Genomic DNA, 115343 nt, shown 5'->3' on the forward strand with positions numbered 1-115343 from the left:
CTGCTTTCCTGAGGCAAATGGCAGCAGCCCAGCAATTCCCTTTAATAATGTTGTTTTACCACTGCCGGACGGACCCATTAACACAAAAATCTCACCTGGATTTATTTGTAAATCCAAAGAGTTGATAATGTTTTCATGGTTAATTTGAATGTTTATTTGTTCTAACTGCACTTTTCCTCACCCCCGATCCATTAATTGCTTTCTTGAATTTTTTCGTAAAAGGAGATAATACACAATCAAAAGAACCAGAATTGGGGCGAAAAATAACAGACTATAGGCTGAGACAAGCGATGAGTTTCCACTGCTAGCAAATGGAAACATAATTAAAGGAATCGTCAGCAATGTCCCACCACTCATAATCCATGTCGGTAAATACTGGCTAAATGAAATGACAATCACCAAAAAGCTGCCTAATAAAATCGATGGAAGAAGCAATGGCCATTCAATCCAGAAAAAGATTTTCCATTCACTTGCCCCTAAACTGATGGCCGCTTCTTGGAGTTTCCGCCCAATTAAACGAAATTGAAACCAAATGGTTGCGATAAAATAGGGCAGAGTTACTAAAAGATGTGCAATCGCTACACTTATATAATCGTTAATAAAATCGAAACGAATCGCAAAATCGAACATCCCCATGATGGAAACGGTATAGGGAATAAATAAGGGAGCAAGAAGAATAGAAAACACAATCATTTTCCCTCTAAATTCATACTGAGCTAATGCCCGCGCTGCCGGTATTCCTAATAATAGATTACCAATGAGGGTTAGGGCAGCAACAATCAAACTATTAAATAATCCATCTCCTGCCCTTCCCGAAGCGGAAAAAAGGTATTTCCATGAATCTATGCTCCATTTTTCAGGAAGGAGCAGGGGCCATGGCCATTGCTTTGTAAAACTCCAAACAATTAGGGGGATGAAGGGCAGAAGGAAAAAAAGGCTAAACAAGATGATAAAAATAATAATTAAAATTCTTTGTGCTCTATTCCTTTTCACCATATTCTTCTCCCTTTTTTATACCAGCCCAATTGCAAATAAATTAACAAACAGCCTACTAAGAGCGAAATCACAGCTAAAACGAGATTCATTGCAATCGCAAGCGGCTGACGTTCTAATCCAAATTGTGTATACTCTTGAAAAGCCATAACCGGAATGGACCCAAATGAAGTCTTTGCCAGCAATGCAGGTATTTCGTAAGCACCTAACGTAAAGGCAAATACCACCCACATACCACCAACCCACATGGGCAGTAAAATTGGTACAATCACCCACCTTACTGTTTGGGAAAAGGATCCCCCTAACACCATTGCCGTTTCCTTCCAATCAGAGATGAGTTTTACAATAAAAGGATAGATTAATAAAACAATGAAGGGAACTTCCTTCCACATATAAGCTAATATTACTCCGACGCCCCAGTCATCGTGGACGAGGACTGGAAAAGCTTCAAATGAATCGATCCAGCCAAAGTGATAGGCCATACGTGAATACCAGCCGCTTTGCATGAATACCTGCATAAGTAGGTAGGCGGATAATAAATGAGGAATTCCGATTGGCAATTGAAAAATAATCTGGAGCCACTTCCATTGTCGGAAGCGTTCAGCTAAAAAAAGGGCAGCAAGTAAACCCGTTACTCCTGAAAAAACAGCTACTACAGCCGCCATCCCAACTGTTATCCCGACGGAACGAAAAAATGAAAGATTTAATAATTCCTTATAAGCCCAAAATTGATCTTCTTGGCCATGTACCGGTTGACTTTCCAAACTTATTGTTAGTGAATGGATGGATCCCCCAAGAAAAAAAATGAGCATAAACAAAAGGGCTGGAAGGATTCCCAACAGCCCCTTATGTTTATTTATTTGATGGCCTAGTTTATTTATTCGCCACATTTTCGATCCATCCTCGTTCCAACCACTGGACATATTCCCCACCGATCTCTGGAATCCGATGACTGGACAACTTTTCTTGTGACAGGGTTGCTGGACCCCTGTCGGTTGATTCTACGATATGCTTGTCTTGTTCAGATAAACGATCAACGGAAATAGACATATTTTCTCCCCAATACTCGAGCTCCATTTTTTTCATTTGTGCAGCAGGTGATAGCAGGAAGTTAATTAGTGCTAGTGCCCCATCCGGATTCGGAGCATTGTAAGGAATAGCAAGGAAGTGAGTATTAGATAATGTCCCCTTATCAAGGACAAATGTTTTTGTTGATGCAGGGTATTCACCCGTTTTAATTAGATTTGAAGCATTCGCTTCATCATACCCCATTGTCATCCATACTTCACCATTTTTATATAATTGCTCCAACTGGGAAAGAGATTGTGGATAGGATCTTCCTTTCCTCCATAAGAATGGTTCCATTTCATTTAAAAAGTTCCATACCTGGTCCGCTTCCCCTTTTACCAATTCTTCATCAAACTTATTTAAATAGGCATTGTAGTCCTTACTTTTTTCATAAAGGACATGCCGAATAAAGGCACTTCCAGTGAAATCTGGTGGGGCTGGATAGGTAAACTTACCAGGATTTTTCTTAACCCAATCTTTCAGTTCGTCAATAGATTTTGGTGGATTAGTGATTTTATTTGAATCATATGCAAAAACAAACTGAACCTTCCCCCAAGGAGCTTCGTATCCTTCTGTAGGAAAACCAAAGTCATAATTGATATCATCACTTTCAGTATCAACATATTGCTTAAAGTTCGGGAGTTTCGATGTAAATGGGCCTAAAAGTAACTTCTCATTCTTAGCTGTTTTGAAATTTTCTCCGTTAACCCAGATAACATCCATTTCGCCTGCTTTTTTATTTGCCCGTTTCTCAGTCTTCAACTTATTGATAAATTCCACAGCATCCATCGGATAGCGTTTCAGTTCTATATTATATTGTTCTTTCAAACGAGGAGCAACCCATTCATCAATGTAACGATTAATTCCTTCGTCCCCGCCCCACATAAAGATATTAACCTTAGACCCTTTTGCCTTAGCCTTAATTTCCTTCCAATCACTTTTTAAGCTATTTTCTCCTGCCTGTTTGGAGTTATTATTCGTATTCGAGCTACACCCTGATAAAAACAATAAAAACATCAAAATAATAATAGATAGTTTTTTCATAAGTATCCCTTTCTAAAGCTCACAGCTGGATTTACATTCAAAATAGTCTTCCCACAGTCCAAAAAAGAAAAATAAAGCAAAAATAAATCCATTGACTGGAAGAAATGATGATAGTTTAAAAGCAACCATCAAACTATAAAGATTATAGATGATTAATCCCGCTAGCAACAGCCAGCGAACATGCCAGAAGATTCGTTGAAACCTTTTTGCTGCTTCAGCTTTCATTCCTATTTTTTCCTTTCCACTTATATGGAAGCTTAATCATTGTTTCTGATACATCTATTTCTTTTAAATAATGGATGGAATCTAAGAGGATTTGCCGTTGCATCTGCTGTTCTCCCGCTCTACCAAAGCTTCTACCTAATGGAAAGCGTAAATGTAATGACCTCGGGACCCTAACCTTCTCGGTTAATTCTGCTAAATGTGTAATAGAGATGGTTGGTATCCCTGCTTTTTCAATTGCGAATTGAATCAATCCCACGGATTGATGGCAAATATATCAGCCGGGATTCAAGATAACCGCATCTACCTTATCTTCCTTCAACTGTTTAAGAATTAACGGTATCGTCGCTTCTATTAATGGAATCGTATCCGGAATAAACCCCATTAAGCCGTAGTGTGTCCTTGCAACTTCTCCAATGATTCCTTCCAAAGCCAATTCTTTTAGACGGAATAAAGGAAAGACACAGTTCACGTCACGATCAGCATCACTTCGGTCAAAATGAGTATGACTGATCATTAAATCTTCTTCTTCGACTGACGCCGGAATGAACCGAACAGTAGGATCTCCAGCATCAACATCAAAAACTGGCTGTGTTTTCAAATGGACACCCGCGGTTGTGATGAGGGCAAACACCGCTTCTTCTGCTGGCTTAGTAAACTTCTTTATCGGGATATCTCCAGGAATAGAATTAACCATATACTTAGCCTTTTTACTGACAATCGATTCAATCAACCGATTTCCGGATAATTTCACCTTTCCCCCCCCTTTCTAACATCCAAAATACTCCACCAGCTAAACTTGATATCGAAACAAGAATAAAAAATAATAAAGAAACGGTAACAGCTATTTCCACTGGAACGCCTAGCTCTTTAAAAAATAAAACGTAACATCCTTCCCGAACTCCTAAGCCATTTACACTGATTGGCAACATAGTAATAACAGAGATTAAGGTAATAATCATTAATAATTCTAGAAATGGAATGTCAATCCCTAATGATAAAAACAACAAATCGTTAATCCAAGCAAGACCAACCTGAAAAAGAATGGAGAGGATACCGATATATAACAACCACTTTTTATTTTCCTTCCGATAATTCCAGGCGATTGCTACGATTTTTTCAAGCTCGCTTTTTAGCTTCATAAGCCATCTACTTATTCTTGTAGTAGGAATACTACTTTGAATGTTGGTTATGTTCTTCCTTCTTTTGATCCATATACTTATGAGGTATGAGCATAGTAAAATTGCAGCTAACACCAGCAAGATTGGCCAAAGATAAGTTCTCGCTGATTTCAGAAAGATGGATGAAAAGATGGCGATTGCTACAAGTGCAGCACCACTTGTTATTCGTTCAAATGCCACAGAGGCTGTAGCAATAGGAATTCCTGTGATTCTTCCTAAATAGAAAACACGCACAACATCGCCACCGACACTGCCTGGTAAAAAATTATTAAAAAATAATCCAATATAATAGAAACGCCCCAATTTTACTAATGAGGCGTCTCGCTTTTGGTCTTGATTTAATGAAGAATTAACGAGCATTTTCCATTTCAAAATACTAGCGAAGACTGTAATCTGGATAGCAATAAAAGCGGCAATGAAATAAAAGGATGACCCTTCCTTTGCAACCGCGGTTACTTTGCTCCATTCAATCTTATTGAGAATCCAATAAATTAAGATTGTGCTCCCGACTATCCTAATGATTAACCCTTTTATGTCCAATTTTGAGACCATTAACCATTGGCTCCTTGTTTCTCTTTATTCCTCAAGTGTAATTTAGGGCGAAGAATCATTCCAATAACTGCAAGCGCAATGACGATGGTAAAGATGAAAAACAGAATTTTCACAGTGCTAGTGGCGTTTTGACCAAGGTAAGAATAAAGAATGGTTGCTGGTAATTGTCCAAGCCCTGTTGCCCAGAAAAATTGCCAAAAGGATATTGATGTTACACCAGCAGCATAGCTCACTAGATCAAATGAAACAATTGGGACAAGTCTAGCAATAAAAACCGCATGTTTTCCATATCTTGCGAAAAATGAATCCCACCAATTTAACGCTTTCTTTGTTACAATTTTTTCAACAACTGGTCTACCCAAAATTTTTGCCAGATAAAAACAAAGTACTGCCCCTGCCATGGCACTGCTCCATGAGAGGACTGCCCCCCAAACCCAGCCAAATAATAGCCCGTTCGCAAACGTGATGACAAATGCTGGGAGTGGCGCGATAATGGCTTGAAACACCATTAATAATCCAGAAACAACAGCTGCAAGAGACCCAAATGAAAGTAGATAATCACGGAATCCCTCCACATCTGCATTCTTTAAATAAACAGTGGATTGATTAATTAAATCCCGGAATCCTCCTTGTCCTAAATAAACGAACAAAAAGAAGGCGATTAGGACAAACAAAAACATGATACCAAACTTTTGAACGCCCGATAATTGAGTCCATCCAGTGTTGGATTCAGTTCTTGTTTTTGATTTATTGCTGTACCAAACAGCAAATGCCATGAAGATAAACCCAATTGGAATGATGATGATGAGAAGCTCATTCATCCTATCAAGTGTTAAAATATCTTCTAAAAACAATGATTTTCTTACCACATAGGAAGGGAGGATGGTAAAGCTCCCCCCGACTATGGTGATAATGGAGGTAATTGCAATACTTAAAATGCCAACTGCTGCCGAGATTCGTAGAGATTCCCAAATAGCAAATTTTCTGGCATTCAAAAACGTTGTTAAAAAGTAAAGCCATAAGCCGGTTAGAATCGAAATGGTAACCATGTATTCACTATCAAAACGCATGTCAATCCAAGAATTTTGAATTAACAGTATGGCAACCGTCAACCCAATTAAAAAGAATATATATATCGATGCAACTAATTGAACGAAGGTACGAATAATGTTCTTCATTTTCATCCCCTTATTACTTTGCTATTGAGTAAGTTAAAAATACTGGTGTTCCATCCTTCGGAAGCACTTTAGCATTACCATGGAAATTTTTGTGGATTTGCAAAGGCAGACAATACAGACTGCCTAAATTATATAGAAATCTAAGTCTATAATAAATTCAATTTATCTATTATTCCAATGAATTCCAATCTATTTTTCGAATACAAGAAAATTGACCAAGTTTTTCAAACATCATTGTGCTCCAGTTGTTACACTAAATTACATTATGGTTCACTGTTCATGAAAACAGAAAGAAGCCCATCCATTCAAAATGGATAGGGCTTCTTTTTTAGTAAAAGGTACGTTAGTAAATGATTTAGGAGATTTTCTTTAATTCCTCTGTTAGTTTAAGGAATAATTCCTTGTTCCCATCTCGTAATGTTTGGTCGATTTCCTTACGGATTTTCTCCCTCTTAAATTCTAGCAACGCTTTGTTTAGAATCATCTCTGCAACAACAGAATCTGCGTTCTCATCCGAATGTTGTGGTGAATTTAGTAATTTCTTTTCCATGGAAATCAACTCCTTAAGCTTTTTTCCATTATACAAGGAGTTTTCTAAAAATTCAAATATTTTATTTTGGAAATTCAAAAAAATTTTGGGAATTTTACATGGTGTTTATATTACGTGGTGTCAGGCACCACGAAAACACATTTGTCCTTCTGTGGCAGACACTTCTTTTTCCAGTTTTTCCTTTTCGGGTTTTTGACAACATTTTTTCGTGTAAGGATTGAAATGTAGGGAATATTAAATTCAACTATTTTTATTAAAAAAAGGAGGAAGTATCTGATGGAACAAACTGAATCCACTGGTTTTCTGCTGGTAAATAACATTAACGTTTATTATGAATTTTATTCTAATCAAACCTCGGACAGGACGTTTGTTTTATTGCATGGTTTTCTTTCTTCCACCTTCACATATCGCCATTTAATTTCCTTATTGAAAAAGGAGTACCAAGTTTTATCACTTGATTTACCCCCATTTGGAAAAAGCGCAAAATGCAACCGCTATGTTTATTCCTATAAGAATTTAGCCCAAACAGTCATCAAACTAACTGAATCCTTTGGGTTAAAAAAAATGACTTTTATCGGTCACTCAATGGGTGGGCAAATTGTCTTAAATATTCTTCATATGATGCCAGAGCTCGCTGATAATGCTATCCTGCTTTGTAGCTCATCGTATCTTAAACGTTCAAAATTACCATTAATCCTTACCAGCTACGTTCCCTATTTCCACCTATTTGTGAAATATTGGTTTGCACGGACAGGAGTGAAGAAGAATCTCCAAGACGCACTCTATAACCACTCCATTATTAATGATGAAATGATTAACGGATACCTTCAGCCCTTTTTACAGGATGAAATTTTTGTGGCTCTTACAAGAATGATTCGTCACCGCGAGGGTGATCTTCCTGCCCATATCCTTAACCAAATTAAAACACCTTGTTTATTAATTTGGGGTGATCATGATAAATCGATGCCCCTGAAAGTAGGAGAGAAACTAAACAAAGATTTAGTTAACTCCGAATTAATTGTTTTAAAAGAAACAGGCCATGCCCTCCCTGAAGAACGCCCACACGAGGTATACGAATATATAAAAGACTTTTCAGGAGGTTTTCAAACGGCGGCCGATCAATAAGGGTTCGCCGGCCATTTGAAAAGGAACATTTACGTTATTAACTGGATAAGGAAGAGGAAGTATCCTTTGTTATTGAGCTGCTTCGATGTACAAGAAAAAAGTATGAAAGAACTGCACCAGTCCCAACACATACGATGACAATTCCCATCGGTATAGCTGTATGCTCTCCACCTATTCCCACGAGGGGAGCCACAATCGCTCCCATTGCAAGTGACAATACTCCTAACAGGGCGGATGCACTGCCAGCAGACTTTCCTTGTTTTTGCATAGCAAGAGAAAATCCTGCTGTACTGACGACACCAACACTTGAAACCACAAAAAAAAGCGGTAGCAATATTAAAAATAAGTTTGCATGAAACAGCAGAAGAACAAGCAATACAATTCCTCCGAAAAATGACATACATAAACCAAAAACAAAAAGTTTTGACTCTTGTATTCGTCCAGCCAATCTTCCTGTTGTTTGACTAGCAATCATGATTCCGACTCCGTTTATCGCAAAAATAAGACTGAACATCTGCGCTGAAGCACCATAAATATTTTGCACAACAAAAGGTGAGCCTGAAATATAGGCAAACATTCCGGCAAAAACAAGTCCTTGCACCAATGCATATCCGATGAAACTACGATCAAAAATTAAGTTTTTAAAGGTCATTATTGTATTTTTTATTCCGCCCGCTGAACGCCTATCATCACGAAGTGTTTCTGGTAACCCGAAAAATACAACAAAGAACATCAATAAACCTATTAAACTTAAGACAATAAAGACGCCTTGCCAAGGTACTATCTTCAACAGCTGTGCTCCCATGACTGGTGCTAATATGGGCGCAACACCATTGACTAGAGCAAGCAGGGCAAAAAACTTTGTTAATTCTGGTCCGGAATATAAATCGCGGACGATGGCTCTAGAAATAACAATACCTGCGGATCCAGCCAGTCCTTGGATAAACCGCAATACAATTAAAGCCCAAATGGAAGGGCTAAATACGCATAACAGCGAAACTACAAAATAGATCACCAATCCAATCAGAAGTGGCAGCCGGCGTCCCCGTACATCACTTAGCGGTCCAGCCAATAATTGTCCTGATGAAAGACCCAATAAGAAAAAGGTTAAACTAAGCTGTACGAGTGAAGGATTGGTATGAAAGTCTTGTGCTATATTTGGAAGTGCAGGCAAGTACATGTCTATGGATAATGGACCGAACGCTGCTAACGTACCTAATACAGCTGCCATCCATAACCGTTTTGACCGAGAAATTCCCTCGCCGCTGTCTATCGTGTTATTTAAAGGTTCTCCCATTAACTGAATCAATTCCTTTCTTCATAAAAAAAACTCAATTACTTCAAAATGTTCCAGCGTTTTTTTTACTACAAAAAATCATATTTTATAAACCTTGAAAAAACAACTTTTTTGTCCTTCAAAATAAAAAAGATTTGAATAACGGTGCCAGACACCGTTCATTCAAACCTTATTTAAACCATCCCTTTTCTTTCGATTGGGTAATGGCTTCGATGCGGTTTTTGACTTCGAGTTTATCTAAGATGATTGAAATGTAGTTGCGGACGGTTCCAGTTTTGATGCTAAGTTCTTCAGCAATTTCTTTCGTATTCTTGCCATCTGCGACGAGCTCTAACACTTCTTTTTCCCGGTCTGTCAAAGGATTTTCTTCACCGTAAACATCATCCATCAATTCTGGAGCATAAATACGCCTACCCGCCATCACGCTGCGGATCGAGCTGGCCAGTTCTTCACTTGGACTATCCTTCAGTAAATAACCGCTGACACCAGCCTTTAAGGCCCGCTGAAAATAACCGGTCCGAGCAAAAGTTGTTAAAATAATTACTTTACAACCAAGACCTTTAAGTTCTTCCGCTGCCTCGAGTCCACTCTTCCCTGGCATTTCAATATCCATGATACAGATATCCGGCTTGAAGCTTTTCACAAGGTCAACAGCTTCACCTCCGTTGGACGCCTTTCCGACTACCTCCATATCATCTTCCAAATTCAGAAGGGATCCAAATGCTCCCAAGAGCATTTGCTGATCTTCAGCGATAACAATTTTAATCATTTTCAATCCTCCTTTTCCAACCGCGGCTTGACATCATTCGGTACTTTAATAAATAATGTTGTTCCATCCTTTGTTGAGAGCTCAAGACTGCCATTAATAAATTCCAGTCTTTCTTTCATTCCAATCAGACCATGACCTTCAGCTAATATATCATTTTCACCCTTAAAGACACCGTCATCTCGAATCATCAATTTCGTTTCCTTCCACGATTGTTCAATAGAAATGAAACAAGATGTAGCTTCACTATGTTTAACTACATTGTTAACGGCCTCTTTCAAACACATGCTTAAGATATTCTCTGTTAACAGCGAAACATTTGAAAGCGTAAACTCCCCTTCGCTTACAAACTTGATTTGAGCGGCTTGAATCATTTGTTTAACCCGATGAATTTCATCCTTTAAGCGAATACCACGCATCGAAGAAACCATTTTTCTTACTTCGCTTAACGCGGTTCGTGCTGTTTGCTGAACATCCTTCAATTCAACACGTGCCTGCTCAGGGTCTTTTGTAATTAACTTCCTTGCCAAATCCGACTTTAAGCCAATCAGAGAAAGCTTTTGCCCCAATGTATCATGAAGGTCCCTCGCAATCCGGTGCCGTTCCTCCAATTTAATAAACTCAGCGATCCGTTTGTTAGCATCCTCTAGTTTTTCTTCGAGCTGCCCTCGTTCATTGCGATTATGAATACTAAATGGGAGGAGAATGATACTTATCCAAGTGATGATGACAAACGGAATTTGTTTTAAAAATAACGGTTCCTGCATCACAAAACTATAATTAATCGACGCTGAAGTACTGATTAAATGAATAAAATACAAGGTAAGAAAGGCTACACGATCCTTAATATTACCGATAAAATAAGCAAGAAAATATGCAAAATAAACATAACTGAAAAGGCTGGTTGCAGTAATGGAAATAGCAATGAGAATTAATGTCCAAAGATAAACCAGCCATCCCTTTGAAATAAAGGCAAATCGATACAAAATAAAGAAGAACAGTGTAAGTAAAATTCCAACGACAATTTCAATAGTTGAGGGAGATTGAAAAATAAAGTAAAACGGTAATATACAAAGAATCGTCCAAATATAAGGAGCAATCCCATTATTTTTTCTGAATGTTAAATACCTTTTTATCATGAACGAAACCTCATTTTTACTTGGAATACTTTATCCCTCTATTTTACCCCAACGATCCTTCATTTTTCTCTAATATACTTTCTATTTTAGCGGAAATCCTAACATCTTTATACCCAACAAACATTTTAGAATTTTATTCGCCATACAATTTTTGAAAAAGAGTAGTGGCAACAATTGATCAACTGCCATACACTGTCCTTTGTATTACTTTTCATAAGGTGCGACCTGCTTAAGAAAATTCTTTTGTTTTTCTTCAGACATTTTTTAAATTTCTTTCCCTAAACTTTGTGTTATCTCAAAGTATAGGGAAAGAAATCAACTGCTGAAAGTCATACCTGTAATGTCCAACCCATGATAAATGTCATGTATATGGATGTTTGCTGGTGCCTGAAACCAATAAAAAACTCCACTGTCCCTTTTAAACAGTGGAGTTTACTTCCATTTTATTTAGCGTCGACTAATACTTTCAAGCTTTCTTCAAAGCGGTGAACAAGTTTGTTATGGTTGTTTCTAGCAACTTGAACATACCCGTCCGTAACCTTCTGAAAGCCTTGACGACGCTGTCTTGCAAAATTTACATAGTTTTCACTGCTTTCTTCCAGTTTATCTTCCAAGCGGACAATTAGGTCAAGGCCAGCTGCAATAGGAGTAGCTGCCAGCTGTTTAAATCGACTGGATAATTCATCGAATTGTTCTGTCAACTCAGGACGAATCACTTGTTTATCTTCAGCTTTTTTAAAAAGTGCACTAGAAACGCCTTTCATTATTTCGTTGTTTGTTTCTTTAGATGCCTGAAAAAGATTTGCAAGTGAACCTCTGAATTCCTGATTGAACCTTATCACTTCTTTAATTGTGTTAAGGTATCCCTCTTCCCTGCTTTCACGATACTTTCTAGCTCGATCCAATGATTGTTCATATTGATTCCAAAGGGTATCAACTACACGATTGGTTTCAACAGCTTCTTCATGAGTCTCTGCTTGGCCATTTTTGTTAGTCGACGTACTCATTTCTTTATTCCTCCTCGATAATATTTTCTTCTGTATTAAAATCACGTTTTAACTGATGTATGTAGGTTTTCTCATTGCTAGTCTATATATGTAATTTACACTTATATGTAATATTTTGTCAAGCTTGATTATATAATAAAATAATCAGGATTTTTATAAATGTATAAACTTTACTAATGATGGAAACATAGGTTATTAAAAACAGCTAGGGGGAATTTGCTTTGAGTGAAATATTCAAAAGTTGCTTCGAAATTCCTTTTTTACGACTTGGTTCCGGTGAGCCGTTAGTCTTTATCCATGGTCTTGGCGAAGTTAAGGAAGGTTGGTCCAACCAGTTTGAATTTGCCGATCAATTTGATTTGATTATTCCCGATTTACGTGGACATGGTGAATATCAATCACCGGGAGAGATTTCGATAAAAAACTTCGCTCACGATGTTATTAGTCTTTTAAAAGGGTTAGAAATTGAAAGCGCACACATTTGCGGTTTATCAATGGGGGGAATGGTAGCCCAGGAAATATATCGTCAGGCTCCTGAAATGTGTCGCTCACTGATGCTCGTTAGCACCTTCCATTATGCTCCAAAACGGCTAGGAAAATTATTTTTACAATACCGGCAATCCCATTCAGAAAATAAATATCCGGAAGTTCTGAGGGAATCAGCAGCCAAGGTTTGCCTCTATTCTTGGTCAAAGGAAAATTTCGAAAGCTTTTACCAATTTTACAAGCCTAATCGTGAACATTATTTTAAATCAATGGAAGCATGTCTCGAGGTCAATAATTTACGGTTACTTTCTTCTATTAATATCCCAACTTTAATAGTTGGTGGACAATACGATTCGGTCATCCCGGTATGGGTTCAATTATTGATGCATAAACAAATTCGCCACTCCGAGTTTGTCATCTTCAGGAATACAGGTCACATCGCGAAGCTAGAGGCAAAAGACGCCTTTAACAAGGTACTTCGTACCTTTTTAAAGAAACATAAAACGGCAAGTTAGAGAGGAAGGAAATTCCTTCCTCTCATGATACCGAAATAAACTTTATTACAATATAATATTAAAGCTGATTTGACCTAGTTGAAACCCATTGGTCTACAATCTTAGCGAACAAACCAGATAGGGCTAATCCAACATGCCCCGTTTCTACTACTAAATAAGTTTTATCCTCACTTGTAACTAAATCCATAATCGGCTTACTTTGCTCCTCTAAAATTAAATTATCTCTAGACCCTGAAACCACGAATAGGTTTGCCTTAATATTTTTCAAATCTGCATTTTTATTGCCAATCATTAACTCCCCTTTTACCAGCTTATTCTCTTTAAAGAGATTATTAGCTAATTGTCTGTATGCCTCGCCGGCAAAAGGAACTTGATCAAGTGTCCATCTATTCATCCTACGCCACTTATTGACATACCGCTGGTCATGTGCCCGGCTTAATAGCATTGTATAGTTAGAAAAATATATCGGTGCCCCAATTGCCCTGAACATTCCATCCACTACTTGAGGTGGGACAACCCCATATACATCAATAAAGTGGTCAATATTCATATCGCCATTTCGCATACCTTCTGCCCATTTATCCGGTCCTACAAATGGTTTGAAATCTATTGGAACAGTAGCAACAATCAAATTTTTGATTGGTTCTTCCGCTATTGAAGCATAGATAGAGGCAATCGTTCCACCTAAACAATAGCCAACAAGTGTAATTTCATCCGCTCCAGAATGGCGAATTGCCCGTTTAACGGCGGTCCTTAAATATTTATCAATATAAGTGTCAAGACCAATCTTTTTGTCTTCATAGCCCGGTGAACCCCAATCTAATAAATACACTTCATAGCCACTGTTGGTTAATCCCTCAATAACACTCACCTTAGGAGCAATATCTAAAATATAGGGTTTATTAAAAAGGGAGTAGACGAAAAACAAAGGAATCTCGTACTTTTTCTGCTTTGCAGGGTAATGCCATAATACTGATTTATTTTTTCGCCATACTTCATTTCTAGGCGTATGACCAACCTTTGGTTCAGGTTCACTTAAAAACTTAAACACATGAGACCAGCGGTTCATTTCTTTTTCATAATCCAATTCCGGCATGAACCCCTTTAATGGTGTTTCTGTCGCCATTTAGTACCCTCCTCCCTTCTTTATTTTGACGAACCCGCTCCGGCCAATTCAATTTCTGCTCTATTGCCACTTTCAATCAAACCTCTTAACGTATCAAATTCTTCCTTAAAATTATTAAGTTTTAACAATTCAAATTTCATTTCTTGAAGCTCCGCATGTAAGTCCTTTGAATTAGCCAGTTCTTTCTTCGTTTGCACTAACTCATTTTTTAATTGTTTTGTTAGTTTAATAATTTCTTTTGACACTTCTATAACACTTTCAATATCCCTACTTTGTGACCTCACAGAATCTTGGATTTCCCACATTTGCTCTTCAAGCGCTTCCATTTTTTCTTCCGCTTGAATGGTTAGGTTTGCCACATTGGTCACGTCACTCTTCGTTGGCAAATTTAAAACACTAGCAAGGGCCTCTTGACTTTTTTTAAAGGTTTCAAGGTAGCGGGAATGAATTTCCGTTCCTAAATTGGTCATTTTGACAAATTCCTTATTATTCGTCCATAGATAGATGAATTCATTTAATTGTTTTTCCCACAATAGACTGAGCTTATGAAGAGATTCATATGGATCAAAAGACATTTTATCTGACATCTATCTTCACCTCATTATGGTTTTGTTACTTTAGTAACTTCTTTCATATATTTTTGAAATGGGAGCATCACTGTTTTCATTTGCTTTGTAAATAAATCGATAAATGCTTTTTGATTATCATATAGTACATTGGTCGTTTTCTTGACACTATCAACATATTTCTCTCTACCTTTTTTTCTTAAAGAAATATATTGCTCAACTGCTGCCAAAAAAGGTCCAAGCTTGAAAGCTGTTGTTCATCGATATCCTCAGGTTCTTGCTTTATCGCTTTTAGCTCTTTTTCATTTTTTTCAGTCGTTGTTGATTTCCTCCCTATTGAACTCTGTTTGAAATAATTGCTTTAATTCCGTTAACTCCTTTTCTAATGTTTTTAATTTATCATCTTGTATTACTCTTATTTCATTTTCCAAAAAAGCCAACAATATCTTGGTTGATTTCCTCAGTAATCTTAACTGCGACTGATTTTTTCGCTGCCTTTGATTAATGGTATAGATTGTCTCATCTAAAAGATCTAGTTTTTCCTGATAATCTACCATTCTTACAGCAATTGCAGCTATTTCATCCTTATTCGGAAGTTCTAACCGATTTAACCACCTAGTTGTTAACCTTTTGTGAATCCTTGCCCGTTTCAAATGAGCCTCTAGTGCCTGCCCAAAAGCCAACGTAAAGCTTCGACAGTTGGTAGAGGCATGAATTCTTTTATTGATTTCCGCTTCTAATTCTTTGTAGTAAGTAACTGGGTCCTCATGCATGGATTCCATTTTTACTCCTCTTAACTGACTGGTTGGTACGTTCATCTAAACACAATAAATGGAAGCCTTCAAGCTAATTACCATGAAATTCAGAAAAGTTTCAAAAATAGCAATTGAAATTATATTTTTTTTATTACTGAATTGCAGCAGTCGTTCCTCCATCAACCACCAAGACATGACCGAATACATAATCAGATGCAGCTGAGGCTAGAAATAGCGCCGGTCCTTTCATATCGTTGTCCGAACCGAAACGTCCCGCCGGTGTTCGCTCAAGAATTTTTTCACCGGAATAGTCCAAAATCGCTTTCGCCATTTTTGTTGGGAAAAATCCTGGGGCAATTGCATTCACATGGACATTATGTGGAGCTAGTTTTACAGCTAGGTCCTTTGTCAGCGTTATAACAGCCCCCTTACTTACAGCATAGCCAATTGCATCCATAATGAACGGATCCTGACCACCCATTCCAGCGATAGAGGCAATATTAATGATTTTTCCAGATCGTTGTTCGACCATAATTTTCCCAACCGCTTGAGAAAATAAGAACACTGCCTTCAGATTGATATCCATCACTTTATCCCATTTATCAACAGGCATCTCTAATGCAGGTGCCCCCCAGCTTGTACCGCTATTATTGACAAGAATGTCGATGCTACCAAACTCTTTAACGGTGTCGTCGACAACATGCTGAATGTCGTCCGGATTAGAAACATCACATTTAAAAGCAAGTGAGCTCACACCATGGGCTTTAAGGGCATCACTAAATTGCTGACAAGCATCTAAATTTCTTGAGCAAACAACTACATTAGCTCCTGCTTCCGCATAAGCTACAGCAATTTGCTGCCCAATACCTCTTCCACCACCAGTTACAATGGCCGTTTTCCCTTTCAAGCTAAACAATTCTTGAATCTTCATCCTTAATCCCTCCTTATTATCTACAATGCTTTTATACTTAATTTTTCTTGATCTCTTAATAATCTTCTAAGTTTATCGATGAATTCATCAAAATAATGATCAACGTCTGCAAAATCCATCTGCTCGCCGCCTTAGCTGACAACGATTATCTTCTTTAATGAAGTATTCGGCTGTACCGTTTTTAGTCTTGAATATAGATAGGAAGAAACATCAAATATTTGGAGTTTGTATCCTTGAAAAGATACTTTTTTCTCTTTCTACATACATTGGATTAATCTAAAAAGCAGTTCCTTCAAAACGAAAAGCCACGAATATGGTGAAAATGTAATGTGGGGAAATTGGGAGCATATCTAAGAAGCGGTCATCTAGATTGTTCATTAGAATACTAATATAATTATGATTATTGTAGTAAAGTATGGTTTTGTAAACATTTCATTCTCGACACAATTCCACAATTTTCCTTGATTTTATCGAATTGAAAATTTCATTTCCTTTTTAATCCTCTATTTAAAAACAATTATTTTATATTACTATTATTAAAACCGAAGGAAAATAGCGAACTTTGTCGGAATATTTATTAATCCCAACAAAACCATTACAGCGAACAATGTCAAAACTTATCCTCTTCTCATCATAACCCCCATCCAAAAAAGGTATTTTCCTATAAGACTTTTCCTCTTATAAATAGGGTGTCAGGCACCACGAAAACACATTTGTATTTCTGAGGTGGACAATTAGGAGAAAATGGGACTACTTTATTATTTTGAATTTTGTAAATATTCATACTTTACAAATAGTGGCAATCCCATTTATTATATATAGCAATAGGAGGGATCAAATTTGGGAAATGAATCTAATCGGTACTCTGGAATTCCTTTTTTACGTTTTGGTTCTGGTGAACCCTTAGTTTTTATTCATGGGCTTGGAGAAGTGAAAGAGGGATGGAACAACCAATTTGAATTTGCAGATCAGTATGATTTGATTATTCCCGATTTACGGGGACATGGTGAGCATATTACCAATGAGAAGATAACCATACCAAACTTCGCCCATGATGTTATTAATTTATTAAAGAATCTCAATATTGAGAGCGCTCACATTTGTGGTTTATCTATGGGCGGGATGGTAGCTCAAGAAATCTATCGTCAAGCTCCAAAAATGTGCCGTTCCTTAATGCTCGTAAGTACTTTTCATTTTGTTCCTAAACATTTGGCTAATCTTTTATTAACCTATCGAAAAGCACGTTCACTATCCAATCATCCACGTATTTCAAAACACACCGCTGCCCGCATATCCCTAAATTCTTGGAATAAAAAAACTTCTGAGGAATTCCTTAATTTTTACAAGCCTAATCACGATATCTTTCTAAAATCAGTAAAAGCATGTCTTCAAGTAAATAATCTAAAATTATTGCCTAAAATAAAAGTTCCTACATTAATCATTGGCGGTCAATATGATTCAGTTATCCCTGTTTGGATACAATTATTAATGCATAAAAGCATTCGACACTCGGAGTTTGTCATTTTCAGAAATTCTGGCCATATTACCAAGTTAGAAGCAAAAGAAGCGTTTAACAGAGTCCTTCGCAACTTTTTGAGAAAACATACAAATGTAGGCTAGGGGGAATTAGTTCCATTCCATCCCCTCCTTTGTTCTTAACCGGGACAATATATCATATTATTTACCGTTAACAATTCAATGAGGAGATGTAAGTATATGCCGATAACCAATGCTAATGGAATTGATCTTTATTATGAAGTTCACGGTGAAGGTGATCCATTACTATTAATTATGGGATTGTCACTCCATTCAAAGTCATGGTTCAGAACTCTCCCTGCCCTTCGTGAACACTACAAAGTAATTATTTTTGATAACCGTGGAGTTGGTCATAGCGGCAAACCCAACACTCCGTATTCCATCGAGCTCATGGCGGAGGATACACGGGCTATCCTGGATGCAGCTGGAGTTGAATCAGCCCATATATATGGTATTTCTATGGGCGGCATGATTGCCCAAAGGCTGGCTCTTACCTACCCTGAAAGAGTCCGTTCCCTTGTCCTTGGTTGTACAACCTCCGGCGGAGCCAATCATGTACAACCTGGGGCAGATGTCTCGTTACTCATGCTCTCAAGAGCATCTTCCACCGCAACGCCGGAAGAAATGGCTTGGGCCACTGCTCCCATCCTTTACAGTCAATCTTTTATTGAAAATCATCGTGAATTAGTTGCAGAGGATATCCAAAAACGAATTGAGCTGCCTGTTCAGCCATACGCATACATGCTCCAGCTCCAAGCCTGCCTCGCACATAATACCTATAATGAAATTGACCAGATAAAAGTTCCGACCCTAGTCATTCATGGTGATGAAGATAAACTTGTACCTTATGAAAATGGGGTTACTTTAGCAGAGAAAATACCGAACGCTGAATTTTTGACCATTCAAGGTGCCGGCCACATCTATGTTACAGAAGCAAATGATTTCGTGAATAGTAGTATACTAGATTTTTTAAAAAACCAATAATTTCGAAAAAAATGCCCAGTCATAAAAATTGATTGGGCATTTTTCATTATCAAAAGTCGGTCTATTGAAATCATTCTCTATTAAGCTTTTACCTTCGCTATCTCTTCATCCCGCAGTACTCTTCTAAGTAATTTTCCAACAGAGGATTTAGGCAGATCAGCAAGAATTTCAACCACTTTTGGAGCCTTATAGGGTGAAAGATTATTGTTGGCAAATTGAATAATTTCCTCGACAGATAGGGAATATCCCTCCTTCAGCTTAATAAACGCCTTAACAGTTTCGCCGCGGTACTCATCAGGTACACCAATAACAAGTGCCTCTTCGACCCCTTCAAGTTGATAAAGAACTTCCTCTATTTCACGTGGATAAACATTATACCCACTCGCAATAATCATATCCTTTTTACGATCAAGGATATAAAAATAGCCGTCTTCATCCATTTTCGCAATATCACCCGTTAACAACCAGCCATCCTTCAAAACCTCTTCTGTGTCTTTCGGACGGTTCCAATATCCTTTCATCACCTGAGGACCTTTAACGATTAACTCTCCTGCTTCGCCAACAGGAACATCCTCAAATCCACCCTCCGTTTGGCGGACAATTCTTACGACTGTACTTTGAACAGGAATTCCAATACTTCCATATCTCCTTGGAACGAACGGAGGGTTGAACGCTATGGTTGGAGCCGCCTCCGATAGGCCATAACCATCAAATAGCGTTGCGCCCGTAATTTTTTCAAACGTTTTCACCTGTTCTACAGGTAATGGTGCACCACCGCTTCCGACGTAATACACATCATCAAATCCGCATTCTTCTAACCCAGGCTGGCTATTCAAGGCGAAATACATTGTTGGAACTGCCGCCATTAGGAACGGCTTTTCACGCTTAACAAGTTCCATTACTTCCTTTACATCAAACCTCGGTAAAACGATCTGGTTTGCTCCTTCCCTAAGTCCACAAAGAGCCACACTCGAGAGCCCGTAAACATGAAACATTGGCAATACAGTAATCATTTTAAAGGATTCTGGAATATAAGTACGTGTATTAAAAAGAAAATTACATATCTGGTTGAAATTTGCTAATAGATTGTTATGGGTTAGCATAACCCCTTTAGGTGCACCAGTCGTTCCCCCGGTATATTGAAGGACTGCCACATCCTCATAGGGATTGATCTCGACTTCAGGCATATTTACCACCTGCTGCAAAAATTCATCAAAATATTGATCTTCTTCAGCCAGATTAATTCTTTCCCTTCCTAAACTAACCACTATGACCTTTTTTAACGATGTATATGGCTGTACCATTTTAACTTTTGGATAGAGAGTGTCAAGAACGACCATATATTCTGCACCAGAATCCTGTAAAACGTGTTCGATTTCTCTTTCTACATACATTGGATTCACTTGAACAGCAATTCCTCCTAAACGAAAAGCAGCGAATAGGGTGAAAATATAATACGGGGTATTTGGAAGCATAATTGCCAACCGGTCACCTTTAAGAAATCCAGCGTTATGTAAGGCAGAAGCCAATTGATCTGTATTCACTTTTGTATTTGTGTAGCTCCAGACCCTGCCAAAAAATGTGAATGCAGGTTTGTCAGTAAAACGATTCACTGCACTCTCTAAAAAATTATAAAGTGACCGGTGTTCCACACTTACATATTCCTCAACCCTTGGATCATACCATTTTAACCACGGCTTTTGCTGATAAACCATAAACCCATACCTCCTCATACTTTAATACAATTTAAATTATTGTAAGGGATGGAAATTTTGTAAACGTGCTAATATCGACACCTTTCCTCAAAAAAACAGTGATTTTTTAATAGAAAAATAGGGTACGCTCCATTTATTCATCTCTTAAATAACTCAACCTAGAAAGAGGTCGAATTATGTCAGGATGCACTCGGCTGTTCACAAAATCTTAACAGAATATTATGAAATTTTTTTGACAAACAAAGTCAAAACTCAATTTTTGTAAAATAAAAAAGAACCTTGTATAACCGTGTTAACTAAGGTTCTTTGGAGGCAATATTTAGTGGACCTTAATGGAGAAATCAATCGTTTTATAAGCTACGAAAAAAGTTGCTAAGGAGTAGATGGCCTCATTTAAACCAAAAATGAAAATGGAGCACCCAAAAATAAAGATATTAAATAATAGAACATATTGTCCAATGGAGAATGGGGAGCGTTTACTAAACAAGATGGCTAAAACCTCGGTCCCATCTAAGCATCCGCCAAACCGAATGGTAATTCCAACTCCCAAACCTAAACTGATACCACCGAGGAGAATGACTAATAAAGGATTATTAGTTAAAACAGGAAACGGCTCAAGTAAATAGGTTTCCCATGATAAGATGAGAATGGCAAAAAGGCTAAGCAATAGAAACCTTGTTCCTAAGTATGAATAGGCGATGATGAAAAAAGGGGTATTCAGTAGTAATAAAAACAAGCCTACTTCCTGACGAGTAATATAAGAAAGAATAATGCTTATCCCGATAATGCCCCCGTCTATTACAAAATTTTTCATTAAAAATAATTGTAATGAAATCGCAACAAGGGATGCTCCACAAAAAATGAAAAATCCTCTTTTATATAAAGACATACTTACAGATCTATTATTGTCAATGTAGGAACCTACCCTTGTCCTTGTCCTATACATATTGCTCCCCTTTTATTTAAATTACCTCTCCTCTGCACGATTAAATATATTCCTACCTTAAAGAAAAAATACTTGATAGCACTTATAAAAAAAAAGCCCCCAAGGTAGCAAAGCTTCAAATTGCTACAGGGGGGCTTACTTGGTGTCAGGCACCATCAGTTTTTTCAAAATCTTCCTGATTTAAAGATGGCTAATAAGAGCCAGAGAAACATTGCAGTTGCAATACTAAAACCAATTTCAACGGCTGGAATTTTTGATAACAGCACTGACGTTTGACCGGATAAGGAAGCACCAATGATGATCCCTACTAAAATAATGCTGAAGGAAAGTAAGACAATACTAAAAGATAACCGGTTACTGATTCTATTTAATTTTTTTTCCAACAAATCGATTTCCGAAGTAGTAAGTTCAATTTTCATCCTTCCTTTTTTCATAATCGCGGTAATTTCTTTTACTGTTTTCGGTAACTCATTTAGAATTTCACTATATTCATTGACTTGACCCCATACCTTTTCTGCCACATTTTTGGGGTGAAGTCGCTCTTTAACCAATTGCCTGCCAAAGGGTTCAGCAATTTTGATAATACTTAAATCTGGGTCAAGGTTCTCTATCACACCCTCAATCGTCAGGAGTGTTTTTCCTAAGATGGTTAAATCCGTTGGAAGCTGAATCTGGTGCCGAAAAGCAACTGAAAACAAATCATTAACAGCCTTACCAATACTCATATCACTAAAGGGAACATTACTATATTTTTCCCTGAGGAGATCGACATCCACTCTTAGCCGTTCATGATTGACGGTGTCAGGCACCAATCCCATCCGGATAATCGCTCGGATTACTTCATCCGTACTTTCATTCATCATTGCAATGACAAAAGAAGCAACATGATTTCTCATTTCTGCACTTAACCGGCCGACAATCCCAAAATCCATGAAAGCAATCACTTCCCCAGGCAATGCAAGGATATTACCAGGATGAGGATCCCCATGGAATAAGCCGTCTATCAATATTTGCTGAAAGATAGCGTTAACAACCGTTTCGCCAAGGATTTTACTGTCATATCCTGCTTGATGAAGCTTTTCTTCCTCATTTAATTTAATACCTTCAATATACTCCATAGTTAGTACCTTAGATGTCGTATATTCCCAATAAATTCTTGGAATTAGGACCTTCGAGTTATTTTTAAACTGATTGGCAATCTTTTCAGAGTTTCGTCCCTCCGTCTCATAATCTAATTCCAGCCTTAAAGACCTCGCTAATTCTTCGACAACGTCACGGACCTGATATCTCCTCGCCCAGTCTAATCGGGCTTCCGCCAGCCTCGCTAGATCCTGAAGAATTTCTAAATCCGTTTCAATTATATTTTTAATATTGGGACGTTGAATTTTCACGGCAACTTGTTCACCGGTTAATAAAACAGCGTAGTGCACCTGACCAATCGATGCAGCAGCAATTGGCGTTTCACGAAATTCAGCAAATGTATTTTCCAGTGAATCAGCAAGTTCTTCTTCGATAATTCTTTTAACTTCATCAAAGGGAAATAATGAAACTTGATCCTGAAGTTTCCCTAGCTCGTGTATGATGTCAGCAGGAATGATGTCAGGCCTTGTACTGGCAATCTGACCAATTTTTACAAAGGTTGGGCCGAGCTCCTCCAAAAACAGCCTAAGTCGCTCACCTGTCGTTCTGCTGTTCCCTGTCTTATTTCCCTCAACAAATATCCTTTTTGGTACAGATAAAAGGTCAAAAAGCCCCAATTCTTTCATGACATAACCAAATCCCTGACGGGTAAAGGCATATACAATATCCCTGGAGCGCTGCAGATGGCGAAATTTCTTCTTAATCATAATTACCACACCTACTTGGAGTTGTTAATCCATTCCTTTTCCTCAACCATCTCACGCTTTTCCTTGATTTTCAAGTTTGTTTGGACGATTTCCCAAAATGTTCGATTTCTAGGTAATGGCTAATCATAAAACTAGCAAAAAGACGACCCGTTTAACGAATCGTCCTTGTTTATGAATATGTTTACATATTATAGATTTTAGTGCCTGACACCATCGTTCTACTACTTCTTTAACATATGAAAAACTTGCTCGACATCTTTATCGCCGCGACCTGATAGATTCACAATCAAAACATCATCAGCAGATAATTCTTTTGCTAATTTCAAAGCATATGCAACGGCATGAGAACTTTCTAAAGCTGGAATAATGCCTTCCTTCTTACTTAGTACTTGAAAAGCCTGCAACGCTTCCTGCCCAGTTGCTGTTACATACTCTGCTCTCCCAGTGGTTTTCAGGTGACTGTGCTCAGGACCTACACCAGGGTAATCCAATCCGGCAGCAATGGAGTAGGTTGGTTTAGGGTCGCCCTTTTCATCTAGTAAAGTTAAACATTTAAAACCATGAATGACAGCCGGAACACCTTCTGTCAATGTTGGTGCCTCTGCCGGTTCAACCCCAATGAGGCGGACATTTTCTTCATCTATATAATGAGCAAATGCCCCGATGGCATTACTACCACCACCTGCACAGGCGATTACTGCAGTTGGTAGCTTTCCTTCTTTTTCAAGTACCTGTCGTTTGGATTCTTCACTAATAATAGCTTGGAAATGCTTAACCATCGTTGGATATGGATGCGGTCCTACCGCCGATCCTAGTAAATAAAAGGTATTTTTATAGTTTTGCACTAAGTCAGCCAAGGCCTCATCAACAGCATCCTTTAGACGGCCCTGACCCTTAGTGACAGGAACAACTTTTGCCCCTAATAATTCCATCCGAAAAACATTCAGCGCCTGGCGTTCCATGTCCAGCTTGCCCATATAAATAATACATTCCATCCCAAACATCGCACATGCGGTGGCTGTTGCTACACCGTGCTGACCGGCACCGGTTTCCGCAATAATCCGCTTCACACCCATTCTTTTCGCTAATAAAATTTGTCCAATTGCATTATTAATTTTATGTGCACCAGTATGGTTTAAATCTTCCCGTTTTAAGTAAATTTTAGCTCCGCCTAGCTGCTTTGTTAAATTTTCAGCAAACGTTAACGGATTTTCCCTCCCAATATATTCTTTTAAATAATATTTGAATTCTTCAATGAACTCCGAGTCGTCTTTATACTTTAAAAACTGTTCCTCCAACTCGTTCATTACTGCCTGCAAGTCCTCAGGAATAAAACTACCACCAAACTCTCCAAAATAACCTTTACTTGCTACACTCGCTCTTTCCATGCTCAACTCGTCTCCTTCTAACCTATTATTTTCGTTTGGACAACCAAGGTTAATTAACTGAATATTTCATTAATTATTTTATCATGCTGTTCCCTTTCTGCCAAATTTTCCGCACGCAACCTAACACAAAAAGGTGAGACACGTATTAAGTATGCCTCACCTAAAAAACCAACTTTATGAAATTTTTACCACTTATTCATATCGAAGCGAATCAATCGGATCAAGCTTTGCTGCCTTATTGGCTGGAAGTAGCCCAAACAATATTCCAATTACCATAGAAAACAAAACACCGCTCAAAACAACTTGCCATGATACTAAGGATGGCCAGCCTGCAAAAAAGCTGACAATTGTTGACGTTCCCCAGCCGAGAACAATACCAAGGACACCGCCGATTAAGGTTAAGGTCATCGATTCGATTAAGAACTGTGTCAAGACCTGGCCGCGTGTCGCACCAAGTGCCATACGGATACCAATTTCCCTTGTTCTCTCGGTCACGGAAACAAGCATAATATTCATGACACCAATCCCACCAACAAATAAGGAGATACCAGCAATACTCCCGATTATCAGCGTCATAATTTTTGTAACCTGGCCAACTCCTTGAGCAATTTCCTCCATGTTAATAACCTGATAGGATTTTTCTGTATTATGCAGATTATTTAATAACCTGGCAGCCTTTTTGCCAGCTGTCTGCAACTGCTCAGCAGAAGAAGCTTGAAGTGTAACCTGGGTAAAATCGCTGCTGCCGTAAATGTTTCTCCAAGTTTGGAATGGCAGAAACACCTCCATGGAGCCAAATGCAAGAAGACCCGTCGGCTTCTCCAAGACACCGATAATTTCAATCGGCTGATTGGCAATCATAATAACCTTTCCAACTGGATTTTCCTCTTTAAATAATTTTTCCTGTAATTTATTACTTATCAGCCCGGCACGTCGTCCTCCAAGAAAATCAGCTGAAGAAAAACCTCTTCCCTTTGCTACTTTCAACTGATTTAATTGTAAGTAAGCCTGATTAATACCTGTTGTCGACACATCTGCCGTATCCTTTTGAAATCTAGCAGAAGATATTTTGGTGCTTGTGGCGACAACTCGCTTAATTTCCGGTATTTGTTCAAGAGCACGGATATCCTCTTGCTTAAATGGGGCCTGCTGAAAGACGTTAGGGTTTGACCTCACTTCTTCATCTGATGGCTGATAAAACATTTCAATCGTATTTCCTGAACCGGTAATTTGTGATTTAAGCATTGCTTCGCCGCCCTGCCCAATCGCTACCACAATAATAACCGCTCCGACACCGATAATAATCCCAAGCATCGTCAAAATACTGCGCATCTTATGTGCTTTAAGCGAGCTCAATGCCATGGAAAGGTTTTCCATAAAACTCATGTCAACCGCCCCCTATCCATAGCTGCAGGAGATTGGATCACTCCATCCCTAACCATAATAGTCCTGTTTGCATACTCCGCCACTTCAGACTCGTGAGTTACAACGATTACCGTAACACCTTCACCATTAAGCTCCCGAAATTGTTCCATGATATCCATGCTTGTTTTCGAATCAAGTGCCCCTGTCGGCTCATCTGCTAAAATAAGTTTAGGCTTATTAACAATCGATCTTGCGATGGCCACCCGCTGCTTTTGTCCGCCAGATAGGGCATTAGGAAGGTGGTCCATCCGGTCTGACAGCCCTACTTTCATTAATGCCTCTTCTGCACGGGCCTGCCGCTCTTTTTTTGAAATTCCTGCGTATATCATTGGAAGCTCGACATTTTTTAGTGCTGATAGTCTAGGCAATAAATGAAATTGCTGGAAGACAAAGCCGATGGATTGATTTCGTACTCGAGCCAATTCCTTATCGTTATAATGCGATACATTTTCCCCGCCAAGATAATATTCTCCTTCAGTTGGTTTATCCAAACAGCCGATGATATTCATCAAGGTCGATTTTCCTGAACCGGAAGGACCCATGATGGCAACAAATTCACCTTGCTCAATCTGAAGACTTATCCCGTTCAATACATGTATACTTTCTTTTCCAAGCAAAAACGACTTAGTGATAGCATCTAGCTGGATCATTTGACTGTCACTTCCAACCCGTTCTTAAGATTATCAGGCCCATTAACGATGACTTGGTCTCCTTTTCCAATACCCTCAAGGATTTCAATCCTCTCACCAGAGGTAATGCCCGTTTTCACCTTCTGCTTTTGAGCCTTTCCATTCTTTACGATAAAAACATAAGGCTTATCTCCATCATCATGGACCGTATCAATTGGCAGAACCATGGCAGATTTTTTATCTGTTTCAATTTCCATAATGACCTGGAAACCTGGTTTTAAGGCTTTCGTATCGCCTGATATTTTTACTGTAACAGGGTACTGTACAGCCTGACTGCCGTTTTGTATTCCCGCTTGGCTCGGCTGTGGGAGAATCGCAATCTTCATGATTTCCCCCTGCCATTCCTGCCCTTGCACAGCATTTGATTTGATCATGACCTTCTTTCCGCTATTAACTTTTAATGTATCGTATTCTGATAAAAGTCCCGATGCTGTCATCCCTTCGAGCTTACCTATATGTACAATGGGTTCAGCCATAGTTCCTGTTGCTGTAGAGGAGTCGGGCTTTTTGGCAGATAAAACCACGCCATCTATCGTACTCTTAATTTCTAATTCAGCTTGGCGCTTGCTAATCATATTCTTTTGGAGTGAGGTTTGCTTCAAGTCCAAATCGGCTAATTTCTTTTCCATTTCTAGCTGTTCTTGTTCCGGAGCAATTTGTTTCTTTGCTTCTTCCTTTCCAATCTGTTCAGCTAAAGTCTTTTCTTTGTCTTTTAGTTCCTTCATTTTCTTATCCATTTGGTTAATCTTCAAATTAGCCGATTCAATTGCTATTTTATTTTGCTCAATTTCTAATTCTAGCTGAGGATTTTGCAGTTTTGCCAAGACGGTACCCTTCTTAATAGTCTGTCCTTCTTTGACAAGCAGTTCCTTCAGTTCCCCTTTGTCAGGGGTTGCATAGACGATTTGTTCCGCTTGAAGTTGTACTGTTCCCGGCACCATTAATAACGAAGAAATTTCCTCCTGTTTGATTTCTGTTGTTTTAACCGAAGGTCCTTTTGCTAAAACTTGACGATATACACTGACGAAAATCATGACGAGTACTATGCTGATAATACCTAGCGCAATCCACGTTTTCTTTTTCATTATAGTTTCGGCGCTCCTTGAATTAGAGTTCCTAACAATCCAAAGCCAATCGAAATTAGGAAGAAGGCAATCGCAATCGTCCAGGCCAGCCCTTTTGAAAATTGTGCTGTTTTATTCAGACCAATGGCAGTTAATACAACTCCCCATAACGCGAATACCTCTACAGAACTCAAGACACCGGCTTTTTCTTGATTTAGAAAACCTGCTAAACTAGTAATATATATTTTAGGACTCCCACCAATGGCATAACTAACCGCCATATTGAGAATAAGACCGATTGCCCCAATAATCATAATATAAGTATTCATGGAGAATAATTGTTTAAAGGAAACAGGTGAATTAGCAATCTTAGCAATGACTAATTGAATAGCACTGCTAATAAGAATACCGATAATCGGTGAAAAAATGCCCATTACCATCATTGTTACCTTTGTAACTACTAAAATTATTTCAGCTTGATCTTCTGGTATCCCCGTACCAATCAAGGTTTCCGCGTCCATTGATAGCGCCATTAACGTCATTCCGATTGCATAGAGGATACTAATAATGATTAACGGCACCCAGAATTTTGGATTTTGCTTGATCCTCTCAAACTGTTCACTCGGACTCGTAAACATTCCCAATAATTTCGGACTCTGTTTTTTTGTGTCCAAATTTGTCTCGATTTCCATTCAAAACACCCCTATCCATTTATGTAAAAGATTTCAATTAATTATACGACAAAAATTAGCGAAAGTTTCATTTATTTCAGAAGTGTCAGGCACAACTCTTGTTTTTTACAAAAAAGACCCGCTCCTTTGTAAGGGCAGGTCTTTTCAAATGCAAACGTGGTTCATTATTTTATTAAGCCAGAGAGGTTATCGGGTGTTTGAACTGATTTGGCAGTGCAATTCCTGTAATATTTTTGACAAATAAATTAGATTTGTACGGCTGAATTGCGAGAAGAATCTTGTTTTCATCAGGATGATAGTGAAAGACAATTTTGGTGATACTTTCATCAGAAATCATACTTAAAATATTCTTTAACTCAACTTTCTCCTCACAAATAACGGTATAAAGATGTAAAATGTTATCTTCACACTGGTAGATGACCAAAGCCAATAATCAATAATAAAAAGGGGTGGATGATCCTCGGTTTTTAAGAGAGGTCCTCCACACCCTATTTTATTATCCTGGTTACGGAACGATATTCCCGGCAGCTTTATAAATCTGATACCATTCTTCTCTCGTCAAGGTGATCTCGGCACCTTTACATGCGTCCTTCATCCGTTCAATATTGGTAGTTCCAAGCACTACCTGAATGTTGGCTGGATGACGAGTAATCCAGGCCGTAGCAATTGCCGTGTTCGTAACGCCATATTTCTCGGCTATGCTGTCAACCACCTCGTTCAACTTTGGAAAACGTTCTAAATCACCCAAGAAGGATCCTTCAAAGAACCCGTGCTGGTATGGAGACCATGCTTGCATCGTAATATCATGCAAACGGCAATATTCCAAAATGCTGCTATCACGATTAACAGCTTGGTCAGTTTTCATATTTAAAGAAATACCCGAGTCAATCATTGGTGTGTGTGCAATGCTAAACTGCAGTTGGTTTACCACCAATCTATGCGGGATGTATTTCTGTAGTAGTTCAATCTGAGCTGGATTATGGTTTGATACGCCAAAATACTTCACCTTTCCACTGCTATGAAGTTCTTCAAACGCCTCTGAGACCTCATCAGGTTCCATTAATGGGTCAGGTCGATGGAGAAGCAGTATATCGAGATAGTCGGTTTTTAAGCGATTTAAAATCTCATTAACTGACCAAATGATATGCCCTTTTGAAAAATCATAATAGTTTTCCGGAGAGCGAATACCACACTTACTTTGCAAAATCATTTTTTCACGGATGCTAGGATTCATTTGAATCGCATCTGAAAAAATCTGCTCGCATTTCCCACGACCATAAATATCGGCGTGATCAAAGAAATTAATCCCCTCTTCCATTGCCGTACGGATTAATTTTTCAGCTTCTGGCAATGACAGCTGTGTTAAACGCATGTTGCCCATAATCATATTTGAAACTTTTAATTCGGTGTTTGCGATGTTTATGTATTTCACGAAAAATCCCTCCTTTAAAGTATCCATCCTCATTATACGTTGAAATGAAACACAGTAGTAAGCTACTTTTAATAGAAATCAGTACTAAAAATTTTTTATCTCGCATCTAAGATAATCCCCGACTACCCCCTTTTAAACTGTGCCGTTCTAAATCGAGGAGTTGTGTCTTCATCTCTAATCCACCGCGGTAACCTGTAAGTGATCCGTTCTTTCCTATGACACGATGACAAGGCACGGTAATTAATACTGGATTGGCCCCAATAGCTGTACCTACTGCACGAACGGCAGCTGGTTTATTTATATAATTTGCAATGTCAGAATAGGATTTTGTCTCTCCAAATGGAATCTCACAAAGTGCCTGCCAGACAGCAAGCTGGAACTCTGTCCCATGGTAATCGATCGGAACGGTAAAAGTCGTCCGTTTCCCTTCAAAATATTCTTTTAGTTCGTCTGCATAGCAGTTTATTTTCTCTCTATCTTCCACAAGGGGTCTGCCTGGAAAACGTTTTTCTGCCCAAACAGACAATTCCTCATATGGCTTGTTCTGTGAGCCTACGTAACAAAGCCCATTTTCTGTCGTGGCAATATATAAATGCCAATCATTATAATTCAGCAGTGACCAATATACAGGTGTTTTATTATCTGCTTTCAATTTTCAATCCCTCCGATATTTCATTTTTCCATGTAATTGACGATATTGTGCCGGAGTATGTCCCGTTATCTTTTTAAATAGAGTAATAAAATAAGGCGTATTTGAAATACCAACTGTCTTCGCTACGTCCGTAATCGCTCGATCCGACTGAAGCAAATAATTTTTGGCCGTATTTATTCTGATCTGTTGAATATATTCAACGGGCGTAATGCCGATAATCTTTTTAAAAGTCCGGTGCAAATGATAGGGGCTTCCATGGCTAATATCCGCCAATATTTCTAGCGTCAGTCTTTCCGTGTAATTGTTATCAATGTATTGTGTGATGAGGTCAACCCATTCGCTGTCAGGTAATCGTTCATTGGTAGGTTTACAGCGTTTGCATGGACGATATTTTGCAAACAGTGCATGGTCTGCGCTTTGAAAAATACGTACATTTTCTTTTTTTGGAACGCGTGATTTGCATGACGGCTTACAGAATATCCCCGTTGTCTTAACAGCATAGAAAAATTGATTATTGTACGATTTATCGTTATTGATAATGGCCTGCCACTTTTCATCTGTCAAAATTTCATCACTAGAATCCTCTTGGAACTCAATTCTCATTTAGACCACCTCTACTACTATTATAATTTCGGATTAAACTGAATGTAAGTTTCAGAAGATAAAAAAGCAAGATAATGAAACTTTATAATTATTTCGAATCATGGAAGATAATCCCTAAACCAAACCGTTTCCCAGAAGTAATCGTACTAACACCATGGCGGAGTGTATTTTTGTAATAACCTTTTTTCCCTTGGGCAGGACGATAGTTCGTCGGAAAAATTATCGCACCACCTTGTTCAGCTGTAAGGACATGTCCCCTGCTTTGGGCACGAGGAATTTGTTCTACGAGGAGGAATTCCCCACCCGTATAATCTTGATCGTATTGATTCAGGATAAAGACTACTTGAAATGGAAAAAATACTTCCCCGTATAGATCCTGATGCAGACAATTGAATCCACCTTGTTCATATTTTAAGATTAATGGTGTTGGTCTCGTTTGCTCCTTTTCTTCACATGTCATTAAAAAATCATCAAGTGTATTCGGATACTGTTCTGACTTTTTCAAAACCCCAACCAACGATTTGCTGTTTTGGCTAGCTCTGGATAAAACGATTCTCGTAACCCTTGAACAAACTTAGGCAAGGGATAAGAAAAATATTTGTACTCTCCGCTACCAAAGCGGTATCTTGTCATATTGATGGTCGTCCTGTACGACTGTTCATCATTATAAAGTTCTATGAAAGACTCGCATTCTTCTTCCGTTAAAATCGGGGGCAGCTTAACAAAACCTTGTTCATCTAATTCTTTTTGAATTGCTTCCCAATCTAAACTTTGTATACGGGATTGAATATCTTGAACCATGGTGACTCCCTCCAGTTTTTTGTTATTATCAATATAACCCGATTTCATTGAAAAATTAGGTTTTACAGAATAAAGAAGCAAGATCACGAAATTAATTTTTGTGATAATAATAGAAATTGATTAGGAGGATTAAACGTGGCAGATGTAAAGAACACAAATGACTGTTGGCAAAAACTCAATGATGATATTGTGATGGAGTTGCCAGTCGATTTTAATATGAAAGTAAATCTCGGCTATTTAGAACGCAACAAAAAGGAATGTATGTTTGAAGTCGAAAACGAAATTATCACCAGGGTAATAGTCCTTGGAGAAATGCGTTTCTTAGTACAGTTACAGGTAAATGAACGTAATCAAATGATTGTTCAGTTTTTAGGAGATTCAAGACCGCATAAACAGACGGAGCTGGCTGAGGTTGTAAGGTACATTCGTGAATGGTTTGATCTTGATCGCGATTTAACACCATTTTACGCAATGGCAAAAGCAGACCCGCTTCTTAAAAAGCCCGTCCAAGAATTTTACGGATTACGAGTGATTGGCGTTCCCGATTTATTTGAGGCCCTCTGCTGGGGAGTTTTAGGGCAGCAAATTAATCTAGCATTCGCCTACACCTTAAAAAGACAATTTGTCGAAAAGTTTGGCGATTCGATCGAATGGAATGGAAAGAACTATTGGATTTTTCCGACCTACGAACAAATCGCTCCATTAACACCTGCAGATTTAGCTGATATTAAAATGACCTTAAAAAAAAGTGAATATATTATTGGCATTGCCCAATTAATGGCCAACGGGGAATTAACGAAGGAGAAATTATCGAGAATGGAAAACCTTAATCAAGCGGAAAAAAGTTTAACCAAAATACGCGGGATTGGTCCATGGACTGCAAATTACGTGTTAATGCGCTGCTTACGATTTACTTCGGCTTATCCGATTGATGATGTCGGACTGCATAACGCCATCAAGCATCTTACCAGTTCAGAGAAAAAGCCCTCAAAAGAAGAGCTCTTAAAACTTTCATTAAAGTGGGCGAATTGGCAAGCATATGCAACTTTTTATTTATGGCGTGTTCTCTACTAAAAAATTCTCCAAAAATTCATATCCGCATAAGCGAATATAGGCATAGGAAGAAAATCGGTGATTAAATGAAGTACGATTATCAATTGATTTACAACCAATTATTTGAACACTACGGTCCTCAAGGCTGGTGGCCAGCTGAGACACCGTTTGAAATGATGATAGGCTCCATACTCGTTCAAAATACAAGTTGGTCCAATGTGGACAAGGCATTAATAAATATTAAACCCTTTTTGTATCCTGAAGGGGTTGCCCAATTACCCATTGAAGAACTTGCCCAACTTATAAGACCAAGCGGCTTTTTCAATATTAAAGCAAAGCGAATAAAGGCATATATGGAATGGTTTAAAACCTATGATTATGATATCCATAAGATAAAAAAAGTGGATAGGCTTCCATTGCGAAATGAGCTGTTAAGTATTAAGGGGATCGGCCGGGAAACGGCTGATGTTATCTTGCTTTATACATTTGATACTCCCATTTTTATAGTGGACGCATATGCAAGGCGAATTTTTTACCGCCTAGGAAATAATATGCCTGAATCATACGATGCCTTTAGAAAACAAATTGAAAAAGTATTGCCTAGCGAGGTGAAATTATATAATGAATTCCATGCTCTTCTCGTTGAACATGCGAAGGTGCATTGCAAAGCAACCCCGATATGTGAGAAGTGCCCATTATTTGAAATTTGTGATCGAAGATTGGACTAGCCTATTCATAATAGGATGAAGCTGAATTCATCATTCAACTGTAAGTTAAGGATGAATTTTTTTTGTAATTTCCCTGTATAAAAATAAATAATTTGACAAACAATATTACTTGTAACTATAATTGTTACATGGTGGTGTTCCTATGAAAAATAGTCGATTTGCTGTTGCGATTCATATTCTGGCATTAGCATCCTTTCAACCTCGAGCCACTTCAGATTTCATCGCGAGTAGTGTTAATACGAATCCAGTCGTCATCCGACGCATAAGCAGTATGCTAAAAAAAGCTGGACTGTTAACATCACAGGCAGGAGTTCCTGGAGTTAATCTTACAAAAGACCCAATCGATATTACTTTGTTGGAGATTTATAAAGCGGTTCAAGGAAAAGCTGAAACAACCTTTGCCATGCATGAAGACCCCAATCCTGATTGTGTAGTGGGTAGAAATATTCAAGCAACACTTGAAAACAAATTCATGTGTGCTCAGAGCGCGATGGAAAATGAATTAGCTAGGCAAACACTTGATGACATATTACATGATCTCTTTGAATAAAGAGATTTTTTCACCACCAAATTGTAACTATTATTGTTACAATTAACCAAAAGGAGGATAAAAAAATGAATATTGCCATTATAGGAGCTAGTGGCAAAGCAGGTAGTTTTATTTTGAAAGAGGCAGTCGACCGCGGACATCAAGTAACAGCCATTGTAAGAGACGGTTCAAAACTTAAGGACAAAAGTGTACAAGTGATTGAAAAAAATATATTTGACCTAACATCAGACGATGTAAAGCAGTTTGACGTAGTAGTGAATGCTTTTGGTGCTCCACTAGGTGAAGAGCAAGTTCATGTTGACGCTGGTCATGCTCTCATTGAGGCGCTTAAAGGAACAAATACAAAAGCGATTATTGTCGGAGGAGCAGGTAGTCTTTATGTAGATGAAAACAAAACGATTAAGGTCATCGACACACCTGATTTTCCTGATATGTTTAAACCAACAGCAAAAGGTCAGGGACGAAATCTCCAAGAATTACAGGAAACAACAGATATAACATGGACATTCATCAGTCCTTCTGCAGTATTTGATCCTGAAGGAAAAAGAACTGGAGCCTATCAAACAGGAAAAGATAACCTACTGGTTAATTCAAAAGGCGATAGCTACGTCAGCTATGCTGACTATGCAATAGCCGTTCTGAATGAAATTGAAAATCCTCAGCATATTAATGAAAGATTCACAGTCGTTGGTGAATCTGAATAAAATTTGGAGCTGTGATCATATGATTACAGCTCTTGTTATTTTAAAAATTATATAGAATATTTCATGTTAAACAGATCTGCAAATGTCCTAACATTAGTTTACAAACAACAAAAAATCCTAACATCCAATGGATGTTAGGAATAATGATGACCTGTGAGGGGTTCGAACCCCCGACCTCAACCCTGTCAAGGTTGCGCTCTCCCAGCTGAGTAGAAAAGTCATGATATATATAGGTTTCTTAGGAATTACAAATTCTTTTAGAACAACTGACCACTAACCTTCTAGTGTTTACATTTACTATTGTAAAGTGGTCGGTTGAATTGGTCAACAATAACTTTCGTAAATAGAATACACCATGCAATAAAACAAAAGAAAGGCACTCACATTTTGTGTTCCAATTAGATTATCCCGATAATCTTTCTTATATATTCTTTATTAATGAATAAGCATTTTTTCTTTAATGTTAAACCGTTAGGTAATGTTACAAATACACTTTCACCAGAACCTTTTGGACGAATTTGAAATGGTGGATAGTCTGCTTTTCTTCCAGGTATGTTATCCTTCCATTCACCGTGTTTGCCTTTTTTTTCATTAATTTTTACCTTAATTAAGTCCATATCTAGCATATATTTTATTCGATAATATAGTTTAGAGGCTATTTTAAGTAATTCTTCGTCAGGAACCCAAATTTTATATCCTACAAAAATGTTTTTACCACTCTCGTATTCATCCCACACTGTAAGTATATATTTTGTTTCAGCAAACCATCCATACCAAGTAGATTCCTCAAATTCATCATTTGCTATTTCAGTGAAGTCAAGATTTGGAAATGACATATCTTGATTCTTAGTCTTATCCAGTCTTTCACGAACAGTTTTTATAGCATATCCTTCTTTCAAGAACTCCTCAGTATGATTTAGATTTCCTTTAGTACCAAACATGAAACCAATTAAATTGAATAGCTTACTCTTCCCTTTTACTTTCTTTTGTAAAATTTTTTGGATTTCTTCATCAGTTTTTCCTTTATATTTATCTAAGGTTTCAGTTACTGTATCAAGGAAGCATTTCTGAGGCGGAACATCAATATGTTCAACCTGCTCAGGTGTAGCTAAATTTCTAAAATAAGCAGACATGTAACCAACTTTATAAGAATATGCTCGTGATTTTGCTTTCTCTTTAAAAAAGGGTTGTTTAACAAGGTCTTTTCCTTTTCCTTGGCCTTTCGTGCATGCACCCAATATTTTCTGTTGTTTCTCACTAATATCATGAGCTTCACCTTGCTGGATTTTATCAATAATTGATTGGTAATCTAATCGAACTTGTGGCTCATCATATTTAGGTAATTGAAAACGTGCAGTCTTAATTATTTTAAATTCTTCAACAGGTTTGTTTTCTTCATGAAGGTAAAAAATTAAAAGCATGCTTTGTGCCTTTTTATTTACAACACTTTCTTCAAATGGAATCTTATAATCTTCCATATAGTTAATCATTCCCAGAACAAGACGCTCTTTAGAGCTGAATCCAACCTTTTTTTTCTTAAGAATAGGTGTTACTTTCAATTCGATGTGATGATGTACAAAATCTGAACCTTTGATTGAGTTTGCCGGAATTCCGAAAAAGTCAGCTTGAATCATATTTCCAATACAGCCTTTATCCTTTTTCTTTTTTAACCAACCCGATTTATCTAAATCTCCAAGTTTCTTTCCGACAAGTTCTTCTGCCACATCAAATATTTGTTGTTCAGTCCACGAATCAGAATATATATATGACATTTAACCACCTCGTAATTTGAAAAACAAAATGTAGTTTCCTAAAAGAATAATGCATTTCCCTTCATTAACGTGCCGATACTATGTTTAACAAAAAATATTTCCTACATGTAATATTACTTTCTAAAAGCTATACTTCTAGATATCTCTCAGTCTATCCCACCTGTTTTCACCAAGGAAATCTTTGAGATTACTCCTACCCTATGGTTTAAGTATTGTCTCTTTCTCTAATATAATATTTCCATTCATATCAACCAATACTACTTTATCCGCTCTATATGTGTTTGTTTTGTCATTTAGAAAGCCCAAAAAGGCTCCTGTCAAACCTTGAATTTTAGTATTTTCTATAGCTAAGTCCGTTCTTACCTTCACTACCGTTTCTTTTTCTATATGTACCTCATATCCCTTAATGTTTGAATACCATGAGGTTTCCAACCCTTTTATGCCGAAATTCTCATCAATATATTCCTGTAAAGCTTGTTGAAACTCTTTTTCTTTTTGTGAATTATCCACTATTTCCTCTACTTTTTGCGATTCTGGTTGAGTAGTACTTTTCGTTGTGGGGGAGCATGCAGACGTTACAAATAAAAGGATGACAGGTAATATCATGTTTACAAGTTTCCACTTCATTATTTATTCCCCTTTGTTGGCTTTATTCTAATTAATTTCTTTAAAATTTAATTTTTTGTTATTAGTATCAAACTCATATTTAATTAATCTTACATTCGACCATTCATCTGAAATTACAGGTCTTCTACCTTTTACATAGTTTCTAATACATACCTTATTCCTATATTCAATTACCTCTTGTGGAAAATTGCTACACACTAAAAAAGCGTTTATCATTGAGTAATCGCCATATGCATATTCTTGATTAACCCAGTCAACATACTTCATAACTTGGTCAATTGCATCCTTAGTACCGCTATCTTTTTTAATTTCGATAATTAAGTATTTGGATATTGTATCGTAATTTCTAATGTATTTATACCCAAATACATCCATTCTGTCCATATAATCTATAGGTTTAAAAGGTGAAGCGATTACTTGCCTAGAAACATAATCCCATCTTCCAAACGGTGAGACCATACCTTGTGAAATTATATCTATTATCCCCGCTTCAATTGCCATTTCATGTTTTAATAGATAACCATTAGAGCATAATGACAACAAATTTTTCGATGTGATTGAATAACTTTCATTAACAGTTGATGCTATATGGATAATTGAGTCGATTACAGATTTAAAAACCCCAACTGGTTTATTAATGAACTCTTCATTTCTTTTCAAAATTATATCTCTTAATGCTTTATTTTCTTTATCATCTATTTTTATGAAGCTAGCTTTCCAAAATGCCCTTAACATTCTAAAATTAATTGGATTTGAAGATAGTACATCATCCATGTCAACTCCCTGCTTAAAAAAGTGGGGTGCAGGGTGAAAAGTACAGATGCATCGATTATTAACATTTTCAGAATTCACATTCAATAACATTGAATCCCTTACATCAAAAAAGTTTACTTTTATTGGCAAGTCAGCATTAGGGAAATTCAAATATTTGCAATCGAATCCAAAATTGATTAATTCCCCAATGCCATAAATCATTCTATCCCTAAAAAAATAAACATTGTCTCCTTCTTTCATACTAAGATAATCAGCAAAAGTACCCTCATGTTCTTTTCTCCAAATTTTATTATCTGGGATATTTAGTTTAGTTCCATATACACCATTTTCAATACAATAAACTAGGGATTCATCACTATCCAAGTTAAATATATAGCCAGCCATTAACTTCATCCTCAATAATTTTAATAATTTAACCCTTATAGATTACCTTATTTTCCAGAATAAGCATAACTTACTAAATTCACTTATAAATCCCACACATTCTCTAAATCAAATCTAGTAGCTAATGTACCTTGATATATCCTTTTATCCATTAATGCTGGTTTATCTTGACCATGATTATTTGTTCTTACTAATATCTGTTTAAGCAATCTACTATCTTGATATAAACCTGCGTTAATTGCTTCATAGTATCTAGCAAATAATAAGTCTTTTCCCCAGTCATCCTTCCCATAGTTATTGTTTGATGGAAAATTAATATCTTCTTGAAGCGTACACCATTTAATAAATGTTACCAATTCAGGCAAGCTAAACCCTTTATATTCTTTCTGATATTTATCTTCTTCTTTCATATTTAATCGCTTAAATGGGTATAAATCAAAATATATATTTTGTAGGATTGTAGCAAGAGCATTATACGTTTTTTTTCTTGTATCCTCATTTTGAACAGAAGCTATCTTATTGAACAAATCCTCTACAATTTCCGTATGCTTTGGTGTTATAAATTCGTTCCATCTTTTATTTTTCAACCTAATCCTAATATCAAACCTTTGGATATCATCTGTAATATCCCCTGTTATTCTGTGTTTAAATGTTAATCTCCCAGGAACCCTCAGTTCAATGCTATGCTCATTAAGAGTACCTTCACCGTAAACAATTGGAAGTTCTGTCGGAGTATTTTTATAAATATGAATCTGCCCTTCTTTATTTTTGAAGGAATATCGCTTCAACGATTGATTATCTTTACTATTATAAAGATTTTCAACAAACCTTCTTAACTCAAAATAAGTTCTTGTTTCCATATTGAGTAGCCTCTCCTTTTTTCATTTCTCAGTAAAACTTATCATGGAATGGCAGAAAACGGAACTTCAGAGTTAAATTATTTTAATATCTTTCATAAATGTGTAGAGATTAGTTTGTATATTTGACAAAAGCTTTATGTCTAAATTCCGACTTTTTTGTAAAAATATGACAATCAAGCCATAAATCAAGTAGAATATTGTTGAAGTCTAAAAATTGGAGGAATAAGCCTTGAAAGTTGGTAATTGCAGTCTCGTAATCGATAATGAACTACTGGAACAACTTGATTTTGAAGGTATGATAGTTAACGCTTTAAACCCAGTACTTGGTATGCTCGTAATGAGTGCTAAAGATGATACCTTCACCCTTCATATTTACATGCTTCAATCACAAAGTGAATTTGAATATCATATTGATAAGAAATTGACTACCAAAACGTTTTCTAGCTTAGTTGGAATGCAATATTTTTTAAACAAATTCTCAAGCTATAAAGCTAGCGAATTTATGGAATTTGTTCAAAAGCATGATACACAAACTCATTAACTTTTTAATATCGAACATGTGTTAGAAGTATATTATTAACAAAGAAAAGACCGCTTTATTGTGGTCTTTTACTTATTCACACACTTATACACCTACCACTATTCACTTTCTAAAAGTAAAGGGAATAGAAAGTGAAAATCATTTGATTTTGCTATAGTTTTTTGTACTATTCTCGATAGGGTTTCGATTAAGATTTTGTGGCGATTAGCTAGGTTTTAGGATGATGAGAGGATATTCGATATTCGAATGGATGGAATCGAAAAAAATCGTGGTGCAGACTTGCACCTACCCATGTCGTTTTCGCTGTAAAGTACTTCCAAAAACGTGGGAATATGCCCCCGCATATCCTCATTAGTGATTGTACATACCATTAAAACAAAAGTTCGTTATTTATTAATTATCATTAGCTTATTCTTTTACCACGGTAAGTATTTAATTTTGTAACTACAAAATGAAGCTGCTATAAATACACAATAAAAAGACAGAGAGATATTTCCTCACTGCCTCTCAGAATACTGAACTAATCATCTGCAGTATCCAATTATTCATTGTAAAGTTATCTTCATCCTTAAATTTGGTACTAATTCTTCAGTTTTATAAGCTGCCTTAACACCTTTTAGTGTTTCCTCAACATAGTATGTAATTTCATCAAGATAAAGTTCATCCGTTTTTTCAATAATTACTTCTCCAGCCTCTTGTAATGTGATTAACGCTTTACCAACTGCTCCTAAAATACCTTGCATTTGAATCATCCTTTGCTTTTGTTTTTTTATTATCGTAAAATGCCATAATGAATCTGACTTGTAATGTATTCTAAAGCACCATCATTAATTTCATCTTCAGTTTTATATACCATTTCTTCACAGTATATCTTAGAGTCATTAATATAATTAGCTTGTTGCTCGACTGTTAGATTAATTCCTTGTTTATCTAATTGAGTGATAAATCCTAGTATCACTTTCTTCACTTTTCTTCATTGCGGAGTTAACATTAAGTAGAAGTAGTTCAATGTATAAACCAAAGACAATTTCATTTAACCGCTGGACGACCGAACTTGACTCCTTTTTTCTTAGCAACAACAATGCATTTCGCATAGACTGTGGACTTTTAATCATCTTATTCTACTAATTCCTTTACTTTAGCGTAAATCGTGCTACGTGGTACACCAGTCATTTTTGCTATATCATTTACACTAAGTCCATTATTTTCTCTATCCTGATACAGCTTTACAGCCTTCCTAACGTCCTTTTCATCCTTTCCTTTACGTCCTAAATGTTTACCCTGTTTCTTTGCCCTTGCACGCCCTTCTGCTGTTCTCTCGTTAATTAAGTCACGTTCAAATTCTGCTATTGCACCCAACATAGTAAACATGAGTTTTCCCGATGGTGTAGTGAAGTCAATCTGTTCTTTAATAAATACTAACCCTATATCCCTTGCTTTCAGTTCCCTTGCAATTTTATGTAAATCAAAAGTTGAACGTGCAAGTCTATCAATCTTATAGACAACCAGCTTATCACCTCCCCTTATATAATCCAACGCCTTACCTAATTCTTTTCTATCTGACTTAGCACCACTTTCCTTCTCCTTATATATCTTTTCACAACCGTATTCCTTCAGCTTTTCTACCTGAAGTTCTAAATCCTGCCCCAATGAAGAGACACGTGCATAACCTATTAATTCACCCACACCTATACCTCCATTATCTAAAAGTCTAATATCTTTTGTACATTTAATTCTAGACTAACTTTTAGATATTTTCAAGTAAGATTTTTAATGTGTTTTAAGTATTTTTTCAAGGTGTCTAAAACTTACAACTTTCAGACGACTTTTTCATCTCAACAGCCATTGAAACCAAATTACGAAATTTAGAATTGACTTCAATTCATTGTTGATGTACACTTACAACAACAACTAAACGAGGTGATTAATTTGAAGCTTGTTCGCTTAAATTTTTCAGATGAAGAATATAAGGATATTTATGGTAAGGCATTGGAAAATGGTTTTGCAAGTATTCCAGAATATCTACGTTATTTACTCTTTAACGAGAAACCAGAGACTACCTTTGATTACGAAGAACTTTTGAAGCAATTTGAAAAAGCTGTTTCAAAAAGAAAAGATAGTAAAGAATTTAGAGTACGTGATTGTTTCGATTCCACCATTTGGGCAAACATTGATATTTCAGCTAGAAGAACTTTAGGAAGAATGATTATTCATAAAGTAGAAAAAGGTGGATGGCTGCCTATAGTGCCTACTAAAAAAGATTCTGGTAACGCACAATGGTATAAAAAAAGGAGCGAATAAAATGAAAACAAAGTATATTTGTCAACTTCCTGATGAAATAAGAGAGAATATTTATGACGAGGTTCAAAACGCTCTTTCTAAGATAGGACTAAGTGATAGTGAATTAGTTGAGGCAATTGAAGCTGCAATGAACAGTAGGCTTTGCGATTTAGAAGATACAATTGATATTTCAAAATATCTAGTTGTTTGAAAAGAACATTTAGATTAACTTACATTATTCTATTATGATTTAAGTGTATTAAAATCCCATTGCTACTTTTGATTCAGATAAAAAATGGTAGTAATATTTTCAAACTAATAAAATGTTGATTTTATCATGTCACAAATTTCGTCCCGTATTGTGTACCTTCTGGTACAAACATTCTTATTGAAATTCAAAAGAGATGTTGTAATTCTGTATTAAAATATAGGAATATTGTCAAAATTCGCACTTGCACAAACTTTAGCAGTTAAAAATTAGTGTGAGAGAGGTATTTATATGAACAAACAATTTTCTAAAGAGGTTATTAGTAAGTTAAAGTACTATGTTTATATTTACTCTGACCCCGAGACTAATGATATATTTTATGTAGGAAAAGGTATTGGGAATCGGGTATTTTCTCATTTAAACAGCTCTGGAGATACAGAGAAAAGCCGATTAATTAAGCTTATTAGGGACAGAGGGCAAGAACCTAAAATTGAAATTCTTATCCATGGCTTAGAAGACGAACATACGGCTTTAAAAGTAGAGGCAGCTATAATTGATTTAATTGGAAAAGAACAATTAACAAATAGAGTCCGTGGTTGGCAAAGCGGCGTTTTTGGAAGAGTAGAAATAAACCAGTTAATATCACACTATGAAAGAGAGCAAGTCAATATAGAAGAACCAGCAATTTTAATTCGGATAAATCGTTTGTTTCGTTACGACATGACCGATATTGAACTTTATGATGCAACAAGAGGAGTATGGAAAATAGGAAATGATAAAGATAAGGTAAAATATGCTTTCGCAATATTTGATGGGATTGTTCATGAAATCTATAAGGTTTTAGCTTGGTTTCAAGCTGGAAGCACATTTAATTCACGAGGCTCCTTTGATGATGAAATCAATAGATGGGAATTTATCGGTCAAAAAGCAGAGGAAGCAATAAGAACTAACTATATAGGGAAATCTGTAGAACACTATTTTCCCAAAAGCGCACAAAATCCTATTAAATACATAAACATAAAAGAATCAATCTAACTCATATTTTAACTTGGGTATGAATTAAGGTATATAGAAAAGGCAGAAAGCTATTGCCTTCTGCCTTTAACTGTTCCATAATGTTTTACTTTTTTTGTTTTTCCAATTGTTCTATCTGTCTTTTCATTATGGATATTTCTTCTTCACTTTTACTTGTATAATTACTTAACATTTTTTGATACTTTTTTTCAATAACGTCAATCTTACTCTCATTATTGAATCCTAAAAAGATAAATACACAAATTATTCCTATAATAGCAAATGAAAAAATTGAATAAAAATGTTTATTGTTAATTGGTGCATCATATACAATTACTCGTAATATATAAAAAAGAACTAATAAACATAATATTAGTGAGAAATTCAAAGCTAATACATTTGCGGTGAAATTACTATCTATTTTAGGGATGGCACTAAGATTTACTCCAATTACAGCAAATGCAGCTACCATTATTGAAAGAATAGTCGTTATGTCTTTATAAAAAGCTTTAATTTTATCACTATGATTATTTATTAGAGAATGTATAGATTCTATATTATTATCTTGTTCTATTTTATGTTGTTCAAATGAGTCTAATATACGAGTTTGTTCAGTTGTTGCCTCATTAACTGCTTCTAACATATCTTCCTGCTTATGCATTAATTCAATACTTCTTTTACTAGTAAAGAAATGTAAATAATGCATTCCTTTATTTGATAATCTCATAAGGGTTTCATAAGAACATATCTTATCAATTATTGTGCCATAATCTAAAAATCTATAATACATTCTAGCTTCTGACCCAATACTTTCAAGACCAATATACCTCTCCTCATTAAATAATTCCCTATTAGTTCTGTATAAGCGATGTAGATTAAATCTAAGTTGGAGGGTAGTATCAAATTGGGAATGATTATCATAGATTACTTCTGGTGACTCCTCTTTAATATCGAACTCTTCAACTTTGACATATTCGATATAATCATTCAAATAAAGAATCTTTAGATGGTCGAAAAATTCACTTTCTCCAAAGTTAGAATATTTGTAAATATCCGCTACAAGTTTTGCAGGATATTCCCCTCCCTGAGTTATTTGAAAACTTGATTTAGCATTCATCACTGATTCTAATAATTTTATAATCGTATTTTCGTTTAAATCATTTATTTCATATTGAATCGTCCTATTTGATTGGTACATATTAAATTCCTTTTCCAGAAGATTGATTTTTTCTTCCAATGATAAAGAATCTAATTCTTTATATATTAAATTTGCCAACTCCACCATCCACATACTCCACCTTTTAAAAAAATGTTCTCTTATATTAAGTAACTCAAAAATATATCCTTGACAATGATATGTGTTAACAAAACAAACTAATAATAATGTTTAGTATGCCTAATAAAATCAAAATTTTATTAAATTGAAGAGAATAACTAGGATTTAATCTCTTCTAAAGTAAAAATTTATATTTGAAGTATGGATTTTTTGATTCGTAAGGAAACCAAACATTTGTATTGTTAATAACAGAAGAATAATTTAAATAAAATAACGAGTTACTTAGGAAATACGCAGGTGCTAATGGGTCGGTGAATTTATAAATATGCCATCCACATCCAGAAGGAAGTTCACTAGTATTACCAAAATACTTTACAAAACTCTTTTCATTTATTGACACATGATTTACAACTCTAGTTTTTAATCCCCTTGCTGCGTTTTTCAAATGTGTTTCAATGGTACTAAATTTAAAATTTGGTCCCTCAATACCTATAATACCCACGAAAATTTCTTCTTTTAAATCAAAGCGGGGATTATCTGTTATTGGTGCACCTAATATTTCGGACCTATAATTGTATACAACCTCTGCAATATTCCCTAATTTTTCTGAGGACTCCATTAATTCTTGTGAAGTTAATCTAGTTTTTACCTCTATTAATCCCTTAACAGCATCTGGAGTTACTATTATTACGTCCCCAGTCTTAAATAAAGTCGGGTAGGATTTATCATATATAATAATATCAATTTCTGTCGACTCCCACGAATCAGTAACAATAAAACCTCTAGAAACCCCATAATTCTCAGGGATTTTTTCTTCAAATACCTTCTTAATTGCAAACTCATTGATTTGCCCTTTAGTTAACCCATGACTAATCAAGCTTGCAATTCTCTCTTTTGTTACTTCTATTTCTTTATATAGTTGGTTATGATATCTTACAGTTTGCATTTATTTCCCCCTTTATCATTAAAAAACTCTCTTGCAGTTGGAACTAGAGATATTCTGCCAAGAGCATTTAAATAAACCAGTTGAATGTGAAGCCATTATTATTTTGATTAACTACCTATTAAGACTCAATTCCACCTTTTTTTCTTTAAAAATGTCTTCTAGATGCCATTTCATGTACTTCTGTTGTCCCTCATTCAAAGCAATGTTCATAGCTTTGTTGATATTAAGAAAAACCTTTGTTTCTTTATCTTAGCAAGCGGAAATCAAAATTGTGCCATAGCTACCACTTTGTTCATACCTATGAAATGTAATTGTATTTATTTATTCGAAATAGTTATTTAAAGGATGAAATGCAATTTTTGTTAACTTCTCAACATCTTCTTTGAGATTTAAACTATGCATCATTCTATGACAATTTGGGCATAGCGCCACTGTATTTTGGATACTGTCTTGTCCTCCTTTTGAAAGCCATACAATATGATGGGTTTCTAAAAATGGAATTCCATCTTTATTTATGAAAGGAGCTGGCTCTTCACACAATTCACAATACCCATTAGCTCTTCTTTTAGCATACTCACTTACATATATATTTCTTTGATAGTGAGTTACTGTTGATTGTCTAGTTCCTACTATTTCACATGCTTTTTTTGCTCTAGTTTGTATTTCATTATCACTTAATCGTCTAGCTTTCTTTTCATTATGTATTTCCAAATGAGAAAGAGTTGATATTGGTATACTTAATTCTGTTTGTTTCTCTAAAGACTTAAATGGAAACATCCAAACTAACCTTTCATTTCCATTGAAATCATTTTGTTCTTCCTGATAGGGTTCAGATACTAATTCTATCTGCCCCATAAATGTACATTTTTTAGATTCAAAAATTTCAAATAAATAAACTTCTATTCCTTCCTCTTTCGATTTTGCAATTCTTTTGTTCTCTCTTTCTATTTTTTGATTTCCATCTACGCCCATCCCCGTATAATGAAATTCCCCTTCAACCCATCTATCATTATATATAGATTCAACATGATTACTAATAATCACAAGTGTATTAGTTTCTTTTGAATATTTAACTCCCTTTTGTTTATTATTCTTGAAAATATCTGCAATTTCTTCATGTGTTAGAGTGTCACCTATTACTAGACCATGATAAAACGACATATTTTTTCCTCCTAAGGAAATAAATGACTTTATTAACATTAATTAAAATTCCCATACTTATCTAATTCGTTTCATGATTTAGCTTCTATTTTTTTCTTATTGATTCTTTACTTACTCAGACCATTTCTTTCCTTCTGATGCTTTCATATTATTTAGTGTTAAGTCGTATGGGTCAACTACATTATGTTGTCTTAATAGTCCATACTTTGCAGATATCACATACCAATCGAAATACTCCTGCTGCTCAATGAATTTGACTACTTTTTTTAACAAAGTTGACTCTTGATACATCTCTCTAGCAATACATGGGTAATTTGCATTTATTTTAGTGCAACTTGCTAATGTAATTTTAAATTATCCCATCTCCAACTTAAGCACATAGGAATATTATACCATGCATAAACAAAGCAAAAGAGTAGCAAATTTGCTATTCCTCTTTCTAATTAAATTTAGTTAAATGGAGAATCTTCCATCGGATATCTCTCTCGAACAATACCAGTGTTTTACTAACATATTTAATTTACTTATCAATCTTTAAGAATACCTTTATTTGAGTCGTGTCGGAAATTTACCGAATGCTTGTTTGTGCATGAGAGTAGTCTTTTATAACATCCTACCCACAACAAACCAACTCCACAGCAGGCTTAAATAATGCCATCAGAATCATTCCTAAGCACAAACATCATCAGACCTCTTAAACACCACCTCGAATGGTATGTCTGCATCCCAAAAAAGACATCCAACCAATTTGGATGCTATCATACAGTTACTTAACTTTTTCTTGTAGTACTTCTTTTAATAATTCAACAGCACTTTCTTCACTTGGGTCATTTGTTCCAAGTTCACCACGAAAAGCTTTGGAAAGTACTAAATTAGATAAAATCTTTATTTTTTCCAAATCCGAATAAAACTCTTCGATTTTTTCTAACTTTAATAATATACTCATTACACGTTTTACTATCTTTATTTGCTCCTTAGTTAGTGGTACAGGTACATCCATTAATTGCTGAAGAATAGGTTTTTTCTAGCATCATCTATAAGAACTCTATTAATAGTTGAAAAAGTTCGAATTAGTATGGGAGGAAAGGGCAGTAATCAATATAGTAAAATCTTTCTGCCAAAGAATATATAAAAAAAGAGCAGATTAAATATCTGCTCTTCCTTTAACCACTTCTTTAATTCAGTCTATCATATATGTATATATGCTTATTTCTAGATAAACTAGGATTTATGATTTTTGTTACAAAAGATAGAATCTTATTATTAATTAAATAGGAATTCTACCTGTATATTATAATTTAATACTAGATAATATTTCTAAAGCCTTTTCCGTTCTTTCTATTTTTCTAGAAAAATCACAGGTATATTCATTTATTGATGATTCATTTAACGATAATAAATATGCTCTATATCCAGCTAAGTAATTTATAATTCGTACTCTAAACCTCGCTGTTCCTTTAGATGTATCAACTAAATTAGGATTGACTGATTCTAACCTATTTTTAAATTCTATAAATGATTTAGGATATTTTCTTTTTGAGCCATTATTTTCAAACGCATAGAGTAACGTATTTAGTGTCTTTAATTTTTTTCTTGTTAAAGAAACTTTATCTGATACTATATAACCGTTTAAAATAATTTTATCTTTACCTTTAATTACCTTTTTTGAGTTTATTCTCAAATTTATATCCTTTAATATATCTTTTAATTTACCTATAAAAAAGGATTTGGTTATCTCAGGATTATCTGAGGAAAATAGCATATCATCTGCATATCTAGTGTATTGAACTTTAAATTTATCACAATACTTTCTAAATCTTATATCAATTCTTCTCATCAATATATTTGATAATTGAGGAGATGTTATTGCTCCTTGAGGAAGACTACCATGAAGAGTAGTAATAGAAATAAATTCATCAAGGATTTTTTCATTTTCATTAGGAGTATCAATATATTCTGATAAACAGTCACGTACTAAATTTTCCTTTAAAGAATTAAAAAAATCCTTTATATCAATTCTTAAATAATATTTTTTTTTACAGTGAGGAATTAAAAAATCTAAATAATTCTTTTCTTTTACAAACCCACATACACAATCTGGTAAAGGTATATGTTCTAAATAATTATTTAAAAATTTCTTTTGTAATTTATACAATAAACTTCTCTTATTAACTGCATTAATTGTTCTTTCTTTATTATTTACCAGTATATTAAATGTTTCATAATAATCTTGAACATCTTCTTTTAAAGGGACCTCATCAATCGGACTCATTCCAAGGATTTTCCCATGAAAATAATCCCTGCTATAAATAGGTGTTATGATAAAATTTTCCCCCTTAATAATAATGAAGTAAGTACTTCCTGAGAGCGATGCATCTGCAGACAACGAACAGCGAATAGCTGGAGCAAAAAGCACCATTAAATTCCTTGGTTTTTTATAGTCATCTAGAGTTTGTCGGACTCCAGAGACTTGCTACAAGGAGAGAATATGATAGAAATCAAAACTCTTTACTACTTACTTCATTATTATTTCTAACTTATTTATTATATCAGCAATTTCTGGAAAAGTGACATTAAATTTAGATTTTTGATTATCAAACTTTTTAAAAATGTAATTCAAAAATTCTGAAAGCCATCCAGAACCTTTTGGTAACCTCTTTAACTTTAAAGCTATTTCATATCCTTCTTTTATGTCTGATATAGTACATTTTTTCACTTTTTCTTTAGTTAATTTACTTAATGGTTCCAAATTTCCCTCAATAATTGTTTTTAATATATTAATTTTATAGGATATATTTTCATTTTTATTATAAGCATCTCTTAGATTTGTCCTGTCGGAATAACCAGTTTCATCTTCCATTAACCATTCATAAAAATAGGTATAGCTAAATTTATTGACTATTGCTCCTTCTGTAGTAGTCAAAACAGGATAAACATTATAATATTTACAATAAGATTTAATTAACGTTCTAAATGTATAAAATAAATCGTCCCCAAATATTAAATAATCTTCATCATATTTAAAATCACCCTTTTTAGAAATACCCACTATCCTATTTCTTAAATACAGCAAATTTCTCCTTGTTCCATAATAAAATTTTTCATGTTTTTTTATTTCCGTATTTTTTAATGGATTGTAGCTATCTCCAGTAATAGAGAATCTTTTTTTCCCCCCATCATATGTAACGATTTTATCCATATCGAGTAGAAGTAAATAAGGAATATCTAAATTTCGTTGAAATGGATGAGATACATCTAAAGAAATATTATTAGAATTATAGGAAAAAATTTCAATCTCATTTAATACAGGATAAAGTTCTCTTAAAGTATCATTATTGAATAACTCGTATTCTGTAACACCTTCGACAAATAATATTCCTTTTGAAAAGAAATAACTTGCTTCTTTATCACTAATTACTTTGTTACTTCTTTTATTATCTAAATTTTTTATTTTCCTAACATTAGATTTCAAATTTACTTCATTTATTTGAAATATATTCACATCATTAAAAATCAAAGCATTCTTAACAATCCTAGGAGAGTGAGTCGCAATTACAGTTTGAATCAGTTTACTCTGTGAATAAATAACATTAACGAGTTCATCAATTAATGTGGGATGCAAACCAATCTCAGGTTCATCAAGAATTATTATAGGGTTCTTAACTTTACTCATATGTAATTTATCTAGTATTGTATAGAATATTCTTAGATAATTATATGAATTATACCCCTTAGAATAAAAATCCAGATTATTTTTTTTAAAGTTAAATCTATCTCCACCGAATTTTAACTTGTAAATTTGTTTGAATTTTTCACTGTTTTTATACGGCTGTACATTATATTCTAATCGTTCAATTTCATTTTTTAAATCAATTAGATATTCAAAGTATTTTATTCCATATATATCCTTTAAAATATCATCTAAATCATCTGAAAATTTTTCCTCTTTCACACTTCTTCTTTGCCCTAAATCGCCAATTACATTCCAAATATTTTCCCAGTCATATAAGTCAATATTTCTAACATCTATATAATAAACAGGGAATAAATACTTTATTAACTTTCTTTCCTTGTAATCATGACTCCAAAATACAGTATTATTTTTAAACTGTTTAAAAGTCACGGTCACAGTTGAATTTGAATCTTTAAGTTTATTAATTTTAGAAAAGAACTCATTTTCTAAATTATTATCAGCTATTTCCAAAAAATTTTTTAAATCAAATTTAATAGTTATCTCCGCATAATTATTATAGGGATTTTCCTTGTCGAAAATATCTGACTCTAATTTATTCTCAACTAGGTTTTCATAAAAATAATATAAATATTTCTGAATGTTTGTTTTACCTACACCGTTTCTACCAATTAAAATATTGAATTTTTTTAAATCAATATAAGTATTACCTAAACTTTTCACATTTTTAAATCTCATACTTAAGATACCTATGATAGTCACTTCTCCTTACTTCTAAAAACCATCTACTGAAAACTTAATGCTAACAATAATAAATTACTTTAGTTGGTTTTTAATACATTATTACGATGCCACTGCATATAGTGTTGCTGACCCTCATTCATCCAAATATTCATAGTTTCATTAATATTCAGAAAAACCTTTGTTGCTTCTTCTAAACTATCCGAAATCATAACTTTTCCACCATCATCAAAACTAATATATCCCTTATCAAATAAAGCATCATGGTTAGGACAAAGTAGCAATCCATTATTGACATCTAGCCGCTCCCGACTATTAGATTGACTCCATGGTTTTATATGGCTTGCAACTAGGAAACGTTCATCATGTACACCACAAAGTCTGCATTTCTTTTCTATAGCTAAAAGAGACATTTTAAAAGCTGACTGACCGATTCTAGACTTAATGATTTGCTCTTTCTCAGTTTCGGTTATTTCGGTATTGGTAAGATTTCCCATATCATTTAATTCTAATTCATTTTGCACATTGCTATTTCTAGAGTTCCATAACTGCTGAATTTCAATCGCATGTTCTGGCGGCAATAAATAATTTGTTTGCTGTCTAAGCCTTAGAATTAGTAAATCCTTTAAAAGGGGATGCTCAAGCAGTGATAGCCTGTTAATAAACCCCTCTTCAAGACGAACCTCAAGAACCTCTAGTTTTACCGCTAGATATGGGTTTGCCCAGTCATCTATATTCCAATAATCTTTAGCATTTTCATCATCAGTTTTTTCCTCTGGCAAACTTACTACTCTAGCTTTGGCTAAAATTCCACCACTGCCTCGTTGTCCGCCATCTGACCTCCACAAAAACACTTCATCATCTATTCCAATTTTATCTAAAAAATGCTCCTGCCTTAATGACCACCATATGAATCTATGATTCATAACGTAATTGTCAATATCGAAAACATTAGGATTCCCTTGAAATATCCAAGTGTTACCATGCTTTCTGGTTAATTCCGTATCATTTAAGTCATTAGAAGGTTTCCCTTCATCTTTTACTTGCAAATTTTCTTGAATCACCGCAACATCTTTTTGAGTGGTAATAGATTGTTGAATATTAAAGAATGATTTCAAATTCTTATGTAGTTCGATATTCGTCTCTTTAACCCAAGGGTCTCCATTAGGTCTATCCTCTTTATAATGAACCATGGTTACTTTATTCAATTCGAAAATTAAAGGTTCATAGGAAATAAGCCATTCAAAAGCACCAAATTTCGCTTCTGTTAGACCATCGTAGTAACTTTCCATAATAATTGAATGATTTCTTAACAGAGTTAGTTTATAATTTTTATTTCCGTGTTTAGAAGTTATAATATAATATTCTGTTTCTTTACCTCTTCCTTTCACATATTCTTTATTTGTAAAACTTTTATTATACTTTTCTATTTCCACTTAATTCCGCCCCTATTTGGATTAATTGGTACAACTTTTTTCCATTCATCGAGATGCACATTTAATTTAGCGAAACTTAATTAAGCAATCTTCAAACATCCCATCTTAATTTTAAAAACACAGGAATATTATACCATGCATAAACAAAGCAAAAGAGTAGCAAATTTGCTACTCCTCTTTCTAATTAAATTTAGTTAAATGGAAAATCTTCCGTCGGATATCACTCTCGAACAATACCAGTGTTTTACTAACATATTTAATTATTATTCATTCTTTACCATACCTGTTATATTAGTCTTATCGGGAATTTACCGAATGTTTGTTTGTGAATGAGAGTGGTAAACTCAAGCTAACACGAAATCAGAGAAGGCTTACATAATCCTTTCAGTTTCAATCGGAAGCATTTTTACAGAGTACTCATACATTATTCCTCCAGCAATTCTAACCTCTGTGGTGTTTTCAAAGAAAAGCTTCTAAAGTTTGCTCGAATACTAAGAAGATTTTGTTATAATTTTTACTGAGAAAGGGGAATTATAAGATGGCTCCAAAAGAACAACTTTTAGCGTTAAGTTCGGGGATTGGCTTAGCTGGTTTAGCTGTGGCTAATTTCTGGGATTATGGTAGAGAAGCAATTGAGGTCTATAAAAAGGAAATAATTGAGTGTGTCTTAAAACCCAAAAAAGAGACAGCAATACACCATTATCTAAAATTTTTCCAAAACATAGAAGAGGTAGATATGATGTGGAAGAATGCTGATTTAGATAAAGCTTACGATTTTATAGTCAGAATTCTTGAAGAAGTAAACTTAAAACCAAATCTACCTGAGCCAGATTTTGAAAGCTGCGATGAAGAATATGGACATTATGGGTGTGAATGTAATGAAATTGTTGAACAATGGATAGCTTTTGTAAGTGAAAACATGGAGCATATTGATGAGCTTATTAAACACTCAGCTTTCCAGTTCATTTTTCAGGATAGGAAGTTTCTTCATGACTTTCACTTGGAGCTCGCCGACCTTATTGAGAGGGAAATGGATTATATTAAGACCAATTACTCTGAATATGTAACTACCAAGGACAGACTCAGAAGAAAAAATTTCCCAGCGTGGTTAAAGCAAGCGGTTTTTTACAGAGAAAAAGGAACTTGTGCAATATGTCGTTGTGACCTCTCAAATTTAATTAGAAACCAGAACCAAATACATATTGACCATATCATTCCATTAAATTTGTTTGGTACTAATGACTCTTCCAATATGCAATTACTTTGTGAAGCTTGCAACACATCAAAAGGAGACCGAACTACAGAAACAAGTTCAATAAATGTTCCTTTTTGGAATTTATAAGGGTTTTTAAGATGGCAGGCAAAATGATTCTCACTTACCCGCACTAATGTATTGTAACTCCTATGGATGTGCTGGATATATAAAAAGTGTTTTATTATTATAGAACTGTATAATTCTGCCCCCTACGTTCAATCTTCCGCTCAAAATACAAAAAGGAGAGACTCAATTAAGAGTCTCTCCTCATAGTGATATACACAGCTACTCTTTTTGGGGTAGTTACTTACTGCTTTAAACTTCGCTTATAAAGCGGATGCCTTGGAATGTTGCTAGTGGATTGACTATCTTCTCTTTAGGTACTTCAAATTCAACCCAATCAATTTTAACTATAATAGGTTCTTCAGCTTCTACCTCAGAAAGATTTAATTTTATACTGCTCATGCATCTAAAATACTTCAATAACAATTCCCACATTGGAGCATATTGCTTAATAATCTTAAAGATTTTTACTCAATTTGAATAGACTTGTTTTGAGGAGCTTTTTTATCGTCCTCTCTCCTTAAAAAATGTGCTTCAAATTTCAGCATTCACAATTTCTTGGCATGAGTATTTGCTTTTTAGGTATCGTTTTACAGTACCTTGATAGATTGCCAGACTTGTTTGCTAAGGCTTCATCAATCTTTTCTAATGATACCTCACTTCTCCATTTATGGGATAGATACTCCCTCATCTCAGCATACATCCACTTTCGGTTAGACTCTTTCACAATCCTAGCTATTACTCTCTGAATTGAGCGAATTTCATATCTAGGATTTTCAGTTTTATTGAATTGAGGAATCCAGTCTTGGATGAATCTAGATTCCATTTCCTTCAACTCACGCTTAGGCATAGGCTTGAAGATTACTTCAATATCACTTGGAATTGATTTAAATAGTTGCATCAGTTTAGGATTTCGATGTTGCTTACTCTCCTCTTTCAGATATCCACTATTGAATCTGTGCCATAGATTATTAGTCTTTCCCACGTACTTTAAGCTTCCATTTATATGATAGAAGTACAGACCGCTTTCCTTGTCCAAGTGTTCTTGATAATTCTTTATCTCGGTGAACTTGATTCTACGTAATTGTTTTGACATTGATATTTGAAGCTAGTGTACGCCCTCACTCTCGACAATATATCATTGCCCGACACTACGATTTTCAGCAACTCCGTCACCTCGCTTTCTATAATTTAATTTACAATATTATCATTTTCTTAGTTTCTCCCACGATTAGGATGACCTTTATCTGTTTATACTTTATACTATAGCTAACTGATTAGTTTTATATTTTCTTGGACTTGTATTGGACGGCAATCCTTTACAAGTTTTTTTCTGATTATTTTTGGGAAGCTTGACTTACTCATTTCTTCTTCTGTTATCCCCATCTCTTCTTTTAACTTTTTGTTAGATGGAATTATCTCCAAGCCATAAGCATCCACCATCTCGGCAATACAACGTTTGAATTGTTTAGTTTTGAATTCTTGCTGTCCCTTAAAGTATAACTTCACCATATCTAATATTTCTTTCTCCGTTGTCCAACCTTTACTTTGCACTAATTTAAGTGTATTAAACTGTATACTCGATACTACTTCCTCGTTCAGCTCTGCGATTTCTTTCCCTAAATCTTGAGGGAAAACTCTATCAGCTTCCTGCCTCCCAAAAGTTCTCATAATTCCTTCATATGAAATCGTTCTACCTGTACAGCCTGTTTCTAACCAAATCTTGCACATTTCATCAATCTGGCAAAAGAAATCATATGTGTACATAGGCAACTCATAGGTACTACTCTTATACTGAAAATGATTCACTCTTTTATGCTGTTTCTGCGTTAACAGTAAAGACTCAGGGATTTCCAAATCATCTAGCTTCCTCGTGACCCGAAAAAGGGTTAGGAAATTCATTCTAGTTCCCGTAGAACTGGGACTCCTACCAAATTGTTTCGCTAAAGTTCTTATGCTGTGGTAGAACACAATTCTTGGGTCTGAATCATTAGTAATATACTCTTTCGTTAGGTCTAACAGTATATATAAGTCTTGTAAATGCCCATACCTATTGAACACCTCATAGAAGTTAGGATGGATTTCTTCAAGTTCTTCAGACCTTAATAACTCCTTGTACATATCTACAGATTCCTTAAATTCTTTCACGGCTTCACTCTCATATATCTCTATCTTGTAGAGTTGCATCAAGAGTTTCTTTGCCTCTACAACAGAGCATTCTAACAACCGCTGTACCACATGAAGAATTGTTCCTGTGAATGAATTACTTGTAGAATGGCATTTATATAGCCAATGACCATTATTTCTATGAGATTGATAGATTGAGGCACTTGGATTATCCTCGTCATGAAAGATGTCAATGAAATTGCCTTCTGCTCTAATTCCCAAGAAGGCTCTTAAGTCTTGCTTCTTGAGGTAATCGATTACTTCGTTATTTGATAATGTTACTGGTTCAATATAAAGTAGTTCTTGAAGCTTCTCTATGTCTTTATTCCTTATCAACTCAACATAATTGGTAAATATGACACTTCGGGATGCTTTAGGGTTCGTGTGAACCCTTGTGACGGACATATAAAGATTACTCTGTATGTCCTGCAAAGGGCTTGTCTTTAAGCCAGCGAAGCTGTATACCTTAAGCCGATTATTGGAATTAAATGGGGTAGCTTCTCTGCCACCAAAGAACAGGCGGCTACCATCTCTACATGCTTTGTCTGCTTGTGGATACTGTTCAAGCAAGCTATCCATAATATTTTCAAAATCCTTGTATCGAGTTAATGGCTTGTCCAATACAAACACTACACGAAATTTATGGTGACAATCCTTGTGGCTAAATGTTGTGTAGAGAAAAGCTGCATTTTGTTTAAAGAATTCATCATTTTTTGCTTCGTCTAATGTTAGACCTTCATCAAAATCTAATGCTATTACTTGTTGAGATTCCCAATTTACCTTTGACCTTTTAATGCTATCGCCAATGGATTTAAAGGTAGCAGGAATGAATGTTTTTCCTTTTGTAACCTCTTCTGCCAGTTTTACCGCATCAATCTCACCAGGACTACATCGGATAATGCGGTTATTTATCAAACCGATTTCATTTCCGTAAGGCTTGGATGTATACTCAACTGTATCCAGTATTATTTTCATCCTATTGCCCCACCGAAAATATCATGCTGAAGAAATTCTTTTAAATCATTTTGCAACTCTTCAGTCGTATCATTCATATTGACTAACACGAGTAAATTAAATTGTTCATGAAATTTTTTAGTTACTGATTCTTTAACTCTTTCAACTTCAGTTAAAAATCGAGTAAAATAAATGAACTTCTCTGATATATTTGCTTCATTCTTTAGCTGGATTGCCCATGGTGTTTTTTCTTTTCCATATGTTGCATCCACTAATGTTAATCCATCATAATTCTTTAAGTAAACCAATTTGTTTATCTCTCACTTTCTATTTAATTCTTTAAGACTAAATGATTTAATCCAGCTAGGTATTAAGTTAATAGTAAGCTCAAGATTACCGCACCCTTTAAGGTCATCCTTAATAACAACTTTAACGTTATAGCCATAATCAAATGGGAATTTATTTGGAATTTTATTGTTTATCATTTTATTGTATTTCTCATATGCTAAATTCTGTAATATGTTAATTAACTTTTCTTTTTCTACAACAGAATAAGAATCGATATCGGTAAGCTTTTCAATGTAAAATTTTAACAATTCATTCTTGACCAAATTAATTAATTGTTGTTTACTCAGCGTAATTTCTTTAAGCTGTATATGTCTTGATTCCTTTTTGGTTATTGTCTTAGTGTTTTTCAAAATTACTTCCTCCAAAATTATTGTTATTTTTATTATTTAAGGGTTTGGCAACTCTTGATTAATTATTGACCAATACTGACAATTAGGCTTATCTAAGCTTCATCTTTATTTTTTTATTATGATTCCTCCCTTCTTGAAATCAAAAGAGCAGCCACATGGCTGCTCTTTAAACTGTTATTTATAAACATTAAATTGCTTTGTAGATACCCACTGTTCTGTATTTAGTACTGGAATTACCCTACACTGATAACCCTATGTAAATAAAGCTCTACACTATATATAGCATTTCCTAATCAAAAAGTTACACAAAATCCCCAAAAAATTTTTGAAAATATTTTTAAAAATCATAACTATATTGCCCGTATTTATACTGATAACCCTTAAAAATAAAGCCCTACAATATATATAGTATTTACTAAGGAAAAAGTTACACAAAATCCAAAAAAATTTTTGAAAATATTTTCAAGAACATTATCGCATTTACAATGTTTACCAAAATCATTTTGAAAAATCAATATGCTCCATCGTAATTACTGTTAAAAAGACTGTAGAAATTAGTTTTCACATAGTGTTTTAGACTTGTTTTATCCGTCTCGTATCGGATTTTTTTACACCTTGTTGGCGTGGATTGTGGTGCTCCATGCTTTTTTCTTTTCAATGGGTGGATATGTTATCCTCCATTCTAATAAATAAAGCAACCACTATTGGTTGCCTTAATTTTCTGATATACTTCTATAAATGTAAGTTTACTTTTCCCTTTTCAATCATTTCTACCTTTAGTTTTCTTAATATATTTTCAACCCGCTCAATTTTCTGAATTAACTGTTCATGCCCATGTATAACTCCCGCATTTACCAATTGACTACTCAATGATTTAAAAGTTTGTATCAAATACAGTAATTGTTGCTTTAAATGCAAAAGTTGGACATTTTCACCTGTAGTTAAGGGTTCAATATAGAAAAGGAATTCCTGCAATGTGAGATTATCTTTATTCTTATTACACCTTTTACAGGCACAAACACAATTATTGGGACTACTTATACCTCCATGGACTTTTGGTATTACATGGTCAATTGTGTCACCATACTTTCCACAATACCAACAAGTGTAATTATGTCTCATTAAAATCATTTGTTTGAAAGTTTGTTTATCGTAAAACTTATGAATTAGGGTTTCATGAACTATTCCAGCCATCCCTTCATTTACCAGTAAAACTGCTTGTTCGTATGAAACTTTATATCGGATTCTTTTCTTAGATGGTAACTTTATTCGAACTTCAATATCTGATTTCTTTAGCAAACTTGGGTCAAATATGTACTGGAAATAGGGAGAAGAACTTTTTAATTCATCTTTTCGATTTTTGCATTGTTTGCAATAAGTCCTCCTCTTTCTTTTTCCCTTTGAACCAAATTCTTTATACCATTTGGTTTGACCGCAAATTTTACAAGTTTTGTAAATTCGACATGAACTCCCTATCATAGGGCAACAACCTTTCGTTTTGATTTTAAGACCTAAATTCACAATTGAATATAGTTACATTTCACTAGCTATTTATCTTAGACCTATATCTTCTGTGTAATTCGATATCCTAGTTTTAAGGTAATGTCGTGAAGAAGGATTGTCAGGTACTCCGAATCTCTCTAAAATGATAGAAACCACTTCATCAAGAGTCATCCCTGCTTCCCCCATCATTTTCTTTGCGTGATATATTTGTCCACTATAAGATATGATTGTTGCGTTCAGATATGAATAATCATAAATTTCAGCTATCCTAAGTATTCTCTGGCTTATGATTTGAGCCTTTACCTTCGCTTTGCCTCTTAAACCCCTTAGAACATTAATTCCTTCTGCGATTTTATATTTACGAGTAGATTCACCTTTGATACTAATATACTTTTCTTGATTGATAGAACCTTCAACCAGTATCTTTGTCTCGTGGCTAATGGGAATCTTATAATCCTTCTTCTCACCTTCCTCATTCTCACGATTAACAGTTATAGTCTTTTCGTCAAGGTCTACGTCTTGCTTAACAAGATTAGTCAGTTCTTCAAACTCATTCTTGTGACTTAATCCTTCGAATAGTAACGCTACTACAACTCCATCTTGAGGGTTATCCGAATTCATTGCTATTTCCATGATTTCATCTCTGTCGAATATCATATTCTCTTCTGCTTCTTTATCGATTAGGTCTTCTAGTTTTTCTTTTGAATCAAATGCAGATGCTAAATTGCACTTGTAAATCGATTTCTTATTCTCAATTGCAAAGTTTATATATTGTTCGATAGTTGATTTTTTATCTTGAAGGCTTCTAATAGTCTTCGCACTTAATGACTTTAGAACGCGTCTTAATTCTGCAATGCAGAAATCGTACAAATCCTTTCCTAATTGTTCTTCAATTGGTGCTGTTTTTTTAAATAATGATTTTGCTACTCTTTGAGTTTCTTCTGTATAAGCCTTCGAATTTAGGAAAGAATTCTTAAATTCTCTTTGATATAATTTCTCAGACTTAGATTCAAATCCAGCTTTCATATCTTTTAACTCAATCAGCAATTCTTCATAGCAAGGTATCTTTTCTTTCCATTGTTCTATGAATTCTTCAATCTCTTTATAAATAGTTGCAGGAACAAATAATTCCCCCTTTTCGATTTTTCTAATATTTTTACCGCTCTTATCTCTTTTGTTATATGCCATATCCAATCTTGAGAATAGCTCTATTAATAGTGATTGACAAAGTTTACGGTCAATACTTTTTATTACCACTTTAAATTCAAATGCATCTTCACCATACCTATCATAATCTTCTTGGAGTGGTTTATTTCTCTCAATCCCCTTTTTAAGATTGCTTCTATGTTGAGATAAACGTAAACTGCCGTCAATTCCTTCACCGTTTAAAACCTTGTGATTTAACTTGTTATTAATTATATAAACGTCTCCATATTTTGACTCCATCTCTATCCCTCTTTCAGAAATTTTTAAAAATCACATTGATATATTAGTATAATCAAACTTATTTGTCAATCTATCACTTTTTTACCATTATATGTGTATAAGTGAATCAGTAATACAGTAAATAAGTGATTTTTTTATTAACGATGGATAATCCACTATACAGAACCACTAAAGTGAATCTCGTTTTTTCGTTATATCAAAATAACATAAATGTATGTATGGATGCACTTTTCTATTTATATCCGCATTGCTTGCTGTATTACTTTCATGCTTAGCAATCAATAAGATGGTAATAGTCTCCCCCCCCTTTTTTTACCTAGCCAATCCTATAAAAAAACAGGTTATTAAATGTAGGAACTACCATCCCTTTTGTAAAACAACGAAAAAGAGCGGTCAGTATGACCGCCCTTAATTACAATAAACACTTTTATATTAATATCAGTTGTTCTTAACTAGCTTAGCATTTAATTCTTCTAAAACCTTTACACGGTTAACCAATTCTTTGTTTTCCTCTTGTAATGATTGAACCAAATTAACATAATTTCGCTCGATAGAAGTAACTTCCTCAGTGTATAATTCCATAATTTTTTTTCCCATTTTTTCAATCAACCCAACAACCAAAGCATTACCCATACAGAAATATCTTGCTTTGTCAGGCATTCCTTCCGTCCATTTTGGAGGAAAATCATTAAGGAGTTCACATTCAACAGGTGTTAAAACTCTTAATCTACCACTGTCAGGGTCACTCACAACATGTGTACTTCTATTTTTGGTTCCTTCACTGGTTAACATTGTCCTAGCAGGACTATTTAAATCATCAGGGAAACTCATACCACCTTCAGAGTAGGTATAAGCATGACCATTATTCGCAATCCTTTCAACCTTTTTAGGACCTTTCATGTATTCAAACATTTCACGTGTGGTCTTGCCGTTTTTCCCAACTTGATTTTCATCCAAGAACGATTTTTCAATTTCTTCACGCGTTTGGTATTTTTTTGCTTCCTCTAAAACTTGCCCAAGAGTTTTTGAAGGAATTGTACTAGGTACTATCTCTTCAGTATAAAAAATTCCATTTTTCATAAAACCAGCGTTTCTAAAAGTTGCACTATATTTATCCGAAATATCAACTATATCCAATGGCAATTCATCCGTTGAAGCTGGATGTTTTGTTGATGTTCCTTTAATCGGAAATTCCGATACAAAGAATCCTTTTTCATGGATTATTTCTTGATGTGAGAAATTTTTTAGTTTTTCAGCATACTTTGTATTATCACGATAGGCAAAAATAAATACTCTTCTTCGCTTTTGTGCAAAGCCGTAATCGGCTGCATTTATTACTCTCCATTCAACAAAATAACCAGCATTTCTGAAACTTGCAAGCATTATTGCAAAATCTCTTCCCCTCTGCTTAGCTGGTGATTTCAAAAGCCTATCTACATTTTCCAGAAGTACAAATGTTGGCTTTCGCATGTTAACTATATCTATAATTTCCCAAAATAGAACACCCTTTTTTCCTTGTATTCCTTTTTCATTTGCTAAAGAACGTGCAACAGAATAGTCCTGACAAGGAAAACCTCCTACCAATAAATCATGTTGGGGAACATTATATTTTGCATTGGCAATATCTTCGTTTGAATGAACACCTTGTCCTTTAAACCGCTCTGCGTAACAATCAAACGCATACTGAACTTTTTTTGAAGGCTCCCATTGGTTGCCCCAAACTATATTAAATCCTCCATTTCGTTCAAGACCGACCCTAAATCCACCAACCCCAGCGAATAATTCTACTACATCTATCATAAAAGTTAACTTCCTTTCAATGTCGAAACATGTAATTATTATAATATATTTGACAGAACATATGTAAGTAGTAAAAAGTTCTATTATACCTCAATAATACCCAATCATTTATAATATCCTTTTTAGAGGAGTAGTGATTAATATGAACCACAGAATGCACTCACATAGTACTCTAACAATTCTTATTAAAGTAAATTGACCATTTAAGACCTTTGATGCAACAAGATTAATGTCCCACTTCTTATCTTCGGACTAAAAGAACCTGAGACCTTTTATTTATCATTGAAAAAAGTTGGAAGGAGAAAGCTTAGCAATATTGTATGGCTATAATAGTTTGGTAACTACGTTAAGATTCGTAACTGTAAATAATCATCAAAATGTAAATTATTAATGGGGTGCGCTAGAACGCACCTCTTTAGTATCTAATTTATGTTTTAATCAATGCTAAACTTGCTTTAAACATCTAGTGTATTCAAAGGGTTAAATTTATCATTTTGCTCTCGCAATGCAGTCCCCCAGATTGCAAGGTATTTCTCCGTCATAGATAAGGTACTATGATGCAACATCTTACGGAGTGTGAATATGTCCCCACCATTCATCAAAAATCTATGTGCAAAAGTATGTCTAAAAGTATGTGCCGATAACCTTACGTCTGTGAAGTTCATAATAGTTTTTAACCTTTTAAAGACATTTTTAACGGCATTAGCTGTCATTGGCATGTTTTCCTTATTTATAAATACATGCTCAGATGGTTCTCTAAAGTGTTGCTGACAAAAAACCTTGTACTCCGCTAGTTCCTTTATCAATTTATTAGTAATTGGAATACTTGCTTGAGTACGGTTTTTACCAAATACAATAATTGTCCCATTTATTAAGTCCACTTCTTTCCACTTAAGATTACACAGCTCACCTAAACGCATTCCACTTCCAAGGAAAGTAATAATTATTGTATAGTCCCTGTAGGCATGGAATGAATGCTCCCTACCTTTTAACCTCCGATAATAGTTCAACATTTGTTTAATGTGATTATCGCTAAACACTTCGATTTTGGTGTCTGTCTTTAACTTTTCAATCTTAGACATTGGATTTCGCTTCTCACTAATTACTTCACATTCAATCATGTAGTTGAAGAACGCTTTAAGATTTTTAATCTTTGTATTAACAGTCACTGGATTGTTCATTTTTGATTTCATACAAAACAGAAAATATGATTTCATTGTATTTGCTGTTACATCTTCCACATTAAGAATTTCCTTCTCTGAACAAAAAGACTGGAACTCATTAAGTTGGAACATGTAAGTTTTTATGGTTTGTTCTGACAGGTTTTTGAACTCCCTATCCTCTTTAAAATCTTGAATAGCAAATTTCAACAACATAAAAAAGACCACTTCCTTCTCAATTTTTTAAGAAGGTTAGTGGTCTTAGTTGCAAGAAAAGGGTCTAACATCGACCACTTTCTTACTAATTTTGCAAAATCCTAGCGAAACCCTTGATACGACTGAAAAGTATGACCTGTGAGGGGTTCGAACCCCCGACCTCAACCCTGTCAAGGTTGCGCTCTCCCAGCTGAGCTAACAGATCTCTTATTAAGTACAAATTTAATTATATAAAAATTTTTTAGAATGTCAATGTCTTTTTATCTTTCCTTCCTAAAAACATCCTCACCCCCACTTCGAAATCGATAAGCGTTTCTACATATTTTACTTCGATTTTTTTGGAAACAATAAAACAAAAGGGAATATTTGTTCTGTTCCACCTGAATAAAGAACAAATGTTTGGATATAATAATACTATAAATATTAGAAAGGAGTGGTTCACATGGATGGACTTTTTATTCGTTCAATGGAAGATAATATTCCGTTAGAAATGATTTATCTTGCTGAAAACCAGGAGTTATCGCAACGGAAATTGATTGTTAGGGAAGTAAATGACACGTACATTCGTGCCTATTGCATGCTTCGAAAACAAGTCCGCACCTTTAAACGGGAAAACATTCTATCCATCATCCCAGAAACACGTTCAAAAAACCGACACCTCCACTAACCTTCTAGAACTACCCTTCCCACAGCTCATTACCCTTTTGTTAAAAGTATTTTTAGCTGAAATATGATAAAATTCACTTGTATTAATCGAAATATTGGGGGTTTTGTCATATGGCGTTTCCAAAAGGCACAATCAAAGAACTTACCTTTCATAGCATCGAGTTGGGAGAAGATATACAACTGCTTGTTTATCTGCCTGCAAACTTCTCGCCACTCTATAAATACTCTCTGCTAATCGCGCAGGATGGTCGCGATTATTTTCAGCTCGGCAGGATAGGCCGATTGGCAGACGAGTTTCTTTTTGAAAGAGAAATTGAAAATTTAATTATTGTTGGAATACCCTACAAGAATGTTGAAGATCGACGCAGGAAATACCATCCAAAAGGAGCACAGAATCAGCCATATATTCGTTTTCTTGCCCATGAATTAATTCCTTTTCTCGACAATGAGTTTCCTACCTACCATATGGGCTCAACGAGGGCACTAATTGGGGATTCTTTAGGTGCCACTGTCTCGTTAATGACAGCGATTCAATACCCGCACACCTTTGGTAAAGTGCTTTTGCAGTCACCTTATGTGGATGATCAGGTGTTAGAATTGGCCCGAGACTTTTCGGAACCGGAGCTTGTTGAAATTTATCATGTGATTGGAAATCAAGAAACGGAAGTACAAATGACGGATGGTAAAGTAAGTGATTTTCTAAGCCCAAACAGAGATCTTTCAAAAATTTTCTCTGAGAAACCATTTACATATTTTTATGAAGAGATTGTTGGGAATCATACCTGGACCTATTGGCAGCCAGATTTAAGACGAGCACTTAAAATGTTATTTTAGTCATGGAACTATTGTCACTAGTTTCCATCATGTAATATAAGTTATTTAATATATTTCGAAAATTTGCTATAATATCAGGAAGGCAATATAGAATGAGCTATTTTTCATGTCGGATAGCAATCAACATATGATTGAAATAAATCATTTAAACGGAGGTATACCTATGAAATTTGGAGTTGTCATTTTCCCATCAAAAAAGCTTCAAGACTTAGTGAATTCTTATCGGAAACGCTATGACCCACACTATGCCCTAATTCCTCCACACTTAACGATAAAAAATGCCTTTGAAGCAACGGAAGTGGATGCTAAAGATTTGGCTGATAAATTACGTCAAATCGCCTGCAATACAAATCCTTTCACATTAAAGACTTCCAAAATAAGCTCTTTTCAACCAGTAAATAATGTCATCTATTTTAAAATAGATCCTACGGAAGAACTTACTGCCTTGCATTCCGATATTAATCATGAATTTGGTGGACAAAATTCAGAATATGCTTTTGTACCCCATATTACCATTGGTCAAAATCTTTCCAATGATGAGCACTCAGACGTCTATGGTTCACTCCGTATGACCAAAGTTAATTATGAAGAAAAGGTTGACCGCTTTCACCTGCTTTATCAATTAGAAAATGGTTCTTGGACCGTTTATGAAACATTTCGTCTCGGAAGGGAATAATTGAACTTGACAGTTAAAGTCGTAGAAAATCAAACAGAACTTGCAGAAGCATATTCAGTAAGAAAGATAGTTTTCGTTGACGAGCAGAATGTCCCATTGGAAGAGGAAATCGATCAATTCGAGGATGAGGCCACTCATTTTATTATGTATCATGAGGGTTCTCCAATCGGGGCAGGAAGATTTCGTTTCGTTGATGGCTATGGAAAAGTCGAGCGCATTTGCGTCTTAAAAGAAGCGCGGAAGACTGGAGCAGGAAAAGCAATCATGAATGGAATCGAGAATTACGCTCGGGAACTTGAAATTCATAAATTAAAATTAAATGCGCAAACACATGCCATTCCCTTTTATGCCGGACTTGGTTACGAGGTTGTTTCAGAGGAATTCTTGGATGCGGGAATTCCCCATAAAACGATGATTAAAAAAATATAACTTAACGATGCACTTGCCCAAATTCACAGGCAAGTGCTTTTTTATATTGCTGTATATTCAAGCAAACACTTTCGGATACTAGTTGTTTTTGTTATGATTAACAGGTCTTATTTAGAGAAATAGAGGTTTAAAAATATGAAAACAGCAATATATCAACAACTGAATATTGACCTTGAACACTTAGATCGAGAGCAATATCAAAAAATATATCTCGCTGGAAAAAATGGCGAGCTGAACTGTCCTGTATGCCATGAAAAGGTTCGATTATATTTGGGTATTAACGTGGCCACTCCACATTTTTTTCACACTCATCTACTTGAACAGCATTGTCCAGATCCGAGTCCTCCACTAGTTAAAACAGACGATTCTGAAAAATATATCGAGCGAAACGGTTTTAAAATTCCAAAAGGCAGAACTATTACTGAGAACCCCATTAGTACAGAACCTTTTAGAGCCGCAAAACAGATTGAATTTACAGTTCCATTTAATCAGTCAAATGGAGGCACGCAGCTTACCCATTCGCCTTATTTGCAGCAATTAGCAGAAAACGGCGTTGTCTTAGACGAATATCAAACTGCCGCTGTCCTTGATACTGAAGGTTCATTATTAGTCCTTGCAGGTGCAGGAAGTGGCAAAACACGAGTGTTAACTGCACGGACCGCTTACATGCTTGAAGTTAAACAGATTGATCCACGGACCATTATGCTCGTTACCTTCACGTCAAAAGCTGCTGCTGAAATGAAGAACAGGCTACAATCATACCCACAAATGAATCGGGCAAAAGTCAATCAACTTGTAACCGGTACGTTTCACAGTATTTTTTATCGCATCCTTATGTTCCATGATGCCGCTAATTGGTCTGCAAACAACCTGCTAAAAAAAGAATGGCAGCGGGATAAAATTCTCAAGGATGCTGGCAAGGAACTTGATTTGTCTGATAAAGAATTTGCCTACGACTTAGTACTTCAGCAAATTAGCTTGTGGAAAAACTCGCTGCTGATGCCTTCTGAAATAAATCCGGCATCTGAATGGGAAGAAAAAGCCGTCTTTCTCTACAAACGATATGAAGAATACAAGCATAGAGAAGGATTTTTTGACTTTGATGACATGCTGATTGGCTGTTATCAGCTTTTGAGCTCTACCCCTACCCTCCTTGAGCAATATCAGAACCGCTTTCATTATTTTTTAATCGATGAGTTTCAAGATATTAACAAGGTCCAGTATGAACTCATCAAACTACTATCAGGCAAACATAAAAATGTTTGTGCGGTTGGGGATGATGATCAGGCGATTTATTCATTTAGGGGCAGTGACCCGAGCTATTTACTAGAATTTGAAAAAGACTTTCCCTATGCCGAATTGGTTACCCTTGAACAAAACTACCGTTCCTCTCATGAAATTGTTGCAGCTGCCAATCAAATGATTGCTGGTAATAAAGTCCGAAGAACGAAGAAAATGAGGGCACAATTTACTTCTGGAACAGTGCCTCTGTTATTTTTCCCATATGATGAAGAGGAAGAAGCAACGATGATTGTCACAGATATACAGGAGCGGATTTCAAAAGGGGCAAATCCATCAGACTTTGCGATTCTTTATCGAACAAACGCTGGCTCCCGTGCTGTATTTGAGCGGTTAGCAAGCTCAAACCTTCCTTTTAAAATGGATCAAGATTCTGAAAGCTTTTATGACCGTTATATTGTTAGAAGCACCCTATCTTTTCTAAAAGTTAGTTTAAATGAAGATGACCCACATGCAATATCCGAGATACTGCCATTTTTATTTTTAAAACAGACCGTACTGAAAGAAGTAAAAGCACAAAGTATTCTCAAAGACTGTAGTTTTCTTGAGGCGCTCTCCCACTTGAAAACTGCCCATGCTTTTCAAGAAAAAAAGTTAAAAAAGGTGGTTACTGTTATTCGCGGCTTAAAGCAGTTGCCACCGCATACAGCCATCGAAAAAATAGAAAAAGACATCGGCTTTCTCGATTTTCTGAAGAAACGAGGGAATGAAGCAAATAAGCTGGAAAAAGGATCAGATGATCTTAAAGATTTAAAGGTTGCAGCAAAAAGCTTCCCTACGATAGAGGCATTATTGGCCCATGCCGAGCATATGTCAGCAATGAATAAGGAAATCAAAAACCTTAGTAAGCATTTTACCGATGCTGTTAGTTTAAGTACAATTCACCGGGCAAAAGGCCTTGAATATCAAACCGTCTATTTAATTGGTGCTGTTGATGGCAGCCTGCCCCATGACTTTTCTTTAGAGGCGCATCGAAGCGGCGATTTTTCTGCTCTTGAGGAGGAAAGAAGGTTATTTTATGTAGCGATGACTCGTGCAGAGGAACAGTTATTTATCTCAGTTCCACAATCTAGACGGGGGAAGAAAGCAAATCGCTCGCGGTTTTTAGCACCTCTATATAAAAAGATGAAGACCGATTCCTAAAGTTATTAGGAGTTGGTCTTCCCTTTTTATTTTTTATTCATCATGTTTGTGATTGTATTGAAGTCAAGCTTCTTCCCATCGTTAATGATCGATTTTACAATTTGATCTTCCATTTCTTTATTTACCGGCTTATTGGCAATTTGAGAAACTCTCCGAATCACATTACGGACCGTTTTTTCATCTTTAAAATTAGCATTTTGTAGGGAATTAGCTAAATCAAAGATATCTTTCATATTAACGCCCGTTTTCTTCTCTATATTTTTAAAGAACCCATTATCCATATTCAATAATCACGCTCCTTCATAAACTACTTTATTGTATGAAGGAAAGAGAAAATGGTGAATAAGTGGTAAAGAAAGGGCTGGCCACTTTTCTGGGCCAACCCCTACCATCGAGTCAAGCTCATTGATTATTAATAGAAGCTTGCACCAACAATGATTAAAAGTATGAATAACACCACGATTAATACGAAAGTTGAACCGCCGTAGAAACCGCCGCCTCCGTAACCGTAGCCTCCGTAACCGCAGCCTCCATAACCACCAAAGCACATAAAATAGTCACCTCACTTAAGTAATCTCATTATTAACATATGAAATGACCTAATAAAGTGTATGGGCATGACTTACATAATGATAAACTGAATGAAAAAAATGTGTATTTCATCCTTTGGGTTTAAAAACAAGGGCGCCAATAAATCCAAAAATAATCGCTGCTGAGATTCCAGAACTAGTCACTTGAAACATCCCCGTTAGCACACCAATAATTCCATGTTTATCAGCATCTTGCAATGCTCCATGTACGAGAGAATTGCCAAAGCTAGTAATCGGAATCGTCGCCCCTGCCCCGGCAAAATCTGTTAGGGGTTCATAAAGCCCGAACCCATCCAATACCGACCCGATGACGACGAGCAAGCTTAAGGTATGTCCTGGAGTCAATTTTGCTACATCAAATAAAAGCTGTCCGATAACACAGATTAATCCGCCAATTATAAAGGCCCAGAAAAACATCGCGAGCATTAAATTACCCCTTTTCTTGATTCATCTCAATAGCAACAGCATGGGCAATACACGGAATCGATTCATTTTGCTGAAAGCTGAGTGGGGACAATAAGGCCCCGGTTGCAACAACTAATATCCGTTTATATATACCCTTTTTCAGCTGGTTTAATAAATGGCCATATAGAACCGTCGCTGAACAGCCTGCGCCGCTTGCCCCAGCTTGAACTGGCTGATTGTTTTTATATATCAATAACCCACAATCCTGAAATTGCTTTCTCTCCATTTTTAGGCCGCTCTTGTTAATAAGTTCAAAAGCAGTATCATGTCCCACTCGTCCCAGATCACCTGTAACGATTAAGTCATAATGGGAAGGATCCAATTGCATGTCACGAAAATGAGCCATAATTGTATCCGCCGCCGCTGGTGCCATAGCCCCGCCCATATTAAATGGGTCTGTCAATCCCATGTCAACAACTTTTCCAATTGTCGCTGAAGTGGTCACCGGGAATAATTGCCCTGGATCATTAGGCTGGATAAGGGCTACCCCCGCTCCAGTTACTGTCCATTGTGCTGTAGGTGGTTTTTGGCCGCCATATTCTGTCGGGTAACGGAATTGCTTCTCTACAGCCGCATTATGGCTTGAGGCTCCTGTAAGCACATTTTGCGCCCCTTGGTAATTTACAACGAAAGAAGCAAGTGCCAGCCCCTCCATTGATGTCGAGCAGGCTCCAAAAAGGCCAAAATAGGGAATTTGCATCGTCCGTGCTGCAAAGCTCGTTGGTGTAATCTGATTGATTAAATCACCGGCAAATAGAAATTGAATCTGTTCTTTTTCGAGATTTCTTTTATCTAAGGCCCTCTTTATTGCCTCTTCAAGTAGATGACGATGGGCCTTCTCATAGGACTCTTTTCCCATCCATAAGTCTTCATATAAAAGATCAAAGTCATTCGCTAAGTTTCCATTCGCTTCAAATGGACCACCTGTAACACCCGTTGCCGTGATCATCGGACGGTTTGTGAAGACCCATGATTGATGCCCCTTTAACAATTACAAAACCCCCCAAATCACTAGTAGAGTTTTAACTAGTGCGACCACGAAAGCCGAGAAAACCCCGAAAAGAATCACTGATCCAGCAAGTTTAAACATATTCCCGCCAACACCTAGAACAAACCCTTCTGTCCTGTGTTCGATGGCCGCAGAAATAACTGCGTTTCCAAAACCTGTAACGGGCACTGCACTCCCCGCCCCTCCAAATTGTCCAATACGGTCGTAGACACCTATCCCAGTGAAAATCATCGATAAAAAGACCATTGTCGCCACAGTTGGATTTCCAACACTCTGCTCTGTGAAATTAAAAAAATAAATGTAAAAATAACTGATAGCTTGGCCAATAACGCAAATAATTCCGCCAACCAAAAATGCTTTCAAACAATTCTTCACAATCGGTCTTTTTATTTCATGCTTTTGCTGCAGCTGTTGATAGTTCCGCTGCTGAAGCGTCATATTTTTATTTTTTTCCTTACTAGCCATCTTCAAGCTCCTTTTCCTACTTTATATTTTCTGTCATTTTGACGATTTCCTTAAAGCGTTTTTCGGCCTGTTGATGAGAAAATTTTGGGGACTTCATTTTCTCCTCTAGCCTCACAGCTTCGAGAAAAATTTTATAATCGCTTGAAACAGTAAAGTTTTCTTTCGGATATTTTTTTTCAAGCATTTTGTTTACCTTCTTTTCAATCTTTTTCATACCAAACCGGTGTAAATGCTTAACTTTATAAACAACAAGTATATCCTTCTTCCCTTTGATAACAGCAACATCGTAAAGTTCCGGAAAAGAATTTACATCCTTTTCAATTTCTTTCACTCGAGAATGATTTTTATTTTTATCTGTTATGAGGGCGTTAGGATCCGTCGTTTTCATTAATGCTAACTGACTATCCTTAACCGGTTGATTAGGATGACAGGCAGAAAGTACACATAAAAAACAAGCGAATAATATCAAGCGCTGTATAGTGATCATTTGAGTTCCTTTCCTTGTCGTTTTTTATAATGACTATTTCTATGTAGTTTTTTCGACATTGGCAAAAATTATGACAAGATAAAAGCAATTTTTCGAACCATGCTCATTAGGAAAAAATAAAAAACTGCCAGTAGCCCAGCAGTTCTTTCCATTATTTTGATCTCCTTTTTTTACCACAGCCGCATCCTTTTTTCTTTACAGATTTTGAGGATTGATACGTTTGTGACGTATCCTTATTATTCTTTTTCTTATTCACCTTATTCTCTCCCTCTGTATCTATTCACTAGATAGAATATGAAGGATATCCAATTCTTGTCTCAATGAATGTCATTTTTTTAGAAAACTAGCCGTTTGGCAAAGGCAGAGGAGTAGTTGGGCTTATGCTTTCTTATGAGACTAGAAAAAACTGCACAATTAATTCAACAATCGCAGCCAAACCTGCCACTGCTAGAATAAGGATAACCGGTGTTGCAAAAACTGGGTACAGGTAAAATAGTCCTACGATTAGGGCTGCTGTCCAAATACCTGTACACCAATAACAGCTAAGAAGTTCACCAAAAAATCTCTTCATCCCGTTTTTCTTAGGAAGGTAAAAAACCTCCACCTCTCCATCTTCATTTTCCTCTTGTATTTCATCAAAAAAGGGTGCACGAATAAATTCGGTTATTTTATCAAAAACAAGTAATCTTGTAAGCCTAAAGCTCGCGAGCGATAAAATAAATAGGTTAAAAAATGTCATTCTCATGCAAGTTTGATCCTTTCATCTTTAAATTAAGATTTCATCCGCCTAATTTTTCCAAATAAGGCAATTGTCCGTAACCCAAAAGGGCTCTGTGAAATATGTTAGTAATGTAAGATATATATCACGGATTAAGGAGGAAAATTAAATGGGTTGTGGAAATGATCATAACGATTTTCACAGTGGCAACTGTGTGTGCGAAGTAGTTCGTGCCATTAAAGATATCCAAGATAACGCTGTAGAAGAAGAATGTGCAGAGTGTTCCAGTTGTTTTTCAGAACCGCTGGGAACGTTAGCATCACCAGCTAGGAGAGAGCCAGTTGACACTCGTGTATTCGTATTAAGCACAGCAGATGGTTCACCGTTCCATGCGTTCTTCAGCAATGAAAGTAATGCTTGTGTATCCATCTACTTCCGAGTAGAGGAAGTTTTTGACAACTGTTGCGCTACACTTCGTGTGTTAGTACCAGGACGCCGTGAGGGTGGACACTTTGTTCCAGTAAACCTAATTTCTAGTGGGGACAAATGCTGTATTGACCTTACTAAAGTTTGTCAGGTTGAAAGATTCCGCGCAAGCAACGATTGCATTACAGTTGACCTACGTTGCTTCTGTGCCGTTCAATGTATTGCCGATGTTAACTTGGGAATTTGTAATTAATTAAATGAGCCAGTCGGTAAAATTCGGCTGGCTCTTTTTTTCTTTATTTTTTTATCCCGATCATAATGACGTCCTTTAATTCGTTGAGGGACAAGGTTTTCGACGTTTGATCATGAAATTGGATGGTTAACTGATGATTGTCATAATCAACCAGGTAACCCTGATAACTTTCTTCAGCGGTATAAAAGACACATGGAACTGGTGGAAGGACTTTTGGAAAGTTAATTAAATAGTCTAAGCGCTCGTTTAATTCCATTTCCTTGAAGGGTTTTACCCGCTTAAAAGAAGCACGTTGTTTCTGATCCTGGGCAGATGATATTGGTTGAGGATTTTCTGAATTGACTACTTCAATCGGGATGGGTTCGTGTTTTAACTCTTTTTTTGCAAGGGAAATTTTCCGTTTGCTTACATTTCCTGCCTTTTCTTCAATCAAATGCTCCTTCTCCTGCTTACTTGTATATATTTCCTGCATGTTTTTATTTGAAGTAGTCCTAGAAAACGATTGATTAACATAGATAAGCGGTTCTATACTCTTCTTTTTCGACATGAACAGCACCTCCTCCTTACGTAATCCTACACTTTATATGTATGCGGAGGACCTATACTCGTTCACAATAAATTCATTGATTTCAATTAAAAAGCCCGCAAGCTGCGGGCTTTTTAATTGAAATTTTATAGAATATGAAATCCAGAATCCACATGAATGTTTTCGCCTGTAATTCCACGGGAAAGGTCACTGAAAAGGAATACGGCCGTGTCACCGACTTCTTCAGGTGTGGTTGTTCTGCGTAATGGTGCTCTTTCTTCAATCTCACTTAAAATTAAATTGAATTCTCCGATCGCTTTTGCTGATAAGGTACGGATTGGGCCTGCTGATATGGAATTAACACGAATACCGTGTTTTCCAAGGTCAGCAGCTAAATAACGGACGCTTGCATCTAGAGATGCTTTCGCTACACCCATTACATTATAGTTCGGAATGGCACGCTCACCACCTATATAAGTTAATGTCACAATACTTCCACCTTCAGCCATCAAGCCACTTGCTTGTTTTGCAACAGCCGTTAGAGAATAGGAGCTTATATTTTGTGCAAGCAGGAAGCCATCCCTAGATGTGTTCACAAACTCACCTTTTAACTCCTCTGTTTTGGCAAATGCGATGCAATGTGCTAGCCCATGTATCGTTCCAACAGCCTCTTTTATTTCAGCAAAACAAGTTGAAATTGCTTCATCGCTTGTTACATCACAAGGAAGGACGAGTGTTCCTTCGGCTTCTAAAGAATTGGCTAATTCTCGAACACTGCTCTCAATTCTTTCACCTGCATACGTAAAGATTAATCTTGCGCCAGCATTGTGCAGTGAACGTGCAATTCCCCATGCAATACTACGCTTATTGGCAACACCCATAACAACATATGTTTTTCCCGCTAAAGAAAGACTCATTGAAAAATTCCTCCCAAAATAAATACAAGTTATTAGTACTTGGTACTAATTTTACACTAATTTATGAAAAATGAAAAGGGTGGCACTTTTAATAAAAAAATAGATCAGCTTTGACAGAATTCCAGCTCCCTTTTCAGTTGATCCGCGTACTCCTTCGTACCTGTAACAATCAAGCGATCATGAAGCTGAAGCTCGGTGTCGCCGTGTGGTGTTTGTTCCTCCTCTCAAACCGCAAAGCAAGAATAATTAATAAAAATGAAGGTTAATACAAAAAATAATGGATTAAAAGGGGGTGAATTCTATTAAGATTGATATTATCGGCGATATTCATGGGTGTGTAAAGGAATTCAAGGAGCTTACCATTGAACTCGGGTACAATTGGGATAGTGGGTTTCCAGTTCATCCTGACTCACGGATGCTTGGTTTCGTTGGTGATTTAACTGACCGTGGACCAGAATCCATTAAAGTGATTGAAATAGTTTGGCAGCTGGTTATCAAGCATAGTAAGGCATTCTACACACCAGGAAATCATTGTAATAAGTTATACCGTTTCTTACTAGGCAACAAAGTCCAAATTGCTCATGGCCTTGAAACAACAGTTGCGGAATATGAATCATTAAATAAAAAAGAGCAGCAAACCATTAGAAAAAAATTTATGGAGCTTTACGAAAAAGCTCCTCTTTATTTACAGTTAGACGAACAAAGGCTGGTTATTGCCCACGCAGGAATAAAACAGGAATATATTGGCCAAACCCATTCAAAGGTCAAAGAGTTTGTTCTTTATGGAGATATTACGGGTAAAAAAAATCTTGATGGTTCACCAGTAAGAAGAGATTGGGCCAAAAACTATCATGGAGCTCCCTGTATTGTATACGGACATACACCTGTTAAAGAGCCACGGATCATCAATAATACCTATAACATTGATACCGGTGCAGTATTTGGTGGCAAACTTACTGCCTTAAGGTACCCAGAAATGGAACTTTTCGCTGTTGGTTCTACTATGCCATATATCGAGGAAAAATTTAAGCAATTTGACTAAAAAATAACAAGACAATAAATATCACCTTTATGAAAATTTTCGGGAGCAATACAAATACTAAATCCTTTTCTGCAAGTTTTTTATAACGGTTTCAACAATTGAAAATTTGCAAAAAAAAAAGAGGCTTCCCTATTAATGCGGGTCGGCCTCTACTATCTTTCTCATTTCCGGCGGGAGCGGTGCTGTAAAAATCATTATCTCCCTCTGCAACGGGTGGATAAATTCAATTTTTTTACAATGAAGGGCTTGTCTTCTAATTAAGGTGGTAACTCCCCCATACAAATCATCTCCGAGCAATGGATGCCCCATGAAGGACATATGAACCCTAATTTGATGGGTTCGCCCCGTTTCCAGCACCAGTTCAATATAAGTAAATCCCGAATGTCTCTCGATCACCCGATAATGAGTACAAGCGTATTGACCGTCACTGCGAACTTCTCTTTCAATGATGCTGTCTACTTTGCGGCCAATCGGTTCCTCAATAGTCCCATTATCAGCCACAATCGAACCTCCGGCAAAGGCTTCATATGTCCTCTTAACTTGACCTGACTGTTGCATCATACTAAATAGATGATGCACATGACGATGCTTGGCAATTAAAACGATCCCAGATGTATCCCTGTCGAGACGAGTTACAATATGCGACGTTGCCTGAAGACCAATACGTTGATAATAGCCAACAAGTGCATTTGCTAAGCTTCCTACAGGGTGTTCGCGTGAAGGAATCGTATTCATGCCTGCAGGCTTGTTGACCACGAGGATAAATTCGTCTTCATACAGAATCGTTAACGGAATATCTTCGCCCTTTACTCCTTCACTCGGATTTTCAGGCGGAAAGATAACCGTTACCACATCCCTATTCTGCAGCCTGTAACGGACATTTACTTCCTCATCATTAACTAGAAGAAGACCACCCTTAAATTTTATATCTGTTAACGCCGTGCGCGAAATCTCATTCTTTTTTAAAAATTCCCTAAGAAGAACTTCGGCATTGCTATCATCAATTACCCACTTCAGTTGAAATTGAGAAGACATCTTTTGGGAATTCACCTCCCCGCTCAATCTGAAATAAATGAATCGTGAACCCTTTTCCAGAAAGGAAATGGCCGGAAGCGGGCAAAACGAATTTTTTCTTCTGGCACCCTGAATTGAATTGATTTTACATCCTTATGAAGCAGTGTCAGGTGATCGACTGTAACCTGAAAATCTGTTCGATTCACAGGTTTTAACATACACGTGTGGTGTGAAGGAAGAATGAGCGGCGAGCCCACTGTTCGAAAAACTTTGTTATTGATTGAGGCCATTTCCGCCACTTGAATAGCAGAAATCGATGGATGAATAATCGCCCCACCAAGTGCTTTATTATAAGCAGTACTGCCTGAAGGGGTCGAAACGCACAGCCCATCACCACGAAAACGTTCGAAATGCTGACCGCGGATTTCCACATCCATGACAAGCGTTCCTTCGACACTTTTCACCGTTGATTCATTTAAGGCTAAGTATCTTGATTCCTTCCCTGCATGCGAGTAACGGATGATGACCTCAAGCAGCGGATATTCCACGACTTGAAACGGAGTTTTCGCAATGGCGATAACAAGCTTTTCAATTTCATCAGGCGTCCAATCCGCATAGAAACCGAGATGCCCCGTATGAATGCCGACAAAAGCGGTTTTATCCAAACGACTGCTATAGCGGTGAAATGCGTAAAGAAGAGTCCCATCGCCGCCAATGGAAACAACGATATCAGGCTGATCTTCATCGTACTTAAGATCAAAATCAAGTAAATACGTCCGCATTTTGTGCATTAATATGTTTGATTTTTGATCTCCTTTTGATGTAATCGCAAATTTCATAATTTCATGCTCCTTGTACTAATTTGCTTTCAAAACATAAATGGCGATCCACGACACCATCGACTAAGGAACTACAATCCATTTAAATCCTCAACCCAACATAATTAAGGCAGTGTGAGCAAAGCCACCCTTCGTCTAAATCATACGAAAAACGTATATTTTCTACAAGATTAGCTATAAGGATTGATTTTTGCGGCGACCCGCCCCTTTTCCAAAAGGCGGTTAGGAACTAGTTTTTTCCTTGTTGCTTCAATTCTTTATTTCTTGTAAAAAAAGCCTGGGCTTCCTGGATTTCGCCGCGAATTAACGACATCTCCTCATCAAGTCGAAAGGCGGCTTCGGCTGCTCGTTGCAGCCTCATTTTAATATCGCTAGGAAAAATCCCCTTATATTTATAGTTTAACGTATGTTCAATGGTTGCCCAAAAATTCATCGCAAGCGTCCTGATTTGAATTTCAGCAAGAATCTTCTTTTCCCCGTGAATGGTTTGAACTGGGTAGCGAATCACCACATGGTATGAACGATATCCACTTGTCTTTTTATGAGAAATATAATCTCTTTCCTCGACGATTTCAAAGTCATTGCGATTTCTTAATAAAGCGACAACCGCATGAATATCATCGACAAATTGGCACATGATACGCATTCCCGCAATATCCTGCATTTCCTCTTCCAAATTCTCAAGTGGAATTCCTTTTTGATTGGCCTTATCAAGAATACTTAAAATCGGCTTAACTCTACCTGTGACAAATTCAATCGGTGAATGAGTAGAATCAAGATCGAATTGTCCTCTCATTCCTTTTAACTTTATTTTCAGTTCCGCTACTGCCTGTTTATATGGTGCTAAAAATAAATCCCAATGCTTCATGATTCCACCTCTAAAAAAACTAATTATCTAGAAATTCTCCTCAACTTTTGTAACCATTTCATTACCATAATTACTATTACCTTTAATATTGGTAATTAGATATTCTAATTCCTCATGAAAATTTATTAGTTCTATCGACTCTTCTCTATATGTCAATAAAACAGGTATGTTTTGTTCCAGTGCGGACTTTAGGAATGGCCAGATTTGTTCAGGTAAAACGATATATGTATAATCTTCTTGATTCTCCATTAAGTAAATAAAGGAGAATTGTGCAGAATCAACAAGCATCTGCTCGGCAGGAACCAACCCAATAATGGGTTCCATGGTTTCTAAAAATAGCTTGTTTTCTGTTGTACTTGCCTTTTGAATGGTTAATCTTTTCTTCATCTTTTTACCTCCATCTTTCACCCCCTTATTTTAGCATATTTCATCCATTTCACCCAAGGATTGCAGTTTAAGTTAAACATGGGATAATGATAATAAAGTGAAACTTCACTCAGTGGGGGTTTTTCTTCATCCCCCACTGAGTGTTAGTTGAACCAATCGGGCCTTTACGGGCAGTTTGTCCCCCACTTATCCTCATCATTTCCTCTTAGTCTTGAAGTGGGGGTCTTACTGCCCGTTAATCTGCGATAAAATGATTTCTCCACTGGAAGGACGGTAAGTTATGTCACAACATATCGAAATTGAATTTAAAAACATGCTCACGAAGGAGGAATATGAAAGATTTTTAATGGAATTTAAAATAGATGAACAGCAAATTTTCAGTCAAGAAAACCACTATTTCGACACCTCGGATTTCAGTTTAAAACAGCATGATTCGGCCTTACGCATCCGTGAAAGAGGAGGGTTTTACGAGATGACCTTAAAACAGCCCGCAGCAGTAGGGCTGCTCGAAACGAATCAAGTCCTAAGTAAGGAAGAGGCTGGTCTAGCAATTCATACAGGTAAACTACCTGCCGGCATCATCCAAAACATATTAGAAAAAAAGGATATTCCTTTTTCCAGCATCGAGTATTTCGGTTCTTTGCTAACGAAAAGGGTGGAATTAGCCTACAAGCAAGGATTGCTCGTACTCGATTACAGCTCTTATCTTAATACTGATGATTATGAAGTAGAATATGAAGTTGAAAACTATCAGGAAGGGCTTCAGTCGTTCCTGGCACTTCTAGCCCAATTTACAATTCCTTTTCGACATACTGAAAACAAAATTCGTCGCTTTTATAATCAAAAATTTAAACTGCGAGACCATAAAGGATGAATGACAACTTCCAGCAGAAAGGATTTATTTCCAGCCGACAATTTCCTCATGATCATACAAAGAAAAGCACAAGGCGCCCGTTTATCGGCGTATGGACTGGAGCGCTTTGACTTATCGTAGGAGAAGAGCGAAGTACACTAGCCGATGGCGCCTGGAGCTGGACATTTCTCGAAGTTCAATGTTATAAATTCTTATATTATAAGAATAGGCACCATTGTGTACATTAATAATGTCTAAATAGGTGGTAATTCATTTTTTCAAAGCAATTAATTTGTGATATGAAATAGGCATTGTTAAAATTAGAGATACGAAAGACATGAAGAGGAGTTGTCAACATGATTGAGAAAAAACTTACACCATTTGAGGCCATTGGTGAAGATAGATTACACCAGCTTGTCGATACCTTTTATGGCCTTGTTGGACAACATCCTGATCTCGCTCCCATATTCCCGAATCAATTCACAGAAATTGCTCGGAAACAAAAGCAATTCTTAACTCAATATTTAGGCGGTCCGTCCATTTATACAGAAGAGCATGGTCATCCAATGATGCGAGCACGCCATTTACCTTTTCCGGTAACGCCAACCCGGGCAAAGGCATGGTTATCATGCATGAAACAAGCAATGGATAAGATCGAACTGCAGGGGCCGTTAAGAGAAGAATTTTTCTCAAGGCTTTACCTTACAGCGCAACACATGATCAATACGCCTGATGGCGATGAATTGCAAGGTGAAAATCGTGAATAATTCTAACCTATCAGGGTCGAAGCAACGCTGTAGTGGCAATGATAAAAAGTCCATTGAAATTTATCTGTTTATTGATCCTTTATGCCCTGAATGTTGGGCGCTTGAACCGATACTTAAAAAACTGCAAATTGAATACGGTCGGTACTTTGCTCTTAAACATGTATTAAGTGGACGGTTGGCTAATTTAAATTTGAGTAAAAAAAAGAAATATGAAAATATCGCTCAAATTTGGGAGAAAACTGCAAGTAGATCGGGAATGTCCTGCGATGGCAACCTTTGGTTGGAGAATCCTGTAGATACTCCATATACCGCATCGATTGCACTCAAAGCCGCTGAATTGCAAGGAAGACGAGCTGGACTCCGCTTTCTTCGTAGAATTCAAGAGGTGTTGTTTTTAGAAAAACAGAATATTTCTAATCTGGAAGTGTTAAAGGATTGTGCTAGCAGTTCAGGATTGGATGTAGAAGAATTCATGATTGATATCCATTCTGAAAGTGCTGCCAAAGCATTTCAGTGCGATTTAAAAATCACCGCAGAAATGGATGTTAATGAAATTCCTACGCTCGTATTTTTTAATGAAAATTCAGAGGATGAGGGTGTCAAAATTACTGGTTCCTATCCATATGAGGTATATGTCCAAATTTTAGAGGAAATGCTTTCTGAAAAACCGGTGGTATCTCCCCCGCCTTCATTAGAGACGTTTATGAAGTTTTTCAAATTTGTTGCATCCAAGGAAATTGCCGTTGTTTATAATATGTCGATTTCTCAAATTGAACTGGAAATGAAAAAACTGCTTTTAAAACAGGTGGTTGAACAGATACCGGCGAAATACGGAACATTTTGGCGATATATTGATGACTAGACAAATGCTGACGCAATGCGATTCGGCATTTGTCTTTCTTTATGAATGTTATCGTAAAAATGAAAATGCCTTGCAGTTATTATGGCTGCAAGGCATTTTTCTATTAATACGAACAAAGGGGATGGGAGAAATTTTTCACGGTCAAACAAAGGGGTATATGTTTGTAGTGATCAACTTCATGAATATAATATAGCATGTGTTCGAAGATGATGACAATAAGTTTGTGCTTTATTTCACATTATTGTCATAAAATCATAAATTCACGAAATGGACAATAGACATAGTAGTAATCATTCTTAAAAAGGTGGAATTTACTGTGGGCAAAACTCCTTTTATCATTATGATTCTCTTTATTCTATTTGCCTTTTTTCTTCATTTACTTGCCTTATTGAAGGTTTTCCCACTATTAATCAGTGCCCCAACTTTGTTTATTTCCATTTTAATCTTCCTCTTTTATCTTAATAACCGAAACCGATTTAAAGGATTTTAAAAGGGACAGCTGCCTAGTTGGCGCCGTCCCTTTTTCCTACTGTCCTATATCAGCGCCTAGGGGTCAAGGCACTAATGTTATTTGTGCTTATGATAACAATTGTTCTAATTCGTTTAGTTTCTCTTCGAATACCTTACAAGCATCCTTAATTGGATCGGCACTTGTCATGTCAACGCCTGCTTTCTTTAGCACTTCAATTGGATAATCTGAGCTTCCGGCGCTGAGGAAATCAATATAACGCTTAACCGCTGGCTCGCCTTCTTCTAAAATCTGTTTACTTAGCGCAGTGGCTGCACTGAAGCCCGTCGCGTATTGGTATACATAATAATTGTAATAGAAATGAGGAATCCTTGCCCATTCTAAACCGATTTCCTCATCAATCACAATATCTTCTTCACCAAAATACTTTTTATTTAAAGCATAGTAGCTTTCTGTTAACGCATCTGCCGTTAATGCTTCGTTATTTTGTGCTTTTTGGTGGATTAAGTGTTCAAACTCAGCAAACATAGTTTGACGGAATACTGTGCCTCGAAAACCTTCTAAATAATGAGTCAACAAGTAAATCCGCTTTTGTTCGTCATCAATTGTTTTTAATAGATGATCATTTAGTAATGCTTCATTACAGGTAGAAGCCACTTCAGCAACGAAAATCGAATAGTTTCCATACGGATAAGGCTGTGATTTCCGCGTATAGTAGCTATGCACGGAATGACCAAATTCATGGGCTAATGTGAATAAATCATTCACATTTGCCTGCCAGTTCATCAGGATATATGGATGCGTACCGTATGCACCGGAAGAATATGCACCGCTCCGCTTTCCTTTATTTTCATGAACATCGACCCAGCGGTTTTCAAAACCATCTTTTAAAATCTTCGAATACTCCTCACCTAACGGGGCTAACCCTTTGATGACTAAATCCTTCGCCTCTTCGTATTTTATTTCCATCTTTACATCTTTTACAAGCGGTGTATACAAATCATACATATGAAGTTCATCAAGGCCCAGCACTTTTTTCCGAAGCTTCACATAGCGATGTAATAAAGGAAGATTTTCCGTAACCGTATTTACAAGGTTATCATACACACTCTCGGGAATATTATTGGCAGAAAGGGCTGCATGCCTTGCTGTATCATATTTTCTTACTCTTGCATTAAAATTGTCCTTTTTCACATTGCCACTTAATGTGCTTGAGAACGTATTTTTAAAATTACCATACGTTTTATATACCGCTTTAAAGGCATCCCGCCTTACACGCTGGTCTTCACTTTCCAAGAAGCGAATATAACGGCCATGGGTAATTTCAACTTCTTGCCCGTTCTCATCTTTTATCGATGGGAATTCCAAATCAGCATTGTTTAACATCCCAAATGTATTACTGGAAGCATCCATTACTTCGCTTGCCTCTGCTAGTAATGCTTCCTGCTCAGCACTTAACACATGCGGTCTTTGCAAATTAATTTCAGCAATGGCGTGCTCATATAGCTTTAATTCTGGCTTTTCATTTAGAAAGCTCGTCACTTTGCTTTCATCGATTGAGAGAATTTCCGGAACGATAAAGGCCAACTGACTTCCTGCTTGTGAATACAGATTCTTCATTCGGTCATCTAAGCCTTGATAAAAGGAATTAGTTGTATCTTGGTCATAGCGCATATGCGAATATGTATAAAGCTTTCCAATTCGTTCTAATAGCTCATCTTGGAACTGAAGAGCTTTATAAAGCGTCTCCGCACTTTCTTCTAATTTCCCTTCAAACTCCTTAATTCCCGGGATTAGCTTTTTTACCTCTTGGAATTCTTTTTCCCATTCCTTGTCATCTGCAAAAATATCTTCTAATTTCCATGTGTCATCCACAGGAATCTCATTTCTTGCAGGTAGTGACTTTACTGCAGTTTCATTTGCCATCATCCATCCTCCATTCAAATTCGGATTGTGAAAAGAATCCACACATAAATATATTCTCCTAATTATTCTAATTTCCTTTAAAATGTGTAACAAACTATCCCCTATATTATGCCCAGTTTTTATTTATATTTCTGTAAGAATACGTGTGTTTTTTTGATAAAGTGAAACTTCACTCAGTGGGGGTTTTTCTTCATCCCCACTGAGTGTTAGTTGAACCAATCGGGCCTTTACGGGCAGTTTGTCCCCCACTTTTCCTCATCGTTTCCTCTTAGTCTTGAAGTGGGGGTCTTACTGCCCGTTAATCTGCGATAAAAGAGAGTCTTTGCCTCCTCTCTCTCCCGGTTGGACCTTGGTATCGTAATTTTTCGTTGGACTTGGAAATCAGTGTCTCCTTTTCTGATTAAAATACCGAACAGCACTAAATGTTGTAAATATTCCATTTCGGCTAGTAAGGGGGTGACCTGCACTAACTGTGGCAAATTCCGAATGATAATATCCTTCCTCCTTATTCTTTTGTTAAAATGAGCCTTAATTTCTTGTAAAGTAATCAAATCATTGGGGTACTTCCCTGCAAGAACATCAAGGAATAAATAGGTTTGCCAAATAATTGGAGCAGTTTGAATGGTTAACGAATGAGGAACAGGAAGGCCAATTTCTGGTGGCAACAAGAACAAATTTAGGTTTTTTTTATAAACCTCATTAAGAAATGGATTTTGTATTTTTTCAGGATAAAGTGTCAAATTTAATTTGAAATTTTCTATCTCGCTCATCCAGCTGGATAGATTAAGGTGATGCTCACTTATTGGTTCTAGTAAGCCTTCTATTTTCAAATCATTAAGTGGATATTGGGATGTTTGTGCGAACGCATTTTTAATTGAGTAGGAAGTTATTGATCCAACTAATTGAAAAAGATGTTTTTCGGGGCAATATGATGGAATATAAAGATTTCCAGACGAAGTAGCTCGTAAAAATAAATAATGAAAATTGGACAATGAGATAATATCTCGCTTTTTTTGGTGAATATGATTGCTTGAGAGTATCCATAATGGATGGTATTCATTTTGGAGATACGTTTTCGTCCTCTTGATAAAAACGCTTTCCGGAAGCGATGAACACTGATACTCCAAGGCATATTTCTGTTCCTTAAACTTAAACAAAATATCGGGGCGCTGCCCAATCTCCTTATCATAGAATTCCAGCATAGAAGGTATTCTTTGCCGAATGAGCCACTGATATAACTGCCGTTTCCCTTCCATATGGGTGATCGTTTCATTTTCATAAAACTCACGGCAGCTACTGCTTTGTTTATGTGCAAAATGAAAAATTCGTTGATCCCCTAATTTAAGAGAAACACTTTCACCGCATATCGGACAAAAAAATTCTTCTTTACTGCGAAAATATAAAAGAGTTTCCTTTTTGTAATTATAACCTAGGTTGATTTTTTTACCAGATCTTGTATGCGCAGTTAGCAATTCAACATCTCCTTTCTCGTTTAATTATTCGCCAAATTTTGCTATTATTCCTTTAAATTAAAAAAGAAAACTTGCCCATTTTGACAAGTTTTTCTTAAAGAAGCGGCGAAAGTAACCGCGAAGTCGATTCCAGTAATCTTAGTCCAAAATGCCGCTTTTGGAATGTTTGTAATTCAAGCTGTGTAGCATGCTCTACGTCATTTAAATATTCTGCGACAAGCTTATCGGTGCTTTTCGTTCGGAACAAGAAGGCATTTACTTCAAAATTCAAATGAAAGCTCCTCATATCCATATTAGACGTTCCAATCGAGGCAAGCTCATCATCAACGATGATAATCTTACTGTGCATGAAACCTCGTTCATATTCGTACACTTTAACCCCAGCCTCCAAAAGTTCCGGGAAATAAGATCTTGACGCATGAAAGACAATTCTTTTATCTGGCCGATTTGGTACAAGCAACCTTACATCGATCCCACTCAGTGCTGCCACCTTTAGCGCCGAAAAAATATCTTCATCTGGAATAAAATATGGGGATGCAATCCAAACTGATCGTTCCGCCGAAGCAATCATCGAAAAAAAGATATTTTTAATTACGCTCCATTCATTATCAGGTCCGCCGGCAATCAGTTGAACTCCCCCATGACTTTTATGATCAATTTGTGGGGATAAGTATTCCGCCGTTAAAAAACTATGATTTGTCATGTAATACCAATCTTGCAAAAAAATAAGTTGGAGAGTACGTACAGCTTCACCTTTAAGCATTAAATGCGTATCCCGCCAGAAGCCAATATGCTTATCTCTCCCTAAGTATTCATCACCAATATTCAATCCACCCACAAACCCAATCGTGCCATCAATCACAATAATTTTACGATGATTGCGGAAATTAAATTTATTATTTAAAAAAGGCAATTTTACGGGTCCGAAGGATATCGTTTCAATACCGGCATTTTTCAATTCATTAATATATGCCTTTGAAAGCTGCCATGAACCCACTGCATCAAATAGAAAACGAATTTTAACCCCTTGGTTTGCTTTGTCAATGAGAATATCTTTGATTTCCTGACCAATAAGATCATGACGAACAATATAATATTCCAGGTGAATATGATGTCTCGCTCGCTTCAATTGTTCAATAATATGTCGAAAAGTTTCTTCTCCATTTGTTAATACTTTTGTCGAAGTATCAAAGGAGATTGGACTGTTTCCAAGTTTTTGTGCCAGGTTAAACAATTTCCCTAGATGTTCCCCCATTAAACTTAGTTTTTCCTCATTCCTTGGGTCATCTTCTCCTTCAACCGTAAGAAATGCTTGTTTGTCTAGGAAATACTTCTTTCTATACATCTTCTCTTTTCGATAGTTTCGTCCAAAGAGGAGATAAAAAATAAAGCCGACATAGGGAAAGCTTCCTAAAACGACTAACCATGTAATTGTTTGTGTCGGATGACGGTTCTCGAGGAAAATGACAAACCCGATAAAAATGACTGACAGCGAAATTAAAACGCTTAAGATTCCAACGATTCCACCTTCCAATCGACCCTTAAATAAAAATAAGAGGATGGATAATACGGATAAAAATATGACGACTCTTACTGTGTTTTTCAAAGTACTCACCTGCCAAAATTTTCAATATACACTAATGTTAAAAATACCGATTTCAAATATGAAATCGGTACTTGTTGTCAACTAAAGTACTTTCTTAATTCTGCAAAAACATTATTGGATATAATTTCTTTTCCGTACTCTTGAATTCGATGGATCGTCAGCTGTGTTTCATGACCATATTCAAGTAAAACACTTAAGAAATCATCTATTTCATCTTCCTCAAATAATTCCTCAGGAAATTCAACATAAAGATAATATTTCCCTTCATAATGATATAGCATAGTAACTAAATCATCTAATCCTGGACGATTGGCAAGCATAATCACATCTTCAAAATCTTTAAAGGCAAGGAGAAACTCTAATGTCTCTTCCTCAAGTGAGATATCTTCCTCATCAGGTTGATGAGGATTGAAATGCTGATCCAAAAGCTCTTCAATTTTATCATCTACAGGAATGTCATTTATTTTATCATTAGGAATTGGGAGTTCAAACTTTTGCCCATCCTTTGAAAGCTGCGCTTTGGTCACAAGAACCTCTAAACCTTTATCAAGAGCTTGAACTTGAATCCAAAGGGGACCTTCGACGATAAATTCTTCATCGCCATGGACTTCATCCATCATTTCCCAAAATAATTCTTCACTACGTTCGCGATTGTACCAAATTTCCTCGCGATCAAAGCCTCTTTCTTCTATATCTCCATAAGAAATATAAAATTTCACTGTATTCTCATTAATACGTTCAATCTCCATCATAACCTCTCCCTTCCGATTTCCTTATTGAAGGGACTAAATACCCCCAAGCAGATCATGCTTTACCATTTACATCAAAAAAGGCTAAAAGCTTTTCTGGATAAAAGTAAATACTCTTGTACTTTCATTTTATGACAAAAGTACTAATAAGGGAAATAAAAAAACTGAAAATCATAAAAACCATCATTATGCCTATATATATTTCATTAATTGTAGCAAAATGATTTAGAAACTACAAACTTTCCAGTCTCAGTATACAAAAAAAGACCTTCGTTTAAGAAGGCCTTATTATTTAATTAACCATTCGTTGTGCTTCTCGCAATTGGAATGTTCTCACTCTTCTTGGTAAGAATCTTCTAATTTCATCTTCATTATAACCAACCTGTAAACGTTTTTCATCAATAATTATTGGGCGGCGCAGCAGTCCAGGATTTTCCTTAATCAATCCAAATAAATCCTGAAGCGGCATAGAATCTAAGTTAACATCTAATTTTTGAAATGTTTTTGATCTAGTGGAAATAATCTCATCTGTCCCATCTTCCGTCATTCGAAGAATTTCTTTAATTTCTTCCATTGATAATGGTTCAGAGAAAATATTTCTTTCCGTGTATGGGATTTCATGCTCTTCCAACCAGGATTTAGCTTTCCTACATGATGTACAACTTGGTGAAGTGTATAGTGTTACCATCTGTTTTTCACACTCCTCTATAATTTACAGTTCATTTTTATAAAACCAAAATATTGATATAATCAAGTTTTAATTTTCTAGCAAACTTCAAAATTAAAATTATTATAAACAAGTAATTTATATCATTAATTATACACCACGGTTCCTAAAAAAGGTATCCCTTTTTCAAAAATAATTGAATAGCCTTAAACAGCCCTAAATTAAAGGGTACATTATATTAGACGAATGATTCACCTAAAAGTTTCATAAATACTTACTAATTTATCGATATTTTTTTCAATCTACATCAATTTCTTCCCTATAACGTTCGGTTCCATAGCTACATTTTTTGAGGGTCATCAAGAGAAAAGGCTATTCCTCCCACCCAGGTATCAATTTATCACACCAACCTTAATACTTTCTTAAATTACATTCTCAATTAACATCCCGAATTGAAAACGCATTCATTATTCTATAAAAACTTTCAAGTGGTTTATTTATTTTCCTCTTTCAATAAGGAGTAAGTTCTTTTAAAATATGAGGTAGTGGTATTAGTATTGTCTGATAAAAAGTATAATACGTTTAAAAAGGGAGGTTCTACCATGGGAGGTTACATAACTGATTTAACAATCGTTGCCTTGTTAATCGTAGGGATTACGGCATTGATGGGAGTTATTACAAACAGTTTTGGAGAAAAAGTATTCGGTGGCAAGCGTCGGAGTGAATTTGTTGATGAGAGTGCCAAATACCAAACTGGATGGAAAACGGTTGGCGGAAAAAAGAACTAAATGGACAATTTATTAAGAAAAACGATCTCAATCGAGATCGTTTTTTTTAATGGCCTGATTGTGCCTTGTATTGATTAAATTCTTTCTCAGAACAAAGAACGAAATGGCCAGGAGTTACTTCTCTAAATTCAATAGATTCATTAGCCCCGTAATTATGACTAGCTGGATCATATGATTTCCGTCTCCGTGACCGTTCACTGATCGGATCTGGAGCTGGAATTGCTGATAAAAGTGATTGAGTATAGGGATGAAGCGGATTTCGATAAAGCTCATCAGCAGGAGCAAGTTCAACCATTTTACCAAAATACATAACACCAATTCGATCACTAATATATTTTACCATTGATAGGTCATGCGCAATAAAAAGGTATGTTAAATCTTTTTCTTTTTGCAGCTTTTTCATTAAATTAACAACCTGAGCTTGAATGGAAACATCCAAGGCAGAAATCGGCTCATCGGCGATGATAAATTCTGGTTGGACTGCAAGTGCACGGGCAATGCCAATCCGTTGCCGCTGACCACCACTAAATTCATGCGGGTAGCGGTTTGCGTGTTCTCGATTCAAGCCAACGGTTTCTAAAAGTTCATAAACCTGCTCCATCCGTTCTTGCTTTGATTTTGCCAATCCATGAATATCAATTCCCTCGGCAATAACATCGGCAATTTTCAATCTTGGATTTAATGATGCATATGGGTCTTGAAAAATCATTTGCATTTTCCGGTTAAACTCTTTTAATTGCTGTTTCGATTTTTTACCATGGACATTGACACCATCATAAATGACTTCACCGCCAGTGGCGTCATACAAACGGATAATCGTCCGGCCTGTTGTGGATTTACCACAGCCAGATTCACCGACAAGCCCCATTACTTCACCTTTATAAATATCAAAGGAAACAGTATCAACGGCTTTTACTTCATTCGATTTTCCTTCATTAAAATATTGCTTTAGGTTTTTTATTTCTAGTAATTTTTTTCTTTCAGCCATTTTATTTTCCCTCCTTTATTCCAGGGAATTGACTTTGACTACCCTTTTCTAACGAAGCAGTTCCGACACTTACACCTGTTTGCCCATTAAATTGATTTTGACGTCTCTTAACAGCATCAGGCGGTTCAACCTTTGGTGCATCAGGATGCAGCAGCCATGTTGCCGCATAGTGAGTATCAGAAACTTTAAAAAATGGCGGTTCTAGTTCTAAGTCTATTTTCATAACAAACGGGTTCCGTGGTGCAAATGCATCACCTTTTGGCGGATCTAACAAATCAGGAGGTGTTCCGGGAATTGAGAATAACTCTTCATCATCAGTGTCCATATCCGGCATTGAGCTGATTAGGCCCCATGTATAAGGATGCTGTGGATTATAGAAGATTTCATCTGCTGTCCCAATTTCAACGATCTTCCCGCCATACATAACAGCGACACGGTCAGCTACATTAGCAACCACACCAAGGTCATGGGTAATGAAAATAATAGACGTATCAATTTTCTTTTGTAAATCCTTCATTAATTCAAGAATTTGCGCTTGAATGGTCACGTCTAATGCTGTAGTCGGTTCATCTGCAATAAGAATTTGTGGATTACATGCTAACGCAATCGCAATGACAACCCTTTGTCTCATTCCTCCAGAAAACTGGTGTGGATATTGGTTGATCCGAATTTCCGGTTTTGGAATCCCCACGAGCTTTAATAAGTCAAGTGTTCTTTCCTTCGCAGCGTGTCTGCTCATGTTTTGATGTTTAATTAACGGTTCCATAATCTGGTTACCGATTTTCATTGTTGGATTAAGAGATGTCATTGGATCTTGAAAGATCATCGAAATATCATGACCCCTGATTTTTTGCATTTCTTTGTCCTTTAGTTTAGTTAAATCTTTACCATTAAAAAGAATTTCCCCGCCTTTAATTTCTGAATTATGCTCTGGAAGTAAACGCATGATTGATTTAGTTGTTACTGATTTCCCAGAACCCGATTCACCAACAATAGCTAACGTTTCCCCTTTAAATAGATCAAAGCTCACCCCTCGGATGGCTTTCACTTCCCCGGAAAACGTATGGAAAGAGATATTCAAATCTTTTACTTGTAAAATTTTCTCCACTTTCATTCACCTGCCTTCTAATCACGCATTTTTGGATCGAGCGCATCTCGCAATCCATCGGCTACCATGTTAAAACATACCATTATTAAAGCTATCATGAAGGAAGGAATAATCATTTGATATGGAAAAGCAATCATTCCCTTAAATCCGTCATTAACTAATGTTCCTAGAGAAGACGCCGGCTCTTGTAAACCTAATCCGATAAAACTCAGGAATGCTTCGAAGAATATCGCACTTGGAATTGAAAACATCGTATTTATGATAATAACACCAAACATGTTAGGAATCATATGCTTAAAAATAATCGATCCATCCGATGCCCCTAATGTTTTCGCAGCCATGACAAATTCCTGACCTTTATATTTCAATACTTGCCCACGGACAACACGAGCCATACTCGTCCAGCCTGTTATAGTTAATGCTATGATAATTGGAATAATCCCAGGTTTTAACACTAATATCATTAATACCACAACAATCAAGTTGGGAATCCCAACAATTATTTCTATTATGCGTTGCATTAAACTATCTAACTTGCCGCCTAAATAACCGGAGATGGCACCATAAGATACTCCAATAAGCATATCAACTAAGGCAGCCATAAAAGCAATGAATAATGAAACCTGAGTTCCTTTCCAAAGCCGTGCAAATAGATCACGACCTAGAGAATCCGTTCCAAACCAATAATAATTATCAACTTTTCTGACCTCATAAGCGTTATATTCAGACCCATCTCTTTTTGTTAAAGTACCGTCAAAAGGGAGCCAATGTATGTTTTCTAATCCTTGAATCCTTGGTGGTAAGTTATTGTGTTTGGTATTCTGATCAGAGTAATCATACGGTGTAATCAGTGGACCAACAAACGCCATTATAATTAATATAGCGAGAATCACCATACTAATAACAGCAGCCTTATTTTTACGAACCCTTAACCAAGCATCTTGCCATGCACTCAGGCTTGGTTTAGCAATTCTTTCACTTTTTGATGGGTCAATATGGACGGGTGCAAACATATCTTTTGAAATGATTTTTTCTTTGTTGATCATTTAGTTTTCCCCTCCGAAATACGAATACGTGGGTCGATGACTCCGTAGAGAATATCAACAACTAATATAATTACTACGAATAAAACGGCAAATAAAATGTTAACCCCCATAATCACAGGGTAATCATTCATGCCAATTGACTTAACAAACTGCTCACCTATTCCAGGAATTGAAAAGATACGTTCAATAACCAGCGACCCTGTCATTAAACTAACAGCTAAAGGTCCCAAGACGGTAACAACAGGAATAAGTGCGTTACGAAGTGCATGCTTTACACTTATTTGCCAGTAACTGGCGCCCTTTGCTTTTGCCAAAGTAATATAATCGGATCCTAACACTTCAATCATTTCTGTACGCATAAATCGAGCTGCAATCGATATCGGGAACATCGCTAACGCAATCGTAGGGAGGATCGTAAATTCTGGTCCTTTCCAGAACATAACTGGAAGCCATCCTAACTTAACCGCGACATAGTATTGAAGCAATCCTGCAAAAATGAATGATGGTATTGATTTTCCAACTACTGCAATAAAAGTTGAACCATAATCAACCCAACTATTTTGTTTAAGCGCAGCGATGACACCTAAAAAGATGCCTAGTATTGTACCAACAACCATTGCTTGAAAACCCAATGTTGCTGATGGCCCAATACGTTTTGAAAGCAGCTCTGTTACAGGAGTATTGTCAAATTGGAAGGAGACTCCTAGATCCCCTTTCACCATTGCCTTTAAATATTTTCCGTATTGAACAGGCAAAGGGTCTTTTAATCCGTATTTTTCCAATAGAATATTCTGCTGAGTAGGATTGAGTTTTTCAAAATTATTAAATGGACTTCCAGGAATTAGCTTCATGAGGAAAAAGGTAACGCTTATAACAATAAACAGTGTAATAATCATATAAAGAACTCGCTGCAATAAATATTTCGCCATGCCCACACCTCCTAATTAGTGAAAATTCGTCATATTTCGACAATTAGCATACAGGTAAAAAGAGAGTATATTCTTTAATATACTCTCTTTATATTTGATTAGTAAACGTGACCTATTTTAATACTTTAATCCACTGATAGCTAAAGTCAGGACCAAATGCATGGGTTGCTAAACCTTTAACTTTTGTATTAACTAATATGTTAACAGCTCGTTGGTAAAGTGGTGCAAATGCAGCATCATCTTCTAACAAGAGTTTTTCAGCATCTTGAAGATTTTTCCAACGTTCTTGTGGCTTAGCAGCTAGCTCATCAATAGATTTTTTAATCATCTCATCATATTTAGGATTGCTGTAATTCATATGGTTATTTTGTCCACCTGTTAACCAAAGGTCCATATAAGTCATTGGATCTGCATAGTCAGGTCCCCAGCCGCCCATTAAGAGATCATATTGTTCCTTATTATCACGGTCGATTTTGATTTTAAAAGGAACACTCTCAATATTAATCTTCATTCCAGGAAGAGTTTTTTCTAACTGGTCTTTAATGAAAGCATCAGTCGTTTTTGCAGTTTCGGTATCTTGACCAATATATTTAAGTGTTACTTCCTTAAGACCGGTTTCTTTAAGTCCTTTTTCCCACAGCTTTTTAGCTTCGTCTTTATTTGTTTTCAAGAAATTGCCGCCATTAGCACGGAAATCCTTACCGTCTAAGAAAGAAAAGCCTTTTGGAATTAAGAAATTAGCTTCAATTGAACCGTTAGCTAAAACATCATCAACTAATGCCTTCTTATCAATTGCTAATGCAATTGCTTTACGGATATTAACATTTTTCAATGCTGGATTCTTTTCATTCATTTTTAACCACCAAATAGATGGCTCTAAGTAACGCATCAATTCTGGTGCTCCATCAAATTGGGAAAGAATTGCAGCTTGTGCAAGTCTTGGTGTAATATCTGCTTCGCCTGCTGTGAATGCGTTCGCGGAAGCTTGACCATCTTTAGAAACGTTAAAGTTTATTTTCTTTAATGTTACGTTTTTAGCATCCCAATAACCATCGTTCTTTTCTAATACCCAGTCAGTAGCGGTTGGGCCATCCCACTTAGTAAATTTGAATGGTCCGTTGGAAAGTAAGCTATCGGCACCTGATGCATATTTTTTGCCTTCTTTTTCAACAAACTTTTTGTTTTGTGGATAGAATAATGAGAAAGTTAGATATGATTCAATATATGGAATTGGTCTAACTAAGCTAATTTCCAATGTATTGTCATCTAATGCTTTGATCCCAAGATCTTCTGGTTTTGCTTTTTTTGCAACAATCTCAGAAGCATTTTTAATTTTATCCTCCATGAAGTATGGACCGTATGGAGATGCGGTGTCTGGGTTAACCGCCTTTTGCCATGAGTATACGAAGTCATGTGCAGTAACTGGGTCACCGTTAGACCATTTTGCTTCTTTTTTCAATTTAATCGTTATAACGGTTTTATCAGCATTGTATTTCGGCATTTCGGCCGCAACACCAGGAATTACCTTTTGATCAGGGTCTAAACGATATAATCCCTCGTTGGTAGCATTTAACATTGTTCCACCAAGAACGTCCTGGTTCATAACACTATCCATCGTTGGAATTTCAGCAGTTTCTAAAACCGTAATTTCTTGCTTATCAGAAAGTTGTTCAGCAGCTGGTTTCTCTCCGCCTTTGTCTGTCGGCTTTTTTGTTCCTTCGTTTTTAGTGCCGCCTGAACATGCAGCAAGGAACATGCTAAGGACTAATGTTAAAACTAAAAGTAGTGAAAGTTTTGATTTCTTCACTAGTAGACCTCCCTTTTCTATTATTCTGAAAAATTACTACATTCTCTATTATACATATTTTAAAATATTTGTACATTATTTTTTGCAATTTAATTTACAAAATAGATACAATTTTTACGTAACGATTACAAATAGACGTGATATAATTTAGACTTATACTGATTTTTTTGTATAATAGAATGACGATATCGTTAATAAATCAATGTTTTTGGAGGTTTTCCAGTGAATATTTTCAATAAAAAGAGACTGATTATTTTGGCTATTATACAGCTTGTGATAGTTACTATTTCCTTTATTTTCTACCGGAAAGTTTCTTTGTTAAGCTATATCAATATATCTTTTTATTTTTCATCCTTGTTACTACTCACATCCTTACTGCTTTTTACGGTTCATTCAGGTTTTTATGATGTCATTACAAGGTCATTTAGCTATGCCTTTTCAAGAGGACACAATAAAAGAAGATTTGATGAAATCCCGCGATTATCTGAACTTGTTACGATTGATGAAAAACCGTTGCTGTTTTATGGTTTAGTAAATGGTTTATTCATGGCAATCGCTCTCCTGGTATTTTATATGTAACTAACTTGAAAACAAATATGTTTTTCATTTATAATGTGAATAATCGAATAGTAAATGTAAAGCGATGATAAAGAGGAGTACGTATCCTATTCGTTTTAGAGAGTTTGTGGCTGGTGGAAACAAACACGAAATAGATACGGAATGGACTTTTGAGCTTCTTTCTGAACCGATTTAAACAAGTAGGAATAGACGTTGTCCTTGCGTTAAAAGGAATCCATTATCGTCTGCCAGACGATAATGGAACTGAGTGACTCTTTTTTGAGTAATTTAGGGTGGTACCGCGAACCATTCGTCCCTATTCGTTTTTTGGGGACGAATGGTTTTTTTTATTTATTTTTTTAGGAGGCAAGATTTAAATGAAGACAATTTTTTCAGGCATTCAGCCGAGTGGCACTATTACAATTGGCAACTATATTGGGGCATTGAAGCAGTTTGTCGATATGCAAAACGAATACAATTGCTTCTTTTGTATAGTGGATCAGCATGCTATTACAGTTCCCCAGGACCCCGTTACACTTCGTAAAAATATCCGTAGCTTAGCTGCATTATATCTTGCAGTTGGTCTTAATCCAGAAAAGGCTACGCTTTTTATTCAATCAGAGGTTCCCGCACATGCTCAGGCAGGCTGGTTAATGCAATGTGTGTCCTATATCGGGGAATTAGAACGAATGACTCAGTTTAAAGATAAATCAGCAGGAAAAGAAGCCGTTTCTGCAAGTCTTTTGACTTACCCACCGTTAATGGCCGCAGATATTTTATTGTACAACACAGACCTTGTCCCTGTCGGGGAAGATCAAAAGCAGCATATGGAATTAACAAGGGATTTAGCTGAAAGATTTAACAAGAAGTATAACGACATTCTTACCATCCCTGAAATCAGTATTCCTAAGGTAGGAGCACGCATTATGTCGCTTCAAGAACCAACAAAAAAAATGAGCAAGTCTGACCCAAATAAAAAATCCTTTATTACACCATTAGATGAACCAACGCAAATTATCAAGAAAATAAAAAGTGCCGTAACCGACTCTGAAGGACTCGTTAAATTCGATAAAGAGAATAAGCCAGGGGTATCTAATCTCCTTTCGATCTACTCGATTTTAGATAGAAAATCGATCGCTGATATTGAAGAAATGTATGTTGGGAAAGGGTATGGAGATTTTAAAGGTGATTTAGCGGAAGTTGTTGTTAACTTTTTTAAGCCTATTCAGGACAAATACTATAATTTAATGGAATCAGATGAACTAGACAATATTTTGGACCGTGGAGCTGAGAAAGCGAACCAGGTAGCAAGTAAAACCCTTAAGAAAATGGAAAATGCAATGGGGTTGGGACGAAAAAGAAGATAGCCAAATTAAAAGCCTGTCCGCAAAAGGTATGCCGTGCAAACCTTTTGGGTCAGGCCTTTAGTTTACTTTTGGACCATGCTCCATTTCCCAAAGCTTTTCAAAAAATGGCTGCCCTTTAATTAGATTCTCACAGAATGTTTCGTGCCGCTTCGACCAGCCATATTTGGTTTCTTCAAATAGCTGATCCCAGGCCTCTTCAAAATTTAATTCTTGAATCGTTGAATATTGTTCAGGACACCACTCGGTAAACCAATACCGTACTTCAGCTTCGTTATTAGATGAGAGCAATTGATCAAGAGCCATAAATAACAGCTGCTTTAATTGTCGTTCTTTTCTGGTTAGTCCTCTCATTAGTTCTGGTTCTGGTGACAAAATATGAAAATCCTTTATTTTTGACTTGCTGTAAAAATGATATGGTTTTGCTTCCTGTTGGCCAATCATTTCGTAGACAAGCTGCTCTTGCCTTGGTATCAGCCTGCTTTTTCGAATTGGAATATTGTAGCCAATTGTATCAATAGCTAAAATTCCAGTACCATCTGTCACAACAAAGCAATAGTCAAGCTGGACTCTTTCATGATTTTTTCTTAAATAAGCTTTCTGATAAATATCATCTAGAAGCTGTTGAGGTAATTCTAACAAATCATTCTCAATATAATCAAATAGTATCGGTTCGACTTTTAAAAGCGGAACTTGGTCTAACAGCTCCACAGCGTCATCTTTCCGCCATTCATGAAAGTGGCAAACATTATAACCGTTTTCTTCCCCTTCAAACCAATTTACCCATACATCATGAAGATACAACATAGTACAACCCCTCACTTCAAGAAACTGTTTGTAAATCAGTATGGGCAGACCTTAGTTAAATTATTCCTTAATATATATTTTACTCCAGTTACACTTTATTACTGGTATTAGGGAGACCTTAGGATAAAAAAAAATCTACCATATCAGGATGGTAGATTTTTATCTTCTTGATTTAGGATTGAAAGCATCCTTTAAACCTTCACCGATAAAGTTGATTGATAAAATGGTGATGGTGATTATGATTGCTGGTGGTACCCATATCCAAAGTTTGAATTGCATGACATCTGGTTCGATTGCCGAAGAAAGCATATTCCCCCAACTTGGAACTTCTTGTGGAACACCAAACCCAAGGAAACTTAATCCTGATTCAGCTACGATCATCGTTGCAAAGGTAATAGTTGCTTGTACAATGATTGTAGATAAAACATTGGGTAATAAATGCTTCACAATAATCTTTGTCGGTGAACAACCGATAGATATAGCAGCTATGATATACTCATTTTCTTTTTCAGCAAGGATTTTACTTCTTACGATACGAGCAATTCCTCCCCAGCTAAGCAAACTAATAACTCCTATTAAAACCCAGAGACCACTCACTCTCCCAAACAATATTGCATTGATTACAATAACAAATACAAGAAATGGAAAGTTTAAGATAAAATCTGTAAATCTCATTAAAAGACTGTCAACTGTTCCCCCGAAATATCCAGCAATGGAACCTATCATTGTTCCAAGTACAATGACAAATAATGTACAGCTCATTCCCACTAATAAGGAAATGCGGCCACCATAAAGTAATCTTGTAAAAACATCCCTGCCTGCCTTATCCGTTCCTAACCAATGGTCTCCTGAAGGTTCTAATGACATTTGACCAATGTTAACTTTAGTTATATCTGCAGTTGTTATAAACGGAGCAAGGAAGGAAATAATAGCAACAATAACTAAAAAGATAAGACTAATCATAGCCAATCTATTTTTTACAAACTTTTTCCGAGCCATTGCCCATGGAGATAAACTTTTTTGCGGGGGTACTTTGATAATATTAGTATCCTTTTGCGTAGCAATTTGCATCTAAATCCCCCCTAATCTAGCCTAATTCTCGGATCTACAACACCGTATAAAACATCAGCTACAAGGTTGCCGATTAGTGTTAAAAAGGAGAATAACATTGTCAACGTCATTAAAACTGGATAATCCCGTGTTCCGACAGATTGTAAAAATAGTTGTCCAAGACCAGGATAAGTAAAAATCGTTTCCGTAATGATTGCACCACTGATAATAGCAACTAAATCAAACCCTAAAAAGGTAATGAGTGGAATAATAGAGTTTCTTAAAATATGAACATTGTAAATCTTTTTTTCCGGTGTCCCTTTTGCACGTGCTGTACGAACAAAGTCCTTCCGGCTGTTTTCGATAATATCATTTCGTAAAAACTGTGTATAACTTGCAGTACTTAATAATCCAAGGACTACGGCCGGCAAGAATACATGGTGAAAACGACTTAACCAATATTCAGCTGTACCTTCTGTCACACCGATATCAATCGAACCATTTGATGGAAACCATCCAAGCGTAAAAGAAAAAAAGAAGATTGCAAATACCCCAGCGATAAAAGATGGGATGGATAAGCCCAAATAATTTATCCCTCCTATTAAATTATCTCCAAGTGTATATGGTTTTCTGCCGGAATATAACCCCATAAAGAAGGCAAGTATATATGTAATTAATATAGAAGTAAATCCAAGTAATAGCGTGTTCGGTACACGTTCTCCAATAACGTCTGATACTTTTATTTTATAACGTGCTGATTTTCCAAATTCACCTTCAACAAAATTGCCAATCCAGCGGAAATACTGTTGTGGTAACGGGTCGTTATAGCCTAATTTTTCCCGCATTTCTGCGATATATTTTGGATTAGTATTTCTTGGGTCAATTTCTCCTGAAAGAGAATCCCCAGGCATTAATTTTGCCAAGGTAAAGACAACGATGGAGATTAGAAATAACATCGGAATCATGCCCAAAATTCTTCGAAATGCATACTTTAGCATGTGCATTCTCCTTGTCTCTAAACTATGTCAAATAAAGTGGTGGATGTAACCCAATTTGTCCAATTGGGAAAGGTTTCGAAAGAATAGTTTCTCTCTCAGCCTCACCCAATTGAACTTCTTAGGCTAAATATTTTTACATATTAAGCATTTAACATAGTCTTTGCATGTTAATTTGCTGCAATTATTGCTTGATCCACCATACATTTGGACGGTTATAACCAGATACGTCAAATGTAACGCCATGAACCCGTTTGCTGACTGCCATCGTTTCTTCAATTTCAGCAATTGGAAGTACTGGAAGTTCTTTCATAAATAATTTTTGCCATTGTCCATAAATATCTTTACGTTTGTTGGCATCTGTTCCTACCACACTCATATCAAGTGCTTGGTCAAGTAATTTATCGCTCTCCGCATTTACCCAACGAGGATAGTTCCACATTGCTTTAGAGCTCCAAAGTGCAGTTGGATCTGGATCTGTACCAGTTGACCAGCCGCCAAAGAATACTTCCAATGACTTATCTGCCTTATCAAGCATGTCATAGTATAGGTTTGCATCTGTCATAGTAAGCTTTGTTTTTAAGCCAACCTCTTCCCAATACTGTGTCAATGCTTTCGCACGAGATTCGAATGTTGGGTTTTGAGTTGCATAGTGGCTGAAGTTAACTACAAATTTCTTCCCTTGCGGATCTTCACGGAAACCGTCGCCATCAACATCTTTATAGCCGGCTTCATCTAATAATTTTTTCGCTTTTTCTGGGTCGTATTTAAATTGTTCAAGATCTTTATTATCTGCAGCAATCCAGTGATTTGTAGGAACTGGACGGTTAACTGGCTTACCTACACCAAAGAAGAAAGCTTTAACCCATTCTTCACGATTGATTGCATAATACATAGCTTCACGTAGTTTTACGTTTTGATATTTCTTATCATTCATTACGTTTTGGTTGCCATCCCATGTTCCCATTCTGAATCCAACATAGTAGTAGCTTAATCCTGGATATGTTATTGCATTTACATTATCAAGCTTTTTAACTTCGTCAATAATACTTGGATGGAATTTTGTCATATCAAGTGTACCGTTTTTAAGTTCACCAACAGAAAGTGATGGGTCGATAACTTTAACAACAATTTTATCGAGATGCGGCTTACCATTAAAGTAGTCATCAAAACGAGACATCTCAATCGATTCGCCAGGAACCACTTTTGTTACTTTAAATGGTCCTAAACCGACTGGCTTCGTACGGACTTGCTCAGAAGCCTCCATATCTTTAACAGCTATGCCTTTGAATTCTGTACGGTTCATCGGATATGTCCAAAGGTTTTCCAAGTTGTTAACACGAGCCTTATCAAAGGTAATTTGGATGTGGTAATCATCAATCACCTTAATACCTGAAATTTCAGTCGCTTTACCATCATGGTAATTTTGTGCGCCCTCAATATTTCGTACGTTCTCAAAGCGAGAAGCCTCATAATCCTTATCCGCAACTACCTTTAAGGCGAATTCCCAGTCTTTTACGGATAACTCATCACCATTGTGCCATTTAACACCCTTTTTGAACTCGAAATCATAAACTTTGTTATCTGTAGTTTTCCATGATGCGATATTTGGTTGAGGTTTTAATTTTTCATCATATCTGATTAGGTTTTCATCAAATAACTGGAGAATTTCATCATCAACTGCATCACCATAGAAAGACCAGTTTAAAATTCCCTTAAAAGAAGAATCGAGGGCATACACTAATGTACCGCCATCCTGAGGTTTATCAGTGGTTTCACCAGATTTTCCATTGTTTTCTTCTTTCTTTGTTCCCGTTTTGTTGCTAGAGCATGCCGCCAAAAATGCGGAAAGGACCAGCATTAAGGCTGCCAGCATAAGTATACTTTTCTTCTTCATTTGTTTCCCCCCTATAAGATTTTATATTTTCTTTTGATTAATAAAGGTGGCAAGCTACTCGATGAGATGGCTTCACCTCCTTTAAAACGGGCTTACTCCGTGAACATTCCTCCATAGCCATTGGACAGCGCGGATGGAATGGACATCCTGATGGTGGATTGATTGGACTCGGTACATCACCCGTTAGGATAATTCTTTCCTTCTTAACTCTTGGATCTGGCGATGGAATCGCTGAAATTAATGCCTGTGTATATGGATGGAGAGGTTCTGCATAAAGGCTGTCTTTATCAGCTATCTCGACCATGTTACCTAAGTACATAACTCCAATTCGATCACTCATATGTTTAACAACACTTAGGTCATGTGCGATAAAAAGGAAGGTTAGCTCAAATTCTTCTTGTAAATCTTTTAATAAATTTAATACTTGTGATTGAACAGAAACATCTAGTGCAGATACCGGTTCATCAGCAATGATTAACTTTGGCCGTAATGCCAAGGATCTAGCAATACCGATTCTTTGGCGCTGACCGCCGGAAAATTCATGGGCATATTTGTAATAAGCATCCTGCGGCAAACCTACTTTGTCTAATAAATCCATGACTTCCGTTTTTAATTCAGCCTTGCTTTTCTTAGAAAAATTGTAAATTGGCTCAGCGATAATGTCGCCAATCATTTGCATCGGGTTTAAGGAAGCATATGGATCCTGAAAGACCATTTGCATATCTTTGCGAATTTCTCGGAGTGATTTTCCTGAAACTTTTGTGATATCTTTTCCATCAAATCGAATGTGTCCATCTGTTGGTTTTAATAATCGTAAAATAGTCCGGCCAGCAGTAGATTTGCCACAGCCAGATTCACCTACTAATCCAAGAGTTTCACCTTTCTTTATCTCAAAAGAGATATTATCTACCGCCTTAACATTCCCAACGGTGCGTTTAAAAAATCCACCTTTAACAGGGTAATAGGTTTTAAGATTTAATATCTCCAATAGATTTTCAGATTGGAAGGGAACTTTTTCATTATTTTTATGTATGGAGACTCTACTCATTACTTCACCCCTTCCCTTGGTATACTAGTTTCAAAGAGCAAACAGGCCACTTCATGATCTTGTTCGACTTCCTCTAGTAAAGGGGTAACCGTAAAGCATTCTGGCATTGCTTGTGGACAACGGTGGGCAAAACGGCATCCAACCTTTGGCATATTAGTTAATGACGGAACAATTCCCTGGATTGAGCTTAATCGTTCTTCCTTTTCATCCATTTTCGGGATTGCTCCCATAAGCAGCCTTGTATATGGATGTTTTGGATTATGGAATAACGTATCAACATCTGTGTGTTCTACTATCTTACCAGCATACATAACAATTACTTCATCACACATTTCTGCAACTACACCTAAATCATGTGTGATCAAAATGACCGACATATCGTTTACTTCTTGAATTTCTTTCAGAAGTTCAAGGATTTGCGCTTGAACAGTTACATCAAGGGCAGTTGTTGGCTCATCGGCAATCAACAACTTTGGCTGACAGGCGATTGCAATGGCAATCATGACCCTTTGTCTCATACCACCTGATAATTGATGTGGATACTCATCGACAATTTTTTCAGGACGAGAGATTCCCACACTTTTTAGTAAAGCAATGGCTTTTCGCCGTGCCTCTTGTTTTGAAATCTTCAAATGATTAAAAAGAACTTCCTGCAATTGATAGCCAATGGTGAATACTGGATTTAAAGAAGTCATTGGCTCTTGAAAAATCATGGAGACATCTTTACCGCGGATTTTATTGATTTGAGCTTCGGACATTTTCTCAAGGTTTATACCATCAAAAATGATTTCGCCTGATTTTACTTTTCCAATTCCCTTCGGCAGCAACTTCATAATCGATAGACTCATAACAGATTTGCCGCAGCCGGATTCCCCTACAACCCCAACAATTTGCCGTGGCTTTACTTTGAATGAAACATTATCAACAGCATTATAATCGGTTCCTTCAATATCAAAGGCAGTTTGTAAATTTTTCACTTCGAGCAGTGGTGCCTCATTACGCAGCGACTTTTTTGTGCTCATAGTACACCTTCTTATTTTTTGAATTATTCTATTAATTCATTATATTTAAATAAAATTTTATTACGAAATTGTTGCAATTGCAAGACTTTTTTGTAAAATTAGTAACTTTCATCCAAATGAAAATAAAAAAAGCCCGAAATAATAGGCTTTAGTAACTGAATACTATTTTTCCTGTAAATATTTTTTAGCAGGAATACTAAAAGATAGTTTTGTAGAATAGCTATGATTAACATAAAATTTCCCAATAATATTATACCCGATAGCATATCCAAGCAATTTGGGAATCCTGCCACCCCCATATAAAAGTTCATCATGTCCTCGTTCATTCTTCTTCGTGTCTAATTGTTTTTTGATATATTTATCCCAATAATGTGAAATTTCCTTCTCGGAGTACATACGGCACCAACTAGCTAAATATTCCTGTCCACAATTTTTTAATACCGCATATTCTGCCAGCCCCTCGATAATAATCGAATCGAGTAAGGTGTAGTCTTCCATTTTTTTATTCAACATGCTTAATCTGCAGACATGGTGGTACTCATGAACAAGAAGTGCTTCAATTTCTTTCGGGTCATCCTGTTGCGAAAGAAATAGAAACATTTTATCAGGAAAGGAAACTCCTGCCTTACTTTTTTCTTTTCTAATAAAAAAACCTCCAGGCTGTGCTAATGGAAAGAGAAATACTGGTATTTCTGGACCATTCCACTTTTTTTTATATTTATTATATAACTGCTCCACTTTATTCCATGCTTTTTGTTCCTTCATCCAATTAAGATTGTTCATCGCGGTTCGTGATGGTCGGTACATCCCAAAACTTATTAATTGATCGTAAATGTCGTTTGCCTTCTGTCCTTTGAAATATGGCATTAGCCTTTTGCAGATTCTAACTGGGCTGTCAAAATCCTCTTGTAACCATTGATCCGTTCGAATAATACCCATTACATCACCCCATTCAAGCCAAAGTTGACTATTTTACAGTTTATGATTGTTTTTTGGGGAGGTTCATAGGACAAAAAGGCTTTTGAGTCTCTTTTTATAGCTGATTACATCAAATTAATAAGTATTGTTCATTTAGACATTTAATGAAAAATTCATCCTACAAAATAGGCATAGAAAAATCGACCAAGCATAAAAGCCGGTCGATCCTAAATTTTTACTCATATTTTTTAAATACAATCGTGGCGTTATGGCCGCCGAAGCCAAGTGAATTGCTCATGGCTGCCTTAATTTCTTTTTGCCGTGCAATATTCACGACATAATCCAAGTCACATTCTGGATCTGGTGTTTGATAATTAATGGTTGGCGGCATCATGCTATCTCTCATTGCCAACACAGTAAAAATGGCTTCCACACCGCCAGCAGCACCGAGAAGATGACCAGTCATGGATTTGGTAGAGCTCATGGCCAGTTTATAGGCATGATCACCAAATACCTCTTTCACTGCAAGCGTTTCGAACTTATCATTATATTCAGTACTTGTACCATGGGCATTAATATAATCAATATCCTCAGGCTTTAACCCGCCATCATTAATAGCCATTTTCATTGCCCGGGCTCCGCCCTCACCACCAGGTGCAGGTGCGGTAATATGATAGGCATCACCGGTTGCACCATAGCCAACGATTTCGGCATATATTTTTGCCCCTCGGGCTAAGGCATGGTCTAATTCTTCTAAAATAACGATCCCAGCACCTTCACCAATAACAAAGCCATCGCGGTTCTTATCAAATGGTCGGCTAGCCGTTTGTGGATCCGGATTTGTGGAAAGAGCGGTATTGGCACAGAACCCAGCCACAGACATTTTCGTAATTGGTGCTTCTGCACCACCTGATACCATAACATCGGCATCACCACGTTGGATGACTTTAAAAGCATCACCAATGGAATTTGTACCAGTAGCACAAGCGGTTACGGTACAGGAATTGAAGCCTCTTGCCCCAAGGGTGATCGAAACTTGGCCTGTAGCCATATCAGGTATTAACATGGGGACAAAGAATGGGCTAACCCGCTTGTACCCTCTTTTTTGAAAAATTTCGTACTGCTGTTCAAAGGTTTCCATCCCGCCAATACCGGAACCAATCCAAACACCGACACGATGAGAATTTTCTTCATTAATGGTTAAATTTGCATCTTGGACAGCCATTAACGCAGATGCAACAGCAAATTGCGTAAAACGATCCATTTTACGGGCATCTTTTCTTTCCATAAATACTTCAGGATTAAAGTCCTTTAATTCAGCAGAAACTTTTGCCGGATATTCATCGGCATTGACTCTTGTCATCGGACCAACACCTGATTTACCTTCTAGAATCCCTTTCCACGTTGTTTCAACATCGTTTCCAAGTGGTGTCACTGCGCCGACGCCTGTTACTACAACCCTACGTTTTTCCATTTGTACATCTCCTTTTATCCACTAACATTTCTCTATTTTTTTCAAATAAATCTCAGTTTATTTTCCCCACCTGATCGCAATCGCTCCCCAAGTTAATCCGCCACCGAAGCCAACCATGACAATGAGGTCATCATCTTTAATTTTTCCGGCTTCTAATTCCTCGACAATCGAGATTGGTATTGATGCTGAAGAGGTGTTGCCATACTTTTGAACCGTTTTAGACATTTTTTCATCCGGAAGCTCTAATCTTTGTCTAGAGGCTTCCATTATACGAATATTGGCTTGATGAGGGATGAGGAAATCCACATCCTCTTTTGTTAATCCAGCCTTTTCAAGGACATTAACACAGCTCTCACCCATTTGCCGAACAGCAAATTTAAACACTTCTCGTCCGTTCATAATAATATATTCGTCTTGGTAAAGGTGTTTAGCCCCTGTACCATCTGCACCAAGCTCAAATGAAAGAATCCCGCGATTTTCAGAAACTTGGCCAATGATTGCTGCTCCAGCACCATCGCCAAATAATACTGCCGTATTGCGGTCATTCCAGTCAGTGATTTTCGAAAGTTTTTCAACTCCAACTACTAATACATATTTATAAACCTCGGACTCAATAAATTGTTTAGCCGTAACGATTCCATACATAAAGCCTGCACATGCAGCACTAACATCCATCGCCGCTGCTTTCGTTGCCCCTAATCTTTCTTGAATTCTACAGGAAACAGATGGAAAGGGTGTATCAGGAGTAACCGTCGCCACTAAAATTAAATCAATTTCTTCTGCTGTGATTCCCGCATTTTCAATCGCTTTTTGGGCAGCAGCAAATGCCATATCTGATGTATCAACATCATCAGCCGCAATTCGTCTTTCCTCGATTCCTGTTCTAGTACGAATCCATTCATCAGAGGTATCCATTCTTTTTTCCAAGTCATGATTTGTGACAATTTTTTCAGGTAAATATCTGCCAATTCCAACAATACCAGCTCTCACAAGTTTCAGCTCCTTTTTTTTGGCCAATCTCTTTTATATCCAAAAGATTAATATCAATTATTATGACTTGGTACTAATTTTATCAAATAGACCCTATTTTAAGCAACTATTTCTTCCATTATATCCTCCGCTAATGTACATTCCTTTTATTCGATAAATCATATTCTATATAAAAGATCAATTCAGAAAGGAGTTATAGGGAAATGGAGGATCAGACTCAGCATGAACCTGTAGATCAAGATCAAGACAACAACCAACATCATGAGCAAACTCAGATTCAAGATCCGTTTACTAATTTAATGTTTGGAACAAGGAGACAACCAGAACACCATGAACATATCCATGAACCTCACCAAGCCAACAACCAATCTACGATTAATTATGAAGAACTTATCGTGAATATCGATACATTGGTGGAATCAATACGAGGTTTAAAACCATTATTCCAAAAGATAATCCCATTCGTGGAACAAATCTGGAAAAAGAAATAAGCTGCCCCAAGAAAGCGGCAGCTTATTAATGTTATGTACATTTTTATTTAGGTAGAATTCCTGTTTCCTTATATTTTTCAATATGCATGTTCATTTTCCCAATAAACTCTTTACTAACTAATGGACTATATTTACCGAGTGAGATAACATTGTCTTGAAAATCAAAGGAAAGATTTCCTGATTTCAGCCTGCCATCATTGTATTGCTCTGCGATCTTTTCATATAAAGAATCCACCTGCTGAATGGTACTTGTTAAAACGGTCGACTCCCCCAAATCAGATTGATCTGAAACATAGCCAATAGCATATACACCATGTTCCTTAACTTTTTCAATCACTGGAACATTAAAGCCATCACCTGCCGGATAGACGACATCAACCTCATTTTCAAGCATATGATTGACTAATTGAAGTGCCTTTTTTTCATCATCCCAGTTTCCAACATATTCTATGGTTACAATGGTTTGTTTATTTTCTGCCATCGCTCCTTGATAAAAGCCTTCAATTTCTGGCTGCCATTCATAAGCAGCTAAAACACCTACTTTATGCCGTTTAGACATATGTGCTGCAACCATCCCGCCAAAAAAGCCCATTGCATGAGCTTTAAAGTTTAGACTAGTTGTATTTGGCGCTTTTGCATCACCATTAAAACTGACGAAGTGAATCTGGGGATATTTTTTAGAAATATTATTAAAATATTCAGCATACTCAGAACCATGGCCAAAGATAAGGTTTACTCCCTTTTGATCAAATTCTTCTACAGCACGTTCAACATCGACTTCTGAATTCATTCGCTCTTTATAAAATACATCTACATTGAAATTTGTTTGTATTTTTAGCAATCCTTTAAAGCCTTTCGTTCCCCACACCTGATCATTGATTGTTTCCGGAACTAACAATCCAACCTTCTGCAATTTCCCTGAAGACTTTGTTTCACCGCATGCTCCAAGTAAAAGAAGACATAAAAGAATGATTCCGAATCGGTTTAGCATTCCATACACCTCCTTTAATCGGCAGCCATTTCCTAAACACATTTCTTCCTTATATTTAATGGACTATAGAACCTTTTTTTCCTATATTCTAACCTTTGACCTGCTAAATGAAAAGACATATTTCCTAATGGCCAGCTTTTTGCAAGATAATAAATAATTTAATACAAATGACTCTAGATACCATTATGGAATAACCGTTGCACTTGTTCTAACTGTTTGGAAATGGAATCGGTAATAGGTGTTATTTCTTTCACTAAAATTCTTTCAAAATGATTGTCTAATTTCGGTGGGGCATGACAGTTGGAGCGAACCGTGTATTCATTTAAATGAAGAAACTCAGCACATTCAAACCAATAATCCTTTTTCCCGCTTTCGAGTATATAGCTTCCATCACCCTTGGATTCCATAATTTCAAACAATACTTCTAAGGCATCATCAACATAAAGGATATCACTTGTCCATTCTCGCTCATCTTTTATGATTTTCGTCTTTTGGAATTTTGAAAGAATAGCTCGTTGAAACAAAAATGTTGATGACTGCCAAGGACCATAAATCGCAGGTACATAAAACATCTGGATATGCTTCCCCCATTTCCTTGCTTGGTTTAGGAAGGCTTCCATCTCCATACTCTTATCAGAACTTACCATTTGGATCGGCAGGATGACTACAACACTCATCTCACTATTATTACGCTCTAAATAGTGCGTAATTGATTCCACAACCTTTTCTCTTTGTATTATTGCTTCTTTATAACACATAAATAAATCATATATTGAAAAAATTAACGCTGTTTTCGCCATTTCTTCATTACGACTATTTTCCCACTCTGATAAGGTCTGTTCGATATAGTTTGCATTTCGTCCAACCTCAAGTCTTTTTTCCGCTAGGAAATGATTATTGTCAATTTCATCTATGTGAACTCCTATCACCTCCAAACCCTTATTCAAAAGGGTTTTGCAAGCATGAAAACTAACAAAATTATATATTCCAAAAATTATGGCCTTGTCCATTAAATCTTCCTCCCCAAGCTAGCCTTATTGAATACTATGCGGTTCAATAAAGAAATATTTCAATATGGGGAGAATTAGGACTTAAAGGACAGTTTCATGGCTGCTAAAATACTTAATAAATATTTTGCCAAGCTGTTGTTTTTTTTCTGGAAGAATAAAGGTAGGATTAAATTTAGAGGTATTGATAATCCGGTGATATTGTTTTGATTGATTATACGATTTTCCGCCAGCAAGGACATGAATGATTTTAACTGGGAAGTCATACTCAAGATTAATGCTTTCCTCCATGCTGAAAATATTGTTTTCAAGCTCTAGCAGATTCTTTTTATGGGCAGTTGATAATTCCTTCATTAATTTTTTATAAAAAAACTTATGTTCCTTTTCCTGTTCAAGATGATGCTTTAAGGAAAGGATAGGATTAAGCAGGATGACCGACCTGATGTTTTTCTTCATATTTTCCATTAACCTTACTGCAACAAGTGCTCCCATGCCTTCAGCTAATATATGGATTTTATTGTTTAGAATTTCGCTTCGAATTACATGTTGGTATAAGCTCATAGCAAGTTCGACGGCACTTTCACTTCCCCAGTTTCGCCCAAACAGATTTGAGGAAAAAATGGTGTACCCTTCTTCTTTCAGTTGATCGATAATGGCTAGCTTGCCTTCATTTTGAGTCCAAAAGCATTTACTCTCGTCCACAAAATGCCTTTCGTCACCAATGATTAAGATCCCAAATCCTGTAGGCTTTTCTGGGTAGTGAATTATATTCCATTGAGTATCCATTTGAAAATTGCGATTCTCCATAGATAAATCTCCTTTTGCATATTTCCTCAAAATATTGTATGCCATTTCACAAAAGATGAAAGGGAGTTTGCCTAATTTAGGATATATTCGAAAGGTTCCTTCAGTTAGTGCAAATTGTCGATAAAACGTTTATTATTTCGAAAAGATATGATAATATTAAATAAGATGTATAATATGTTAGAGGTGAAAAATAGTGCGATTCTTTTGGACTTTTTTCTGGTCATTTCTATTAGTGCAAATGCTTTCATATGTAGTTAGTTCAATGACTCCAGGCGCTGAATTTGATTTTAAATCAGGTGCAATAGTATCTATTGGGGTAACTGTCTTGATTTACATTGCCGCTGCTGTGATTCCAAAACAGCCAGTAGAAAAACATTGATTTTTTACAAAAAAGGTCTTCCATATTAAATGGATGACCTTTTTTATTGTTGCTGTCATTCCTTCACAGGATGTTTAACATTACTTCTCCATTTTGGATCGTTATTTCTACCCTTGACTGATTATGAACCATACCCGCAATAATTTCCCGAGCAAGCTTTGTTTCAATGTTTCTTTGAATAAACCGCTTCAAAGGTCTTGCACCATATATTGGATCAAAGCCATTTACAGCAATAAATTCCTTTGCCTCCTCACTAATGGTAATATCAATTTGCTGTTGTTTTAACCTATTTTGCAGTTCCTTCATCATTTTCACAACAATATTTTTAATTTCTCCTAATGAAAGCGGCTTAAAAAGAATCGATTCATCAATTCGATTTAAAAATTCCGGACGAAAATGAGTCCTTAATTGACTCATAACCTTATCCCTTGCGTCAGCGGAAATCTCAATTTCATTTTCACTTCGTTCAAGTAAAAATTGTGAACCGATATTGGAGGTCATAATAATAACCGTATTCTTAAAGTCCACAACCCGACCTTGTGAATCAGTGATCCGTCCGTCATCAAGAGCTTGCAGGAGAATGTTGAATACTTCCGGATGAGCCTTTTCGATTTCATCCATTAAGATGACCGAATAAGGTCTTCTTCTTACAGCTTCTGTTAGCTGTCCACCTTCTTCATAGCCGACATAACCCGGTGGTGCACCAATTAACCGGGAAACTGAGTGCTTTTCCATATATTCTGACATATCAATTCGAATAATGTGTTCTTCACTATCAAATAGGGATTCTGCTAGTGCTTTTGCAAGCTCTGTCTTCCCAACACCTGTAGGACCTAAGAATAGAAAAGAACCAATCGGCCGATTAGGATCTTTTATTCCCGCCCTGGCGCGGAGTACAGCGTCAGTCACTAAATTGACAGCTTCATTTTGACCGATAACTCTCTCATGCAGGATTGATTCTAATTTTAACAGTTTTTCTCGTTCACCTTCGACTAACTTAGAAAGGGGTATTCCTGTCCACCTAGAGACGATATTTGAGATTTCTTCCCCGGTAACCTCTTCACGCAGCAGCCGATCATCCTTTTCTGCAGCCTCCTCTAATTCCTTTAGTTCCCGCTCTGATAATGGAATTTGTCCATGGCGAAGTTCAGCTGCACGATTTAAATCGTACTTATCCTCTGCCTGTTGCAGCTCCCAGCGAAGCTTTTCAAGAAGTTCCCTTTTTTCCTGTAATTGCTGGATACTTTGTTTTTCCCCGAGCCATTTGGCCTTCATCGTATCTTCAAGTTCTTTTAAATCGGCAAGTTCCTTTAAAAGTGCTTCAAGCCTCCGTTTACTGCCTTCATCACTTTCCTTTCTTAACGCTGCTTCTTCAATTTCAAGCTGCATTACTCTTCGTGTCACTTCATCCAATTCGGTCGGCATTGAATCTATTTCGGTGCGGATCAGTGCACATGCTTCGTCCACAAGATCAATCGCTTTATCCGGTAAAAAACGGTCCGTAATATAACGGTCGGAAAGCGTAGCTGCTGCAACCAACGCATGGTCATGGATTTTCACCCCATGGTGCACCTCAAACCGTTCCTTTAAGCCCCTTAAAATCGAAATGGTATCTTCAACATTTGGTTCTTGCACAAGGACTTGCTGGAATCTTCGTTCAAGCGCAGGGTCCTTTTCGATATATTTCCGATGTTCATCAAGTGTTGTCGCCCCGATACAATGAAGTTCACCGCGAGCAAGCATCGGTTTTAACATATTGCCTGCATCCATCGCACCTTCTGTTTTACCTGCGCCAACAATTGTATGAATTTCATCAATGAACAACAAAATTTGTCCTTCACTCTTTTTGATTTCATTTAAGACCGCTTTCAACCGTTCTTCAAACTCACCTCTGAATTTTGCCCCGGCAATTAACGCACTCATATCCAAAGAAAAGATTGTTTTATCCTTAAGGCCCTCAGGAACATCCTTTCTGACAATCCTTTGGGCAAGACCTTCGACAATTGCTGTCTTTCCGACACCAGGCTCACCGATTAAAACGGGATTGTTCTTTGTTTTTCTGGATAAAATCCGAATAACATGGCGAATTTCTGCATCTCTACCAATGACCGGATCCATTTTACCTGCTTTTACTTCGGCAACGAGGTCCCTGCCGTATTTTTTAAGAGCATCGTATCCCGCTTCAGGATTTTGTGATGTCACTCTTTGATTCCCCCTTATTTCTTTAATCGCGTTTAGAATAGTTTCAGCTGTTTGCCCTAATGAAGAAATAATTTTTTTCATTTCAGAATCATTTGCATAAGCAGCAGCTAACAAAAAATGCTCAACCGAAATATACTCATCAGAAAATTTTGCTGCAAATCCTTCAGCACTTACCAGTAACTTTTGCAGCTTTGCAGTGATATATAGTTTCCCCTGTTCTGTGCCGCTTCCGGTTACTTGAGGTTTTTTCCTCAATGATTCCAAGAGGTTATTTTTAACTTTCTCAGGGTCCAATTTTGTCCTTTCAAGAATAGCTGCTACTAGGCTATCTTCTTGGTCCATTAACGACAATAATAAGTGAGGTTCGTCGACCTCCTGATGGCTTTTTTTAATGGCTAACGTCTGCGCATCCATTAACCCTTTTTGTAATCGTTCTGTCATGCGGTTTAAATCCATTTTTCCCACATCCTCTTTGACCATTTTTGACCTATTGATTTAATTATAAAACAACTCAATAATAGAAGTAAAATTTTAAACAGGAAAAAAGCCACCCAAATGGATGACTTTATCTAACTTTAATTTATGGTTTTCGCTGGTAAGTCCATACACGGTTATCATTGGATGTTTCAGGAAATGCATCACCTGCTTTAAGTTTAATTTTTTTTGGATTTAGCACGTTGTCTCCTGTTTCGCCTACTTCAATGTACACACCGTTATTAGGTGCTTTTTTACCAGATTTAAACTGATGATTTTGTCCCATATTTTTCCCTCCTTAACTTCTTTCCCTTATATTATTTCCTTTTCTAGTGTGACCATTATAGGAATTTCTTACAAATTTCCACGGGGATAGACAATATTTCCTAAGAAATACTCGAAAAGTGTAAGACTTTTTGACGATTGTATGAACTTATTCAACATGTATTGCTAATTAATCTTTGTTAACAATATAATTATAGTAATATCTTGTAAATCCAACCTTGACTGTCATTTATTTTCAAGATTGATTTCATACCTTTAAAAGGTGGTTATGAGTATGCAGTCAGTAAAAGAAATGCCGATAACCTTGTCCCATCTATTTGATACGGTCCACCATTTTAAGAAAATGGAAAAAGGCACTTTTCTTTTCCAAGAGGGATCTGTTGCTGATGAATTGTATATTGTCCAAAGCGGTATTCTCCAAATTAGCAAAATTATTCCTGATGGAAGAGAGCTTACATTAAGAATGTGCTCCAGTGGTGATTTTGTCGGTGAATTAAATTTATTTTCCCCTGCTTCAAGATATTTATTAAGTGCACGTGTTATTGAGAGTGGCGAAGTAGCTGTCATTATGAAAGATGTTCTTGAAGAAAAACTTTCGCAAAATCTTCCTCTTTCTTTTGAATTCATAAAATGGATGAGCCAACAATACCGGAAAACGCAAACTAGATTTCGTGATTTGGTTCTTCACGGAAAAAAAGGGGCCTTGTATTCTACCCTGATCCGCATCAGTAATAGTTACGGTATGAAAACTAATAAAGGGATTTTGATTGAATTACCGTTAACAAATCAAGAATTAGCTAATTTCTGTGGCACCTCTCGTGAAGTAGTCAATCGCTTGCTAAGTGATTTACGAAAAATTGGTGTTATTTCAATTGATAAAGGGACAATTACTATTCATGACATAGTGTTTTTAAAAAGGGAAATTGATTGCGAGGATTGTCCGACGGAAATATGTAAAGTTGACTAGTTGATAATCCATATAATAAAAAATCGGTCTCTATGAAGATCGACTCAGATTGTCGAGAAAGGGTATATTTCTCGGCAATTTTTTAATAATGGATTGGCCCTGCTAACTGGCCTGTTGATTTCCGCTCCGGGCACTCGCTTTCCGCGGGGAGGTCCGGGAGCCTCCTCGGCTCTTTGGAGCCTGCGGGGTCTCCCGTGACCTCTCTATCCCGCAGGAGTCGAGTGCCCTCCGCTCCAATCAACAGG

120 protein-coding genes, 2 tRNA genes, 1 pseudogene and 1 other annotated feature are annotated in these 115343 nt (G+C 36.3%); of the genes and pseudogenes, 31 read left to right on the forward strand and 92 right to left on the reverse strand.

The annotated features are described in order from the left end of the window. From RTR43_RS08755 to RTR43_RS08795, 9 genes are all read right to left on the reverse strand, one after another. Positions 1–78, reverse strand: a 78-nt coding sequence (locus RTR43_RS08755) for an ATP-binding cassette domain-containing protein (protein WP_396954554.1), incomplete at its 3' end; no start/stop codon positions are given. 99 nt (positions 79–177) lie between these two features. Further along, positions 178–996, reverse strand: coding sequence for an ABC transporter permease (locus tag RTR43_RS08760; protein WP_312471172.1), 819 nt, complete (start codon positions 994–996; stop codon positions 178–180). After that, entirely contained in the window at positions 990–1883 is an 894-nt protein-coding gene (locus RTR43_RS08765) for an ABC transporter permease (protein ID WP_312471174.1), read from the reverse strand. The genes RTR43_RS08760 and RTR43_RS08765 overlap by 7 nt, the downstream gene beginning before the upstream one ends. Next, positions 1867–3105, reverse strand: a complete 1239-nt coding sequence (locus RTR43_RS08770) for an ABC transporter substrate-binding protein (RefSeq protein ID WP_312471176.1) — start codon at positions 3103–3105, stop codon at positions 1867–1869. The genes RTR43_RS08765 and RTR43_RS08770 overlap by 17 nt, the downstream gene beginning before the upstream one ends. Before the next feature lie 12 nt (positions 3106–3117). Further along, on the reverse strand, positions 3118–3330 hold the full coding sequence (locus RTR43_RS08775) for a hypothetical protein (protein ID WP_312471177.1): 213 nt from the start codon (positions 3328–3330) through the stop codon (positions 3118–3120). Further along, a complete protein-coding gene (locus RTR43_RS08780; protein ID WP_312471179.1) occupies positions 3320–4081 on the reverse strand; it encodes a glycine/sarcosine/betaine reductase selenoprotein B family protein in 762 nt (253 codons plus the stop codon). The genes RTR43_RS08775 and RTR43_RS08780 overlap by 11 nt, the downstream gene beginning before the upstream one ends. Continuing rightward, positions 4053–5060: a lysylphosphatidylglycerol synthase transmembrane domain-containing protein gene (locus RTR43_RS08785; RefSeq protein WP_312471181.1), complete on the reverse strand. Its 1008-nt coding sequence runs from the start codon at positions 5058–5060 to the stop codon at positions 4053–4055. Before RTR43_RS08785 ends, RTR43_RS08780 begins: the two co-directional genes overlap by 29 nt. Further along, positions 5060–6238: a TVP38/TMEM64 family protein gene (locus RTR43_RS08790; protein ID WP_312471182.1), complete on the reverse strand. Its 1179-nt coding sequence runs from the start codon at positions 6236–6238 to the stop codon at positions 5060–5062. The genes RTR43_RS08785 and RTR43_RS08790 overlap by 1 nt, the downstream gene beginning before the upstream one ends. Positions 6239–6593: 355 nt before the next feature. Further along, positions 6594–6788: an IDEAL domain-containing protein gene (locus tag RTR43_RS08795; protein WP_312471183.1), complete on the reverse strand. Its 195-nt coding sequence runs from the start codon at positions 6786–6788 to the stop codon at positions 6594–6596. 276 nt (positions 6789–7064) lie between these two features. On the opposite strand from RTR43_RS08795, the gene RTR43_RS08800 reads away from it, so the two are divergent. Beyond that, positions 7065–7913, forward strand: a complete 849-nt coding sequence (locus RTR43_RS08800) for an alpha/beta fold hydrolase (protein WP_312471184.1) — start codon at positions 7065–7067, stop codon at positions 7911–7913. Positions 7914–7950: 37 nt separating this feature from the next. Here the strand turns inward: RTR43_RS08800 and RTR43_RS08805 are convergent, their stop codons facing one another. The 4 genes from RTR43_RS08805 to RTR43_RS08820 all read right to left on the reverse strand — a co-directional run bounded on the left by RTR43_RS08805 (position 7951) and on the right by RTR43_RS08820 (position 12122). Continuing rightward, entirely contained in the window at positions 7951–9210 is a 1260-nt protein-coding gene (locus tag RTR43_RS08805; RefSeq protein ID WP_312471186.1) for a multidrug effflux MFS transporter, read from the reverse strand. A 169-nt stretch (positions 9211–9379) separates the two neighbouring features. After that, complete coding sequence (locus RTR43_RS08810) at positions 9380–9979, reverse strand: response regulator transcription factor (protein ID WP_248733771.1); 600 nt, start codon at positions 9977–9979, stop codon at positions 9380–9382. Positions 9980–9981: 2 nt separating this feature from the next. Then, complete coding sequence (locus RTR43_RS08815) at positions 9982–11115, reverse strand: sensor histidine kinase (protein ID WP_312471187.1); 1134 nt, start codon at positions 11113–11115, stop codon at positions 9982–9984. A gap of 443 nt (positions 11116–11558) precedes the next feature. Beyond that, positions 11559–12122 carry a hypothetical protein gene (locus tag RTR43_RS08820; RefSeq protein WP_312471188.1) on the reverse strand — a complete coding sequence of 188 codons (564 nt, stop codon included), beginning with the start codon at positions 12120–12122 and terminating at the stop codon, positions 11559–11561. A 221-nt stretch (positions 12123–12343) separates the two neighbouring features. Between RTR43_RS08820 and RTR43_RS08825 the strand changes: the two genes are divergently transcribed. Continuing rightward, positions 12344–13123, forward strand: a complete 780-nt coding sequence (locus RTR43_RS08825) for an alpha/beta fold hydrolase (protein WP_312471189.1) — start codon at positions 12344–12346, stop codon at positions 13121–13123. A 58-nt stretch (positions 13124–13181) separates the two neighbouring features. Here RTR43_RS08825 and RTR43_RS08830 read toward each other — a convergent pair whose 3' ends face one another. The 5 genes from RTR43_RS08830 to RTR43_RS08850 all read right to left on the reverse strand — a co-directional run bounded on the left by RTR43_RS08830 (position 13182) and on the right by RTR43_RS08850 (position 16501). Further along, positions 13182–14249, reverse strand: a complete 1068-nt coding sequence (locus RTR43_RS08830; RefSeq protein ID WP_312471190.1) for an alpha/beta fold hydrolase — start codon at positions 14247–14249, stop codon at positions 13182–13184. Between the two features lie 20 nt (positions 14250–14269). Then, positions 14270–14836, reverse strand: a complete 567-nt coding sequence (locus RTR43_RS08835; protein WP_312471191.1) for a polyhydroxyalkanoate biosynthesis repressor PhaR — start codon at positions 14834–14836, stop codon at positions 14270–14272. Between the two features lie 14 nt (positions 14837–14850). Beyond that, a complete protein-coding gene (locus RTR43_RS08840) occupies positions 14851–15045 on the reverse strand; it encodes a hypothetical protein (protein ID WP_312471192.1) in 195 nt (64 codons plus the stop codon). An 81-nt stretch (positions 15046–15126) separates the two neighbouring features. Beyond that, positions 15127–15597: a hypothetical protein gene (locus tag RTR43_RS08845; RefSeq protein ID WP_312471193.1), complete on the reverse strand. Its 471-nt coding sequence runs from the start codon at positions 15595–15597 to the stop codon at positions 15127–15129. A gap of 124 nt (positions 15598–15721) precedes the next feature. Further along, positions 15722–16501 carry an SDR family oxidoreductase gene (locus RTR43_RS08850; protein WP_312471194.1) on the reverse strand — a complete coding sequence of 260 codons (780 nt, stop codon included), beginning with the start codon at positions 16499–16501 and terminating at the stop codon, positions 15722–15724. A gap of 840 nt (positions 16502–17341) precedes the next feature. On the opposite strand from RTR43_RS08850, the gene RTR43_RS08855 reads away from it, so the two are divergent. Beyond that, the gene (locus tag RTR43_RS08855; protein ID WP_312471195.1) at positions 17342–18121 is read left to right on the forward strand and encodes an alpha/beta fold hydrolase; all 780 of its coding nucleotides are present in this window, start codon (positions 17342–17344) and stop codon (positions 18119–18121) included. A 96-nt stretch (positions 18122–18217) separates the two neighbouring features. Beyond that, entirely contained in the window at positions 18218–19021 is an 804-nt protein-coding gene (locus RTR43_RS08860) for an alpha/beta fold hydrolase (protein ID WP_312471196.1), read from the forward strand. A gap of 80 nt (positions 19022–19101) precedes the next feature. Here the strand turns inward: RTR43_RS08860 and RTR43_RS08865 are convergent, their stop codons facing one another. The 12 genes and pseudogenes from RTR43_RS08865 to RTR43_RS08920 all read right to left on the reverse strand — a co-directional run bounded on the left by RTR43_RS08865 (position 19102) and on the right by RTR43_RS08920 (position 32275). Further along, positions 19102–20736, reverse strand: coding sequence for a long-chain-fatty-acid--CoA ligase (locus RTR43_RS08865; protein WP_312471197.1), 1635 nt, complete (start codon positions 20734–20736; stop codon positions 19102–19104). Between the two features lie 319 nt (positions 20737–21055). Then, complete coding sequence (locus RTR43_RS08870) at positions 21056–21682, reverse strand: YitT family protein (RefSeq protein ID WP_312471198.1); 627 nt, start codon at positions 21680–21682, stop codon at positions 21056–21058. Positions 21683–21846: 164 nt separating this feature from the next. Further along, on the reverse strand, positions 21847–23529 hold the full coding sequence (locus RTR43_RS08875) for an ABC1 kinase family protein (RefSeq protein ID WP_312471199.1): 1683 nt from the start codon (positions 23527–23529) through the stop codon (positions 21847–21849). Between the two features lie 221 nt (positions 23530–23750). Further along, complete coding sequence (trpB, locus tag RTR43_RS08880) at positions 23751–24917, reverse strand: tryptophan synthase subunit beta (RefSeq protein ID WP_312471200.1); 1167 nt, start codon at positions 24915–24917, stop codon at positions 23751–23753. A gap of 192 nt (positions 24918–25109) precedes the next feature. Then, positions 25110–26303, reverse strand: coding sequence for an ABC transporter permease (locus tag RTR43_RS08885; RefSeq protein WP_312471202.1), 1194 nt, complete (start codon positions 26301–26303; stop codon positions 25110–25112). Continuing rightward, positions 26300–26992 (reverse strand): ABC transporter ATP-binding protein, encoded by a 693-nt coding sequence (locus tag RTR43_RS08890; protein WP_312471203.1) that lies wholly within the window; start codon positions 26990–26992, stop codon positions 26300–26302. The genes RTR43_RS08885 and RTR43_RS08890 overlap by 4 nt, the downstream gene beginning before the upstream one ends. Then, positions 26989–28116 carry an efflux RND transporter periplasmic adaptor subunit gene (locus RTR43_RS08895; protein WP_312471204.1) on the reverse strand — a complete coding sequence of 376 codons (1128 nt, stop codon included), beginning with the start codon at positions 28114–28116 and terminating at the stop codon, positions 26989–26991. The genes RTR43_RS08890 and RTR43_RS08895 overlap by 4 nt, the downstream gene beginning before the upstream one ends. Continuing rightward, positions 28116–28787, reverse strand: coding sequence for a YknW family membrane protein (gene yknW, locus RTR43_RS08900; RefSeq protein ID WP_312471205.1), 672 nt, complete (start codon positions 28785–28787; stop codon positions 28116–28118). Before yknW ends, RTR43_RS08895 begins: the two co-directional genes overlap by 1 nt. Before the next feature lie 505 nt (positions 28788–29292). Beyond that, positions 29293–30219, reverse strand: coding sequence for an aldo/keto reductase (locus RTR43_RS08905; RefSeq protein WP_312471206.1), 927 nt, complete (start codon positions 30217–30219; stop codon positions 29293–29295). Positions 30220–30325: 106 nt separating this feature from the next. Beyond that, complete coding sequence (locus RTR43_RS08910) at positions 30326–30871, reverse strand: methylated-DNA--[protein]-cysteine S-methyltransferase (RefSeq protein ID WP_312471207.1); 546 nt, start codon at positions 30869–30871, stop codon at positions 30326–30328. Positions 30872–30874: 3 nt separating this feature from the next. Continuing rightward, positions 30875–31474 (reverse strand): bifunctional transcriptional activator/DNA repair enzyme AdaA, encoded by a 600-nt coding sequence (locus RTR43_RS08915; RefSeq protein ID WP_312471208.1) that lies wholly within the window; start codon positions 31472–31474, stop codon positions 30875–30877. A gap of 88 nt (positions 31475–31562) precedes the next feature. Continuing rightward, positions 31563–32275 (reverse strand): annotated as a pseudogene (locus RTR43_RS08920) (2OG-Fe(II) oxygenase). A 192-nt stretch (positions 32276–32467) separates the two neighbouring features. Between RTR43_RS08920 and RTR43_RS08925 the strand changes: the two are divergent. The 4 genes from RTR43_RS08925 (at position 32468) to RTR43_RS08940 (ending at position 35310) form a co-directional block, all read left to right on the forward strand. Further along, entirely contained in the window at positions 32468–33349 is an 882-nt protein-coding gene (locus tag RTR43_RS08925) for a DNA-3-methyladenine glycosylase family protein (RefSeq protein WP_312471333.1), read from the forward strand. Positions 33350–33414: 65 nt separating this feature from the next. Then, entirely contained in the window at positions 33415–34056 is a 642-nt protein-coding gene (locus tag RTR43_RS08930; RefSeq protein ID WP_312471209.1) for an endonuclease III domain-containing protein, read from the forward strand. A 142-nt stretch (positions 34057–34198) separates the two neighbouring features. Further along, the gene (locus tag RTR43_RS08935) at positions 34199–34606 is read left to right on the forward strand and encodes an Rrf2 family transcriptional regulator (protein ID WP_312471210.1); all 408 of its coding nucleotides are present in this window, start codon (positions 34199–34201) and stop codon (positions 34604–34606) included. Between the two features lie 65 nt (positions 34607–34671). Beyond that, positions 34672–35310, forward strand: a complete 639-nt coding sequence (locus RTR43_RS08940; RefSeq protein WP_312471211.1) for an NAD(P)-dependent oxidoreductase — start codon at positions 34672–34674, stop codon at positions 35308–35310. Between the two features lie 147 nt (positions 35311–35457). Here the strand turns inward: RTR43_RS08940 and RTR43_RS08945 are convergent. From RTR43_RS08945 to RTR43_RS08965, 5 genes are all read right to left on the reverse strand, one after another. Further along, positions 35458–35530, reverse strand: a tRNA-Val gene (locus tag RTR43_RS08945). Between the two features lie 178 nt (positions 35531–35708). Continuing rightward, entirely contained in the window at positions 35709–37082 is a 1374-nt protein-coding gene (locus tag RTR43_RS08950) for a Sau3AI family type II restriction endonuclease (RefSeq protein ID WP_312471212.1), read from the reverse strand. A 198-nt stretch (positions 37083–37280) separates the two neighbouring features. Continuing rightward, positions 37281–37709, reverse strand: coding sequence for an RNA-binding protein (locus tag RTR43_RS08955; protein ID WP_312471214.1), 429 nt, complete (start codon positions 37707–37709; stop codon positions 37281–37283). A 27-nt stretch (positions 37710–37736) separates the two neighbouring features. Next, positions 37737–38867, reverse strand: a complete 1131-nt coding sequence (locus RTR43_RS08960; RefSeq protein ID WP_312471215.1) for a PDDEXK family nuclease — start codon at positions 38865–38867, stop codon at positions 37737–37739. An 83-nt stretch (positions 38868–38950) separates the two neighbouring features. After that, positions 38951–39727 (reverse strand): hypothetical protein, encoded by a 777-nt coding sequence (locus RTR43_RS08965; RefSeq protein WP_312471216.1) that lies wholly within the window; start codon positions 39725–39727, stop codon positions 38951–38953. Positions 39728–39956: 229 nt separating this feature from the next. On the opposite strand from RTR43_RS08965, the gene RTR43_RS08970 reads away from it, so the two are divergent. Further along, on the forward strand, positions 39957–40268 hold the full coding sequence (locus RTR43_RS08970; RefSeq protein ID WP_312471218.1) for a hypothetical protein: 312 nt from the start codon (positions 39957–39959) through the stop codon (positions 40266–40268). Positions 40269–40813: 545 nt separating this feature from the next. Here the strand turns inward: RTR43_RS08970 and RTR43_RS08975 are convergent. Then, entirely contained in the window at positions 40814–41011 is a 198-nt protein-coding gene (locus RTR43_RS08975; protein WP_312471220.1) for a hypothetical protein, read from the reverse strand. Positions 41012–41384: 373 nt separating this feature from the next. Next, a complete protein-coding gene (locus tag RTR43_RS08980; RefSeq protein ID WP_396954552.1) occupies positions 41385–41954 on the reverse strand; it encodes a recombinase family protein in 570 nt (189 codons plus the stop codon). Positions 41955–42197: 243 nt separating this feature from the next. Between RTR43_RS08980 and RTR43_RS08985 the strand changes: the two genes are divergently transcribed. From RTR43_RS08985 to RTR43_RS08995, 3 genes are all read left to right on the forward strand, one after another. Further along, positions 42198–42569, forward strand: a complete 372-nt coding sequence (locus RTR43_RS08985) for a DUF1413 domain-containing protein (RefSeq protein WP_312471221.1) — start codon at positions 42198–42200, stop codon at positions 42567–42569. A 1-nt stretch (position 42570) separates the two neighbouring features. Then, positions 42571–42759, forward strand: a complete 189-nt coding sequence (locus RTR43_RS08990; RefSeq protein WP_312471222.1) for a hypothetical protein — start codon at positions 42571–42573, stop codon at positions 42757–42759. 288 nt (positions 42760–43047) lie between these two features. Then, entirely contained in the window at positions 43048–43791 is a 744-nt protein-coding gene (locus RTR43_RS08995; RefSeq protein ID WP_312471223.1) for an LEM-3-like GIY-YIG domain-containing protein, read from the forward strand. 85 nt (positions 43792–43876) lie between these two features. On the opposite strand, the gene RTR43_RS09000 is transcribed toward RTR43_RS08995, so the two are convergent. From RTR43_RS09000 to RTR43_RS09035, 8 genes are all read right to left on the reverse strand, one after another. Beyond that, positions 43877–45055: a hypothetical protein gene (locus tag RTR43_RS09000; protein WP_312471224.1), complete on the reverse strand. Its 1179-nt coding sequence runs from the start codon at positions 45053–45055 to the stop codon at positions 43877–43879. Positions 45056–45221: 166 nt separating this feature from the next. Further along, a complete protein-coding gene (locus RTR43_RS09005; protein WP_312471225.1) occupies positions 45222–45992 on the reverse strand; it encodes a DUF6602 domain-containing protein in 771 nt (256 codons plus the stop codon). Positions 45993–46313: 321 nt separating this feature from the next. Next, a complete protein-coding gene (locus tag RTR43_RS09010) occupies positions 46314–47153 on the reverse strand; it encodes an HNH endonuclease (RefSeq protein ID WP_312471226.1) in 840 nt (279 codons plus the stop codon). Positions 47154–47264: 111 nt separating this feature from the next. Then, positions 47265–47501, reverse strand: a complete 237-nt coding sequence (locus RTR43_RS09015) for a DUF6884 domain-containing protein (protein ID WP_396954555.1) — start codon at positions 47499–47501, stop codon at positions 47265–47267. A gap of 418 nt (positions 47502–47919) precedes the next feature. Then, the gene (locus RTR43_RS09020; RefSeq protein WP_312471229.1) at positions 47920–48153 is read right to left on the reverse strand and encodes a hypothetical protein; all 234 of its coding nucleotides are present in this window, start codon (positions 48151–48153) and stop codon (positions 47920–47922) included. A 291-nt stretch (positions 48154–48444) separates the two neighbouring features. Next, entirely contained in the window at positions 48445–49572 is a 1128-nt protein-coding gene (locus RTR43_RS09025; RefSeq protein ID WP_312471230.1) for a reverse transcriptase family protein, read from the reverse strand. Between the two features lie 96 nt (positions 49573–49668). Then, complete coding sequence (locus RTR43_RS09030) at positions 49669–51582, reverse strand: retron Eco8 family effector endonuclease (RefSeq protein WP_312471233.1); 1914 nt, start codon at positions 51580–51582, stop codon at positions 49669–49671. Between the two features lie 83 nt (positions 51583–51665). After that, positions 51666–53021, reverse strand: coding sequence for an HNH endonuclease (locus RTR43_RS09035; protein WP_312471234.1), 1356 nt, complete (start codon positions 53019–53021; stop codon positions 51666–51668). Between the two features lie 538 nt (positions 53022–53559). Here RTR43_RS09035 and RTR43_RS09040 point away from each other — a divergent pair. Continuing rightward, positions 53560–54363, forward strand: a complete 804-nt coding sequence (locus RTR43_RS09040) for an HNH endonuclease (RefSeq protein WP_312471236.1) — start codon at positions 53560–53562, stop codon at positions 54361–54363. 228 nt (positions 54364–54591) lie between these two features. Here the strand turns inward: RTR43_RS09040 and RTR43_RS09045 are convergent, their stop codons facing one another. From RTR43_RS09045 to RTR43_RS09090, 10 genes are all read right to left on the reverse strand, one after another. Next, positions 54592–54741 carry a hypothetical protein gene (locus tag RTR43_RS09045; RefSeq protein ID WP_312471238.1) on the reverse strand — a complete coding sequence of 50 codons (150 nt, stop codon included), beginning with the start codon at positions 54739–54741 and terminating at the stop codon, positions 54592–54594. Positions 54742–54880: 139 nt separating this feature from the next. Beyond that, on the reverse strand, positions 54881–55435 hold the full coding sequence (locus RTR43_RS09050; protein WP_312471239.1) for a GIY-YIG nuclease family protein: 555 nt from the start codon (positions 55433–55435) through the stop codon (positions 54881–54883). Positions 55436–55608: 173 nt separating this feature from the next. Beyond that, positions 55609–57480 carry a hypothetical protein gene (locus RTR43_RS09055; protein ID WP_312471240.1) on the reverse strand — a complete coding sequence of 624 codons (1872 nt, stop codon included), beginning with the start codon at positions 57478–57480 and terminating at the stop codon, positions 55609–55611. Beyond that, complete coding sequence (locus RTR43_RS09060) at positions 57477–57767, reverse strand: hypothetical protein (protein WP_312471241.1); 291 nt, start codon at positions 57765–57767, stop codon at positions 57477–57479. The genes RTR43_RS09055 and RTR43_RS09060 overlap by 4 nt, the downstream gene beginning before the upstream one ends. A gap of 12 nt (positions 57768–57779) precedes the next feature. Next, the gene (locus RTR43_RS09065) at positions 57780–58157 is read right to left on the reverse strand and encodes a hypothetical protein (RefSeq protein WP_312471242.1); all 378 of its coding nucleotides are present in this window, start codon (positions 58155–58157) and stop codon (positions 57780–57782) included. 732 nt (positions 58158–58889) lie between these two features. Continuing rightward, positions 58890–59636 (reverse strand): HNH endonuclease, encoded by a 747-nt coding sequence (locus RTR43_RS09070; protein ID WP_312471245.1) that lies wholly within the window; start codon positions 59634–59636, stop codon positions 58890–58892. Between the two features lie 72 nt (positions 59637–59708). Continuing rightward, a complete protein-coding gene (locus RTR43_RS09075) occupies positions 59709–61106 on the reverse strand; it encodes a phage lytic cycle repressor MrpR family protein (protein ID WP_312471248.1) in 1398 nt (465 codons plus the stop codon). A 438-nt stretch (positions 61107–61544) separates the two neighbouring features. Beyond that, the gene (gene dcm, locus RTR43_RS09080; RefSeq protein WP_312471250.1) at positions 61545–62906 is read right to left on the reverse strand and encodes a DNA (cytosine-5-)-methyltransferase; all 1362 of its coding nucleotides are present in this window, start codon (positions 62904–62906) and stop codon (positions 61545–61547) included. Positions 62907–63361: 455 nt separating this feature from the next. Then, positions 63362–64282, reverse strand: a complete 921-nt coding sequence (locus tag RTR43_RS09085; RefSeq protein WP_312471253.1) for a tyrosine-type recombinase/integrase — start codon at positions 64280–64282, stop codon at positions 63362–63364. Positions 64283–64414: 132 nt separating this feature from the next. Further along, positions 64415–64487: transfer RNA gene (locus RTR43_RS09090), tRNA-Val, on the reverse strand. Between the two features lie 237 nt (positions 64488–64724). Here RTR43_RS09090 and RTR43_RS09095 point away from each other — a divergent pair. The 5 genes from RTR43_RS09095 to RTR43_RS09115 all read left to right on the forward strand — a co-directional run bounded on the left by RTR43_RS09095 (position 64725) and on the right by RTR43_RS09115 (position 69329). Continuing rightward, entirely contained in the window at positions 64725–64949 is a 225-nt protein-coding gene (locus tag RTR43_RS09095; protein ID WP_312471255.1) for a hypothetical protein, read from the forward strand. A gap of 110 nt (positions 64950–65059) precedes the next feature. Continuing rightward, positions 65060–65782, forward strand: a complete 723-nt coding sequence (locus tag RTR43_RS09100; RefSeq protein ID WP_312471257.1) for an alpha/beta hydrolase — start codon at positions 65060–65062, stop codon at positions 65780–65782. Positions 65783–65945: 163 nt separating this feature from the next. Then, positions 65946–66458 (forward strand): YjcG family protein, encoded by a 513-nt coding sequence (locus tag RTR43_RS09105; RefSeq protein WP_312471259.1) that lies wholly within the window; start codon positions 65946–65948, stop codon positions 66456–66458. A 6-nt stretch (positions 66459–66464) separates the two neighbouring features. Next, positions 66465–66887 (forward strand): GNAT family N-acetyltransferase, encoded by a 423-nt coding sequence (locus tag RTR43_RS09110; protein WP_312471337.1) that lies wholly within the window; start codon positions 66465–66467, stop codon positions 66885–66887. Positions 66888–67022: 135 nt separating this feature from the next. Then, positions 67023–69329, forward strand: a complete 2307-nt coding sequence (locus tag RTR43_RS09115; RefSeq protein ID WP_312471260.1) for an ATP-dependent helicase — start codon at positions 67023–67025, stop codon at positions 69327–69329. A gap of 26 nt (positions 69330–69355) precedes the next feature. Here RTR43_RS09115 and spoVIF read toward each other — a convergent pair whose 3' ends face one another. The 7 genes from spoVIF to RTR43_RS09150 form a co-directional block, all read right to left on the reverse strand. Beyond that, positions 69356–69610 carry a sporulation-specific transcription regulator SpoVIF gene (gene spoVIF / locus RTR43_RS09120; RefSeq protein ID WP_248734009.1) on the reverse strand — a complete coding sequence of 85 codons (255 nt, stop codon included), beginning with the start codon at positions 69608–69610 and terminating at the stop codon, positions 69356–69358. Positions 69611–69741: 131 nt separating this feature from the next. Further along, a complete protein-coding gene (locus RTR43_RS09125) occupies positions 69742–69879 on the reverse strand; it encodes a YjcZ family sporulation protein (protein WP_248733800.1) in 138 nt (45 codons plus the stop codon). A gap of 109 nt (positions 69880–69988) precedes the next feature. Further along, the gene (spoVAE, locus tag RTR43_RS09130; RefSeq protein WP_312471264.1) at positions 69989–70345 is read right to left on the reverse strand and encodes a stage V sporulation protein AE; all 357 of its coding nucleotides are present in this window, start codon (positions 70343–70345) and stop codon (positions 69989–69991) included. A gap of 4 nt (positions 70346–70349) precedes the next feature. Continuing rightward, positions 70350–71375 carry a stage V sporulation protein AD gene (gene spoVAD / locus RTR43_RS09135; RefSeq protein WP_312471265.1) on the reverse strand — a complete coding sequence of 342 codons (1026 nt, stop codon included), beginning with the start codon at positions 71373–71375 and terminating at the stop codon, positions 70350–70352. Further along, complete coding sequence (gene spoVAC / locus RTR43_RS09140) at positions 71376–71858, reverse strand: stage V sporulation protein AC (protein WP_312471266.1); 483 nt, start codon at positions 71856–71858, stop codon at positions 71376–71378. Between the two features lie 16 nt (positions 71859–71874). After that, positions 71875–72345, reverse strand: coding sequence for a YhcN/YlaJ family sporulation lipoprotein (locus RTR43_RS09145; protein WP_312471267.1), 471 nt, complete (start codon positions 72343–72345; stop codon positions 71875–71877). 388 nt (positions 72346–72733) lie between these two features. Then, on the reverse strand, positions 72734–73090 hold the full coding sequence (locus RTR43_RS09150; RefSeq protein ID WP_312471268.1) for a DUF1360 domain-containing protein: 357 nt from the start codon (positions 73088–73090) through the stop codon (positions 72734–72736). A 142-nt stretch (positions 73091–73232) separates the two neighbouring features. Between RTR43_RS09150 and RTR43_RS09155 the strand changes: the two genes are divergently transcribed. After that, positions 73233–73742: a CotY/CotZ family spore coat protein gene (locus RTR43_RS09155; RefSeq protein WP_312471269.1), complete on the forward strand. Its 510-nt coding sequence runs from the start codon at positions 73233–73235 to the stop codon at positions 73740–73742. 43 nt (positions 73743–73785) lie between these two features. On the opposite strand, the gene RTR43_RS09160 is transcribed toward RTR43_RS09155, so the two are convergent. Together RTR43_RS09160 and fabI are read right to left on the reverse strand one after the other, a co-directional pair. Then, the gene (locus tag RTR43_RS09160) at positions 73786–74289 is read right to left on the reverse strand and encodes a CotO family spore coat protein (RefSeq protein ID WP_312471270.1); all 504 of its coding nucleotides are present in this window, start codon (positions 74287–74289) and stop codon (positions 73786–73788) included. Between the two features lie 125 nt (positions 74290–74414). Next, positions 74415–75185, reverse strand: coding sequence for an enoyl-ACP reductase FabI (gene fabI, locus RTR43_RS09165; RefSeq protein WP_312471271.1), 771 nt, complete (start codon positions 75183–75185; stop codon positions 74415–74417). Positions 75186–75486: 301 nt separating this feature from the next. On the opposite strand from fabI, the gene prpE reads away from it, so the two are divergent. Further along, complete coding sequence (prpE, locus tag RTR43_RS09170; RefSeq protein WP_312471339.1) at positions 75487–76227, forward strand: bis(5'-nucleosyl)-tetraphosphatase PrpE; 741 nt, start codon at positions 75487–75489, stop codon at positions 76225–76227. A gap of 132 nt (positions 76228–76359) precedes the next feature. On the opposite strand, the gene RTR43_RS09175 is transcribed toward prpE, so the two are convergent. From RTR43_RS09175 to RTR43_RS09190, 4 genes are all read right to left on the reverse strand, one after another. Next, a complete protein-coding gene (locus tag RTR43_RS09175) occupies positions 76360–77262 on the reverse strand; it encodes an RluA family pseudouridine synthase (RefSeq protein WP_312471273.1) in 903 nt (300 codons plus the stop codon). A 23-nt stretch (positions 77263–77285) separates the two neighbouring features. Beyond that, positions 77286–78080: an NAD kinase gene (locus RTR43_RS09180; RefSeq protein WP_312471275.1), complete on the reverse strand. Its 795-nt coding sequence runs from the start codon at positions 78078–78080 to the stop codon at positions 77286–77288. A 229-nt stretch (positions 78081–78309) separates the two neighbouring features. Continuing rightward, the gene (gene yjbM, locus RTR43_RS09185) at positions 78310–78948 is read right to left on the reverse strand and encodes a GTP diphosphokinase (protein ID WP_312471277.1); all 639 of its coding nucleotides are present in this window, start codon (positions 78946–78948) and stop codon (positions 78310–78312) included. A 27-nt stretch (positions 78949–78975) separates the two neighbouring features. Beyond that, positions 78976–79335, reverse strand: a complete 360-nt coding sequence (locus tag RTR43_RS09190; protein ID WP_312471278.1) for a UPF0738 family protein — start codon at positions 79333–79335, stop codon at positions 78976–78978. Between the two features lie 280 nt (positions 79336–79615). Here RTR43_RS09190 and RTR43_RS09195 point away from each other — a divergent pair, with 280 nt between their 5' ends. The 5 genes from RTR43_RS09195 to RTR43_RS09215 all read left to right on the forward strand — a co-directional run bounded on the left by RTR43_RS09195 (position 79616) and on the right by RTR43_RS09215 (position 82307). Continuing rightward, positions 79616–80209 (forward strand): CYTH domain-containing protein, encoded by a 594-nt coding sequence (locus RTR43_RS09195; protein WP_312471280.1) that lies wholly within the window; start codon positions 79616–79618, stop codon positions 80207–80209. A 335-nt stretch (positions 80210–80544) separates the two neighbouring features. Further along, positions 80545–80955: a globin domain-containing protein gene (locus tag RTR43_RS09200; protein ID WP_248733814.1), complete on the forward strand. Its 411-nt coding sequence runs from the start codon at positions 80545–80547 to the stop codon at positions 80953–80955. After that, complete coding sequence (locus RTR43_RS09205) at positions 80927–81817, forward strand: ClpXP adapter SpxH family protein (protein WP_312471282.1); 891 nt, start codon at positions 80927–80929, stop codon at positions 81815–81817. Before RTR43_RS09200 ends, RTR43_RS09205 begins: the two co-directional genes overlap by 29 nt. Beyond that, positions 81810–82010, forward strand: coding sequence for a hypothetical protein (locus RTR43_RS09210; protein ID WP_312471283.1), 201 nt, complete (start codon positions 81810–81812; stop codon positions 82008–82010). The genes RTR43_RS09205 and RTR43_RS09210 overlap by 8 nt, the downstream gene beginning before the upstream one ends. Before the next feature lie 123 nt (positions 82011–82133). Next, a complete protein-coding gene (locus RTR43_RS09215; RefSeq protein ID WP_312471285.1) occupies positions 82134–82307 on the forward strand; it encodes a hypothetical protein in 174 nt (57 codons plus the stop codon). Positions 82308–82394: 87 nt separating this feature from the next. Here RTR43_RS09215 and pepF read toward each other — a convergent pair whose 3' ends face one another. From pepF to spxA, 5 genes are all read right to left on the reverse strand, one after another. Beyond that, on the reverse strand, positions 82395–84212 hold the full coding sequence (gene pepF / locus RTR43_RS09220; RefSeq protein WP_312471340.1) for an oligoendopeptidase F: 1818 nt from the start codon (positions 84210–84212) through the stop codon (positions 82395–82397). 227 nt (positions 84213–84439) lie between these two features. After that, a complete protein-coding gene (locus RTR43_RS09225; protein ID WP_312471286.1) occupies positions 84440–85684 on the reverse strand; it encodes a competence protein CoiA in 1245 nt (414 codons plus the stop codon). 94 nt (positions 85685–85778) lie between these two features. Further along, positions 85779–87290 carry a cardiolipin synthase gene (gene cls, locus RTR43_RS09230; RefSeq protein ID WP_312471289.1) on the reverse strand — a complete coding sequence of 504 codons (1512 nt, stop codon included), beginning with the start codon at positions 87288–87290 and terminating at the stop codon, positions 85779–85781. A 77-nt stretch (positions 87291–87367) separates the two neighbouring features. Then, positions 87368–88039: an adaptor protein MecA gene (gene mecA / locus RTR43_RS09235; RefSeq protein ID WP_312471341.1), complete on the reverse strand. Its 672-nt coding sequence runs from the start codon at positions 88037–88039 to the stop codon at positions 87368–87370. A gap of 292 nt (positions 88040–88331) precedes the next feature. After that, the gene (spxA, locus tag RTR43_RS09240) at positions 88332–88727 is read right to left on the reverse strand and encodes a transcriptional regulator SpxA (protein WP_248733819.1); all 396 of its coding nucleotides are present in this window, start codon (positions 88725–88727) and stop codon (positions 88332–88334) included. Between the two features lie 581 nt (positions 88728–89308). On the opposite strand from spxA, the gene RTR43_RS09245 reads away from it, so the two are divergent. Continuing rightward, the gene (locus tag RTR43_RS09245) at positions 89309–89494 is read left to right on the forward strand and encodes a hypothetical protein (protein ID WP_312471291.1); all 186 of its coding nucleotides are present in this window, start codon (positions 89309–89311) and stop codon (positions 89492–89494) included. 46 nt (positions 89495–89540) lie between these two features. On the opposite strand, the gene RTR43_RS09250 is transcribed toward RTR43_RS09245, so the two are convergent. The 5 genes from RTR43_RS09250 to RTR43_RS09270 all read right to left on the reverse strand — a co-directional run bounded on the left by RTR43_RS09250 (position 89541) and on the right by RTR43_RS09270 (position 95372). Continuing rightward, positions 89541–90482, reverse strand: a complete 942-nt coding sequence (locus RTR43_RS09250) for an ABC transporter ATP-binding protein (RefSeq protein ID WP_312471293.1) — start codon at positions 90480–90482, stop codon at positions 89541–89543. A 1-nt stretch (position 90483) separates the two neighbouring features. After that, positions 90484–91590 (reverse strand): ABC transporter ATP-binding protein, encoded by a 1107-nt coding sequence (locus RTR43_RS09255; RefSeq protein ID WP_312471342.1) that lies wholly within the window; start codon positions 91588–91590, stop codon positions 90484–90486. Between the two features lie 17 nt (positions 91591–91607). Beyond that, positions 91608–92636 carry an oligopeptide ABC transporter permease gene (gene opp3C / locus RTR43_RS09260; protein WP_312471295.1) on the reverse strand — a complete coding sequence of 343 codons (1029 nt, stop codon included), beginning with the start codon at positions 92634–92636 and terminating at the stop codon, positions 91608–91610. Next, the gene (opp3b, locus tag RTR43_RS09265) at positions 92633–93565 is read right to left on the reverse strand and encodes an oligopeptide ABC transporter permease (RefSeq protein ID WP_312471297.1); all 933 of its coding nucleotides are present in this window, start codon (positions 93563–93565) and stop codon (positions 92633–92635) included. The genes opp3C and opp3b overlap by 4 nt, the downstream gene beginning before the upstream one ends. Before the next feature lie 112 nt (positions 93566–93677). Then, positions 93678–95372 (reverse strand): peptide ABC transporter substrate-binding protein, encoded by a 1695-nt coding sequence (locus RTR43_RS09270; RefSeq protein ID WP_312471300.1) that lies wholly within the window; start codon positions 95370–95372, stop codon positions 93678–93680. 222 nt (positions 95373–95594) lie between these two features. On the opposite strand from RTR43_RS09270, the gene RTR43_RS09275 reads away from it, so the two are divergent. Together RTR43_RS09275 and trpS are read left to right on the forward strand one after the other, a co-directional pair. After that, positions 95595–95951: a DUF3899 domain-containing protein gene (locus RTR43_RS09275; protein WP_312471303.1), complete on the forward strand. Its 357-nt coding sequence runs from the start codon at positions 95595–95597 to the stop codon at positions 95949–95951. A 55-nt stretch (positions 95952–96006) separates the two neighbouring features. Beyond that, positions 96007–96251, forward strand: a binding site (T-box leader). A gap of 56 nt (positions 96252–96307) precedes the next feature. After that, a complete protein-coding gene (trpS, locus tag RTR43_RS09280; RefSeq protein ID WP_312471305.1) occupies positions 96308–97297 on the forward strand; it encodes a tryptophan--tRNA ligase in 990 nt (329 codons plus the stop codon). A gap of 57 nt (positions 97298–97354) precedes the next feature. Here trpS and RTR43_RS09285 read toward each other — a convergent pair whose 3' ends face one another. The 9 genes from RTR43_RS09285 to RTR43_RS09325 all read right to left on the reverse strand — a co-directional run bounded on the left by RTR43_RS09285 (position 97355) and on the right by RTR43_RS09325 (position 107495). Beyond that, positions 97355–98101, reverse strand: a complete 747-nt coding sequence (locus RTR43_RS09285) for a YjbA family protein (protein ID WP_312471306.1) — start codon at positions 98099–98101, stop codon at positions 97355–97357. 159 nt (positions 98102–98260) lie between these two features. Further along, on the reverse strand, positions 98261–99172 hold the full coding sequence (opp4C, locus tag RTR43_RS09290; RefSeq protein ID WP_312471307.1) for an oligopeptide ABC transporter permease: 912 nt from the start codon (positions 99170–99172) through the stop codon (positions 98261–98263). Positions 99173–99183: 11 nt separating this feature from the next. After that, the gene (gene opp4B / locus RTR43_RS09295; RefSeq protein WP_312471309.1) at positions 99184–100149 is read right to left on the reverse strand and encodes an oligopeptide ABC transporter permease; all 966 of its coding nucleotides are present in this window, start codon (positions 100147–100149) and stop codon (positions 99184–99186) included. A 181-nt stretch (positions 100150–100330) separates the two neighbouring features. Continuing rightward, positions 100331–102043, reverse strand: a complete 1713-nt coding sequence (gene opp4A / locus RTR43_RS09300) for an oligopeptide ABC transporter substrate-binding protein (RefSeq protein ID WP_312471310.1) — start codon at positions 102041–102043, stop codon at positions 100331–100333. Between the two features lie 37 nt (positions 102044–102080). After that, entirely contained in the window at positions 102081–103091 is a 1011-nt protein-coding gene (locus RTR43_RS09305) for an ABC transporter ATP-binding protein (RefSeq protein WP_312471311.1), read from the reverse strand. Beyond that, positions 103091–104113 carry an ABC transporter ATP-binding protein gene (locus RTR43_RS09310; protein WP_312471312.1) on the reverse strand — a complete coding sequence of 341 codons (1023 nt, stop codon included), beginning with the start codon at positions 104111–104113 and terminating at the stop codon, positions 103091–103093. Before RTR43_RS09310 ends, RTR43_RS09305 begins: the two co-directional genes overlap by 1 nt. A gap of 162 nt (positions 104114–104275) precedes the next feature. Then, a complete protein-coding gene (locus tag RTR43_RS09315) occupies positions 104276–105052 on the reverse strand; it encodes a DUF2268 domain-containing putative Zn-dependent protease (protein ID WP_312471313.1) in 777 nt (258 codons plus the stop codon). A 214-nt stretch (positions 105053–105266) separates the two neighbouring features. Further along, a complete protein-coding gene (gene fabF / locus RTR43_RS09320; RefSeq protein WP_312471316.1) occupies positions 105267–106505 on the reverse strand; it encodes a beta-ketoacyl-ACP synthase II in 1239 nt (412 codons plus the stop codon). Between the two features lie 57 nt (positions 106506–106562). Further along, positions 106563–107495, reverse strand: a complete 933-nt coding sequence (locus RTR43_RS09325) for a beta-ketoacyl-ACP synthase III (RefSeq protein ID WP_312471317.1) — start codon at positions 107493–107495, stop codon at positions 106563–106565. Between the two features lie 203 nt (positions 107496–107698). On the opposite strand from RTR43_RS09325, the gene RTR43_RS09330 reads away from it, so the two are divergent. After that, a complete protein-coding gene (locus RTR43_RS09330; RefSeq protein ID WP_312471318.1) occupies positions 107699–107986 on the forward strand; it encodes a hypothetical protein in 288 nt (95 codons plus the stop codon). A 43-nt stretch (positions 107987–108029) separates the two neighbouring features. On the opposite strand, the gene RTR43_RS09335 is transcribed toward RTR43_RS09330, so the two are convergent. The 3 genes from RTR43_RS09335 to RTR43_RS09345 form a co-directional block, all read right to left on the reverse strand. Continuing rightward, entirely contained in the window at positions 108030–108977 is a 948-nt protein-coding gene (locus tag RTR43_RS09335; protein WP_312471320.1) for a BMP family ABC transporter substrate-binding protein, read from the reverse strand. Between the two features lie 173 nt (positions 108978–109150). Next, the gene (locus RTR43_RS09340; RefSeq protein WP_312471321.1) at positions 109151–109987 is read right to left on the reverse strand and encodes a hypothetical protein; all 837 of its coding nucleotides are present in this window, start codon (positions 109985–109987) and stop codon (positions 109151–109153) included. 81 nt (positions 109988–110068) lie between these two features. Continuing rightward, on the reverse strand, positions 110069–110791 hold the full coding sequence (locus tag RTR43_RS09345) for a hydrolase (protein WP_312471323.1): 723 nt from the start codon (positions 110789–110791) through the stop codon (positions 110069–110071). A gap of 193 nt (positions 110792–110984) precedes the next feature. Between RTR43_RS09345 and RTR43_RS09350 the strand changes: the two genes are divergently transcribed. Next, entirely contained in the window at positions 110985–111170 is a 186-nt protein-coding gene (locus RTR43_RS09350) for a YjzD family protein (RefSeq protein ID WP_312471325.1), read from the forward strand. A 63-nt stretch (positions 111171–111233) separates the two neighbouring features. Here the strand turns inward: RTR43_RS09350 and clpB are convergent, their stop codons facing one another. Next, positions 111234–113828 carry an ATP-dependent chaperone ClpB gene (clpB, locus tag RTR43_RS09355; protein WP_312471327.1) on the reverse strand — a complete coding sequence of 865 codons (2595 nt, stop codon included), beginning with the start codon at positions 113826–113828 and terminating at the stop codon, positions 111234–111236. Positions 113829–113952: 124 nt separating this feature from the next. After that, entirely contained in the window at positions 113953–114132 is a 180-nt protein-coding gene (locus tag RTR43_RS09360; protein ID WP_248733842.1) for a YjzC family protein, read from the reverse strand. A 273-nt stretch (positions 114133–114405) separates the two neighbouring features. On the opposite strand from RTR43_RS09360, the gene RTR43_RS09365 reads away from it, so the two are divergent. Then, positions 114406–115098 (forward strand): Crp/Fnr family transcriptional regulator, encoded by a 693-nt coding sequence (locus RTR43_RS09365; RefSeq protein WP_396954553.1) that lies wholly within the window; start codon positions 114406–114408, stop codon positions 115096–115098. The last annotated feature ends 245 nt before the right edge of the window (positions 115099–115343 follow it).

The organism is Neobacillus sp. (genome assembly GCF_031988165.1).
GTDB classification, from domain to species: Bacteria; Bacillota; Bacilli; order Bacillales; family Cytobacillaceae; genus Neobacillus; species Neobacillus rhizosphaerae.

Bases quoted from the DNA above. Each gene is read 5' to 3' on its own strand.
- RTR43_RS08760 (WP_312471172.1), bottom strand. From the start codon at position 996: ATGGTGAAAAGGAATAGAGCACAAAGAATTTTAATTATTATTTTTATC.
- RTR43_RS08765 (WP_312471174.1), bottom strand. From the start codon at position 1,883: ATGTGGCGAATAAATAAACTAGGCCATCAAATAAATAAACATAAGGGG.
- RTR43_RS08770 (WP_312471176.1), bottom strand. From the start codon at position 3,105: ATGAAAAAACTATCTATTATTATTTTGATGTTTTTATTGTTTTTATCA.
- RTR43_RS08775 (WP_312471177.1), bottom strand. From the start codon at position 3,330: ATGAAAGCTGAAGCAGCAAAAAGGTTTCAACGAATCTTCTGGCATGTT.
- RTR43_RS08785 (WP_312471181.1), bottom strand. From the start codon at position 5,060: ATGGTCTCAAAATTGGACATAAAAGGGTTAATCATTAGGATAGTCGGG.
- RTR43_RS08790 (WP_312471182.1), bottom strand. From the start codon at position 6,238: ATGAAGAACATTATTCGTACCTTCGTTCAATTAGTTGCATCGATATAT.
- RTR43_RS08795 (WP_312471183.1), bottom strand. From the start codon at position 6,788: ATGGAAAAGAAATTACTAAATTCACCACAACATTCGGATGAGAACGCA.
- RTR43_RS08800 (WP_312471184.1), top strand. From the start codon at position 7,065: ATGGAACAAACTGAATCCACTGGTTTTCTGCTGGTAAATAACATTAAC.
- RTR43_RS08805 (WP_312471186.1), bottom strand. From the start codon at position 9,210: ATGGGAGAACCTTTAAATAACACGATAGACAGCGGCGAGGGAATTTCT.
- RTR43_RS08810 (WP_248733771.1), bottom strand. From the start codon at position 9,979: ATGATTAAAATTGTTATCGCTGAAGATCAGCAAATGCTCTTGGGAGCA.
- RTR43_RS08815 (WP_312471187.1), bottom strand. From the start codon at position 11,115: ATGATAAAAAGGTATTTAACATTCAGAAAAAATAATGGGATTGCTCCT.
- RTR43_RS08820 (WP_312471188.1), bottom strand. From the start codon at position 12,122: ATGAGTACGTCGACTAACAAAAATGGCCAAGCAGAGACTCATGAAGAA.
- RTR43_RS08830 (WP_312471190.1), bottom strand. From the start codon at position 14,249: ATGGCGACAGAAACACCATTAAAGGGGTTCATGCCGGAATTGGATTAT.
- RTR43_RS08835 (WP_312471191.1), bottom strand. From the start codon at position 14,836: ATGTCAGATAAAATGTCTTTTGATCCATATGAATCTCTTCATAAGCTC.
- RTR43_RS08845 (WP_312471193.1), bottom strand. From the start codon at position 15,597: ATGGAATCCATGCATGAGGACCCAGTTACTTACTACAAAGAATTAGAA.
- RTR43_RS08850 (WP_312471194.1), bottom strand. From the start codon at position 16,501: ATGAAGATTCAAGAATTGTTTAGCTTGAAAGGGAAAACGGCCATTGTA.
- RTR43_RS08860 (WP_312471196.1), top strand. From the start codon at position 18,218: ATGCCGATAACCAATGCTAATGGAATTGATCTTTATTATGAAGTTCAC.
- RTR43_RS08865 (WP_312471197.1), bottom strand. From the start codon at position 20,736: ATGGTTTATCAGCAAAAGCCGTGGTTAAAATGGTATGATCCAAGGGTT.
- RTR43_RS08870 (WP_312471198.1), bottom strand. From the start codon at position 21,682: ATGTATAGGACAAGGACAAGGGTAGGTTCCTACATTGACAATAATAGA.
- RTR43_RS08875 (WP_312471199.1), bottom strand. From the start codon at position 23,529: ATGATTAAGAAGAAATTTCGCCATCTGCAGCGCTCCAGGGATATTGTA.
- trpB (WP_312471200.1), bottom strand. From the start codon at position 24,917: ATGGAAAGAGCGAGTGTAGCAAGTAAAGGTTATTTTGGAGAGTTTGGT.
- RTR43_RS08885 (WP_312471202.1), bottom strand. From the start codon at position 26,303: ATGAGTTTTATGGAAAACCTTTCCATGGCATTGAGCTCGCTTAAAGCA.
- RTR43_RS08890 (WP_312471203.1), bottom strand. From the start codon at position 26,992: ATGATCCAGCTAGATGCTATCACTAAGTCGTTTTTGCTTGGAAAAGAA.
- RTR43_RS08895 (WP_312471204.1), bottom strand. From the start codon at position 28,116: ATGAAAAAGAAAACGTGGATTGCGCTAGGTATTATCAGCATAGTACTC.
- yknW (WP_312471205.1), bottom strand. From the start codon at position 28,787: ATGGAAATCGAGACAAATTTGGACACAAAAAAACAGAGTCCGAAATTA.
- RTR43_RS08915 (WP_312471208.1), bottom strand. From the start codon at position 31,474: ATGAGAATTGAGTTCCAAGAGGATTCTAGTGATGAAATTTTGACAGAT.
- RTR43_RS08925 (WP_312471333.1), top strand. From the start codon at position 32,468: ATGGAGTTGCCAGTCGATTTTAATATGAAAGTAAATCTCGGCTATTTA.
- RTR43_RS08930 (WP_312471209.1), top strand. From the start codon at position 33,415: ATGAAGTACGATTATCAATTGATTTACAACCAATTATTTGAACACTAC.
- RTR43_RS08935 (WP_312471210.1), top strand. From the start codon at position 34,199: ATGAAAAATAGTCGATTTGCTGTTGCGATTCATATTCTGGCATTAGCA.
- RTR43_RS08940 (WP_312471211.1), top strand. From the start codon at position 34,672: ATGAATATTGCCATTATAGGAGCTAGTGGCAAAGCAGGTAGTTTTATT.
- RTR43_RS08950 (WP_312471212.1), bottom strand. From the start codon at position 37,082: ATGTCATATATATATTCTGATTCGTGGACTGAACAACAAATATTTGAT.
- RTR43_RS08955 (WP_312471214.1), bottom strand. From the start codon at position 37,709: ATGAAGTGGAAACTTGTAAACATGATATTACCTGTCATCCTTTTATTT.
- RTR43_RS08960 (WP_312471215.1), bottom strand. From the start codon at position 38,867: ATGGCTGGCTATATATTTAACTTGGATAGTGATGAATCCCTAGTTTAT.
- RTR43_RS08965 (WP_312471216.1), bottom strand. From the start codon at position 39,727: ATGGAAACAAGAACTTATTTTGAGTTAAGAAGGTTTGTTGAAAATCTT.
- RTR43_RS08975 (WP_312471220.1), bottom strand. From the start codon at position 41,011: ATGCAAGGTATTTTAGGAGCAGTTGGTAAAGCGTTAATCACATTACAA.
- RTR43_RS08990 (WP_312471222.1), top strand. From the start codon at position 42,571: ATGAAAACAAAGTATATTTGTCAACTTCCTGATGAAATAAGAGAGAAT.
- RTR43_RS08995 (WP_312471223.1), top strand. From the start codon at position 43,048: ATGAACAAACAATTTTCTAAAGAGGTTATTAGTAAGTTAAAGTACTAT.
- RTR43_RS09000 (WP_312471224.1), bottom strand. From the start codon at position 45,055: ATGGTGGAGTTGGCAAATTTAATATATAAAGAATTAGATTCTTTATCA.
- RTR43_RS09005 (WP_312471225.1), bottom strand. From the start codon at position 45,992: ATGCAAACTGTAAGATATCATAACCAACTATATAAAGAAATAGAAGTA.
- RTR43_RS09010 (WP_312471226.1), bottom strand. From the start codon at position 47,153: ATGTCGTTTTATCATGGTCTAGTAATAGGTGACACTCTAACACATGAA.
- RTR43_RS09020 (WP_312471229.1), bottom strand. From the start codon at position 48,153: ATGGATGTACCTGTACCACTAACTAAGGAGCAAATAAAGATAGTAAAA.
- RTR43_RS09025 (WP_312471230.1), bottom strand. From the start codon at position 49,572: ATGGTGCTTTTTGCTCCAGCTATTCGCTGTTCGTTGTCTGCAGATGCA.
- RTR43_RS09030 (WP_312471233.1), bottom strand. From the start codon at position 51,582: ATGAGATTTAAAAATGTGAAAAGTTTAGGTAATACTTATATTGATTTA.
- RTR43_RS09040 (WP_312471236.1), top strand. From the start codon at position 53,560: ATGGCTCCAAAAGAACAACTTTTAGCGTTAAGTTCGGGGATTGGCTTA.
- RTR43_RS09045 (WP_312471238.1), bottom strand. From the start codon at position 54,741: ATGAGCAGTATAAAATTAAATCTTTCTGAGGTAGAAGCTGAAGAACCT.
- RTR43_RS09050 (WP_312471239.1), bottom strand. From the start codon at position 55,435: ATGTCAAAACAATTACGTAGAATCAAGTTCACCGAGATAAAGAATTAT.
- RTR43_RS09055 (WP_312471240.1), bottom strand. From the start codon at position 57,480: ATGAAAATAATACTGGATACAGTTGAGTATACATCCAAGCCTTACGGA.
- RTR43_RS09070 (WP_312471245.1), bottom strand. From the start codon at position 59,636: ATGATAGGGAGTTCATGTCGAATTTACAAAACTTGTAAAATTTGCGGT.
- RTR43_RS09075 (WP_312471248.1), bottom strand. From the start codon at position 61,106: ATGGAGTCAAAATATGGAGACGTTTATATAATTAATAACAAGTTAAAT.
- dcm (WP_312471250.1), bottom strand. From the start codon at position 62,906: ATGATAGATGTAGTAGAATTATTCGCTGGGGTTGGTGGATTTAGGGTC.
- RTR43_RS09085 (WP_312471253.1), bottom strand. From the start codon at position 64,282: ATGTTGTTGAAATTTGCTATTCAAGATTTTAAAGAGGATAGGGAGTTC.
- RTR43_RS09095 (WP_312471255.1), top strand. From the start codon at position 64,725: ATGGATGGACTTTTTATTCGTTCAATGGAAGATAATATTCCGTTAGAA.
- RTR43_RS09100 (WP_312471257.1), top strand. From the start codon at position 65,060: ATGGCGTTTCCAAAAGGCACAATCAAAGAACTTACCTTTCATAGCATC.
- RTR43_RS09105 (WP_312471259.1), top strand. From the start codon at position 65,946: ATGAAATTTGGAGTTGTCATTTTCCCATCAAAAAAGCTTCAAGACTTA.
- RTR43_RS09115 (WP_312471260.1), top strand. From the start codon at position 67,023: ATGAAAACAGCAATATATCAACAACTGAATATTGACCTTGAACACTTA.
- spoVIF (WP_248734009.1), bottom strand. From the start codon at position 69,610: ATGGATAATGGGTTCTTTAAAAATATAGAGAAGAAAACGGGCGTTAAT.
- RTR43_RS09125 (WP_248733800.1), bottom strand. From the start codon at position 69,879: ATGTGCTTTGGTGGTTATGGAGGCTGCGGTTACGGAGGCTACGGTTAC.
- spoVAE (WP_312471264.1), bottom strand. From the start codon at position 70,345: ATGCTCGCGATGTTTTTCTGGGCCTTTATAATTGGCGGATTAATCTGT.
- spoVAC (WP_312471266.1), bottom strand. From the start codon at position 71,858: ATGGCTAGTAAGGAAAAAAATAAAAATATGACGCTTCAGCAGCGGAAC.
- RTR43_RS09145 (WP_312471267.1), bottom strand. From the start codon at position 72,345: ATGATCACTATACAGCGCTTGATATTATTCGCTTGTTTTTTATGTGTA.
- RTR43_RS09150 (WP_312471268.1), bottom strand. From the start codon at position 73,090: ATGAGAATGACATTTTTTAACCTATTTATTTTATCGCTCGCGAGCTTT.
- RTR43_RS09155 (WP_312471269.1), top strand. From the start codon at position 73,233: ATGGGTTGTGGAAATGATCATAACGATTTTCACAGTGGCAACTGTGTG.
- RTR43_RS09160 (WP_312471270.1), bottom strand. From the start codon at position 74,289: ATGTCGAAAAAGAAGAGTATAGAACCGCTTATCTATGTTAATCAATCG.
- fabI (WP_312471271.1), bottom strand. From the start codon at position 75,185: ATGAGTCTTTCTTTAGCGGGAAAAACATATGTTGTTATGGGTGTTGCC.
- RTR43_RS09175 (WP_312471273.1), bottom strand. From the start codon at position 77,262: ATGTCTTCTCAATTTCAACTGAAGTGGGTAATTGATGATAGCAATGCC.
- RTR43_RS09180 (WP_312471275.1), bottom strand. From the start codon at position 78,080: ATGAAATTTGCGATTACATCAAAAGGAGATCAAAAATCAAACATATTA.
- yjbM (WP_312471277.1), bottom strand. From the start codon at position 78,948: ATGAAGCATTGGGATTTATTTTTAGCACCATATAAACAGGCAGTAGCG.
- RTR43_RS09190 (WP_312471278.1), bottom strand. From the start codon at position 79,335: ATGAAGAAAAGATTAACCATTCAAAAGGCAAGTACAACAGAAAACAAG.
- RTR43_RS09195 (WP_312471280.1), top strand. From the start codon at position 79,616: ATGTCACAACATATCGAAATTGAATTTAAAAACATGCTCACGAAGGAG.
- RTR43_RS09200 (WP_248733814.1), top strand. From the start codon at position 80,545: ATGATTGAGAAAAAACTTACACCATTTGAGGCCATTGGTGAAGATAGA.
- RTR43_RS09205 (WP_312471282.1), top strand. From the start codon at position 80,927: ATGAATTGCAAGGTGAAAATCGTGAATAATTCTAACCTATCAGGGTCG.
- RTR43_RS09210 (WP_312471283.1), top strand. From the start codon at position 81,810: ATGACTAGACAAATGCTGACGCAATGCGATTCGGCATTTGTCTTTCTT.
- pepF (WP_312471340.1), bottom strand. From the start codon at position 84,212: ATGGCAAATGAAACTGCAGTAAAGTCACTACCTGCAAGAAATGAGATT.
- mecA (WP_312471341.1), bottom strand. From the start codon at position 88,039: ATGGAGATTGAACGTATTAATGAGAATACAGTGAAATTTTATATTTCT.
- spxA (WP_248733819.1), bottom strand. From the start codon at position 88,727: ATGGTAACACTATACACTTCACCAAGTTGTACATCATGTAGGAAAGCT.
- RTR43_RS09245 (WP_312471291.1), top strand. From the start codon at position 89,309: ATGGGAGGTTACATAACTGATTTAACAATCGTTGCCTTGTTAATCGTA.
- RTR43_RS09250 (WP_312471293.1), bottom strand. From the start codon at position 90,482: ATGGCTGAAAGAAAAAAATTACTAGAAATAAAAAACCTAAAGCAATAT.
- opp3C (WP_312471295.1), bottom strand. From the start codon at position 92,636: ATGATCAACAAAGAAAAAATCATTTCAAAAGATATGTTTGCACCCGTC.
- opp3b (WP_312471297.1), bottom strand. From the start codon at position 93,565: ATGGCGAAATATTTATTGCAGCGAGTTCTTTATATGATTATTACACTG.
- trpS (WP_312471305.1), top strand. From the start codon at position 96,308: ATGAAGACAATTTTTTCAGGCATTCAGCCGAGTGGCACTATTACAATT.
- RTR43_RS09285 (WP_312471306.1), bottom strand. From the start codon at position 98,101: ATGTTGTATCTTCATGATGTATGGGTAAATTGGTTTGAAGGGGAAGAA.
- opp4C (WP_312471307.1), bottom strand. From the start codon at position 99,172: ATGCAAATTGCTACGCAAAAGGATACTAATATTATCAAAGTACCCCCG.
- opp4B (WP_312471309.1), bottom strand. From the start codon at position 100,149: ATGCTAAAGTATGCATTTCGAAGAATTTTGGGCATGATTCCGATGTTA.
- opp4A (WP_312471310.1), bottom strand. From the start codon at position 102,043: ATGAAGAAGAAAAGTATACTTATGCTGGCAGCCTTAATGCTGGTCCTT.
- RTR43_RS09305 (WP_312471311.1), bottom strand. From the start codon at position 103,091: ATGAGTAGAGTCTCCATACATAAAAATAATGAAAAAGTTCCCTTCCAA.
- RTR43_RS09310 (WP_312471312.1), bottom strand. From the start codon at position 104,113: ATGAGCACAAAAAAGTCGCTGCGTAATGAGGCACCACTGCTCGAAGTG.
- RTR43_RS09315 (WP_312471313.1), bottom strand. From the start codon at position 105,052: ATGGGTATTATTCGAACGGATCAATGGTTACAAGAGGATTTTGACAGC.
- fabF (WP_312471316.1), bottom strand. From the start codon at position 106,505: ATGGAAAAACGTAGGGTTGTAGTAACAGGCGTCGGCGCAGTGACACCA.
- RTR43_RS09330 (WP_312471318.1), top strand. From the start codon at position 107,699: ATGGAGGATCAGACTCAGCATGAACCTGTAGATCAAGATCAAGACAAC.
- RTR43_RS09335 (WP_312471320.1), bottom strand. From the start codon at position 108,977: ATGCTAAACCGATTCGGAATCATTCTTTTATGTCTTCTTTTACTTGGA.
- RTR43_RS09340 (WP_312471321.1), bottom strand. From the start codon at position 109,987: ATGGACAAGGCCATAATTTTTGGAATATATAATTTTGTTAGTTTTCAT.
- RTR43_RS09345 (WP_312471323.1), bottom strand. From the start codon at position 110,791: ATGGAGAATCGCAATTTTCAAATGGATACTCAATGGAATATAATTCAC.
- clpB (WP_312471327.1), bottom strand. From the start codon at position 113,828: ATGGATTTAAACCGCATGACAGAACGATTACAAAAAGGGTTAATGGAT.
- RTR43_RS09360 (WP_248733842.1), bottom strand. From the start codon at position 114,132: ATGGGACAAAATCATCAGTTTAAATCTGGTAAAAAAGCACCTAATAAC.
- RTR43_RS09365 (WP_396954553.1), top strand. From the start codon at position 114,406: ATGCAGTCAGTAAAAGAAATGCCGATAACCTTGTCCCATCTATTTGAT.